Annotated in this window: 116 protein-coding genes and 7 tRNA genes (1 of these 123 running past the window's edge); 43 read left to right on the plus strand and 80 right to left on the minus strand. The window is 49.3% G+C overall.

Annotation, left to right across the window (positions count from 1 at the left end; genetic code table 11):
- Both M979_RS01635 and M979_RS01640 read right to left on the minus strand, forming a co-directional pair.
- Window positions 1-647 (minus strand): ParA family protein (locus tag M979_RS01635; RefSeq protein WP_064553346.1); only part of this gene is annotated, 647 nt, incomplete at its 3' end.
- Between the two features lie 400 nt (window positions 648-1,047).
- Window positions 1,048-1,233 (minus strand): hypothetical protein, encoded by a 186-nt coding sequence (locus M979_RS01640; RefSeq protein ID WP_064553490.1) that lies wholly within the window; start codon window positions 1,231-1,233, stop codon window positions 1,048-1,050.
- 138 nt (window positions 1,234-1,371) lie between these two features.
- Between M979_RS01640 and M979_RS22320 the strand changes: the two genes are divergently transcribed.
- From M979_RS22320 to M979_RS01650, 3 genes are all read left to right on the plus strand, one after another.
- On the plus strand, window positions 1,372-1,626 hold the full coding sequence (locus M979_RS22320; RefSeq protein WP_074388619.1) for a hypothetical protein: 255 nt from the start codon (window positions 1,372-1,374) through the stop codon (window positions 1,624-1,626).
- 36 nt (window positions 1,627-1,662) lie between these two features.
- Window positions 1,663-1,860 (plus strand): hypothetical protein, encoded by a 198-nt coding sequence (locus tag M979_RS01645; RefSeq protein WP_064553348.1) that lies wholly within the window; start codon window positions 1,663-1,665, stop codon window positions 1,858-1,860.
- A gap of 139 nt (window positions 1,861-1,999) precedes the next feature.
- Entirely contained in the window at window positions 2,000-2,266 is a 267-nt protein-coding gene (locus M979_RS01650; protein ID WP_064553350.1) for a hypothetical protein, read from the plus strand.
- A 255-nt stretch (window positions 2,267-2,521) separates the two neighbouring features.
- Here M979_RS01650 and M979_RS01655 read toward each other — a convergent pair whose 3' ends face one another.
- The 22 genes from M979_RS01655 to M979_RS01760 form a co-directional block, all read right to left on the minus strand.
- Window positions 2,522-3,109: a hypothetical protein gene (locus M979_RS01655; RefSeq protein WP_064553352.1), complete on the minus strand. Its 588-nt coding sequence runs from the start codon at window positions 3,107-3,109 to the stop codon at window positions 2,522-2,524.
- 244 nt (window positions 3,110-3,353) lie between these two features.
- Window positions 3,354-6,329, minus strand: a complete 2,976-nt coding sequence (locus M979_RS01660) for a phage tail tape measure protein (RefSeq protein WP_064553354.1) — start codon at window positions 6,327-6,329, stop codon at window positions 3,354-3,356.
- A gap of 7 nt (window positions 6,330-6,336) precedes the next feature.
- Complete coding sequence (locus M979_RS01665; protein WP_064553356.1) at window positions 6,337-6,663, minus strand: hypothetical protein; 327 nt, start codon at window positions 6,661-6,663, stop codon at window positions 6,337-6,339.
- Window positions 6,663-6,836 (minus strand): hypothetical protein, encoded by a 174-nt coding sequence (locus M979_RS23490; RefSeq protein WP_167350258.1) that lies wholly within the window; start codon window positions 6,834-6,836, stop codon window positions 6,663-6,665. Before M979_RS23490 ends, M979_RS01665 begins: the two co-directional genes overlap by 1 nt.
- A gap of 168 nt (window positions 6,837-7,004) precedes the next feature.
- Window positions 7,005-7,364 carry a hypothetical protein gene (locus M979_RS01670; protein WP_157093194.1) on the minus strand — a complete coding sequence of 120 codons (360 nt, stop codon included), beginning with the start codon at window positions 7,362-7,364 and terminating at the stop codon, window positions 7,005-7,007.
- Window positions 7,365-7,376: 12 nt separating this feature from the next.
- Window positions 7,377-7,709, minus strand: a complete 333-nt coding sequence (locus M979_RS01675) for a hypothetical protein (RefSeq protein ID WP_064553360.1) — start codon at window positions 7,707-7,709, stop codon at window positions 7,377-7,379.
- Between the two features lie 170 nt (window positions 7,710-7,879).
- On the minus strand, window positions 7,880-8,155 hold the full coding sequence (locus M979_RS01680; RefSeq protein ID WP_064553363.1) for a PerC family transcriptional regulator: 276 nt from the start codon (window positions 8,153-8,155) through the stop codon (window positions 7,880-7,882).
- A 16-nt stretch (window positions 8,156-8,171) separates the two neighbouring features.
- Window positions 8,172-8,606: a single-stranded DNA-binding protein gene (locus M979_RS01685; RefSeq protein WP_064553364.1), complete on the minus strand. Its 435-nt coding sequence runs from the start codon at window positions 8,604-8,606 to the stop codon at window positions 8,172-8,174.
- A complete protein-coding gene (locus tag M979_RS01690) occupies window positions 8,603-9,028 on the minus strand; it encodes a hypothetical protein (RefSeq protein ID WP_245164625.1) in 426 nt (141 codons plus the stop codon). The genes M979_RS01685 and M979_RS01690 overlap by 4 nt, the downstream gene beginning before the upstream one ends.
- A gap of 334 nt (window positions 9,029-9,362) precedes the next feature.
- The gene (locus M979_RS01695) at window positions 9,363-11,819 is read right to left on the minus strand and encodes a toprim domain-containing protein (RefSeq protein WP_064553368.1); all 2,457 of its coding nucleotides are present in this window, start codon (window positions 11,817-11,819) and stop codon (window positions 9,363-9,365) included.
- Window positions 11,812-12,162: a hypothetical protein gene (locus M979_RS01700; protein ID WP_064553370.1), complete on the minus strand. Its 351-nt coding sequence runs from the start codon at window positions 12,160-12,162 to the stop codon at window positions 11,812-11,814. The genes M979_RS01695 and M979_RS01700 overlap by 8 nt, the downstream gene beginning before the upstream one ends.
- A gap of 9 nt (window positions 12,163-12,171) precedes the next feature.
- Window positions 12,172-12,786: a hypothetical protein gene (locus M979_RS01705; RefSeq protein WP_083963882.1), complete on the minus strand. Its 615-nt coding sequence runs from the start codon at window positions 12,784-12,786 to the stop codon at window positions 12,172-12,174.
- The gene (locus tag M979_RS01710; RefSeq protein WP_064553372.1) at window positions 12,783-13,064 is read right to left on the minus strand and encodes a hypothetical protein; all 282 of its coding nucleotides are present in this window, start codon (window positions 13,062-13,064) and stop codon (window positions 12,783-12,785) included. The genes M979_RS01705 and M979_RS01710 overlap by 4 nt, the downstream gene beginning before the upstream one ends.
- Window positions 13,061-13,291 carry a hypothetical protein gene (locus tag M979_RS01715; protein ID WP_064553374.1) on the minus strand — a complete coding sequence of 77 codons (231 nt, stop codon included), beginning with the start codon at window positions 13,289-13,291 and terminating at the stop codon, window positions 13,061-13,063. Before M979_RS01715 ends, M979_RS01710 begins: the two co-directional genes overlap by 4 nt.
- On the minus strand, window positions 13,288-13,494 hold the full coding sequence (locus M979_RS01720; protein ID WP_064553376.1) for a hypothetical protein: 207 nt from the start codon (window positions 13,492-13,494) through the stop codon (window positions 13,288-13,290). Before M979_RS01720 ends, M979_RS01715 begins: the two co-directional genes overlap by 4 nt.
- A complete protein-coding gene (locus tag M979_RS23980) occupies window positions 13,487-14,500 on the minus strand; it encodes a host cell division inhibitor Icd-like protein (protein ID WP_074388620.1) in 1,014 nt (337 codons plus the stop codon). The genes M979_RS01720 and M979_RS23980 overlap by 8 nt, the downstream gene beginning before the upstream one ends.
- Window positions 14,493-15,335 carry an antA/AntB antirepressor family protein gene (locus tag M979_RS01735; protein WP_064553382.1) on the minus strand — a complete coding sequence of 281 codons (843 nt, stop codon included), beginning with the start codon at window positions 15,333-15,335 and terminating at the stop codon, window positions 14,493-14,495. The genes M979_RS23980 and M979_RS01735 overlap by 8 nt, the downstream gene beginning before the upstream one ends.
- A 12-nt stretch (window positions 15,336-15,347) precedes the next feature.
- Window positions 15,348-15,812, minus strand: coding sequence for a hypothetical protein (locus tag M979_RS01740; protein ID WP_064553385.1), 465 nt, complete (start codon window positions 15,810-15,812; stop codon window positions 15,348-15,350).
- The gene (locus M979_RS01745; RefSeq protein WP_064553387.1) at window positions 15,812-16,009 is read right to left on the minus strand and encodes a helix-turn-helix transcriptional regulator; all 198 of its coding nucleotides are present in this window, start codon (window positions 16,007-16,009) and stop codon (window positions 15,812-15,814) included. Before M979_RS01745 ends, M979_RS01740 begins: the two co-directional genes overlap by 1 nt.
- Window positions 16,010-16,256: 247 nt before the next feature.
- Window positions 16,257-17,024, minus strand: coding sequence for a hypothetical protein (locus M979_RS01750; protein ID WP_064553389.1), 768 nt, complete (start codon window positions 17,022-17,024; stop codon window positions 16,257-16,259).
- 140 nt (window positions 17,025-17,164) lie between these two features.
- The gene (locus tag M979_RS01755) at window positions 17,165-18,379 is read right to left on the minus strand and encodes a tyrosine-type recombinase/integrase (RefSeq protein ID WP_064553391.1); all 1,215 of its coding nucleotides are present in this window, start codon (window positions 18,377-18,379) and stop codon (window positions 17,165-17,167) included.
- Window positions 18,380-18,544: 165 nt separating this feature from the next.
- Window positions 18,545-18,621 (minus strand) — tRNA-Arg (locus M979_RS01760).
- 187 nt (window positions 18,622-18,808) lie between these two features.
- On the opposite strand from M979_RS01760, the gene folD reads away from it, so the two are divergent.
- The 5 genes from folD to malI all read left to right on the plus strand — a co-directional run bounded on the left by folD (window position 18,809) and on the right by malI (window position 23,318).
- Entirely contained in the window at window positions 18,809-19,675 is an 867-nt protein-coding gene (gene folD / locus M979_RS01765; RefSeq protein WP_034456755.1) for a bifunctional methylenetetrahydrofolate dehydrogenase/methenyltetrahydrofolate cyclohydrolase FolD, read from the plus strand.
- A gap of 1 nt (window position 19,676) precedes the next feature.
- Entirely contained in the window at window positions 19,677-19,889 is a 213-nt protein-coding gene (gene ybcJ, locus M979_RS01770; RefSeq protein ID WP_034456754.1) for a ribosome-associated protein YbcJ, read from the plus strand.
- Between the two features lie 89 nt (window positions 19,890-19,978).
- A complete protein-coding gene (locus M979_RS01775) occupies window positions 19,979-20,506 on the plus strand; it encodes a metal-dependent hydrolase (protein WP_034456752.1) in 528 nt (175 codons plus the stop codon).
- 206 nt (window positions 20,507-20,712) lie between these two features.
- Window positions 20,713-22,212, plus strand: coding sequence for a PTS transporter subunit EIIC (locus M979_RS01780; protein WP_034456750.1), 1,500 nt, complete (start codon window positions 20,713-20,715; stop codon window positions 22,210-22,212).
- 89 nt (window positions 22,213-22,301) lie between these two features.
- Window positions 22,302-23,318, plus strand: coding sequence for a Mal regulon transcriptional regulator MalI (gene malI, locus M979_RS01785; RefSeq protein WP_034456748.1), 1,017 nt, complete (start codon window positions 22,302-22,304; stop codon window positions 23,316-23,318).
- A 39-nt stretch (window positions 23,319-23,357) separates the two neighbouring features.
- On the opposite strand, the gene rnk is transcribed toward malI, so the two are convergent.
- Together rnk and M979_RS01795 are read right to left on the minus strand one after the other, a co-directional pair.
- Complete coding sequence (rnk, locus tag M979_RS01790) at window positions 23,358-23,768, minus strand: nucleoside diphosphate kinase regulator (RefSeq protein ID WP_034456746.1); 411 nt, start codon at window positions 23,766-23,768, stop codon at window positions 23,358-23,360.
- 149 nt (window positions 23,769-23,917) lie between these two features.
- Window positions 23,918-25,294 (minus strand): GntP family permease, encoded by a 1,377-nt coding sequence (locus tag M979_RS01795; protein WP_064553494.1) that lies wholly within the window; start codon window positions 25,292-25,294, stop codon window positions 23,918-23,920.
- A gap of 290 nt (window positions 25,295-25,584) precedes the next feature.
- Here M979_RS01795 and M979_RS01800 point away from each other — a divergent pair, with 290 nt between their 5' ends.
- Window positions 25,585-26,415: an alpha/beta fold hydrolase gene (locus tag M979_RS01800; protein WP_034456744.1), complete on the plus strand. Its 831-nt coding sequence runs from the start codon at window positions 25,585-25,587 to the stop codon at window positions 26,413-26,415.
- A 43-nt stretch (window positions 26,416-26,458) separates the two neighbouring features.
- Here the strand turns inward: M979_RS01800 and M979_RS23495 are convergent, their stop codons facing one another.
- The 3 genes from M979_RS23495 to idnO all read right to left on the minus strand — a co-directional run bounded on the left by M979_RS23495 (window position 26,459) and on the right by idnO (window position 27,954).
- Complete coding sequence (locus M979_RS23495) at window positions 26,459-26,608, minus strand: hypothetical protein (protein WP_167350259.1); 150 nt, start codon at window positions 26,606-26,608, stop codon at window positions 26,459-26,461.
- A 98-nt stretch (window positions 26,609-26,706) separates the two neighbouring features.
- Window positions 26,707-27,180 carry a NanQ anomerase/TabA/YiaL family protein gene (locus tag M979_RS01805; protein WP_064553393.1) on the minus strand — a complete coding sequence of 158 codons (474 nt, stop codon included), beginning with the start codon at window positions 27,178-27,180 and terminating at the stop codon, window positions 26,707-26,709.
- A gap of 9 nt (window positions 27,181-27,189) precedes the next feature.
- Window positions 27,190-27,954 carry a gluconate 5-dehydrogenase gene (gene idnO / locus M979_RS01810; protein WP_034456740.1) on the minus strand — a complete coding sequence of 255 codons (765 nt, stop codon included), beginning with the start codon at window positions 27,952-27,954 and terminating at the stop codon, window positions 27,190-27,192.
- Between the two features lie 193 nt (window positions 27,955-28,147).
- Between idnO and M979_RS01815 the strand changes: the two genes are divergently transcribed.
- The 3 genes from M979_RS01815 (at window position 28,148) to M979_RS01825 (ending at window position 31,602) form a co-directional block, all read left to right on the plus strand.
- Window positions 28,148-29,140, plus strand: coding sequence for a LacI family DNA-binding transcriptional regulator (locus M979_RS01815; protein WP_064553395.1), 993 nt, complete (start codon window positions 28,148-28,150; stop codon window positions 29,138-29,140).
- A gap of 141 nt (window positions 29,141-29,281) precedes the next feature.
- Window positions 29,282-30,232 (plus strand): 2-hydroxyacid dehydrogenase, encoded by a 951-nt coding sequence (locus M979_RS01820; RefSeq protein ID WP_425338124.1) that lies wholly within the window; start codon window positions 29,282-29,284, stop codon window positions 30,230-30,232.
- Between the two features lie 56 nt (window positions 30,233-30,288).
- Window positions 30,289-31,602 (plus strand): MFS transporter, encoded by a 1,314-nt coding sequence (locus tag M979_RS01825; RefSeq protein ID WP_034456734.1) that lies wholly within the window; start codon window positions 30,289-30,291, stop codon window positions 31,600-31,602.
- A gap of 3 nt (window positions 31,603-31,605) precedes the next feature.
- On the opposite strand, the gene rna is transcribed toward M979_RS01825, so the two are convergent.
- Both rna and dcuC read right to left on the minus strand, forming a co-directional pair.
- Complete coding sequence (gene rna / locus M979_RS01830; protein ID WP_034456732.1) at window positions 31,606-32,412, minus strand: ribonuclease I; 807 nt, start codon at window positions 32,410-32,412, stop codon at window positions 31,606-31,608.
- Window positions 32,413-32,497: 85 nt separating this feature from the next.
- On the minus strand, window positions 32,498-33,874 hold the full coding sequence (gene dcuC, locus M979_RS01835; RefSeq protein ID WP_034456731.1) for an anaerobic C4-dicarboxylate transporter DcuC: 1,377 nt from the start codon (window positions 33,872-33,874) through the stop codon (window positions 32,498-32,500).
- Window positions 33,875-34,288: 414 nt separating this feature from the next.
- Between dcuC and M979_RS01840 the strand changes: the two genes are divergently transcribed.
- From M979_RS01840 to cspE, 7 genes are all read left to right on the plus strand, one after another.
- Window positions 34,289-34,699 carry a hypothetical protein gene (locus M979_RS01840; RefSeq protein WP_034456730.1) on the plus strand — a complete coding sequence of 137 codons (411 nt, stop codon included), beginning with the start codon at window positions 34,289-34,291 and terminating at the stop codon, window positions 34,697-34,699.
- A gap of 128 nt (window positions 34,700-34,827) precedes the next feature.
- Complete coding sequence (locus M979_RS01845) at window positions 34,828-35,175, plus strand: copper-binding protein (RefSeq protein ID WP_051880582.1); 348 nt, start codon at window positions 34,828-34,830, stop codon at window positions 35,173-35,175.
- 11 nt (window positions 35,176-35,186) lie between these two features.
- Window positions 35,187-36,443 (plus strand): TolC family protein, encoded by a 1,257-nt coding sequence (locus M979_RS01850; protein WP_064553397.1) that lies wholly within the window; start codon window positions 35,187-35,189, stop codon window positions 36,441-36,443.
- Window positions 36,443-37,900: an efflux RND transporter periplasmic adaptor subunit gene (locus M979_RS01855; protein WP_064553399.1), complete on the plus strand. Its 1,458-nt coding sequence runs from the start codon at window positions 36,443-36,445 to the stop codon at window positions 37,898-37,900. The genes M979_RS01850 and M979_RS01855 overlap by 1 nt, the downstream gene beginning before the upstream one ends.
- A complete protein-coding gene (locus M979_RS01860; protein WP_064553401.1) occupies window positions 37,897-41,016 on the plus strand; it encodes an efflux RND transporter permease subunit in 3,120 nt (1,039 codons plus the stop codon). Before M979_RS01855 ends, M979_RS01860 begins: the two co-directional genes overlap by 4 nt.
- Before the next feature lie 177 nt (window positions 41,017-41,193).
- Window positions 41,194-41,751: a lipid IV(A) palmitoyltransferase PagP gene (pagP, locus tag M979_RS01865; RefSeq protein ID WP_280643556.1), complete on the plus strand. Its 558-nt coding sequence runs from the start codon at window positions 41,194-41,196 to the stop codon at window positions 41,749-41,751.
- 224 nt (window positions 41,752-41,975) lie between these two features.
- Window positions 41,976-42,185, plus strand: coding sequence for a transcription antiterminator/RNA stability regulator CspE (gene cspE / locus M979_RS01870; protein WP_004100146.1), 210 nt, complete (start codon window positions 41,976-41,978; stop codon window positions 42,183-42,185).
- 212 nt (window positions 42,186-42,397) lie between these two features.
- Here the strand turns inward: cspE and crcB are convergent, their stop codons facing one another.
- On the minus strand, window positions 42,398-42,781 hold the full coding sequence (gene crcB / locus M979_RS01875) for a fluoride efflux transporter CrcB (protein WP_064553403.1): 384 nt from the start codon (window positions 42,779-42,781) through the stop codon (window positions 42,398-42,400).
- Between the two features lie 108 nt (window positions 42,782-42,889).
- Between crcB and M979_RS01880 the strand changes: the two genes are divergently transcribed.
- A complete protein-coding gene (locus tag M979_RS01880) occupies window positions 42,890-43,678 on the plus strand; it encodes a deaminated glutathione amidase (RefSeq protein ID WP_064553405.1) in 789 nt (262 codons plus the stop codon).
- 127 nt (window positions 43,679-43,805) lie between these two features.
- Window positions 43,806-44,009: a twin-arginine translocase subunit TatE gene (gene tatE / locus M979_RS01885; protein WP_034456723.1), complete on the plus strand. Its 204-nt coding sequence runs from the start codon at window positions 43,806-43,808 to the stop codon at window positions 44,007-44,009.
- A 100-nt stretch (window positions 44,010-44,109) separates the two neighbouring features.
- Here tatE and lipA read toward each other — a convergent pair whose 3' ends face one another.
- The 10 genes from lipA to M979_RS01935 form a co-directional block, all read right to left on the minus strand.
- The gene (lipA, locus tag M979_RS01890) at window positions 44,110-45,075 is read right to left on the minus strand and encodes a lipoyl synthase (protein WP_034456722.1); all 966 of its coding nucleotides are present in this window, start codon (window positions 45,073-45,075) and stop codon (window positions 44,110-44,112) included.
- A 272-nt stretch (window positions 45,076-45,347) separates the two neighbouring features.
- Window positions 45,348-45,989, minus strand: a complete 642-nt coding sequence (gene lipB / locus M979_RS01895; RefSeq protein ID WP_064553407.1) for a lipoyl(octanoyl) transferase LipB — start codon at window positions 45,987-45,989, stop codon at window positions 45,348-45,350.
- Between the two features lie 91 nt (window positions 45,990-46,080).
- Window positions 46,081-46,344, minus strand: a complete 264-nt coding sequence (gene ybeD / locus M979_RS01900; protein WP_034456720.1) for a DUF493 family protein YbeD — start codon at window positions 46,342-46,344, stop codon at window positions 46,081-46,083.
- 111 nt (window positions 46,345-46,455) lie between these two features.
- On the minus strand, window positions 46,456-47,667 hold the full coding sequence (gene dacA / locus M979_RS01905; RefSeq protein ID WP_034457229.1) for a D-alanyl-D-alanine carboxypeptidase DacA: 1,212 nt from the start codon (window positions 47,665-47,667) through the stop codon (window positions 46,456-46,458).
- 143 nt (window positions 47,668-47,810) lie between these two features.
- The gene (rlpA, locus tag M979_RS01910) at window positions 47,811-48,959 is read right to left on the minus strand and encodes an endolytic peptidoglycan transglycosylase RlpA (RefSeq protein WP_064553409.1); all 1,149 of its coding nucleotides are present in this window, start codon (window positions 48,957-48,959) and stop codon (window positions 47,811-47,813) included.
- Window positions 48,960-48,975: 16 nt separating this feature from the next.
- A complete protein-coding gene (mrdB, locus tag M979_RS01915; protein WP_064553411.1) occupies window positions 48,976-50,088 on the minus strand; it encodes a peptidoglycan glycosyltransferase MrdB in 1,113 nt (370 codons plus the stop codon).
- Window positions 50,089-50,090: 2 nt separating this feature from the next.
- The gene (mrdA, locus tag M979_RS01920; RefSeq protein ID WP_034456716.1) at window positions 50,091-51,992 is read right to left on the minus strand and encodes a peptidoglycan DD-transpeptidase MrdA; all 1,902 of its coding nucleotides are present in this window, start codon (window positions 51,990-51,992) and stop codon (window positions 50,091-50,093) included.
- A gap of 27 nt (window positions 51,993-52,019) precedes the next feature.
- Entirely contained in the window at window positions 52,020-52,490 is a 471-nt protein-coding gene (gene rlmH / locus M979_RS01925; RefSeq protein ID WP_034456714.1) for a 23S rRNA (pseudouridine(1915)-N(3))-methyltransferase RlmH, read from the minus strand.
- 3 nt (window positions 52,491-52,493) lie between these two features.
- Window positions 52,494-52,811 carry a ribosome silencing factor gene (gene rsfS / locus M979_RS01930; RefSeq protein WP_034456713.1) on the minus strand — a complete coding sequence of 106 codons (318 nt, stop codon included), beginning with the start codon at window positions 52,809-52,811 and terminating at the stop codon, window positions 52,494-52,496.
- Window positions 52,812-53,062: 251 nt separating this feature from the next.
- Window positions 53,063-53,674, minus strand: coding sequence for an adenosylcobalamin/alpha-ribazole phosphatase (locus M979_RS01935; RefSeq protein ID WP_064553413.1), 612 nt, complete (start codon window positions 53,672-53,674; stop codon window positions 53,063-53,065).
- Between the two features lie 84 nt (window positions 53,675-53,758).
- Between M979_RS01935 and cobD the strand changes: the two genes are divergently transcribed.
- Window positions 53,759-54,853 carry a threonine-phosphate decarboxylase CobD gene (gene cobD, locus M979_RS01940; protein WP_064553415.1) on the plus strand — a complete coding sequence of 365 codons (1,095 nt, stop codon included), beginning with the start codon at window positions 53,759-53,761 and terminating at the stop codon, window positions 54,851-54,853.
- On the opposite strand, the gene nadD is transcribed toward cobD, so the two are convergent.
- From nadD to leuS, 4 genes are read right to left on the minus strand one after another with little or no spacing between them, the layout of a single operon-like run.
- Complete coding sequence (gene nadD / locus M979_RS01945) at window positions 54,825-55,478, minus strand: nicotinate-nucleotide adenylyltransferase (protein WP_064553417.1); 654 nt, start codon at window positions 55,476-55,478, stop codon at window positions 54,825-54,827. The genes cobD and nadD overlap by 29 nt on opposite strands.
- Window positions 55,471-56,502, minus strand: coding sequence for a DNA polymerase III subunit delta (gene holA, locus M979_RS01950; protein ID WP_064553419.1), 1,032 nt, complete (start codon window positions 56,500-56,502; stop codon window positions 55,471-55,473). The genes nadD and holA overlap by 8 nt, the downstream gene beginning before the upstream one ends.
- Window positions 56,499-57,122, minus strand: a complete 624-nt coding sequence (gene lptE, locus M979_RS01955; RefSeq protein ID WP_064553421.1) for an LPS assembly lipoprotein LptE — start codon at window positions 57,120-57,122, stop codon at window positions 56,499-56,501. Before lptE ends, holA begins: the two co-directional genes overlap by 4 nt.
- Window positions 57,123-57,136: 14 nt before the next feature.
- Window positions 57,137-59,719 (minus strand): leucine--tRNA ligase, encoded by a 2,583-nt coding sequence (gene leuS / locus M979_RS01960; protein WP_064553423.1) that lies wholly within the window; start codon window positions 59,717-59,719, stop codon window positions 57,137-57,139.
- A gap of 381 nt (window positions 59,720-60,100) precedes the next feature.
- On the opposite strand from leuS, the gene M979_RS01965 reads away from it, so the two are divergent.
- Window positions 60,101-60,583, plus strand: a complete 483-nt coding sequence (locus M979_RS01965) for a zinc ribbon-containing protein (protein ID WP_034494009.1) — start codon at window positions 60,101-60,103, stop codon at window positions 60,581-60,583.
- Between the two features lie 57 nt (window positions 60,584-60,640).
- Here the strand turns inward: M979_RS01965 and M979_RS01970 are convergent, their stop codons facing one another.
- The 9 genes from M979_RS01970 to miaB form a co-directional block, all read right to left on the minus strand.
- The gene (locus tag M979_RS01970) at window positions 60,641-61,366 is read right to left on the minus strand and encodes an amino acid ABC transporter ATP-binding protein (protein ID WP_034456700.1); all 726 of its coding nucleotides are present in this window, start codon (window positions 61,364-61,366) and stop codon (window positions 60,641-60,643) included.
- Window positions 61,366-62,040 carry a glutamate/aspartate ABC transporter permease GltK gene (gene gltK / locus M979_RS01975; protein WP_034456699.1) on the minus strand — a complete coding sequence of 225 codons (675 nt, stop codon included), beginning with the start codon at window positions 62,038-62,040 and terminating at the stop codon, window positions 61,366-61,368. Before gltK ends, M979_RS01970 begins: the two co-directional genes overlap by 1 nt.
- Window positions 62,040-62,780 (minus strand): amino acid ABC transporter permease, encoded by a 741-nt coding sequence (locus tag M979_RS01980; protein WP_034456698.1) that lies wholly within the window; start codon window positions 62,778-62,780, stop codon window positions 62,040-62,042. Before M979_RS01980 ends, gltK begins: the two co-directional genes overlap by 1 nt.
- Window positions 62,781-62,985: 205 nt before the next feature.
- On the minus strand, window positions 62,986-63,897 hold the full coding sequence (locus M979_RS01985; protein WP_034456697.1) for an amino acid ABC transporter substrate-binding protein: 912 nt from the start codon (window positions 63,895-63,897) through the stop codon (window positions 62,986-62,988).
- Window positions 63,898-64,310: 413 nt separating this feature from the next.
- Window positions 64,311-65,852, minus strand: a complete 1,542-nt coding sequence (gene lnt / locus M979_RS01990) for an apolipoprotein N-acyltransferase (protein ID WP_034456696.1) — start codon at window positions 65,850-65,852, stop codon at window positions 64,311-64,313.
- Between the two features lie 7 nt (window positions 65,853-65,859).
- Window positions 65,860-66,738 carry a CNNM family magnesium/cobalt transport protein CorC gene (gene corC, locus M979_RS01995; protein ID WP_034456695.1) on the minus strand — a complete coding sequence of 293 codons (879 nt, stop codon included), beginning with the start codon at window positions 66,736-66,738 and terminating at the stop codon, window positions 65,860-65,862.
- A 101-nt stretch (window positions 66,739-66,839) separates the two neighbouring features.
- Window positions 66,840-67,307 carry an rRNA maturation RNase YbeY gene (gene ybeY, locus M979_RS02000; RefSeq protein ID WP_064553425.1) on the minus strand — a complete coding sequence of 156 codons (468 nt, stop codon included), beginning with the start codon at window positions 67,305-67,307 and terminating at the stop codon, window positions 66,840-66,842.
- On the minus strand, window positions 67,304-68,365 hold the full coding sequence (locus tag M979_RS02005; protein WP_034456693.1) for a PhoH family protein: 1,062 nt from the start codon (window positions 68,363-68,365) through the stop codon (window positions 67,304-67,306). The genes ybeY and M979_RS02005 overlap by 4 nt, the downstream gene beginning before the upstream one ends.
- A 224-nt stretch (window positions 68,366-68,589) precedes the next feature.
- Entirely contained in the window at window positions 68,590-70,017 is a 1,428-nt protein-coding gene (gene miaB, locus M979_RS02010) for a tRNA (N6-isopentenyl adenosine(37)-C2)-methylthiotransferase MiaB (protein WP_034456692.1), read from the minus strand.
- Between the two features lie 126 nt (window positions 70,018-70,143).
- Here miaB and ubiF point away from each other — a divergent pair, with 126 nt between their 5' ends.
- A complete protein-coding gene (gene ubiF / locus M979_RS02015) occupies window positions 70,144-71,319 on the plus strand; it encodes a 3-demethoxyubiquinol 3-hydroxylase (protein WP_064553427.1) in 1,176 nt (391 codons plus the stop codon).
- Between the two features lie 102 nt (window positions 71,320-71,421).
- On the opposite strand, the gene M979_RS02020 is transcribed toward ubiF, so the two are convergent.
- The 11 genes from M979_RS02020 to nagB all read right to left on the minus strand — a co-directional run bounded on the left by M979_RS02020 (window position 71,422) and on the right by nagB (window position 78,275).
- Window positions 71,422-71,496: transfer RNA gene (locus tag M979_RS02020), tRNA-Gln, on the minus strand.
- Between the two features lie 6 nt (window positions 71,497-71,502).
- Window positions 71,503-71,579, minus strand: a tRNA-Met gene (locus tag M979_RS02025).
- Window positions 71,580-71,603: 24 nt separating this feature from the next.
- Window positions 71,604-71,678, minus strand: a tRNA-Gln gene (locus tag M979_RS02030).
- A gap of 55 nt (window positions 71,679-71,733) precedes the next feature.
- Window positions 71,734-71,808: transfer RNA gene (locus M979_RS02035), tRNA-Gln, on the minus strand.
- Between the two features lie 19 nt (window positions 71,809-71,827).
- A tRNA-Leu gene (locus M979_RS02040) sits at window positions 71,828-71,912 on the minus strand.
- Window positions 71,913-71,928: 16 nt separating this feature from the next.
- Window positions 71,929-72,005, minus strand: a tRNA-Met gene (locus tag M979_RS02045).
- 250 nt (window positions 72,006-72,255) lie between these two features.
- On the minus strand, window positions 72,256-73,920 hold the full coding sequence (gene asnB, locus M979_RS02050) for an asparagine synthase B (protein ID WP_064553429.1): 1,665 nt from the start codon (window positions 73,918-73,920) through the stop codon (window positions 72,256-72,258).
- Between the two features lie 276 nt (window positions 73,921-74,196).
- A complete protein-coding gene (locus M979_RS02055; RefSeq protein ID WP_034456689.1) occupies window positions 74,197-74,949 on the minus strand; it encodes an HAD-IIA family hydrolase in 753 nt (250 codons plus the stop codon).
- Between the two features lie 65 nt (window positions 74,950-75,014).
- Entirely contained in the window at window positions 75,015-76,235 is a 1,221-nt protein-coding gene (nagC, locus tag M979_RS02060) for a DNA-binding transcriptional regulator NagC (RefSeq protein WP_034456688.1), read from the minus strand.
- A gap of 7 nt (window positions 76,236-76,242) precedes the next feature.
- The gene (gene nagA, locus M979_RS02065) at window positions 76,243-77,391 is read right to left on the minus strand and encodes an N-acetylglucosamine-6-phosphate deacetylase (RefSeq protein ID WP_034456686.1); all 1,149 of its coding nucleotides are present in this window, start codon (window positions 77,389-77,391) and stop codon (window positions 76,243-76,245) included.
- 83 nt (window positions 77,392-77,474) lie between these two features.
- Window positions 77,475-78,275, minus strand: a complete 801-nt coding sequence (nagB, locus tag M979_RS02070; protein WP_034456684.1) for a glucosamine-6-phosphate deaminase — start codon at window positions 78,273-78,275, stop codon at window positions 77,475-77,477.
- Between the two features lie 334 nt (window positions 78,276-78,609).
- On the opposite strand from nagB, the gene nagE reads away from it, so the two are divergent.
- The 4 genes from nagE (at window position 78,610) to chiQ (ending at window position 84,728) form a co-directional block, all read left to right on the plus strand.
- On the plus strand, window positions 78,610-80,631 hold the full coding sequence (gene nagE / locus M979_RS02075; RefSeq protein WP_034456682.1) for an N-acetylglucosamine-specific PTS transporter subunit IIBC: 2,022 nt from the start codon (window positions 78,610-78,612) through the stop codon (window positions 80,629-80,631).
- Window positions 80,632-80,810: 179 nt separating this feature from the next.
- Complete coding sequence (glnS, locus tag M979_RS02080) at window positions 80,811-82,478, plus strand: glutamine--tRNA ligase (protein WP_034456681.1); 1,668 nt, start codon at window positions 80,811-80,813, stop codon at window positions 82,476-82,478.
- A 472-nt stretch (window positions 82,479-82,950) separates the two neighbouring features.
- Window positions 82,951-84,348: a chitoporin ChiP gene (gene chiP, locus M979_RS02085; RefSeq protein ID WP_034456679.1), complete on the plus strand. Its 1,398-nt coding sequence runs from the start codon at window positions 82,951-82,953 to the stop codon at window positions 84,346-84,348.
- Between the two features lie 47 nt (window positions 84,349-84,395).
- The gene (gene chiQ, locus M979_RS02090; RefSeq protein WP_034456678.1) at window positions 84,396-84,728 is read left to right on the plus strand and encodes a ChiQ/YbfN family lipoprotein; all 333 of its coding nucleotides are present in this window, start codon (window positions 84,396-84,398) and stop codon (window positions 84,726-84,728) included.
- Window positions 84,729-84,819: 91 nt separating this feature from the next.
- Here chiQ and fur read toward each other — a convergent pair whose 3' ends face one another.
- The 4 genes from fur to ybfF form a co-directional block, all read right to left on the minus strand.
- Window positions 84,820-85,272 (minus strand): ferric iron uptake transcriptional regulator, encoded by a 453-nt coding sequence (gene fur / locus M979_RS02095; RefSeq protein ID WP_034456677.1) that lies wholly within the window; start codon window positions 85,270-85,272, stop codon window positions 84,820-84,822.
- A 282-nt stretch (window positions 85,273-85,554) separates the two neighbouring features.
- Window positions 85,555-86,085, minus strand: a complete 531-nt coding sequence (gene fldA, locus M979_RS02100) for a flavodoxin FldA (protein WP_034456675.1) — start codon at window positions 86,083-86,085, stop codon at window positions 85,555-85,557.
- A gap of 149 nt (window positions 86,086-86,234) precedes the next feature.
- Window positions 86,235-86,516 (minus strand): LexA regulated protein, encoded by a 282-nt coding sequence (gene ybfE, locus M979_RS02105; RefSeq protein WP_034456674.1) that lies wholly within the window; start codon window positions 86,514-86,516, stop codon window positions 86,235-86,237.
- 135 nt (window positions 86,517-86,651) lie between these two features.
- On the minus strand, window positions 86,652-87,428 hold the full coding sequence (ybfF, locus tag M979_RS02110; RefSeq protein ID WP_064553430.1) for an esterase: 777 nt from the start codon (window positions 87,426-87,428) through the stop codon (window positions 86,652-86,654).
- Window positions 87,429-87,612: 184 nt separating this feature from the next.
- Here ybfF and seqA point away from each other — a divergent pair, with 184 nt between their 5' ends.
- Both seqA and pgm read left to right on the plus strand, forming a co-directional pair.
- On the plus strand, window positions 87,613-88,164 hold the full coding sequence (seqA, locus tag M979_RS02115; RefSeq protein ID WP_064553432.1) for a replication initiation negative regulator SeqA: 552 nt from the start codon (window positions 87,613-87,615) through the stop codon (window positions 88,162-88,164).
- A 25-nt stretch (window positions 88,165-88,189) separates the two neighbouring features.
- A complete protein-coding gene (gene pgm / locus M979_RS02120) occupies window positions 88,190-89,833 on the plus strand; it encodes a phosphoglucomutase (alpha-D-glucose-1,6-bisphosphate-dependent) (RefSeq protein ID WP_064553434.1) in 1,644 nt (547 codons plus the stop codon).
- A gap of 50 nt (window positions 89,834-89,883) precedes the next feature.
- Here pgm and kdpE read toward each other — a convergent pair whose 3' ends face one another.
- The 6 genes from kdpE to kdpF all read right to left on the minus strand — a co-directional run bounded on the left by kdpE (window position 89,884) and on the right by kdpF (window position 97,791).
- Window positions 89,884-90,561, minus strand: coding sequence for a two-component system response regulator KdpE (gene kdpE / locus M979_RS02125; protein ID WP_064553437.1), 678 nt, complete (start codon window positions 90,559-90,561; stop codon window positions 89,884-89,886).
- Window positions 90,558-93,245 (minus strand): two-component system sensor histidine kinase KdpD, encoded by a 2,688-nt coding sequence (kdpD, locus tag M979_RS02130; RefSeq protein ID WP_064553439.1) that lies wholly within the window; start codon window positions 93,243-93,245, stop codon window positions 90,558-90,560. Before kdpD ends, kdpE begins: the two co-directional genes overlap by 4 nt.
- A 106-nt stretch (window positions 93,246-93,351) precedes the next feature.
- Window positions 93,352-93,927: a potassium-transporting ATPase subunit KdpC gene (gene kdpC, locus M979_RS02135; protein ID WP_034456668.1), complete on the minus strand. Its 576-nt coding sequence runs from the start codon at window positions 93,925-93,927 to the stop codon at window positions 93,352-93,354.
- Window positions 93,928-93,939: 12 nt separating this feature from the next.
- Window positions 93,940-95,988: a potassium-transporting ATPase subunit KdpB gene (kdpB, locus tag M979_RS02140; RefSeq protein WP_064553441.1), complete on the minus strand. Its 2,049-nt coding sequence runs from the start codon at window positions 95,986-95,988 to the stop codon at window positions 93,940-93,942.
- Between the two features lie 13 nt (window positions 95,989-96,001).
- Window positions 96,002-97,687 carry a potassium-transporting ATPase subunit KdpA gene (kdpA, locus tag M979_RS02145; protein ID WP_064553443.1) on the minus strand — a complete coding sequence of 562 codons (1,686 nt, stop codon included), beginning with the start codon at window positions 97,685-97,687 and terminating at the stop codon, window positions 96,002-96,004.
- Entirely contained in the window at window positions 97,687-97,791 is a 105-nt protein-coding gene (gene kdpF, locus M979_RS23985; RefSeq protein ID WP_081908631.1) for a K(+)-transporting ATPase subunit F, read from the minus strand. Before kdpF ends, kdpA begins: the two co-directional genes overlap by 1 nt.
- A 347-nt stretch (window positions 97,792-98,138) precedes the next feature.
- Here kdpF and M979_RS02155 point away from each other — a divergent pair, with 347 nt between their 5' ends.
- Window positions 98,139-98,345, plus strand: a complete 207-nt coding sequence (locus tag M979_RS02155) for a YbfA family protein (protein ID WP_064553445.1) — start codon at window positions 98,139-98,141, stop codon at window positions 98,343-98,345.
- Between the two features lie 90 nt (window positions 98,346-98,435).
- Here M979_RS02155 and M979_RS02160 read toward each other — a convergent pair whose 3' ends face one another.
- Complete coding sequence (locus M979_RS02160) at window positions 98,436-99,986, minus strand: phosphoethanolamine transferase (RefSeq protein WP_064553447.1); 1,551 nt, start codon at window positions 99,984-99,986, stop codon at window positions 98,436-98,438.
- Between the two features lie 222 nt (window positions 99,987-100,208).
- On the opposite strand from M979_RS02160, the gene M979_RS02165 reads away from it, so the two are divergent.
- From M979_RS02165 to menE, 8 genes are all read left to right on the plus strand, one after another.
- Window positions 100,209-100,658 (plus strand): GNAT family N-acetyltransferase, encoded by a 450-nt coding sequence (locus M979_RS02165; protein ID WP_034456663.1) that lies wholly within the window; start codon window positions 100,209-100,211, stop codon window positions 100,656-100,658.
- A gap of 81 nt (window positions 100,659-100,739) precedes the next feature.
- Window positions 100,740-101,039, plus strand: coding sequence for a stress response protein ElaB (elaB, locus tag M979_RS02170; protein WP_034456662.1), 300 nt, complete (start codon window positions 100,740-100,742; stop codon window positions 101,037-101,039).
- 123 nt (window positions 101,040-101,162) lie between these two features.
- A complete protein-coding gene (menF, locus tag M979_RS02175) occupies window positions 101,163-102,464 on the plus strand; it encodes an isochorismate synthase MenF (protein WP_064553500.1) in 1,302 nt (433 codons plus the stop codon).
- Between the two features lie 156 nt (window positions 102,465-102,620).
- Window positions 102,621-104,291 (plus strand): 2-succinyl-5-enolpyruvyl-6-hydroxy-3-cyclohexene-1-carboxylic-acid synthase, encoded by a 1,671-nt coding sequence (gene menD, locus M979_RS02180; RefSeq protein ID WP_064553449.1) that lies wholly within the window; start codon window positions 102,621-102,623, stop codon window positions 104,289-104,291.
- The gene (gene menH, locus M979_RS02185) at window positions 104,288-105,070 is read left to right on the plus strand and encodes a 2-succinyl-6-hydroxy-2,4-cyclohexadiene-1-carboxylate synthase (RefSeq protein WP_064553451.1); all 783 of its coding nucleotides are present in this window, start codon (window positions 104,288-104,290) and stop codon (window positions 105,068-105,070) included. Before menD ends, menH begins: the two co-directional genes overlap by 4 nt.
- On the plus strand, window positions 105,067-105,924 hold the full coding sequence (gene menB, locus M979_RS02190) for a 1,4-dihydroxy-2-naphthoyl-CoA synthase (protein WP_034456650.1): 858 nt from the start codon (window positions 105,067-105,069) through the stop codon (window positions 105,922-105,924). Before menH ends, menB begins: the two co-directional genes overlap by 4 nt.
- Window positions 105,924-106,889, plus strand: coding sequence for an o-succinylbenzoate synthase (gene menC, locus M979_RS02195; RefSeq protein WP_064553453.1), 966 nt, complete (start codon window positions 105,924-105,926; stop codon window positions 106,887-106,889). The genes menB and menC overlap by 1 nt, the downstream gene beginning before the upstream one ends.
- Window positions 106,886-108,250 (plus strand): o-succinylbenzoate--CoA ligase, encoded by a 1,365-nt coding sequence (gene menE, locus M979_RS02200; RefSeq protein ID WP_064553455.1) that lies wholly within the window; start codon window positions 106,886-106,888, stop codon window positions 108,248-108,250. Before menC ends, menE begins: the two co-directional genes overlap by 4 nt.
- Window positions 108,251-108,296: 46 nt before the next feature.
- Here the strand turns inward: menE and M979_RS02205 are convergent, their stop codons facing one another.
- The 3 genes from M979_RS02205 to M979_RS02215 all read right to left on the minus strand — a co-directional run bounded on the left by M979_RS02205 (window position 108,297) and on the right by M979_RS02215 (window position 111,332).
- On the minus strand, window positions 108,297-109,814 hold the full coding sequence (locus tag M979_RS02205) for a tripartite tricarboxylate transporter permease (protein WP_034456645.1): 1,518 nt from the start codon (window positions 109,812-109,814) through the stop codon (window positions 108,297-108,299).
- A 93-nt stretch (window positions 109,815-109,907) separates the two neighbouring features.
- Window positions 109,908-110,339 carry a tripartite tricarboxylate transporter TctB family protein gene (locus tag M979_RS02210; RefSeq protein ID WP_064553456.1) on the minus strand — a complete coding sequence of 144 codons (432 nt, stop codon included), beginning with the start codon at window positions 110,337-110,339 and terminating at the stop codon, window positions 109,908-109,910.
- Between the two features lie 12 nt (window positions 110,340-110,351).
- Complete coding sequence (locus tag M979_RS02215) at window positions 110,352-111,332, minus strand: Bug family tripartite tricarboxylate transporter substrate binding protein (RefSeq protein WP_064553458.1); 981 nt, start codon at window positions 111,330-111,332, stop codon at window positions 110,352-110,354.
- Window positions 111,333-111,472: 140 nt separating this feature from the next.
- Between M979_RS02215 and tctD the strand changes: the two genes are divergently transcribed.
- From tctD to M979_RS02235, 4 genes are all read left to right on the plus strand, one after another.
- Window positions 111,473-112,147 (plus strand): transcriptional regulator TctD, encoded by a 675-nt coding sequence (gene tctD / locus M979_RS02220; RefSeq protein WP_064553460.1) that lies wholly within the window; start codon window positions 111,473-111,475, stop codon window positions 112,145-112,147.
- A complete protein-coding gene (locus tag M979_RS02225; RefSeq protein WP_064553462.1) occupies window positions 112,134-113,540 on the plus strand; it encodes a sensor histidine kinase in 1,407 nt (468 codons plus the stop codon). The genes tctD and M979_RS02225 overlap by 14 nt, the downstream gene beginning before the upstream one ends.
- 137 nt (window positions 113,541-113,677) lie before the next feature.
- Entirely contained in the window at window positions 113,678-114,220 is a 543-nt protein-coding gene (locus M979_RS02230; protein ID WP_034456635.1) for a YfaZ family outer membrane protein, read from the plus strand.
- A 99-nt stretch (window positions 114,221-114,319) separates the two neighbouring features.
- Window positions 114,320-115,343 carry the 5' portion of a nicotinamide mononucleotide deamidase-related protein YfaY gene (locus M979_RS02235; protein WP_064553464.1) on the plus strand. Its footprint extends 173 nt past the window's final position, so the window shows 1,024 of its 1,197 coding nt (coding positions 1-1,024); the start codon lies at window positions 114,320-114,322; its stop codon lies off the right edge, out of view.

Genomic DNA, 115,343 nt, shown 5'->3' on the forward strand with positions numbered 1-115,343 from the left:
ATATCTCTTGTTTTTTTGGTTAATTTTTTTCCAGTATCTGTATAAATGACACCTAAAGGTTTTATCGTTAAGCGTTGGTCTCTTGAAAGCTTATTTACTATGGATAGTAAATTACTGGTTCCGAGTACTGAGTATTGATCTATCTTCATTGGCATTATGTAGTGCGTTGATGCCATGATGGATGCTTCTGTATACATTGAAATAGTCGGCGGGCAATCAATGAAAATATAATCATATATATCTTTAAGTTTTTGATCCTCTATAAAGTTCCTAACTCTAATTAATCTAGTATTATCTACAGTATTATGCTCAAACATGATATTTATATCGCCGGGTATAATATCCAAGTTTGGCTGAACATTATAAATAACATCTTCTTTTGTTAATACATGATCCTCCTCATAAATAGATTCATTAACCTCAAATAATTTTTTTATTGTTTTTCTTTCTTTAACAAGAGATAGGTATTCATCAATTTTATCGAGTTTCCCCATAAAAGACTGAGTAGCATTGAACTGAGGATCAATATCTATGATGAGTACTTTTTTACCTTTGTAACTGGCTAAATAATCGCCAGTACTAATGCACAGAGTAGTCTTTCCAACTCCCCCTTTCATATTTATAAAGCTTATAACAGGTGCTGTCATAGATACCCCCAAAAGACCGTGCGCTTATCTTACAGATACAAAATAAATTTACACTACTGTTTTTTCATACATAGCTCTATAGCGGGTTTACTTTATGGGGAATGGATATATATGAATTTATTGCGAGTGTCGGAAACTCTGGATTACGCTACGGCTTGGCAATTCTATTTAGCTATCACCAGCATAGCCCTCTAACGCCATCGAATGCGCGGATATGGATTGATAAATCACTAACTCATTGATCTATTTAACCATCCTCACTTTCGATGAGTGATAACCGCTCGTTTAGACGCAATTCCTGCACTGGCTGGCTATTCAGCAACAGGGTAAATATCAGTTGCTCTGTTCGTAACCCTCTGTTTAACCATAATTCTAGTGTTAGGTACGATTCACAGTGGAACTATCTCAATCGCTGCGGCTTCTTCCACTGGTAATCCGGGCTGGTCATCATGCTGCGAAACCTGGCGCGATGCGCAATGCCGCTCTGTATTGAACGGCGTATCTCCCGCTGGTCTGCCAGGGTGAGTTGGCGGCCTTCATGCTCCAGCTTGGCAATGGTGAGTAATTCTATCTCGCTTTGCGTCATGGTTTCTCGCTCTATCTGTGCTGGCAGCATTGTATTCACAACCGAAGATCATCAACTGGTCAGATGTGAATTATTCTATTCATAACGTACAAAGGGGCATAATGTTATTATATAACAATAAGCCATCCGGGAGCATTTATGAAAGTGCATAGCATTTTGGCTGTATCGCTGGCAGCAACATCGTTCAGCTGCCTGGCATTTAAATCACAACCCAGCATCCCCGAAACTTCGCCAACTTCAAGCATCAGCACCCTTGAGAGCAAAATTCTGGGTAGCTTCTACAGCAAGCACGGCATGAACCCACAGAGCACCGTCCTTGGCATGTGTAACGCATCACCTGTACCAGGTTGTTCTTGCCCATTCTGCATGATGCTACGCAGTCATGTAAGCTAACTTCATTACGCAACTATTTTGCAAGGGAGTGACTTCATGAGATTACCTAAGCGCCGTATTATCTGGATTGTTGTTGCCATTGCTGGCGTGGTTTCACTTAGCGTGGCCGACTCAACCATTGATGCCAATAACATCGTTCACGACTCTGCTCTGATGCCGGTTGGTGCCATTCTGTTGCTGGTAGCATTTTTAATCTTCGTCTTTGACGCTATCAAAACGGCAATACGCGGTTAACACTGCGCGGTTTTTATTTCTCGTTTTGTGAAATTTGAGCGTTAGGAATCGTGAGATGGTAAAAAGATTTGCAAAACTTATTTAACATGGAGCTAAATACGCGGATTCAGTGTTCAAACCTTCGTATGGAAATTAATAAATGAAGCAACTTGATTTTACCGTTGAAGAATTAAAAACCGTCATCATGGAACTCCTCCGCGAACTCAAGAACGAAGATCCGCAGCACTTAACTCGCACTATGTTCGCCAAGCACCTGCTTGGTGAACGAGTAACTGAAAAAGTTCTCCATGATGCTGTAAAAAGCCTACACCGCGAGGGATGTATTGTTCTTGCCGATAGCATCATGACCGCTAAACCAGGATATCCATACCCGTTGATAGAATCGACATTTCATTTGCCTAGCTAATCCACTTCCATCTATTGGGGTGGCTAACCGCAATCTAGCCAACTGATAAGTTCTTTTTCATTCACCGGTACGCAGCCAAAATGCACAGTTTCGCTGCGTACCGATCTGCGCACTAAGTACTATAAATTTTGACAGGGAATTTTCTGATTATGTACTCAGTCCGCTGCTGGCAAGGGTTGCGATGTAATCAGCTATCTCAAACCGTATCAAACAGTACAAAACCCACTGCGTACCACGCGCCCGCTATAAACCCTCTCAGATAAGGCTTACCTTTCTCTTGAGAGCACCTGTTATGCGCTCTACAACCGGACTGAATGCCCGCCAGTAGGCAAGCTCATACTGCATAAGCCTGGCTAACCTCCTGTTAAAGGTTTCCCAGCGCATCCCCTTTGGCTTGGGGAATAAATTCGGGCGGTTAAACAGGTTATTGGTGAGATCGTTATTTCCCCATATGGCGTATCGCTGGCGACGTATGCTCATGCGCATTCGGTCTAGCTTGTCTCCGCTCTGGCTTTTGTAGTGGAGTTTCCAGCACTCCCGGCATGCGATATCTTTTCGCCCGATATACAGCTTCGCTACCCGCTTCACACAGTGCGGGCAAGCATACCATTGCCGAATGCCATAGCCAGCTTGTGTGATGGTGGTTCTGATTACCCGCGTAACACCGTTGATTGTCATGGCATAACCATCTGCGTGGCGGGATGTGTACAGAACCCCACTCTCAGTTGTGCAGGAAATCTGCATACCGGGTGAGAGCTCAGTCAGGCGGCGACGCATATTAACCAGGAATGGCAGACCGATACGGGGCAAATCCGTTGTGTAGCTGCGCGTTCTGTCTCTCATTGATGACTCCAGGGCATATCGTCGATAGTTCGCACCGCCGCGAAAAATGAATACGAAATAATATGAGTTTATTGTCGATGGTTACTGCGTTCTTTTAGCGTTAATCCCGGAACTGGCGCGGGTTACAGGCTGGTTTTTACCATGTTTTTTTACTGCGTAAATCTTTCGCACAGTTACCTATTTAAAACGGGACTGAATCTCAGCCCAATCCCGTTAATAACGCTTACTTGCTGGTGGTCTGGAATTACTCCAGCGCCTTGCGGGGAGCCTGATGGTTGGTTGATATCGCCCGGCTAAGAGGGCCTCCACTGTTTATGTCAGCAATAGCAAATTCAAGCACATCTCTTCCATCCGGGCCTTTGGACATCTGATAATCCTGAACCTGAGCTGATGAGGCGTAATTGTGAATGATAACTGTAGGGCTGCCGCCACCTTGTACTTGAGCGGGTCTCTCTGATGAAGAACCTGATGATTTAAGGTAATTGCTGCCGGTACTGGCTTTAGGTATGCCCTGCGACAAGTCTTTATTGCTGATTACTCGCCCATTGTTACCGGGCAGCATGTAGTTCTTGCCGCCAGACTGGAACACTTCTGGCAAGTTGCCCTCACCAAACTCATACATGCCACCAGCAGTTACTGGGCCACCATTCTTACGCTTGCCAGCCAAAGCAGCACCAATGGCAAAGGCGGCGACCATTCCGGCAATACCAGCTACAGCGGCGCCACCAAACGTTGCGATAGATGCGGCAGCGGCAGCAGGCGCCCATGCAGTTGCGGTGGCAGCGGCTGATTGCTGTGATGAACTGGATGCCATCTTGTCAGCTAACATCGCCATTGCTGCGTTTTTAAGGTACTGAATGCCTACTTCGACAAGCGACTGTATGACGCTATTGAGAATGGCATTACCGAGGTTCTCTGTTGCTTCCGCTGCTGTCTGGGTGCCATTGATATAGCCCGTGAGCGAACTGGCCGCCTGACTTGAGAAGCCATCAATAGCCGATGCCATCAACTCGTTTACAGTGCTCTGGTTGCGGTAAATCTCCCATTGCGCATCTGTACGCGCTTTCTCATATTGAGTGTTGGCCGCATTCCGAAGTGCCAGGGCTTGCTGTTCGGTCAGAGTTTTGTTGGTTTCAAACTGCTGGATTAGTGCAAGCTTCTGGGCATTTTCGTTAGCTAGTTGTTGAACCGGGTCAACGCTGCCCACAGCTTGTTGCTGCGGAGTGACAACCTGACCGGCTTTTATTTTGGCAAGGTTAGCCTGATGCTCCTGCTCGATGCGCTCAGATTCTCGGCTGTACTGCTCTTGAGAGAGAAGTAATTGCCCGTTGGCGTCAGTCTGTCCCTTCAGGCTTTCAAGCGCCGCTTTCTGTGAGTTGTAATCGGCATTCTCCTTCAGCTCAGGTACCGCATTTTGAGCTTTAAGGGCTGCTGCTTTATCCCAGGCTGCGGCTGCGTCACGCTCGACCTGAGCAACCATCTGAGGTGTTGGGTTTGCCAGCTTTTGAGTTGCTGCCAGTATCGCCTGTTCGCGTGAGAGGTCGCTGGTTGAATCAGCGGTGAGCTGTGCTTTCTGGCGGTATTCTTCCAGAACTCTGGCGTTACGTTCAGCCTGAGACGCTTCCTGGCTTGTAGCTTTGTTGTTTTCTTTTGTGGATTTGGCGTTCTGCTCGTTTTGTCGGTAAATCGCCAGTTTAACGTTGTAATAATCCCGGAAAGCCTGAGTGCCTTCTTTTAGCCCCTGCGTTTCAGCATCTCGCCACGCCTGAGCCTTATTCCTTGCATCACCAGTTTGTTTAGCGATAAACAATTCCTGCTGGGCAATTTTAATGGCTTTATCCTGGCTGGATGTAAGTTCATCGGTGATATTGCGAAGAGCCCTGAGACGATCCTCTGCCGAGGAGGCGGATTTAATTATTGTCCCAATTTTATCTGCATATTCTTGAGCTACAGCGGCTCCTTTTGAGTGCCCCTTGCTAACATCCACCAAAGTGGCAAGGAGATCGTTCAACTTATCCTTTGATGGCGTTTTGGCAATATCAGAAAGCTGTTTTGCGAATTCATATGCTTTCTGGTCTGATATATCAAACTTGCTTGCCAGCGCACCAACTGTGGCAATCATGGACTGCATGGTTGTTTGACCATCTCGCCCTGATGCGGCCGCCTGCTTCATTGCCTCGCCCCAGTCATTTGTGGTGATGCTAAGCGTAGACAGATAATCATTGAAAAGCTTAACGCTCGCATAGCTGCCACCAAGTGACGACACAAGCGAATCACCAAAGGTCACAAAGTCCTTTGATGCCTTTTGTACTTCAGTGGATACCTTCGCCATCGCAGACTGTAGTTCAGCCTCGGCTAGTTGAATCATCAATGAAGCAGCACGAATATTATTTTTCGCAAGGGCCGCATATTCATTGGAGAGAGCACTTACGCCATTCTGAGAAATAGTGATTACTTTATCCGCTGTTTCTATGGAGTCTTTCAATGCGTCCATGGCGCTCTTGCCGCCGTTAAGCGATGTAATCAGCGTGCCAGCAACAACCGTACTTAATGCGATAATAGAGCCAATCACTGCGCCGCCTGGCCCGAACGCACCGGCTAATTGCGACCCCTGCTGCGAGAAGGCTACAAGAGCGGATTGCCCACCTTGAACCTGAACAATGAAGTCCTGCACCTGGTAGCCAGCTTGTTGCATGCTGTTCTTCCAGTTAGTGTGGCCTTTTACCCCGGCGTCGGTGCTGTTCTTCATATCAAACAGTCGGCCTGTCAGCTCACCAATATGCTTTTTCTCTTCTTCAGAAGCAGTAGATCCGGCGCGGAGTTGGGCGGCAAGAATGGCAGCGCTACGGGCGGAGCCTTCTTGTGCTTCTTCAAGGATTGCCAGTTGATTACCCAATCCCTCAATTATCGCCTCAGCACGACTGAATTCTGCACCTGCGCCGCCCGTGTTAGTCCTGGCTTCTAACATCGCTTTAGCAATAGCATTCACACTTGTATTCAGGGTTCTAAGTGAGCCGTCCATCGACTTTGAGTAGCCAGCCATCGTATCAAATGATTTGCCAGTATCAGCCACAGTTTTCTCAAGACCACCAAGAGCCTTGTCGCTTGGTTTTACACTTGTGGCAATCGAATCAAGCGCGGCCTTGGCTTCCTTTGCTCCCGAGAGTAATGGCTCAACATCTGCGGAAATCTCAATGTAAATACCACCTAAACTTTCCATGCTCACCTCAGTGGATTATCGGATTTGCTGTTTTGAGAAGAGACATTTCTGTCATTTTGGTTATCGCGCTGGTGGCATGGGCGGTAAGGCTATACTCAGGGCCATCCAGAATAATCAGGTTCGCCAGTATCCAGAACGCATCGCGCTCACATGTGCTTCCGGTCTTAACCTGAGATAACAGCAATGCGTTGCCCAGCAAGCCAGCAGCCAGTTGAGAAACCTCTACAACCCCGCTTTTATCTTCAACTGTAACAACATCACTCCCTGTCTTTCGACGCAGATCACGCACATACGTTTCAGCAATGGACTCAGCCAGACATTGCAATTGCTCCATTAAGCCACCTCAACTTGTTGCAAGGCTTTGTCCACCAGCCCACGCACAATGGCATTAAGTGTTGGCGCGACATTGAGCGGTGATTCAGCTCGATAACCATCCTGAATCCGGCGCACGGACTCCATTTGTTCTTTAGTTAAAAGGACTGGTTTAAAGTTTGGATTCTGGGCCATCTCGCATCTCCTGTGAATTTATACAGGTTAATTTTATTCCACAATTAGCAACAAATGAATCCAATTATTGCTAAATAAGCAACAAATTCACTTATCAAAACGATCAGCTTTATTGATGGATAGGCCAAAAAAAACCTCACCGAAGTGAGGTCTCATACAAAAGTAGCTTTATTTCATCCACGCTGATTGCACAGCGCAGTCAGCCTCAAGATATTTATTTGTCTTGTACATTAAGGCGTCCAGTCCTTCACCCTTAAATTTTTTCCCGACAGAAGCGTCGAAAAACTCCTTGATTTCCTTGCAATTCATGCCCTTTGATAGCTGTCCTTTGTTAATGTCTTTCATTGATGTGATTAATTGTAGGCTTAACGCATTAGCATCTTCAGCAGACATTTTTTCTATCCCGCTTGCCTCGTTCTTTAAAAGCATTTCAGCTCTAACTCGAGCATCATATTGATCTTTCGTCGGTTGGGCGTTGACGACGAAACTCATCATCAAAGGAAAAGCAATGGCCATATATCTTTTCATATCTTTTCTCTCTTATTTACAGGCTTCTTTGCCGACATAGTAAGCAATCGACTGCTCAATAATTGGAGAAAGGTTTGGGTCCGGCTTTGATGCTTTCATTTCAGCAAGACTATCACCAGTACCGAGGTACTTTACTTGTCCATTTGAACAATCGTAAGCTCGTTGAGAATAAGAAGTTCCAGATGAGCCGTCCCGCTTGGTAACGATTGTCCTGAGCCCGCCAAGATTACCCTTTTCAAGTACTGTGTAGCTTGCCTTTGAATCCGTTGGAATGTGAATACTCTGTTGCGAACTGGCCGCACAAAACGAAACCATAAGACCAATAATCAAAATAAACTTATTCATATCGTTCCCCTCTATAGATAAAACCCTATCTTATCAGTGGACTCATCATTCCCTATACACATAACCACCAAAACTCAGCACAACAATAGCTAAAACATATCGCTAGAAACACCAAACCTTAATGGCAAGCGCTCCCAGACCATCGGCAGAATATTTTGCCGGTGATAAGGCTAATTCTTTTTGCCGGATAGCCGGAATGCTTCGCCGCCTGGCTGCGCTATTCCCATGCGGTGCTGTGTCTCTTTTGCTGCTCTGCTTAGGCCGCCAAAGTTCTCTGCCTGCTGCGGTGGGAGCCTGGAGAGATCAATACATCTGGCCCGGCGTAAAGCCACCCACTCCCGGTCGTTCTCACTGACGCACTGCTCGAGCACTTCCAGCCAGCGTGATGCGGCACGGCGGTATAACCTTTTTGCTTCCAGTTCTTCGGCCTTGCTGTCTTTCACCATATATCTGTTTCCTTTGTCAGAACGGCGCTTCATCGTCAAACGGTGGGCGCTGGTCAAATTCATCACTCTGCTGCTGGCTGGCATGGTTCAGGGCGCTGGCGGCCTGACCTTGTGAGCCTTTCTTACCACCGGGACGTGCTGTCCTGGCACTAATTACGCTGTCTGCTATAACCTGCGGTTGCTCCTTCTGTACGCCGTCCTGTCCTGCCCACTGGTTTAGCTGCATGTTGCCGGCAACGCTTATCAGGTCGCCTTTCTGGTGCTTTGCCAGCAGTTCGGCCTGCTTTCCAAATGCCACAACGCCCAGCCAGTAAGTAGCTTCCCCGTTCGGCCCCGTATGGCAGGGTAGAGATACCGCCAGCCGTGCCATAGTCATTTGCTTGTCGTTCGCTGTGGTGCGGGTCTGGGGATCTGCCACCAGCCGCCCGTATGCTGAAATTTGTGCTGTCATGCGTGGTTCACCTGTTGTGTGTCTGCGGCGTGTCTTGCCTCATATTCTGCGATGATCTCTAACGTCATATCGAACAGTTCACAAGCCGCTTTCTCTGCGTCGACAATCGTCAGTTCGTACAGCGTCATCATGCTGTACTGAACAGCACGGGCAGATTTTTTCCCAAGAGAGTAACGCTGAAAGATGGCTTCCCCCCTGGACTCAATATCCAGTCTGAAATCCTCCTGCGCCCATAGCCAGCCGTGTGAACGTTGGTACGGCTCATTTAGCCACGTCACATCTGCATACTTAGTTCGCTTCCAGACGACCAATATGGGGTATTTATGTTTATCACAGTATTCAAGCTGATCACCTGGAACGCATAACATCGGCCTGCCAGTAGTTGAGATAAATTTTCTTGGCACCACTGATTTCTTTTTCAACACAAGGCTTCCTCCTTTCTGATTACTTTCCTGGTCATTTCTGCCCCCCTTGTAAATCTTTTAAGGCAATCATTGCCCTACATCCCTACCAGCCACTAAAAATCATCACAAACCCAGTAACGACGCGGCCTTTGGATGGTAGGGATTCTGTCTTCACATCCCTACCAATTCCCTACTTATCCCTACCAATGCCCACTGGAACAAATAAATCTTGTAGGGATATGTAGGGTTAAGTAGACATAGAAATATATATCCCTACCAACCTCAAAGCCTTGTCACATCTGGCTTGTGGCGATTTTGGTAGGGCAGTAGGGATAAATCTACCGGTAAACAATTACTCATCATCATCGCTGGAAATTGCGCATCCGAAAGCACGCGGTAAGAACTCCTCCGCAAGCTCGGTGAGGCTGACATTGGTTTGCGCTCGTCCGTTAATCTGTCTCGTCAGGTATGCGGCACGGTACTCCTTGGCGGCTGACTTAATAGCGCGTGAGAATTTATTGACCGACAGCGGTTTGCCCAGGCCGTGATACTCAATGAACGCAAGGTATAGGTGATAAAGATATGCCCTTGGCTCTGGCTGGCCTGACCATGTTCCACCGCCCATCATCAGACCATTCGGTTTATCCATGAAAAAAAGCGCTGCGCACATATCAATGACCGGATCAGTGCCGCGCTTCACGTCCAGTGCTTCCAGTGAGTCACGCTGCTCGATGAGTAATAATTTTGCTTTGTTCTGGTCGGCAAATGCGTCCAGCAGGTGACGAATAATTACCGGAATTTCACGGCGGATCTTCGCTGTTAAATCTGGGTCTTTCCCTGCATCAGATACCGGGTTGTTGAACGGGAATATCACACGACGGCGGGCAATACCTCCGTTACGCTCGGTAAATGTCATTGGTTCGTTGTTGGTTGCCAGCACAACAGCGTTAAGCACGGTCGTAAATTGTTTCTCATACTTACCGTCTATCTCTACCGGGTCGCCGCCTGTAATAGCCTTGATGCCTGCGCCTTCACCAACATAGCGGGTCTGATCTGGCATCAGTATCAGGCTTTTGCCAACGAACTGCGCACGTCCACGGGCAAGATCCAGTGTGGACATACTTCCACTGGCTGTGTTGTGCTCTCCTGCAAGAGCAGTGGCAATGGCACTGAAGACTGATTTCCCGCTACCGCCTTCACCTGTTACTTCAATGAATAACTGCCAGTCGTGACGCTTTGCCAGCACCATAAATAATGCTGCTTTAATGCGTTCGGCCTTCTGATCGCCGCCCTCGGTGGCATGTGTCAGCCAGCGGGTAAAGTTCGGGGCGTGAGTGCTGAGGTTCTCGCCGGGTGCGGGGGAGGTATAGGTTATCCCGTTGTGGTTCATCAGCCAGTTTTCCGGGCTATGTTTGGTGAATGTCTGCGTAGACAGATCATAAACACCATTTTCAAAACCTATCAGGTCACAACGCTGCTCACCAAGAATCGGAAGCTGTAGCTTCATGGTTGCCACTACGGACTTAATCCCCTTCTCGGTGTAATGCGCTTCGTGCTCTTCAAAAATAGTTACCATGACGCGTTCAAGCTCGCTGTCATTCAGTTTTGACCATACGCCAGAATCGTAGCAGTACACCGATGCGCTATCTGGATTTACCGCCAACTTCCCCCAGCGACTGGAGAGCAGTTTTGCTTTCTGACTTGCAGCCATCTGAGCAATATCGGCGGAGCTGGTGACACGGGGCGCTTTACCACCCTCAATGGCCTGTAGCACTGGTTTCACATACTTCCCCTGCGGTTGGTACATTGATTCATTAAACGCCTGTGTAGCGGCTTCCAGCCCGTTTTGCTGGTGGTAGTCGTTCCAGTCGGCTTTATGGTCTGTCGGTGGTACTGATACCCAGCCAGCCACGGATAAAGCGGCTTTCTCTGCGGCTTCTTTCCCGAGGTTGGTGCCTCCAGTTTCGGAGTCACCTCCCTGCTGGTCGTTATCGGCGATGAGGACAATTTTGTCCCCTGGGTATTTCTTTCGCATCAGCTCCGCAACCGGTAACAGGTTGCCCGCGTCGATTGCTGCTACTGCCAGCGCGTCAGGGAACATCAGGTGAACGGATAAGACTGTCGCCAGCCCTTCACCAATCACAATGGTCTGCGGCGTTTCTGGTGCGTTTACGGCATGGTATGCCCCACGCTTTGCCGAACCCGCTAACAGGCGTTTAACCCCATCGGCGGTAATCGTCTGCGCGGCGGTGACTGTGCCGGACTCAGCTACCAGCCCCAGCAGCAATGAACCATCAGGCAGGATCGGATAATGGAACCCGTTCAGCCCTTTTGATTTCAGGTATTCGCTTTCACCTGGTGCGGCCTGTGCCGCCAGTGTCTGGTATTTATCGGCAAAGGTTTTGCGGCGTTGCTCCGTCTCCGTTGCTGTCTGCTGCTGTCGCACCTGTTCGCGTTGCTGGCGTTCAGTGTCCAGTTGGTTTCTTCTCTGGCTGGCTGCTTCTTTGTCGGGTTCGGCTGCCCGGTAATCAATACCCAGCACATCAGCCACCATCTTCGCGGCCTCTGTGGTGTCGCAGTTATTCACCTTCTTGATCAGGTCTAGTCCGTCACCTGCGCCGCATACGTTGCAGATGTGAGCGCCACGCCCGTTATCATCAAAGCGAAAGCGGTCATCACCCCCGCATGCCGGGCATGGGGCATGATGGCGAGGTGAGTCAGGAACATCGATATTCAGGCCAGCCAGGACAGAATCCCACTGATTAGCGGCGGCGCTGGTCACTTCGCGGATGAGGTCGATATTACGCATGGAATGCCCCTTCGTTATCCGCAAGACTCGCGCCCATATCACTGACCATGCTTTGCCAGATATCCCAGCCTTTTTCCGTAACTTCGGCACCGTTCACGCATTTACTCAGCAAGGTAATGCATGAGTTTTCCCACAGAGGACCAATTCCTTTTAGTGGTTCAAGTAAGTAACTATCTACCAATGGGCGTATGCCCTGAATGCCGTTAACAATTTCAACGCGTACCGGTTCACCGCCAGCATCCAGCATGAAATGCTCGCCATTGCTGGTGGTGGTAATGCGGTTATACAGCGCGGCGGCGTACTGGTTAGCCAGCGCATTAAGACGAAAGTTTTTAGTGATCATGTTGTTCCCTTAGTGCGCTGCTGGTGCGGCTGGAATCCCTTCGGCATTCAGCATCTTGATAAAATCGTCATGGAGCATCGTGAGGCTTTCACGCCCCCACTGAGACAAACGCAGTGCGTCAGTGTCTGGATTAAGCTCAACCATGCCCTGATAAAGCTGAATAGCCCGCTCCATGCCTGTTACCGCCCCGTACTTCTCAAGAGCAATACCCTCGATATGGATCGCTAATGAACAGCGCTCTGTGATGGGATAAATCGACATGCCGCCATGTTCCCCAGCATAGATAACGCCATAATCTGTGCCGCCTTCTTCATTGGCCACAGGAACAACACCGTTCTTATCCTGCTGCTCATGGATAAACAGACAGGCCACCAGCCAGCGCCAGATAAGCGCCATTTGCTCAGCGGAAGGATTAAACCAGCCCATTAGTTCGCCTTCCTGAACCTCGGCAATGATGCGCATTCCATCAGGTAGCGCGTAATCGAAATACCCTTCATCAAGCTGGCGAATAGCGGACGTATACCCGATAAGTTTGCTATCAAGCCGGATACCATCCGGCGTAGCTTCAATGTGATTTAAAACCTGAGCAGAGTTTGCTTTCGGAAACTTCAATAGATTGCTCATGTCCGGACCTCGCTGCGGGCATAGAATTCTTCAATCCGCAAAATCGAATAAATACCATCCAGCCACACATAAACTTCCTGGCGGTCTTTCGGGTTTTCAATTCCCGGTACAACTTCAGTTAACAGATGGTGAATACCGGCTTTTACGCGCATTAATCTGTCGCGGGATGAATTCTCAGGTGAAACAGGGAGAATCATTTGTTGCCGTCCGATAACGGACTGAATGCGCTCGTAATCATTGAAATGCTGCTCAACGGGATTTACTTTTGCTGCGCTCATGGCTTCACCTCATCATGCACAGGCATGCTCGTTGCCTTTTCCAGTTCCTCACATGCCAGACATGCCAGCGTCAGCAGCGCGTCAAAGCGCCAGCGCTGTTCATCATTGTCTTTATCTCGAAGCTCAAGATCGGCGTGAACAATTCCGCGAATCTGCTGCGCATAGCAGAGAGCATTAGATGCAAGGTTATTCATTTCATACGCCAGTCTGTTTAGTTCACGGCTCATACGGCTACCTCCGGCAGTTGATTGCCTTCCAGCAGACAATGCAGATCACGAATGGAGATATCGAAAAGACCAACGAGGGCAACCAGGTATTTATCGCGGCTGTCTGAATTGTTTTCGAGAACGTCACGCATTAATTCAGCCAGTGAGATGAGCTGCCCGGTGCGTTCCGTTGGGTTGACTGGCAAATCGTAGGTTCTACGCATTGCACACCTCCAGCACAGGCAGACGCGCGGCCAGTGACAGAATGAAGTGCGGGGCAAGAGTGCGGCGAGCTTCTCGCTCGGTTTCGGCTTCAACTGAGAGACAGCAAGGTTTGGCTTTTTTGTCATGGCGATTGATAGCGAGAAAACGCCAGGTGAATTTGTTCGGGCTGAGTGATGCCCGCCCCATATGGGGTGTGGTACGATTTGACATAGCTACCTCGTTACTACTGATAACGGTGGTGGTCAGAAGCCCGGAAGGTGTTAGCGCACCTCTGGGCTTCGCCGTTTTATGTACTTCCTGTGCCTTACCTGTGGATAAGGTGAACACCACCAATGTATAACCTAGTGAACACCACTTCAAGTATTTTATTATCAATTTTGCTGTGTATACTGAACACCACCTAAAGCAAGAGGTTTCAGCAATGGCAACAGGTAGGAAGAACAATCGTTCTATACAGTTTTCTGTACGACTCCCTCTGGATGATTTGGAAGAAATAGAAAAACTGAAAGAAGAAGGTGAAAGCACTGCCGGCTTTCTGATTACAGCAGCAAAAAGCGAAATAAAACGCCGCCAGCGCAAACAAGCCAAAGCAGAAACGACAGAAGATTGATCCACATAATCAACTGACCAAAGGGGGTGTGTTAAATAATCCCCCTTTTTTATGGACTGACAAAATTCACCTTCGCTGCTTATCAACAAGCCCGATAATTTCAGGTCTGCGCCTCGCGTAGTGACCCCAATAAAACCTTCAACGCCACCAGCAACAGCATTCTGCATGTCAGGTTTTGACAGGTAATCAGCCAAACTTTCGGCTGATTTACCGTTAGGATTTGTTAGGAACTGAGCGAAATATTTCGCTGAGTCCTGGACCATAACATTTGATAACAGGCCAGCCAGGGAGAAGCCCTTATTCTGGACGGCGGCATTAAGCATGGTTAGCCCACCGCCAAACCCTGCGGTGATACCCTGAATTGGAGTTAGGTTATTCTCATCAGCATTAAGCATGATTAACCCCTAGGCGCTTTGCCAACCAACGTTGTGAAAGGCGTATCAACTCCGCTTTGCGCGGGTGGTAGTCCATACCCATGTCTATCAGCGTGATGTTGGTGCTTTCCAGATAGGTCAGGTGCTCAAGCTGCTCGGCTGTCATGCTGTCGCGTGGCTCGTCTTCAATACCGTTAACCTGCGCCCACTGCTTAGCCGTCAGGCCACCCAGCACAATGCGGGCGATCATGTTGCTTTCAGTGGAGTAGTGGCGAGGCAATGTCTGTTTACCCAGTTCGGCGCGAGCAGCATCCAGTGCGGCACACATTGGCTTAAACAGGTTTGCGGCACCAATACGGGCTTTAAGCTGACGGCGGTACTGCGCGGCAATCTCCGGTACGCTGCGGCTTAACGCTTCCTCGCACTGGATGAAGTAACGACGAACGGCGCGGCCTTGTTCATTGCGTTCAACCATCGCCAGCTCTTTAGCCATACTCAGTGAAATACCATGATCTTTACTGCGGCGGTCACCACCACGCTTCGTTTTCCAGTTCTCGCTACACTGGTTAAATTCCGTACTTTGGTTCCCCGGATTTGGGGAATCAAAAATCACGTAATCAACGCCTTGTTCAAATTCATACTCTTTAATGCGCTCGGAAAGCCACGTTGAATAATCACGCCCTACGCCCATTGCTTTATGTAACGCTTTCGCGCTCGCAATATTGGTTTCACGCCCGCCAATTTGACCGGAAATAACAGGAACAATGGCAGCAAAGTCATTATTGCTAATACCGCCCAGGCTGGTGGCGGGCTGAGGGGAGGCCTCAGAAGTTAATCTGCGTTTTTCGAGTTTCATATTCAGGCTCCGTTATGCGGCGTTCAGGCTATCCGGGAACTGGTTAATTAGGTGTTGTATTTCATCTTCTGAAATTGGTTGCGCTCCACGTTCAATACGCCAGCGGTTAATAAGCGTAACAATGCGACGTGCTGCTATACGATCCGGTAGGCGATATCGGGTGAAGTGGGACGAGTAGCCATGACGAGACTGATAGCGCTCACTCTCTCCGATAATTTCAACACCGTGCTGATTGCGGAATTTTGATACATCGCTATGTAGGCAGGTGGTATAAAACTTCGCACCAGAGCCAATCATGTCGAAGTCATCAACAGAGCGTGCGTTAGTGTCCAGCGCATTGACGCCATTGGGCTGCTTCAGCAGGACGGTAGCGAAGGATTCGTTTTTACTGACTGGCTTGATAACCGTGACAGGCGTAATATCAGCAAGGCAAATATCTGACAATTCCGCCTGATTTTCTGGGCGGTCTTTTTTCATTATGCCACCTCGCCGCGAGATTCAGCGATGCGCTGATTAATCCATTCATCCACTTCACTTTCAATGAATGCGATTGAGCGTGAGCCAATTTTAATCGGCTTAGGGAAGCGACCCTGGGATATTAGACGGTAAATCCATGACTTACCGTTTCCAGTGCGGTGCATGACTTCCGGCATTTTCATAAGACGTTTAGACATTTTGACTGCTCCTGTAATTGATTGGCGTCTACAGGAGACATTTAAACATCGCTGCTCTTAACTTTATGGAAGTGGAGACTTTTATTGGTAAAAATTAATGGAAGTAAGTGATGATTATTTGCAGTTAAAAATGACTACTTTGGAAGTGAAGTGACTTAATTGATCCGGTTTTGGAAATCTGGGCAATTTTCTTTATTTATTCTGGAAGGATGGGCCACAATAATCAAATCTTGCGGCCCAGGAAGCTTTAAAATTCAGAAGGGTTGCTCTGCTCAGCGCGCTCTGCTGCAAGGTTTACGATTTGCTCATTACCTACTAGCCTACTGGCTCGAAATGCTAACGCCTCGCTGATAAGATCGCGAACCCGCCTATCATCAACGGACATTCCTGTTCCGTAATCGCTTATAGCGGCGAATATATCCCTAACCAAAGCAGACTTATTTATTCCCGTAGCCCTACTGTGTTTACCACTGATTTTACCTATGGCAATGGCCTGCCCTGCGATGATGTCCAGCAACGCATCCTTTCCTCTAAGCGAAGAGTCAATATCAATGTACATCGTTGATTGAGCTGGCTTCAGTTCATTTTCGTTTATATTGACCTCAGCGAGAATCAGTGCTTTTAACTGAGGTTTGAAACAGTCTGCAATTTCCTCCCGCTCAAAGCCAAGCCGAACGAAGCTATCCGAAACCCAATATTCGCCTTCCTCCCCTTCTGCTGGATGAGTATATGGCAGACAGTTGTTTTTCTTTAAATTGAGAAGAAGAGGCGTTAACTCTTGGAGATCAAACTCCTTGCAATCCTCGGGATGGAACGGCTGAATCTCTGAAAAATGATTAAAAATCACAAGTGGCGGCAAGCGACCTGCGCCATTCATTTGGTTAAATTTCATCAACAACCACTCGGCGACAGTTGAAAATGTCGCTCTTGAACCGCCTTGCACAAGACTGGCAAGCTCGGCAAGGCTAATGAACTTGCCATAAGCCTCTTCAAGTTCGGCTTCAATATCAAACACGGTACCCCTCCGTGATTTCCCATATTGGAAGCTATGCCAGCCGTTGGGTACGGTTTTCGGGAGCTACCCTAGACATAGCCTTATTCTTTATCTGTCTACTGAAGTCTACCCCGGTATTTTTTTACTGTCTATCCATCCAGTCATGCTAATTTACCAAATGTGCCATGAACCACATTACCGCCTCGTTCCAGGCTATCCATATAGTCGGCATACCACTGAAGCATCTCCCGGCGGCCATCCAGATACTGGGCATGGTTGTACGTGCCGCGAATGGAGTTCTTATCAACGTGAGCGAGCTGCGTTTCAATCCAAGCAGTGTTGTAACCCTGCTCATGAAGAATGGTACTCATTGTATGGCGGAAGCCGTGACCTGTTGCTCTACCGTGATAACCAATACGTTTTATTACTTGGTTAATACTGGCTTCACTCATTGGCTTAGTACTGTCATTTCGACCAGGGAATACAAATTTAAAGCGGCCTGTCATTTCCTGTAATTGCTGTAGTAACTCTAGGACTTGCTCAGAAAGAGGAACGAGGTGAGGGCGGCGCATTTTCATTCTTTCTTTTGGTACTTCCCAAAGTCCTTTGTCTAAATCAAATTCCGCCCACTCTGCTGCGCGTAGCTCGATGGTGCGCACACCTGTCAGCATGAGTAACCGTGTTGCTATTTGAGTTATGCGGCTGCCAGAGTATTTATCGAGGGATTGCAGAAATTCAGGGAACTCAGAAGCAACCAAATGTGGGTAGTGTTTGTGCTTCTGGATGGCGAGTGCGCCGGCTAACTCACTGGCGGGGTTATTCTCTGCTCGACCCGTAACAATGGCGTATCGAAATGTCTGGCTACATGCCTGGCGAATCTTGCGCATTTTGTCTAAGACCCCGCGCTTCTCGAGTTTGCGTAAGGCTTCCAGAACTTCGAGTGGCTTAATATCGGTTACAGGGCGCTTGCCTATGAAGGGGAATATGTCTTTCTCAAAGGATTCCATCAGATCCTCAGAGTAACCCTTTGACCAGTTCGGATGCTTATAGGCATGCCATTCTCTGGCGAGAGCCTCGAAAGTGTTATCGATGCTTATTTTCTTTGCCTGTTTTTCGGATTTCTTTTCTTGCCCGGGATCGCTGCCACCAGCTAATAGCCGTTTTGCTTCATCGCGTTTTGCCCTGGCTTCGGCAAGAGTAATTTCTGGATATACCCCCACGGCAAGTAACTTCTCTTTTCCTGCAACGCGGTATTTTAAACGCCAGTATTTTGCGCCGTTAGGATTCACCAGCAGGTATAGACCGCCGCCATCAGAGAGCTTGTAAGGCTTTTCTTTACCTTTGGATGTGTCCACCTGGCGGGCGTTTAGTTTCATTTGGGGGTATCTCATTTCATTGAACGGGAAGCTACCCCCAAATGTACCCCCACATGGTAGTAGATTTCAATAGATGCCAGTAGACGTTGAGATACAGAGATATGGCTATGTAGGCTGATTTATTGGGGTTTTGTAGACTTAAGTAGACGGCAGGAGAAGTGAAAATGGTACGCCCTACAGGGCTCGAACCTGTGACCTACGGCTTAGAAGGCCGTTGCTCTATCCAACTGAGCTAAGGGCGCACTGTATTCCTTTCGGAAGCATTGCGGATTCGGATTATACGGTCAGTACCTTACGAGTCAATGGCTTTTGAACTGCCTGCGCGACAATTGAGCATAAAGGCTTAACAATGCCTGACAGCGGGCCGCGCTTCTGACAAAATAGAAACAATCCCCTCCCTTTTCGATTACAGACGGAATCATCTGACTGATGGCAGCAAAGATTATTGACGGTAAAACGATTGCGCAGCAGGTACGGCTTGAAGTTGCTGAAAAAGTGAAAGCCCGAATTGCCGCTGGAAAACGTGCTCCAGGACTTGCGGTTGTTCTGGTTGGCGAGAATCCTGCTTCGCAAATTTATGTTGGTAGCAAACGTAAGGCATGTGAAGAAGTGGGCTTTATTTCCCGCTCGTACGATTTGCCTGACACCACTTCCGAAGCAGAGCTGCTGGAGCTGATTGATACGCTCAACGCAGATAAAGAAATTGACGGTATCCTGGTGCAGTTACCATTGCCTGCAGGTATCGATAACGTGAAAGTTCTGGAACGTATCGACCCGGATAAAGATGTTGATGGTTTCCACCCATACAACGTAGGTCGCTTGTGCCAACGTTCGCCACGTCTGCGCCCTTGTACGCCACGTGGCATCGTGACGTTGCTTGAACGTTACGGTATTGATACTTACGGCCTGAACGCTGTGGTGATTGGCGCATCCAACATTGTTGGCCGTCCGATGAGCATGGAACTGCTGTTGGCGGGTTGCACTACTACCGTGACTCACCGCTTTACCAAAAACCTTCGTCATCACGTTGAAAATGCTGATTTGGTGATCGTGGCTGTTGGTAAACCTGGCTTTATTCCTGGTGAGTGGATCAAGGAAGGGGCGATTGTGGTGGACGTGGGTATTAACCGTCTGGAGAGCGGTAAAGTGGTGGGCGACGTAAATTATGATGAAGCCGCTGCCAAAGCCTCGTATATTACGCCGGTTCCGGGTGGCGTTGGCCCAATGACCGTCGCCACTCTTATCCAGAATACCTTGCAGGCTTGCGAGGAATATCATGATGTCGATGGAGAGTAATATGGCGACCTTCTCATTAGGTAAACACCCACACGTTGAATTGTGCGATCTGCTGAAGCTGGAAGGCTGGTGTGAAAGCGGTGCGCAGGCGAAAGCGGTGATTGCCGAAGGGCTGGTGAAAGTAGACGGTGTTGTTGAAACCCGCAAACGCTGCAAAATTGTTGCTGGTCAGACTGTTGTGTTTGAAAGTCTGAGCATTACAGTTCAAGCGTAACCACGCTCCGATAACGGCCCTCTATGGGCCGTTTCTTTTTTCCCATTCTGATCTATTCTGCATTTCTCACCCATCCATCTTCATAACCTATGCCAACGATCATTACTCATGCTGCCGTGCCAATTTGTTTAGGATTAGGGCTTGGCAAAAAAATCATTCCTCCACGTCTGTTATTAGGCGGGATCATTCTGGCGATGTTGCCGGATGCAGATGTGCTGGCGTTTAAATTTGGTGTGGCGTATGGCAATGCTTTTGGCCACCGCGGGTTCACGCACTCTTTGTTGTTTGCATTTGTGGTGCCGCTACTTTGTCTGTTTGGCTATCGTTGGTTCCGCGCAGGCTTTGTTCGCGTCTGGTTATTCCTGACGGTGTCACTGCTTTCGCATAGCCTGTTGGACTCGGTGACTACTGGAGGCAAGGGGGTTGGCTGGCTATGGCCGTGGTCAGATGAACGATTTTTTGCACCATGGCAGGTGATTCGTGTCGCACCTTTTGAGCTCTCGCGTTACCTCGAACCTCGTGGCCAGGCGGTGATTTGGTCTGAGCTACAATGGGTTTGGTTACCGGGTTTGCTGATGGCGTTCTTGCTGTTTGTCATGCGCAAAAACCTTCGTTAATAAAGTGTAATCCCCTTCAAAAAAGCAGGTCAAAACCTGCTCAACTTCAAATATTCGATAACAGTATGGCTACAACGCATATTTTTGTTGCCGAGAAAAAAACGTTTCGTCAGTATAGGTAGAACGTTCTACTAGAACGTTCTACCTAGCATAAAAACGCGTAAAAACTAAAACGCGTAGGCGGCGTCAACACCGGGGGATTGTTTATGAGTTTGCTATCCAGTATTACAAAATCGTTATCTAAATTGTCGATGATAGGCCGTGCATTAATGCTGCCTATCTCTTTGTTGCCGGCGGCAGGCTTGTTACTGGCCTTCGGCGATAAATTCCATTTACCGTTAATGATGAACGCGGGGGGGGTGATTTTCGATAACCTGCCGATGCTATTTGCGATTGGTTCGGCAGTGGGTTTAGCGGCTGAATCGGGGATTGCTGCGCTATCGGCGGCGGTGTCAGTATTTATTATTAACGTCACGATTGGCACGGTGATGCACATCACTCCTGAAATGGCGGCAGCAGGCGGGAAATATGCCATGGTGGTTGGCATTCCGACGTTGCAAATGGGGGTGTTTGGTGGCTTGATTTCCGGCATTCTGGCCGCGTGGTGCTATAACAAATTCCACACCATGCAGCTCCCTGAGTTCCTCGGTTTCTTCTCGGGTAAACGCTTTGTTGCCATCGCTACCGCATTTTTATCTTTCCTGCTCGGTATGGCACTGCCATGGATTTGGTCATATATCCAGTCGGGAATTGATTCGCTGTCGGTTATTGTGAATGGTGATAATCAGGCGCTTTCAACCTTTATCTTCGGCCTGGTTGAACGTGCGTTAATTCCTTTGGGGCTGCACCACATCTGGTATCCGTCATTCTGGTATTCATTTGGTGAGTACACGACTACAGCAGGGCAGGTTATCCACGGTGACCAGACAATCTGGTTCAAGATGCTTGAAGAAGGCGTGAAATCCTTTAGTAGCGACAGCTACCATAACGCAGGCAAATTCATGCAGGGTGAATTCCCACTGATGCTATTTGCATTGCCCGCTGCGTGTCTGGCGATGTACCACGAAGCGAACACCAAAAATAAGAAAATTGCCTCCGGTATTCTGTTCTCTGCAGCATTGACCTGTTTCCTGACAGGCATTACTGAACCGGTTGAATTTACCTTTATCTTTGTTGCACCCATCCTGTATGTATTCAACGCAATTATGGCTGGTCTGTCTTACATGTGTATGTACCTGCTGCATGCGCATATCGCTAAGTCGTTCTCGGCGGGGATGATTGACTATATTTCCTTCGGCATTTTGCCATCGTTCAATGGCTATCAAACCAACTTCCTGTCTGCGGTGATTGTTGGCGTGCCGATGGCGCTGATTTATTACTTCACTTTCCGCTACGTGATTCGCCGTTTTGATGTGAAAACACCGGGTCGTGCAGATGTGACAGCCAACGCGAACGATAAAACCGACACCGAACTTGCTGGCGATATTATCGGCTTGCTGGGTGGTGCAGAGAACATTAACTCCGTGGGGTCGTGCATTACGCGTCTGCGTCTGGAAGTTGAAAAAAGTGAGCATGTGGATAAAGACGGCCTTAACAGCCTTGGTGCTCGCGGCGTGGTGTTTGTCGGTGATTCGGGGATTCAGGTTATCTTTGGTGCCCGCGCACAATTTATTGCCCAGACGATGTCGACAATGATTGGTAAGTAGATAAGTTATTCATATCTTTGAAGCCCTCTGTATGTTTACAGGGGGCTTTATGGTATTGATAACAAGGGTATTTAGTGCATAGGAACGGGATGAAAAAGGTCAACATAATTGATGTGGCACAACTGGCTGGAGTTTCTGTCTCCACTGTCTCTTTAGTGCTGCGCCAAAAAGGAAAGATCTCTGAGGCAACTATTGAAAAGGTTAACGCTGCGATTAAACAGCTTGGCTATGTCCATAACGTTGCGGCAGCTAATCTGCGTTCCAGCACCTCAAATCTTATTGGCCTGGTTATTCGTGATTTCAATGACTCCTTTTGTGTAAACGTTATGGCAAGCGTTGTCCATTATCTGGAAAAACAAGGCTATATGGTTTTTCTGGGCCATCCTCAGGACGATGATCAACAACTTCAACAGTGTTTAACATCGTTCACCCAGCAAGGTGTGGCCGGTGTTATTTATCTGGATGCTAACCATCGTTTAGCATCTATTCCGGCACTAATTGCACAATGCCCGTTGCCAACAGTCATCATCGCTGAATCGACTGTAAGCAGCCATCGGGATGTCATTGGTCGAGATAATCGCCAGGCAGGAAACCAGGCAACGCGTTATTTGATTGACCGTGGTCACCGAAATATCGCCTATTTGGGTGGAACAGCATCGAACTTGATGCGCGAAGAGCGTTTGCTGGGTTATCGCAATGCACTGGCGCAGTACAATTTGCCGTTTCGCGAAGAGTGGGCTCCAGTTTGTGAAAACGACACCGAGAATGCTGCGCGTTTAACACGTCAATTGCTTGAGAAAAATAGCAAAATCACCGCGATGCTCTGTCATTCTCCATCAGCAATTATTGGCTGTCTCAATGGTATCCAGCAGGTTGGGCGAACGGTCGGTAAAGACGTGTTTTTGACTCAACAGGTTTCGTTGATTGGTTTCGAAGACATGATGCACATTAATCTCACCTCGCCACGTTTCACTTACGTTTCGTCATCCAGCGAGGAAGCAGGCCGACAAGCGGCAACATTGATTGTGAATAAAATTAAAGAGCCGACGATGCCTGCTCAGAAGATTATTATTTCAGGAGAGTTGGTGCTGAGAGAATCAGCCTGACAAATATTATCCCCCTTTAAGAAAAGGGGGACACATCATTTAACGGTGGTACTCGCCAGCGGCTTCCGGCTGGTATTGCAACTCCAGCACTTCCAGATGCGTCTGGTTACCGTTCGGTAACGTCCAGTTAATTGTCGCACCAACACGCAAACCCAGCAGTGCAGCGCCAACCGGCGCCATGACTGAGAGTTGATTGTCGCTGTCCGTCAGATTTACCGGGTAAACCAGCGTGCGAACATGCTCTTCTTTTGAGGATAGATCGCGGAATTTTACGCGGCTGTTCATCGTAACGACGTCGGCCGGAATATCTTCAGGCTTACGCATTTCTGCTCTGTCCAGTTCTGCGTTCAGCACTGTAGCTACCGGCTGGTTAGCAAATTGTGGTTGCTCCAGCAAACGGTCAATACGCTCGGCATCGAGTTCATTAATGATAATGGCTGGTCTGGACATATTTCTCTCCGTGTAAAAAAACAGGCACTCTTGTGCCTGATGTGGACCTTACAAAAGAAAACCCTCACCGGTAAGAGTGAGGGTTTGGTCTGCAGTGATAATACTGAGCTTAACACATAGTTTAAAGTGACCTGAGTCACAAACTGCAGTTACAGAATAATGCTACCTACTAATGCGAACAGGAAAGCGATAGTACCAATCAGCGTTTCCATCACGGTCCAGGTTTTCAGTGTTGTTTTCTCGTCCATTTCCAGGAAACGGCCAACCAGCCAGAAACCGGAGTCGTTAACGTGAGACAGAACCGTCGCACCACCTGCAATTGCCACTACGATGAAGCACAGGTCGAACTGACTAAGGCCTGGCGTTGCCGCAACCATTGGTGAGATAAGTGCCGCAGTGGTAGTCAGAGCCACAGTTGCAGAACCTTGCGCCACACGCAGAGCGGTCGAGATAACAAACGCGGCAACAATCACCGGCATACCTGTATCAGACAGCACACCAGCAAGTGCATCACCAATGCCGCTGGCACGCAGAACGCCACCGAACATACCACCCGCACCGGTCACCAAAATGATGCCGCAGATTGGGCCAAGCGCGCCATCGCACACTTTTTCCAGGTGCTGACGGCTATGACGACCACTAAACACAGCAAGAGCAAAGAACACTGTAATCAGCAATGCAATCGGGGTTTTACCCAACATGCGCAGGAACTGAACTACGATATTGTCAGCCGTTACCCAACCGAGCACGGTGGCTGTGTTCAGGCCGGTATCAAGGAAAATCAGCACCAGTGGCAGTAGCAGAATCGACAATACAGTGCCAAAAGAGGGTGGCTGGTGGTTTGGATCCGCTTCTACATTGCCGAGGAAAGAAGAAGGCAATGGAACGTCGAATTTCTTACCAGCATACAGGCCAAACAGATACGCACCGAGATACCAGGTTGGAATCGCGATAACCAGGCCAACAATGACCAGCAGCCCAATGTTTGCGCCCAGCAATTCACTGGCAGCAACCGGACCCGGATGCGGTGGCAGAAGTGCGTGCATCACAGCGAATGCACCCGCAGCAGGCAGCGCATATTTCAGCGTAGAACCGCCGAATTGTTTTGCTACGCTGAAAATAATAGGCAGCATGACTACCAGGCCCGCATCGAAGAAGATTGGGAAGCCAAACAGCAAAGATGCGACACCAAGCGCCAGTGGCGCGCGGTGTGAACCAAATTTTCCGACCAGTGTGTCAGCCAATACTTTGGCGCCGCCAGAAATTTCGAGCAGACGGCCAATCATGGCACCAAGGCCAACCAGCAGAGCAACGCCCGCCAGGGTACTGCCAAAACCGCCCAAAATCGTTGGGACAATTTTATCGAATGGCACACCGGTAACCAGTGCAACAACAACACTCACTAATGTTAATGCTAAGAATGCATGCACTTTGAAGCGCATGATGAGTATAAGTAGGAGTACGACTGCACAAGCAGCAATCCCAAGAAGGGTCCCTGCGCCGTAATGTGCTGTTATTTCGGTCATATTTTTGTCCTCTGCGCCGAATTTATAGATGAACGATACGTTAAGCATAATTCACCATATTTCTGATACCGGTAACATGATATCGGTAACATTGCGTGTTCGGGAATGGAGTACACCATGTTTATTAACATTTTGAGAGCAACTTCAAACTATCGAAAGAAACAGTCCATAAGGCACATTGATTAATTGCTGACCGTAAATAAACCTGCCATGGGCAAATTTTGAATTAATCTGTATAAGCACGTTTCAATCTGGCGCCTTGTGCGGTCATCACCTGAACCGGAGATATCATGAGCCATTACGACAAACTCACGTTAAAGGACGGCAGTTCTCTTTACTTTAAGGATTGGGGAGAAGGGCAACCGATAGTATTCAGCCACGGCTGGCCATTAACGGCAGATGCGTTTGAAGATCAGATGTTTTTCCTTGGGCAGAAGGGATTCCGGGTTATTGCTCATGACCGACGAGGGCATGGTCGTTCGTCACAGTCATGGGATGGAAATAACATGGATCAGTATGCCGATGATCTGGCCGAACTGACCGCGCATTTGAACCTCAAAGATGCCGTTCATGTCGGGCACTCAACAGGTGGTGGGGAAGTGGCGCGTTATATTGGTCGCCATGGCACCAGTCGAGTGGCAAAAGCAGTGCTGATAAGTGCCGTTCCACCGATCATGCTGAAAACAGATTTTAATCCTGATGGTGTGCCTATCGAGGTATTTGATGGTATCCGGGAAGGTGTGCGTGCTAATCGTGCCGACTTTTTCAAAGAGTTGACGATGGCATTTTACGGTTACAACCGTCCTGGTGCGAAAATTTCAGAAGGTGTGCGGGAGAGTTTTGTTGAGCAAGGCATGCAGGGCGGTATCAAAGCACTGTACGACTGTATTAAAGCTTTTTCTGAGACAGATCAGCGTGAAGATCTGAAGAAAATGACTATCCCGACGCTGGTGATTCATGGTGATGACGATCAGATTGTGCCGTTTGAAACCTGCGGCAAGGTGACAGCGGCGACACTGCCAGATGCGACGTTCAAAGTTTATGAAGGTGGCTCACACGGAATTTGCACGACGGAGAAAGACCGGGTTAATGCTGATTTACTGGCATTTTTGAAAGGTTAGCTGTTGTGGGCGGGTAAGTGACAATTACCCGCCATTCAGGCACTCATTTCATTGCTACCGGCAACATAATCTCTTTCAAAATTTCATAGCGCTGTTGGGGTGAAAGCCAAATCAAACCCAACAGCTTATGCGCTTTTTCTTCACGTTCAAATTGAGCTTTTAACTGCATTAAAAAACGTTTCGTTGTGTTCATAATTACCTCCGCATTTGATAAACAAAGCATATGTCTACAAACCCGGAACTAACAGTGAACTGATTGTTTTTTGTCTTCCGTATTTAATCGAACAGGTACTATCTGTTGATCAAACTCACATCGATCTTCGCCACAATTTTCCTCAGCGCAGCCGGTTCATTTAGCGTTGCCATAGGGCGGTGAAGCTCGCCGGGAAAAAGAATTGTCAGATCGCCCGGCTGCAATTTTATTAACGTTTCACAGCCCATATTTTTATAGAAGCCAATATCATTTTGCTCATCGAACACGCCGTCTTGTTGCTGCTGCTGTTCCACCGGTGCGGCACCGATTATCTCTTCGCCTTCAAGCACGATATGCACGTCGATATAACGGGCATGTAGTTCAGGGCGCTGCTCTTCCAATGGTTTTGTTTTGCCATCAAATACCGAAAAATAGATAAGTTCGCCTTCGATCGGGTATTTACCGTTGGCTAATTGCTGCGGACGGTTTGCGATAATTGCCTGTAACGCATGGCGAATCACCGTTGGATAAACCGGGTTTTGAGCGGCATTCTCAAGTTTATCAATAATCATGTTTCCCCCTTACACCGCAACCAGCATGCCGCCATCAACAAACAGCAGGTGGCCATTCACGAAGTTTGACGCTTTTGACGACAGGAACACCGCAGCACCAATCAGTTCTTCAGGGTCACCCCAACGTGCTGCTGGCGTGCGTTTGCACAACCACTGTGTGAAAGCTTCGTCGTCGACCAATGATTTAGTCATATCTGTTTTGAAGTAACCTGGTGCAATACCGTTGACCTGAATGTTGTAGCGCGCCAGTTCCACGCACATACCGCGGGTCAACATTTTTACCGCTCCTTTTGCCGCGGCATACGGCGTAATGGTGTCGCGGCCCAGCTCACTTTGCATTGAGCAAATATTGATTATTTTTCCGGCCTGGCGTTTTACCATGCGTCGTGAAACAGACTGTGAAACTAAAAATACGGCGGTCTGATTTACAGCAATAATATCGTTCCATTCATTAACCGGAAATTCAGTAAATGGGTGGCGACGCTGAATGCCAGCATTATTAATTAATACATCAATTGGCCCGATCTCTTGCTCGATATTTTCAATGGCAGCTTCCACTGCTTCCGGGTCGGTAACATTAAATGCAGCAGTCCAGGCGGTGTAACCACAGTCACGTAATTTCATTGCCGCATGTTCGGCGCGTTCAGCAGTAATATCATTGATGATAATTTCAGCACCATGCTCAGCCAGGCCTTGTGCTAATAAAAAGCCTATCCCTTGTGCAGAGCCGGTAATTAATACGCGTTTGTTGTCGAGCGTAAATAAATTCGTCATGGTGAATTCCTGTTATTTTTGCATCGTATTTAATATCCCTTATCAAAGCGGTTCAGAGCGGGTAAAACTGTGAAGTAGATCACTGCGAATGGTGTTACGCCCGCATGATACCTGGAGTGTGAAGTGTGGTAGCTTTTCTTTTGTTGAGGATGCGAGGCATAATCCTTTTCCCGCGGGTTATCAGGAAAACCAGATGAAGTACCAGCGCATTACATTGCAGGACATTGCCGCCCTTGCAGGGGTGACAAAAATGACCGTCAGCCGTTATTTGCGCACACCGGATAAAGTAGCCCCGGAAACTGCCGCCCGAATTGCTGAAGTTATGGCTGAAGTCAATTATATGCCTGACCCTGAAAACAGGGCGCTGGCGAGCAATATGCAGCCGCGAATCGGCGTTATTATTCCCTCATTTAATAACCAGATTTTTGCCGATTTACTGGCAGGTATCGAATCCGTAACAAAGCCGATGGGTTACCAGACGTTGGTGGTTAATTACGATTACGACCGCGAGCGTGAAGAAGAACAAATCGCCACAGTGCTGGGTTTTAACGTCGCGGGGCTGATTCTGACGGAAACCGTGCATACGTTGCGGACCGAGAAGTATCTAAGTGCTGCCGGAATTCCTGTGGCTGAAGTGATGGACCTGGTGCCTGGTAGCGGGCGCATTAATGTCGGCTTTGATAACTTCCGTGCCGGGTTTGATATGACCAATATGCTGATTGCCAGCGGCAAGAAGCGGATTATCTATTTAGGTTCGATGGCCGATGTACGTGATATCAAGCGGTATGAAGGTTATTGTAAAGCCATGGCGGATGCGGGTTTGGCTGACGGTCGGCTGATGCCAAATAAAGTTTCTTCCGTAAGTATGGGTACTGGAATGATGGCGATGGCGCGCCAGATGTACCCGGATATGGACGGTATTTTATGTACTAATGACGATCTCGCAGCAGGGGTGTTACAAGAATGCCAGGCTGCCAACATTCGTGTGCCGGAACAGATGGGAATTGCGGGTTTTCACGGCCTTGAAATCGGCCAGGTTACGGTTCCAAAACTTGCCAGTGTTGTCACGCCACGCTTTGAGATAGGGAAAGTCGCCACAGAAATTTTATTGAAGAAAATCAATAAACAACCAACGATTGAACAAGTCGATTTGCACTATCGCTTATCTCTTGGCGGCACACTTTAGTCGCTTAAATGCTGAAGCGATCACGCTAACGGTAACACGGTTTTCTAACATGAATTGGCGTGACCTATGTCGCAAAACCCTGCGCTTAAAAAGGCTTTGATGTTAAGCAGAAATATTGACTTAGCTGACTTAACCGGGGGAATCATGTCGCAACCTACCCAACACGTATTACTTATTGCTCCAGTGATGGATGCACTTCAGCAGCAACTGGATACTCATTACACCGTTCATCGCCTTTACCAGCACTCTGACGCTGTGGCCTGGCTTGCTGATAACGGCGCGCAAATTGGTGCTGTTGTGACGCGGGGTGATATCGGCGTGACTACCGCCGTGCTGGAAAATCTGCCTCAGGTCGGCGTGATTGCCATTTTTGGCGTCGGCACTGACGCGGTGGATCTGGAATATGCTCGCCGCAGGGATATTGCGGTGACCATTACTGCCGGGGCGCTCACTGATGATGTCGCTGACCTGGCTTTCGGTTTGTTGTTGAGTAGTGCTCGCCAACTGTGCCAGGGTGACCGCTTCGTACGAGAAGGGCGCTGGCTCAAGGAAAGCTCCGCATTGGCAACTCAGGTGAGTTGTAAACGTATCGGTATTTTTGGGATGGGAAATATTGGCCGTGCCATCGCCCGTCGTGCCAGCGGATTTGATATGGAAATTTATTACACCGATCGCAAAGTGGATAGCTCACTGCCGTATCACTGGTGTGAAGATGTTTTAAGTCTGGCCAGCAATAGTGACTTTTTTATTGTTGCGGTATCGGGTGGCAAGGCAAGCTATGGCATTGTGAATCGGCAAGTATTCGAGGCATTACCTAAACATGCGTTGGTCATTAATATCGCTCGCGGCAGCATTATCAATGAGCAGGATTTAATTACCGCTTTGCAAAATGGTGATATTTCCGGTGCCGGTCTGGACGTTTTTGCTAATGAACCTAATGTTCCTTCTGCACTTATTGAGATGGATAATGTGGTATTACAGCCCCACGTCGCCAGCGCAACCCATGAAACCCGTCAGCGTATGAGTAATATCGTATTTGAAAATGTTCAGGCTTATTTTAATGGACAGATATTGCCACATCGCATGAATTAAAATTACCGGCGCCCTTTATAAAAGGGCAATGACTTTTATTGTCACGGAACAATACCATGGAAAAGAAAATACCCGGCACTCGTTGGTGGCGTGTGGTTGCGCCTATTTTAATCGCCTGCATTATTTCCTTTATGGATCGGGTGAATATTAGTTTTGCACTCCCCGGCGGAATGGAAGCCGATTTAGGTATTACCAGCCAAATGGCGGGCCTCACCAGCGGCATATTTTTCATCGGCTATCTTTTTTTGCAGATCCCCGGTGGGCGTGCGGCTGTAAACGGCAGCGGTAAACGCTTTATTGCCTGGTCGCTGGTGGCATGGGCTATCGTGTCCGTCGCCACAGGTTTTGTCACCAACCATTATCAGGTCTTAGTTCTGCGCTTTGTGCTCGGTGTTGCCGAAGGCGGGATGCTGCCAGTCGTGCTGACGATGATCAGTAACTGGTTCCCGGACCGTGAAATAGGGCGAGCTAATGCTTTTGTCATGATGTTCGCGCCCATCGGCGGCATGGTTACCGCCCCAATATCTGGTGCGATTATTCAGAGTCTGGACTGGCGCTGGCTGTTTATCATCGAAGGTTTGCTGTCGATTGTGGTGTTGGCGGTGTGGTGGGTGCTGATCAGTGACCGCCCACAAGAAGCGCGTTGGTTGCCCGCTGCAGAACGGGAATACCTGCTGGCAGAACTGGAAAGCGACCGTCAGGCGCGAAGCCTGAAACAGCCGGTAAGTAATGCACCGTTGCGCGACGTATTTCGTAATAGCAGTCTAATGAAGCTGGTGGCGCTTAACTTTTTCTACCAAACCGGTGATTACGGCTACACGCTGTGGTTGCCGACAATCCTCAAAAATCTGACCGGCGCGAATATGGCGGGTGTTGGGCTACTGGCAATCGTGCCGTTTGTCGCAACGATTATCGGTATCTATGTCATTTCGATGCTCAGCGATAAAACAGGTAAACGCCGGCTGTGGGTGATGATTTCACTATTGTGTTTTGCAGCGGCATTGCTGGCATCGGTAGTTTTACGTCATAACATTATCGCAGCCTACATTGCTTTAGTGGTATGCGGGTTCTTCCTCAAGGCGGCAACGAGTCCGTTTTGGTCGATTCCGGGGCGAATTGCCTCTCCAGAGGTTGCCGGCGGGGCACGTGGTGTGATTAATGGTTTAGGCAATCTGGGGGGCTTCTGTGGGCCATGGCTGGTGGGGATGATGATTTATCTCTACGGGCAGAACATGGCAGTCTGCGCCCTGGCCGGTTCATTGGTGATCGCAGCACTGATAACCCTGACGCTACCAAAGAACTGCGATCTGACTCCTGATAAGGGTAAGCCAGTCGCAGATGAATCGGCTAAACAACCACACGTTGCTTAACGATCAATAACCTACAGCATCCAGGCGAAACTGCTTCGCGCAGTTGCCTGGATTTCTTTGTGTGGCAAACGAGCTTTCATTAAGCGGGCCATTAATTTTTGTAGCATCCAGCGAGATTTGCATTTCCGTCAGGTATGCCGGGTTTCCGTTACAGGTCAGTTTTACCGCCTTTACCGCATCATTTCCCCAGCTCTTCTCCAGCGCTTTGTTGAACGCTTTGCGCGTGACGACTTTGCCGTAGTTTGTTGCCAAAAATTCACCAAAAGCACTTTCTTTAAATTCATGGTTCAGGCGAACCATAGTTCCGAAATAGGCGTTGGGGTTAAAACCAAAACACGCGCCATGTTTTGCGAACTCATAGCGATCAAGGCACGACTGGCCTCCAGCCCCTGGCATAACGCCCGCGAGTTTGCTGGCGATATCTGTTGATAACGCAGGTGCTGGCGCCTGGCATTTTTGCGAACCGCGAACTTCGGCCATGTTGGGCACCGGGCGGGTTGAACAGCCATAGCGCATCCACCGTTTTTCATCCACGCCTCGTGCCGCGACCGATTTTGGTAAACCTGGCCACAGGCCGTGCACGGTTAAGAAAGTGCGCTTGTCATTTTGCTCTTGCTGCGTTTTACATTCGACAGGTTCGTTGCGGTTACGCTCATGCATACTCTGGCAAAACCCTGTTTGCCAGGACAGAGCCAGCACGTAACGGTCGAAATCGGCGTACTGTTTGGCGGCGAGTTCTTCCGCTTGTAACAGATGGCTTGTGGCCAGTAGGGAAGTCAGGATTAGCGTGTTTTGCCACATCAATTTCATCGTTTTCTCGCTCGGGCTTCCAGAAGTCGCTTTATTTAAGCATAAAAAAAGCGCCTCACTGAGGCGCTTATTGCAAAGCTAAAGATTAAGGCAGAATAGCTGCAGAAGGCACAAGAATTTCGGTGGCGATAATCACGACAATCAGACCAACAGCAACGGGAACTGAGGTGCGCTTTACCACTTCGAATGGAGAGATTTTTGCCATACCTGCAACTGCAACCACCACTCCGGAAACTGGAGAAATTGTGCGACCAAGGTTGGAGGCTTGCAGCATAGGAATCGCCAGGTATGCAGGGTTAATACCGGATGAGTGAGCCAGTTTTGGGATCATCTCAACAAAGGCATAGAACGGTGCGTTACCGGAACCTGTGGTCATTGCTGCCAGCATGGTGAGAACGACCAGCACCAGCATCAGAATGATACTTGCTGAACCGAACGATGTGGCAATCGATATCAGGCTCTGGATAAAGCCAATGGTGCTAAGACCTTGTGCAAACACACCCGCAGCAACCAACAGCATAACGACGTTTGCGAAGGCATCAGCCATCCCGCGGTAGCAAACTTCCAGGCCGGAAAAGACGGTCTGCGCTTTGAAGCTGCGGAAGAATTCAATCACCGCGGCAATGAGAATACAGATCACCAAAATAGAGATGATATGCAGTTGTGGACCCCATTTTCCGTCGAAAATCAGCACGCCGATAATTGGTGTAAATGGCAAAATGGCATAGAAAGAAGGTGCAGTAGTCTGGATTTCGCTGACATCGAGCATTTCGTGGCTGACGTTTTCTTTTTTATCCAGGTAGCGTTGCCAGAAGAAGTGGGCAATCGCCATGGCAATAATGGCAGCGATAGAAATTGGCACGGTGGTTTTAAAGGCAAAATCAACCAAAGACATTTCAGCAGCTTTTGCCGCCAGCACTACGTCGCCAGAAGTTGGAGACAGGATAATTGCTGCAGGAGAAGCACAAATTGCTGCCGCTGCCCCACGACTAATCCCTACGTTCACCATGACCGGGAACAACGTTGCCATCAACAACACACCCAGGCCGGTTGCAGATGAAACCGCCAGTGACATCAGACAAGCCACGAAATAAGCGGCGATCATCAAAATGTATGGTGAGTTGATTAATTTCAGTGGCTTAGACGCAAGCTTAACCACCATGTCATTGGCGCCGATATGTGTCATGTAAGCTGCAAAACCGCACAGCATCATGATCATCATGCCCAGATCGCCACCACGGCTCATCAGCAGGATTTTGACATATTCAACGATATCGGTTGCGGTGTACCCGGTGCTTTCAGCATTGCCAGGTAAAACCTTGTGGCCCATCAGAGCACTTATAATCAGTAACGTTAAACCACCGACGAATAATACGCCGGTGGCGGAGTAGCCCTTGATGATGTAGCGAGCTACACCGACAATAACCACAACCCCAATTAGTAGTTCAAGAGTAGTTAGCATTTGAGTCCCCTGTCGCGTTCGGCATCTTTACCCATTGAAGGGAGTGAGTAGTACCTGAGCGCAACGCCATGCCAGAAAATAAAAAATAAGACGCTTTGCAGTCGTCGGTGAAAACGGTGCCAATCTGCCCGAATCATTCGAGCAGATTTCTGATGAGCATCAAATTTACTAAGCTTCGTATCTCTGCCATGACACATTTGCAGGCAGCTTTGCAATTATGACATTTACTTATTGAATAGCGTTATTTATTTGTACCACTAATTGTTTTATAAATAGCCATATGGGGGTAGTTAATTTGATTAATTATTATGAAATTGTTAATTAAAATGGCAAATGTAAAACAACCAAAAATCGCTTTAAAATAAAAAGGTCTAATGCTTATACTGCCGCCTCGTATATTTTGGGGTAACCAAGTTGCAATCCACTTTCTGGTCGACAAGCCATTTACGCTTCCTCAGAAAGCATCTTTTGATGCTGCTGTTGGCGTTTGGCTGGCTGTTTATCAACAGTCAGGTCGCAGTGGCATCGCATGACTGCCCGGTAGAAATTAGCGCGTCATCCCTTTCCGTTCAGCATAGCGAACATATGCTGATGAAAAACCATTGGGATATGGTGAAAGCGAAAGGAACACTGTGTGATAAACACTGTATTCCGGATGTGATGCAAAAAGATAACGGCTACATTTCTTTGGCCGCATTACCGGTGACCAATACTCTGGCCTTAGTGATCCCCGAATGCACTGAAACGATTACCTCTGTTTCCCTGGTAACTCCGCCTGCAACTGGCCCTCCAGCCACAATACGGTTTTGTCGTTTTAGAGAATAACTCCAGCACTGTCCTGGTTCATGCCTATGAATTTCAAGATGCAGGAAGGCAGCTAACGCACCTGTAACTTGAAAGACAAAGGCAGATTGGCATTTCGCCGTCCTTTGACTTTAGTTCTGGAGATTTTTATGTCTGCTATTTCTGCACGTTTCTTCACAGCCGTTGCGCTGTCTGTATCTGCTTTCTTTACCGTGGCTCACGCCGCATCTCACGATATGTCTCATGAGATGTCGATGTCTCAGCCGATGGCTGCCGAGGTTTACCACGGCCACGGTGTGGTCAAGAAAGTCACCGCCGATTCTATTTCCATCGCCCATAAACCTATCGCAGCGCTTAATTGGCCTGCAATGACCATGACCTTCAGCATGCCTGAAGCGGGAGCATTGCCGGTAGTCAAAGCGGGTGAAACGGTTGACTTCACGTTTAGCCAGCAATCTGAAGGCTACAAAATCGCTTCGGTTACCCCGACTAAGTAACTGAGGCCATCATGAGACAACATTCCCTGAGCTTGTGGCTCGGCGGGGTGCTGTTTGCTGTGTCTGTCTCTGCCGCAAATGCGGCAGAGTTCAGCCTGCAACAGACCCTGAACGCTGCTGAAAACTATTCCGCGGAACTTTCTGCCAACCGTAATCAGAGCGATGCGCTGAATGCGATGGCGGATTCTGCCCGTGAATTACCCGACCCTAAATTGAAATTTGGTATTGAAAATGTCCCGGTGCAGGGCAGTAACAGCCATCGCTTTACGCGCGAAGGCATGACCATGCAGCGTATTGGCATCATGCAGGAGTACGTCAGCGAAGATAAGCGCGACCGTAAAGCCGAAACTATTCTCGCTCAATCCGCCAGCAGTGCAGCCAAAGCAGAGGTGATTCGGACGACATTACAAAGAACGACGGCTCAGGCCTGGCTTGATTTGGCGTTATCGCAAAAAGTGTTGGCGACTGCGCAAAAACTGGTGGACGAAACTGAGCGTCAAGTCGATGTGCAGAAAGCGACGGTTGCCAGTGGAAGTTCACCGGCATCCAGTGTTGTAGATATTCGCATGACCCTCTTAGGGATGCAGGACAAAGTAACGCTTGCACAGCGTGATGTGGTCCTGGCCCAGACGCGTTTGCTGCAATTGACGGGCGAACAGATTGATAACACTAGCGGTACGTTGCCGCGTTATCAGCGTTTGCCTGCGGACCCGGCAGTACTGGAACAAAATGTCGGGCAGCATCCGGAAGTGATTGAAGCGGCACGCGAGGCCGATGTTGCCAAAGCGCGTTCAGCGCAATCCGCTGTGGCGGCGAAGCCGAATGTCGGTGTTGAGGTTTTCTATGCTCATCGCGCGGATGATTACGATGATATGGCTGGTGTGATGTTTACCGTCGATTTACCCATGTTTAAATCGCAACGTCAGGATAAAGACCTGGCGGCAGATATGTCCCGAACCATGGAAGCCAACGACCAGTTGGCATTGTCAAATCGCGAACGCATAGCCCTGGTGCGCACACTGGTAGCACAGTATCAGGCTGCCCAAACACTCTGGCTGCGCCAGCAAGATGAAATATTACCTCTGCAACGCCAGCGCCTCTCACTGGTTGAAGCACAATACCGTTCCGGGCAATCGACCCTCTCCGACTTACTCAATGCTCGCCGTACTCTGCTTGATACAGAACTGGCCGCGCATAGTGCAGAAAAAAATGTGGCTGAAACCTGGGCCGCCATTCGCTACCTGACGCCACAGGAAAACAACCAATAATGAACACCATAACGAGAATTTCATTGTTAGCGCTCACTATCGCGGCGTCACTTGGCGCCGGGTATTACGTGGGTAAACAAAGCGACTCCACCACAACGACACAATCTGTTCAGCCTGAACGAAAAGTTCTTTATTGGTATGACCCGATGACACCGGGGCAGCGCTTTGATAAGCCGGGTAAATCGCCGTTTATGGATATGGATTTAGTCCCACGTTATGCCGATGAAACTACCGAAGATGGTGGAGTGACGGTGAGTGCTCGCCAACAACAAAATCTGGGAATCAAAACTGCGTTGGTTGAGAAGAAAGTGCTGGAATATCAATTTGATGCTTTTGCTACAGTGTCTACGGACGAACGCAGCGTGCAGATTATTCCGGCCAGTGCTAATGGCATCGTTGAGAAGTTGTTTGTTAATGCGCCGCAGCAATTTGTGAAAGCGGGTGAACCACTTGCACAGCTGTGGATACCTGAATGGACGGCGGCACAGCAAGAGTATCTGGCGGTGCGTCGTTTGGGAGACAGCGCATTAAGTGCCGCCGCACGAGAACGTCTACAACTCCAGTTTATGCCAGCGGAAATTATTCGCCAGGTGGAGAAAACCGGGAAACCGCAAACGCGTGTGACGGTACGTGCTAAACAAGCAGGCTACATTAACAAGCTCGATACTCGCGAGGGCGCGCAGGTTGCGGCAACAGCGCCTTTGTTTGAAATTGCCAGCCTCGAATCTGTGTGGATTGTGATTGATTACCCGCAAACTCAGGCCCAGGTACTGCAAGTGGGGAGTGAGATTCAGGCAGCAAGTGATAGCTGGCCTGGTGAGGTTTTCCATGGGCGTGTGAGTGAGTTGTTACCCAATATGGAAACGACTACCCGAACGCTGAAAGCGCGCATCGTGTTGGATAACCCGCAAATGAAGCTCAAGCCTGGGATGTACCTTAATGTGAAACTGGCGAAGCAGCCTAATCTCCCGCCAGTGCTGGCTATTCCTGAAGAAGCGATGATTGAAACGGGGAGCAATAGCCGGGTATTAGTCGCGCAGGACAATGGCCATTTCAACCCGGTGAACGTAGTGGTTGGGACGGCGCAAAATGGCTGGGTTGAGATTAAACAAGGATTGAAAGAGGGCGATAAAGTTGTGACCTCCGGGCAGTTCCTGATTGATTCCGAAGCAAGCCTTCGTAGCGCATTGCCACAGGAGAACGCAGCCATTACTGCAACCCCTGAATATCAGGGCGAGGCGGTGGTGAAAGAGATTACTGATGATGCTGTTACCCTTTCGCACAAACCCATTGCTGCATTGAAATGGGGAGCGATGACTATGGATTTTGCACTGAAATCGGCCGCTGACGCGCAGGGTGTGAAGGTTGGGGATAGTGTGATGTTCAGTTTCACAATGGATGACGAACATGGCGCGGTGATCACTCATCTGATGCCGATGGCGGGGGTAATGAAATGATTGCCGCCGTTATTCGCTGGTCACTTAAAAATCGGCTGCTGGTGTTGCTTGCGGCGATCATGATGGCGGTGTGGGGAATTTGGTCGCTGCAACGCGCACCGTTGGATGCGCTGCCAGATCTCTCCGACGTACAGGTGATCATTCGTATCAATTACCCAGGCAAAGCGCCTCAAGTGGTTGAAGATCAGGTCACTTATCCACTGACCACTACCATGCTTTCGGTACCAGGCGCGAAAACTGTGCGCGGTTTTTCGATGTTTGGTGACTCATATGTCTACATTTTGTTTGAAGATGGCACCGATCCGTACTGGGCGCGCTCGCGGGTTCTGGAGTATTTAAGCCAGGTTCAGTCACAATTACCTCCTGAAGCCAAAGCCTCGTTAGGGCCGGATGCGACGGGAGTGGGTTGGGTTTATGAATATGCGCTGGTGGATAGAACTGGCAAACACAGCCTCGCAGATTTACGCGCCCTTCAAGACTGGACGCTTAAATTTGAGCTCAAAACTGTGCCGAATGTTTCTGAAGTTGCAAGCGTAGGCGGCATGGTTCGACAATACCAAATTGTTCTCGATCCGCAGCGTATGCGGGCGCTGAACATTACACACGAACAAGTTATTAGTGCGGTGCAAAGCGCTAACCAGGAAGGTGGCGGTTCGGTTATCGAAATGGGTGAAGCCGAATACATGGTGCGCACCGCAGGTTACCTGAAGAATCTGAATGATTTTAAACAGGTAGTGATCACCACGCGCGAAGGCGTGCCAGTGCTGTTGAGCGATGTAGCAACGTTGCGTATGGGGCCTGAAATTCGTCGTGGCGTGGCGGAATTTAATGGTGAAGGTGAGGTTGCGGGCGGCATTATTGTCATGCGCTATGGCAAGAATGCGCTGGATACGATTAATGGGGTAAAAGCGAAGCTACAGCAAATTCAGAAGAGTTTGCCTGTGGGTGTCGAAATCATTCCGGTGTATGACCGTTCTCATCTGATTGAAAATGCTATTGAAACGCTCTCTCATAAGTTGCTGGAAGAGTTTATCGTCGTGGCGATTATCTGTGCACTCTTCTTGTTCCATTTCCGTTCCGCACTTGTGGCGATGATAACCTTGCCGTTGGGGATTCTGGGCGCGTTTATTGTCATGCACTACCAGGGAGTGAACGCCAACATTATGTCGTTGGGTGGAATAGCGATTGCGATTGGGGCAATGGTTGATGCTGCGATCGTAATGATTGAAAACATGCACAAAGTGCTGGAGCAGTGGCGGCACGACAATCCTGATAAACAGCCTTCTGGTGCTGATTATTGGCGGATCTCTGAGCAAGCAGCGGTAGAAGTTGGGCCAGCATTATTCTGCAGTTTACTGATTATCACACTCTCCTTTATTCCGGTGTTTTCCCTTGAAGCACAAGAAGGGCGCATGTTCTCGCCACTGGCGTTTACCAAAACCTACGCGATGGCTGTAGCTGCGGGGCTGGGCATCACGCTGGTACCCGTGCTTATGGGCTATTTCATTCGTGGAAAAATTCCTGATGAGAAGGCTAACCCAATCAACCGTTGGCTGATTGCCGCCTATGAACCACTATTGGATAAAGTGCTGGCGCGCCCGAAAACTACGCTGCTGGTGGCAGGGTTAGTATTACTGGCGACGTTATGGCCGTTGAGCCGACTTGGAAGTGAGTTTATGCCGCCGCTTGATGAAGGTGATTTGCTGTACATGCCATCAACGCTACCGGGTATTTCCGCACGTGAAGCAGGACGTTTACTGCAACAAACAGACCGCTTAATCAAAACCGTGCCTGAAGTGGCGACGGTATTTGGTAAAGCCGGGCGCGCAGATACTGCAACCGATCCTGCACCGCTGACCATGATCGAGACCACTATTCGTTTTAAACCGCGCGATCAATGGCGGCCAGGAATGACGATGGATAAGCTGGTTAGCGAACTCGATAGCGTGGTGAAAGTTCCGGGTATTGCTAACGTTTGGGTGCCACCTATCCGTAACCGCCTGGATATGCTGGCGACAGGTATCAAAAGCCCGGTAGGCATTAAAGTAAATGGCAATAATATTGCCGCCATTGAGCAGGTGGCTGAGCAAATCGAACGAGTGGTGAAGCAAGTTCCCGGTGTCACATCAGCTCTTGCGGAACGACTCGGTGGCGGGCGCTATGTTGATATTAATATCGACAGGCTGAAAGCGGCGCGCTACGGGGTATCTGTCAAAGAGCTACAGTCATTGGTTGCAACGGTGATTGGTGGACAGAATATCGGTGAAACGATTGAAGGACGTGAACGCTATCCCATCAATATTCGCTACCCACGCGAAATACGTGACAACGTCCAGAAATTACAAAGTTTGCCGGTAATTACCGCAAATGGTAGCCAGATTGCACTTTCTGAATTGGCTGACATCAGTATTACTGATGGCCCACCAATGTTGAAGAGTGAAAATGCCCGTTTATCTAATTGGGTTTATGTAGACTTACGCGGGCGTGATTTAAAATCAGCAGTGGAAGATATGCAACGTGCTGTTTCCCAACAGGTGAAATTACCTGATGGAGTTTCATTATCCTGGTCTGGTCAATTTGAATATTTAGAACGCGCAAGCGCCAAATTAAGAATAGTCTTACCTTTCACCCTGATTATTATTTTTGTCTTACTTTATGTAACATTTTCGCGTGTAAGTGATGCACTGTTAATAATGGGGACTTTACCATTCTCACTCATTGGCGGTGTCTGGTTACTCTATTTGCTGGGATATAATTTATCCGTTGCGGGGGCAGTGGGCTTTATTGCATTGGCAGGAGTAGCAGCTGAATTTGGCGTAATAATGGTGCTTTATTTAAATCAAGCGATTGCAAGGCACAAAATGCTAGATCCACAGGGTGGAAAACCCATGCTAATGCGTGCCCTTCATGAGGGGGCTGTGTTGCGTGTCAGGCCAAAAGTGATGACGGTAGCGACGATAATGGCGGGTTTGTTGCCGATTATGTGGGGTGATGGCACTGGATCAGAAGTGATGCGTCGTATAGCGGCCCCGATGATTGGCGGCATGATTACTGCCCCATTGCTATCGATGTTGGTCATCCCTGCAATGTATGTATTACTAAAAAAGCATAAATAATAGTTGGTTACCCCTATTGTTTTAGATTAAGGAAACAATAGGGGTTGATGGTTAAATAGGCGTTAATGGCTGTTTTTAGGAATTAGCCACAGACTTATTTAGCTTTTGTTAATATATAATTTGTTAGGCTGTATATTGAATTTTGATGTGGAAATCAATGTGACTCTAACAAATAAAATCATCTTTTCTTTTATTATTTTTGTATCACCATTAATGGTGTTGCCTGCTGCAATGGCGAGCCAAAATAGTGTATTAGGTGACGCCTGGAATACTTTGTCTGATAATGTTTCACAAACCTGGAATGAACCGCAACATTATGATTTGTATGTGCCTGCAATAACCTGGCATGCACGTTTTGCATACGATAAAGAAAAAACAGATCGCTATAACGAACGTCCCTGGGGTATTGGGTTCGGGCAAACACGTTGGGATGAAAGCGGCAACTGGCATGGTTTGTATCTGATGGCGTTCAAAGACTCCTATAACAAATGGGAACCAATTGGTGGCTATGGGTGGGAGAAGATCTGGCGTCCGTTGAGGGATGATAACTTCCGTCTTGGTTTAGGCTATACGCTGGGGGCAACAGCGCGTGATAACTGGAAATACATCCCCATTCCTGTGATTTTGCCTTTGGCATCCGTAGGTTATGGACCGGCAACGTTCCAGATGACTTATATTCCCGGAACGTACAACAACGGTAACGTTTACTTTGCCTGGTTACGCTTCCAATTCTGAAGGGCGATAGCAGTCTGAAATGATACAAATGGGTAGTCTGGAATCATACAAATGGCGTATTTGGGCTGACTGGTATTCAAAAATACGGACTGCCGCACAGTTTTTAAAAGAGGTAGTAATTTTTATCACTTTTTAGCAATTCTGGGCTGGACAAAATCCATCACAATTGGTGTACTGATGTCCGACACAGCATTTGTGTCGTTTTTCATGTAAAGGTAATTTAGATGTCTAAGATTAAAGGTAACGTTAAGTGGTTTAACGAGTCAAAAGGCTTTGGCTTCATTACTCCGGAAGATGGTAGCAAAGATGTGTTCGTACACTTCTCTGCAATCCAGAGCAATGGTTTCAAAACCCTGGCTGAAGGTCAGCGCGTTGAGTTTGAAATCACTAACGGTGCCAAAGGCCCATCTGCTGCAAATGTAATGCCTATCTAAGGCTTTACCAGCAGAATATAAAAACCCGCCAAGGCGGGTTTTTTTTGCTTTAAATTCAGGAAAAAAGATAAATTTTCACAAAGCACACCACAATCAGCGTGCTCATCAGCACCGCTGTCCATCCAGCAACACGTTCTTTCATCAGTTTGCCTCACCCTCATTTTCATCCAGAGTGGCAGACAAAAATTAAGCTAACCTTAACGTGGCTTGAATCAATGACTGTAGGCTAAAGAAACTAACCAAAATGCGATGGCCGTCATGAAGAGCGAACCTGCGAGATTAAGCAGCATATTCAATCCAGCCCAGGCCAGACGCCCATCCTGTAGTAAGAAAACAACTTCTGCCGAGAAAGTCGAAAACGTGGTAAGGCCTCCGCAAAAACCTGTGGTGATTAAAAGTTTCCAGACAGGGTCAAGGTGAGTCATTCTGGTAAACACAGCCAGCCCCAGTCCGATGATAAACGCGCCGACAAGGTTTGCTGTCAACGTCCCGACGGGAATCGCCGCATGTGCCGGGTTGAGCTTCATACTCAATAACCAGCGCACAACACTTCCCGTTCCTCCGCCAATAAACACGGCTAAAAGCATCTGCAACACGATAGTTTCCTGTTCGTTCTTATTTTTAAAGTGTTTGAGTGTAACTTCAGCACGGGAAGTTTCACACCCGGTATACTGAAATTATTCGCAGCCTTTTGAGAGATGACAATGAAAGTTGCAGTAGGGCAATTTGCGGTGAATAAAGTGTGGCAGGAAAACGTACAAACCTGTCTGGCGTTGATGGCGCAAGCGCGAGCTACAGGGGCTCAATTGCTGGTATTACCCGAAGCAGTCCTGGCACGAGATGATAGCGACCCCGATTTATCAGTGAAATCAGCGCAAACCATGGACGATGAGTTTATCGATAGGCTTTGCGAGCAGAGTCGTAATGATAATCTGACAACCATACTGACATTGCATATCAAAACCACGGTGGGTCGTGCGGCAAATACTTTGCTGGCAATTCGTGGCGGCGAGGTGATTGCTCGTTATCAGAAACTTCATCTCTATGATGCGTTTAATGTACAAGAATCGCGCCTGGTTGATGCAGGTAATGTATTACCACCATTAATTGAGGTCGCGGGTTTTAAAGTGGGATTAATGACATGCTACGATCTGCGTTTTCCAGAGATGGCTTTGAGTCTGGCTTTAGCGGGCGCTGATGTTTTAGTCTTACCTGCAGCGTGGTTACGTGGTCCAAATAAAGAGATGCATTGGTCAACGCTACTGGCTGCTCGTGCGCTTGATACCACATGTTATGTTGTGGCATCAGGTGAATGTGGTAATAAAAATATTGGTCATAGTCGAGTGGTGGATCCACTCGGTGTTGTCATTGCGGCGGCAAATCAGCGACCGGCTTTGATTTATGCTGAGTTGGAGGGCGAATACTTAACTGAAGTAAGAGCGATGCTACCCGTCTTGAAAAACCGCCGGTTTGGCGTACCCAGGTTGTTATGATGGTTTTTAACTCGATCTTGATTCAACTTGTTACAGGTTTCTATTGTATCGCACGCGAAAATGACCGTTAATTGTCTCAGTGTATTGTTCGCCGTATCCACGGCACGCATGATTAAAGAAGGTTGTTATGGGTGAGATTAGTATTACAAAGTTGTTGGTGGTCGGTGCGCTGATTGTTTTGTTATTTGGCACCAAGAAGTTGCGCACCCTGGGTGGCGATCTGGGCGCGGCAATCAAGGGCTTCAAGAAAGCCATGAATGAAGATGAGACCAGCGCTAAGTCTGCCAGCAATACGGATACAACAGCTGACCGTATTACTCACAAAGACTGATCATAAAGCAGCTTTCGACCCGATATAAAAAAAACCGGCATTGTTTTGGCCGGTTTTTTTTATGCACGTAGCAAATTAAAGGTAACGATTTGTTACATCGTTATTTAACTTCCATACCTTTAGCTTGTAAGTCTGCATGGTATGAAGAGCGAACAAATGGGCCGCAAGCTGCATGGGTAAAGCCCATAGCCAGCGCTTCTGCTTTCATCTCTTCAAACTCGTCAGGGCTCACATAACGTTGCACTGGTAAGTGATGGCGGCTTGGCTGTAAATATTGGCCCAGCGTTAACATTGTGACACCGTGGCGGCGTAGATCGCGCATTACTTCCACAATCTCTGCATTCGTTTCGCCTAAACCTACCATCAAACCTGATTTGGTTGGGATATCAGGATGCGCTTCTTTAAAACGCTCCAGCAGTTTCAGCGACCAGTTGTAGTCCGCACCAGGACGTACTTTACGATAAATACGCGGCACGTTTTCCAGGTTATGGTTGAACACATCTGGCGGCGTTGCGGTGAGGATTTCTAGCGCTTTGTCCATTCGGCCACGGAAATCTGGCACTAATGTTTCGATTTTGATGGTCGGATTTTTTTCGCGAATTGCGCTTATGCAATCAGCAAAATGTTGAGCTCCACCGTCGCGCAGGTCATCACGGTCAACAGACGTGATAACGACATAACGTAATGCCATGTCAGCGATAGTTTGCGCTAGTTTGCCTGGCTCATTGGCGTCAGGTGCAACCGGGCGACCATGAGCCACATCGCAGAATGGGCAGCGGCGAGTGCAAATCGCACCCAGGATCATAAAGGTTGCCGTTCCATGGTTGAAACATTCCGCCAGGTTAGGGCAGGAAGCTTCCTCACACACAGAGTGCAGACCATTTTTACGCATTGCCGCTTTGATACCCTGAATGCGGGTCGAATCAGATGGAAGTTTGATCTTCATCCATTCTGGTTTTCTTAACAGCTCCTGGCGCTCCGTCACCACGTTTTTAACCGGGATCAGAGCCATTTTATCGGCGTCGCGGTACTTGACGCCGCGTTCCATTACAATAGGTTTACTCATATCGTACGTGTTCCAGTTGCTGAAAAAAATCAGGCTAATCGAATGTTTTATTTATCAACTATTTTTTAATAGCGACCGAAGTATATCATCACTGAAAGGAATAAATTAGCCTGACAGAGCAGTAAATGGGGAAAGAATTGTAAATGAGTTGTTGGATTGTGCGCTTTGCAAGGTTAACAATTAGCAAATCGACCTCATAGTAACCGCCGGGAGGTCGATGTGACTACGCACCCAGGAATTCGTAAAGGATGCAGTTATCAGAACAATAAATATTAAGCAGGTATGTATTTAACTGGCGGATTATTCAGTAGCTCGATGAATTTATTGATGAGCAATGGTTGAACATCTTCAAGTGCCGTACCAGCGCGTAATGAACTGACCTGCGTCATCTCAAGACCTGCATATCCGCAAGGGTTGATTCGCAGAAAAGGGCTGAGATCCATATCAATATTCAATGCCAGCCCGTGGAATGAACAGCCCTTACGTATACGTAAACCCAGTGAGCAAATCTTACGTCCATCAACATAGACACCAGGAGCATCCGCGCGTGGATAAGCTTCTATTTGTAATTCTGCAAGTGTATTGACCACGGTTTGCTCAAGAATGGTGACCAGTTCCCGAACGCCGAGCTTACGACGCTTAAGATTAAGCAACACGTACATCACTTGCTGGCCTGGTCCATGATAAGTGACCTGGCCGCCGCGGTCGCTTTGAATCACGGGAATATCACCAGGAACGAGCACGTGTTCCGCTTTACCTGCCTGGCCTTGCGTAAAGACACGCTCGTGTTCTACCAGCCAAATTTCATCGGCAGTCGTTTCATCACGGGTATCGGTAAAATCATGCATCGCCTGAGAAATGGGTTCGTAGGGTTGCAGGCCTAGTTGGCGAATTTGAATAGTATTTTGAGACAAAACATCGTCTCCGGCAGGTTAGAAAGATGAGGGAGTATATATCACTGGGACAAAAAGCAGTACCCGGCCTGTTGGCCGGGCAGGTTACAAATTACAGCACCATACGAACGATTTCGATCTTGCCAAGTTCTTCGTACAGGGTCTCAACTTGCTCAATGTGAGTCGCTTTGATAGTGACCGATACAGAGTGGTAATTACCTTTGCTGCTCGGTTTAACCTGTGGGGTGTAGTCACCAGGTGCGTGGCGCTGCACCACCTCAATGACCAAATCAACCAGCTCGGGTTTCGCCAAACCCATCACTTTGTAAGTAAAGGGCGTCGGAAATTCGAGCAATTCTTTCAGATTGGTTTTCATGGTAGCTCCAGCGTTACGGCATTAAAAATGATAACTCCCGCCAACAGGGGCAGGAGTTGCTTTGATTCATAGTATATGGGGACGACTTCTATTCTTTCAAGTGTTCAATAATTAACCAAACCAATGGTGGAATGTCAGTTTGATGTAATCAATGATACGACTGAAGAAATTACCTTCTGGCATTTCCTGAAGAACAACCAGCGGGCGTTGCTCGATAGTTTTTCCATCGAGTTGGAAATTGATGGTACCAACAACCTGGTTTTTCTGCAGCGGTGCATGCAGTTCCGTGGTGTTAAGTACATAGCTCGCTTTCAGATCTTTCATGCGCCCACGAGGGATTGTCAGATAAACGTCTTTATCAACCCCGAGTGATGCACGATCGTTATCACCAAACCAGGCTGGTTCTGAGGCAAATTCTTTACCGGCTTTCAGTGGCGAGACAGTTTCAAAGAAACGGAAGCCCCAGGTCAGCAGTTTTTTGCTTTCGGTTTCACGGCCTTTGTACGTACGTCCACCAAGCACTGCAGAAATCAGACGCATCTGACCTTCAGTTGCAGAGGCCACCAGGTTGTAACCTGCAGCATCGGTATGACCTGTTTTGATGCCATCAACTTGCAGGCTGGTATCCCACAGCAAGCCGTTACGGTTTGTCTGGCGGATATTGTTGAAGGTGAACTCTTTTTCTTTGTAGATAGCGTATTCGTTCGGCACATCGCGAATCAACGCCTGGCCAATCAACGCCATATCACGCGCTGAGCTGAATTGGCCTTCGGCATCGAGACCGTGTACGGTCCCGAAATGGGTATTTTTCAGGCCCAGAGCGGAAACATAGCTATTCATCAGGCCAACAAATGCATCCTGGCTTCCGGCCACGAAATCGGCCATTGCAACACATGCATCGTTACCTGATTGCAGGTTAATACCGCGAATCAGTTGTGATACCGGCACCTGCATGCCTGGTTTCAGGAACATCAAAGATGAACCTTTAAATACCGGGTTGCCGGTCGCCCATGCATCCTGGCCTACAGTCACAATCGAGCTTTCGTTAAATTTACCGGCTTTCATCGCTTGACCGATGACGTAGCTGGTCATCATTTTGGTCAGGCTCGCAGGATCACGACGAGTATCGGCATTAGACTCAGCCAGTACTTTACCGGAGTTGTAATCGATCAGGATGTACGCTTCCGCATCAATCTGCGGGACGCCTGGGATCATGGTTTTAATGTTCAGGTCGTCAGCGTGTGCGACAGCCATCCCCGAAAGAGTGAGGGCCGTAGTGAGCGCCAGGCGTTTAACAAAACGAAAAGAAGGGGCTGTATTCATGATTAGAACAACGACATCCATGATGGGAATAAAAAAAGTGCCTTACTATAGCAAAAGCGATTTTTGCTGGCATCCGTCTTTGCGCATCATTTGTTAATGGAATTTACATTAATTGACGCACGACGGATGCCAGACACAACCACTTACATAGCGGGTGCGTTAGTGATGAAAGATTGCTGCTGGGCTTCGCTTATTAAACGTTGCTGCATAGCGGCCGCTTCGTTCCGACTGCTAAATGGCCCAAGCTGTACTCGGAACATAGCACCATTACTGGAAACCTTGCCCGGCACGCCAAATTGCTGGCTAAGTTTTTGCTGCCACTGAGTTGCACGAGTCTGATCGCTGACTGCTCCCACCTGAACGACATAACGCCCGGAAGCTGTAGCAACTGGAGCTGCTGTCTGCACACTACCCTGAACCGAACCAGGTGCTGTAACTGGAGCATTTTGTTGCACTGGTGCTGCAGTTTGAACAGGCGTTGCTGCTACTGCAGGAGCCGCGGCAACTTCTGGCTGGTCATTTTCAATCACGCCGGGGGCCAGGGGAGTTGCAGCACCTAAGAAACCACTGCTATTAACCGGAGCTCCGGTAGTGTCTTCACTTTTCAGCGAGGAGTTGCTAATAGCACGTACCTCACCTTGCGGAGCTTCCACTGGCATTCCAGAAGAGGCACTGCCCATTCCACCGCTTAAATCAGGACGAGGGGGGAGGATGTAGGTCTGTTTGGCAACAGTCGTACACACAGTACCAGGCCCGGACATGGAACCATCCTGGGCAACAATAATTGGATCGATACGTACTTTGGTGTTGTTTGAGTTGTTCAAACGGTCAGCTGCGGCGCGTGATAACGAAATGACACGATCATTACCGTAAGGACCACGATCGTTAATACGCACGACAATCATGCGCCCATTTGCGAGGTTCGTGATACGTGCATAGCTTGGAATAGGAAGTGTTGGATGGGCAGCAGTCAGAGCTGTCGCATCAAATGGCTCACCCGATGCTGTCAGGTTGCTACCGGGTTCCGCATCATAAATAGCGGCAAAACCTGCCTGGCTAAAGTTTGCCGGATTCTGCACGATTTTGTAGCGTTTACCGTTATTTTCGTAATCCTGATTAGCCGAAGGACTCAACGGTTCAAAGCGCGGTTCCGCGCCGCTTATCTCAACCGTCGGGCCATTACACACCGCCGGTTGCGGTTGCTGGTTTACCTGTTGTTGATCACCATCATCAGACGAGCAGCCAGCCAGTATTGCAGCAACGACACAGATCCCAAGCCAACGCTTAACCATTACGCACCTCATCCACTTACACGCTTTTTGATAACATTTTTCTGTGGGTATGTATCGACATCACGATACCAAACCCGGCCATCAGAACGATCAGGGCCGAGCCCCCGTAGCTCACCAGCGGCAAAGGTACGCCGACCACCGGTAAGATACCACTAACCATACCAATGTTAACAAACACATATACGAATAAAATCAACATTAGCCCACCAGCCATTACTCGACCAAATGTGGTCTGAGCACGAGCGGCAATGATAAGACCGCGCATGATAAGCAATAGATAGAGCGCCAGTAATACCAGAACACCTACCAAGCCTAGCTCCTCGGCAAGTACTGCAAAGATAAAGTCAGTGTGGCGTTCGGGTAAAAATTCAAGTTGCGACTGTGTTCCGTGTAGCCAACCCTTGCCACGTAATCCGCCAGAACCAATAGCAATTTTAGACTGAATAATATGATAGCCCGCACCGAGAGGGTCACTTTCCGGATCAAGCAGCATCATTACGCGTGCACGTTGGTAATCGTGCATCAGGAAGAACCATAAAATCGGAATGAAGGCGGCGACCAATAACACGGCAACACCGATAAGTTTCCAGCTCATACCGGATAAGAACAGCACGAACAGTCCTGATGCGGCAATGAGAATAGACGTTCCCAGATCGGGTTGAGCGGCAACCAGCAGCGTCGGCATGAAAATGAGTATCAGCGCGATGCCGGTGTTCTTCAGTGTAGGTGGGCAGACATCGCGGTTAATAAAGCGCGCCACCATCAGTGGCACGGCAATTTTTGCGATTTCAGACGGCTGGAAACGCACAATACCGAGGTCAAGCCAGCGTTGTGCACCTTTGGATATCGCTCCAAATGCATCCACTGCAACCAATAATATTATGCAGACAATATACAGATAAGGAGCCCAGCCTTCGTACACGCGAGGCGGGATTTGCGCCATCACGATCATCACAACCAGTCCCATCAGGATCTGGCCAATTTTGCGCTCCATCATGTCCATGTCCTGGCCACTGGCGCTCCAGATTACCAGCGCACTAAAGATAAGCAGCGCCAGAATGGTCACAAGGAAGAGCGGGTCGATGTGGATTTTATCCCAGAACGACTTTTTATTTGGATTATCAGTCATGGTCATTGGTCCTCAGCCCCCGGTGGTGCGGGTACTTCAGTAGGCAGTACCGTATTGTTATCCCCAAGCATAATGTGGTCGAGGATCTGGCGCATGATGGTGCCTACAGCGGGGCCTGCGCCGCCGTTTTCCAGAATCATGGTGACGGAAACCTGTGGATTATCGTAAGGGGCGAACGCAGTCATCAATTTATGATCGCGTAAGCGTTCAGCGATTTTATGGGCGTTATAAGTTTCATTAGCTTTCAGGCCAAAGACCTGGGCCGTCCCTGATTTTGCCGCAATTTTATAAGGCGCATTGGCAAAATATTTATGAGCTGTACCGTTAGGGCGGTTAGCTACGCCATACATCCCGTCTTTAGCAATTTCCCAAAAACCAGAGTGGATATCGCCTACAGGAGGCTGTACCGGCTGCTGCCACGGAACTTGCTTACCATTCTCAACCGTGCTCATCAGGAAATGAGGAACGCGCACGATGCCATCGTTAATCAGGATCATCATTGCTTTGCTCATTTGAATCGGTGTCGCGGTCCAGTAGCCCTGGCCGATTCCGACTGGAATAGTGTCGCCCTGATACCACGGCTTTTTAAAGCGCTTCAATTTCCACTCACGGGTTGGCATGTTACCTGACCTCTCTTCCGAAAGATCGATACCGGTATAGTGCCCGTAGCCAAACTTACGCATCCACTCGCCCATACGGTCGATGCCCATGTCGTAAGCGACCTGATAGAAATAGGTATCTGCGGATTCTTCAAGCGCTTTGGTCACGTTCAGGCGGCCGTGGCCCCATTTTTTCCAGTCACGATAGCGCTTTTCAGAACCAGGTAACTGCCACCAGCCTGGGTCAAAGAGAGATGTATTGCGGGTGATAACTCCGGCACTTAACGCGGACACTGCCATGTAAGGTTTCACCGTGGACGCCGGAGGGTAAACCCCTTGCGTTGCACGGTTGATAAGCGGCGTGTTCGGGTCATTGAGCAAACCGGAATAGTCTTTGCTTGAGATGCCATCAACGAACAAGTTCGGGTTGTAACTTGGCATCGAAACAAGCGCCAGAATGCCGCCGGTGCGTGGGTCGGTGACCACAACTGCTGCGCGGCTTCCTGCTAATAAGGTTTCAATGTAATTCTGAAGCTTAAGGTCGATAGTCAGATAGATATCGTGCCCGGCTTGTGGCGGTACTTCCTTGAGCTGGCGAATCACACGGCCACGGTTGTTTACTTCAACTTCTTCATAACCGGTCTGGCCATGCAAGACATCTTCGTAATAACGTTCAATACCAAGCTTACCGATATCATGTGTTGAGGCGTAGTTTGCCAGCTTGCCGTCTTTATCAAGGCGTTCAACGTCTTTATCGTTAATTTTGGAAACGTAACCAATGACATGTGTTAGTGCTGAACCATACGGATAGTAACGGCGTTTATAGCCCTTAACCTCAACCCCCGGGAAACGGTACTGATTGACGGCAAAACGTGCGACCTGAACTTCGGTGAGGTTGGTTTTGACCGGAATAGAGGTGAAGCGATGAGAGCGTGCTCGCTCTTTCTTAAAGTTGGCAATATCGTCATCAGTTAAATCTACGACTGAGCGTAACGCTTCAAGCGTTGCCTGCACGTCGTCCACTTTTTCCGGCATCATTTCCACTTGGTAAATGGTGCGGTTGAGTGCGAGTGGTGTGCCGTTGCGATCGTAGATAATGCCGCGGCTAGGCGGAATAGGGACCAGCTTTATGCGGTTTTCATTCGAGCGAGTCTGGTAGTCAGTGAAACGGACGATTTGTAAATTATAAAGGTTGGCAACAAGCACACCGCTTAGTGCCAAAATACCAAGAAACGCGACCAGCGCCCGGCGCACAAAAAGCGCAGACTCAGCTGTATAGTCACGAAAAGAATTCTGTAATTTCATCCGCAGCTTTGTTCTACCTGACGATATCTACTCACGGTGATAAGGGTGGTTGGTCGTAATGCTCCACGCACGGTAGAGACTTTCCGCTACCAGCACCCGAACTAAAGGATGCGGCATTGTCAGATTGGACAGTGACCAGCTTTGCTCTGCAGCAGCTTTGCATGCTGGAGCAAGTCCTTCCGGGCCGCCAATCAGCAAGCTGACATCTCTACCATCCTGTTTCCAGCGTTCAAGCTGCACGGCAAGGTGTGGCGTATCCCAAGGTTGCCCCGGGATATCCAGCGTGACAATTCGGTTGCCCTTGCCGGCCGCTGCCAACATCATTTCGCCTTCTTTTTCGAGAATGCGCTTGATATCGGCATTTTTGCTGCGTTTTCCCGCAGGAATTTCTACCAGTTCGAATGGCATATCCTTGGGAAAACGACGCAGGTACTCGGTAAAGCCGGTTTGCACCCAGTCAGGCATTTTGGTGCCAACTGCTACTAATTGCAGCTTCACTCATTAACCCCAGAGTTTTTCCAATTCGTATAGCTGGCGGCTTTCTTCTTGCATCACATGGACGATAACTTCGCCAAGGTCAACAACAACCCAGTCGGTTGCGTTCACGCCTTTCACGCCTAATGCATCAAAACCGGCTTTGCGGGATTCTTCTACAACGTGTTCAGCGATAGACATAACGTGGCGGTTAGAAGTACCGGTACAGATAACCATGCAATCAGTGATGCTTGATTTACCCTGAACATCTATAGCAACGATATCCTGGCCTTTGAGGTCGTCAATTTTATCGACGATGAAATCTTGAAATTCTTTACCCTGCAAGTGTTCCCCCTGGGAAAAGTAGAGTGTGTTCGATTTAGCCCGCATGATACCCATAATGGGGCAGCTTTACTGACAATTCGGCAATGCGGCGCTCAAAGCGGGGTATCATCCCACCGAGTGACCTGGTTTGCATCGCCATTTTTGTAAAACTATTTTGGAAAGTCATGCTTGCGGGCAGGAAATTATGGCAGCGGAGCATAACAGTCTGAGGTGTAGTGTCAATGGTTGACGATACCACAGACGCTGGCAACTTATTGCACCGGTGGACAAATAGCGCGGTTATTGAGAGTTCCCAGAGTGGCAAACCCCTCACGAATCTCAATTAAACTCCATGCCCCTTGTTCAATCACAAAGTGCCACAATGACGAGGGTGGCATGTTGAGCAGGGTGGCGATAAGCAAACTCAATACTCCCTGATGGCTCACAATCAGAACATTATCTTCTTTTGGCAATGCGGATAGAGATGTGGAGAACTCGTTGACACGTTGGGAAAAAAGCTGGAAACCTTCACCATTGCGGGGAATAACGTTCTGCCAGTCATTGCACCATGCGGCGTAGTTCTCGCTATCCAGGCGTTGTAAATCACGGTGGTGGCGCATCTCCCAGTCCCCAAAATTCATCTCATTGAGACGTGGTTCGGTAACTACAGGGGTTTTACGTTGCTGGAGAATTAATTGAGTGGTGTGTTGTGCTCGGCCCAACTCACTGCAAAGTACCTTCTCAAAATCAATATGGCATAGCATATCACCTACCGCTTTGGCCTGATTAATGCCTTCGGCAGTCAGTGGAGTTTCAGAAATGCCACTGTAAAGACCGTCTAAATTTGCCTGGGTTTGTCCATGGCGCACTAACCATAACTTCATCTCATCCTCGCGCAAACATTGGCTGGCACTGGCATAAGTGTATCATTGCGTCTCAAGTTCGAAGTCTGTTTTATTGGGGGATGTATGGCGTTCAGTAGCCAGCACGGCGGCAATATCATTGAAGCTGCAACTGTTATGGGGGTGGATGCAGGTTCACTTATCGATTTTAGTGCCAATATAAATCCATTGGGTATGCCCGATTCATTGAAGCGCGCCATTACTGAAAACCTGGTTCTTGCTGAACGTTATCCTGACGTTGAGTATCGCGCGCTGCACCAGGCTTTGGCAGAACATCATCAAGTCCCCCTGGAGTGGGTATTGGCAGGTAATGGCGAAACGGAGCTGATATTTAATCTAGTGCAGCAACTCTTGCCACGTAAGGCGTTGTTATTGACGCCGGGTTTTGCCGAATATCGTCGCGCGCTAACGCGCATTAATTGCGAAATAATTGATTTCCATCTTAGTGAAGAACAAAGCTGGCAACCTGATGAATCACTACTGCAGGTATTAACGCCTGATTTGGATTGCTTGTTTTTATGTACACCAAATAACCCGACCGGTTTGATGCCGGATAAATCTTTGCTGTTGGCCATTGCGCAGCGTTGTCAGGAAAACCATATCGATTTAATTATTGATGAAGCCTTCCTCGATTTTTTACCCGATGAGCCAGGCCTGATTCCGCACTTAGCAAAGTTCTCTCGACTTTATGTTCTGCGCTCACTCACCAAATTTTTTGCTATTGCCGGTCTACGACTTGGCTATATGGTGAGTGCCAATACAGATGTGGTTGGACGTATTCGAGCACAAAGAGAACCCTGGACTATTAATGCGTTTGCGGCCCTGGCAGGAGAGGTGATTCTCAATGACAGGGAATATATTGAGGCGAGTTATCGTTGGCTAAGCACCGAGCAACCTCGCTTGTTTAAAGGTCTTAGTAAACAGTCGGGAATTACAGTATGGCCCCCACGGGCGAACTATATTTTTCTACGTTGTGAAATTGAAGGTTTAGATCTGCAACGACGGTTGCTGGAAAAGAATATTTTAATTCGTCACTGTGCAAATTATCCGGGACTAGATTCGCGCTATTACCGTGTGGCGATTAAAAGCCCTGTCGACAACGACAAACTACTGGCTGCTATGCAGTGCATTCTTAGCAATACAGATGGTGCTGGCGAATAAACTCAGCTACTGCTGCGGGGAGCAGATCATCGCAAGGCAGATGTTGTTCTAACCGCCGGCGGATAGCCGTTGCCGAAATGTCGTACATTGGTGTTTGTGCGAGGTAAATTTTACCGGCTGGCTGGTTATGAAGCTCTTCTACCGAAGTGGTTTGATGCGCATCAAGCCATTGTTGCTCTTCTGGTGTATTCATCGATAGAGAATATCCGGGACGTTGGCAAACCAGCAGGTGGCACAACGTCAGCAATGTTTCCCAACGGTACCAGCGTTGCAGGCTAAGCAATGAGTCCTGCCCCACAATAAACGCCAATGGTTGTTCAGCTCCAATCTCCGAGCGTAATTGTTCGAGAGTTTCAACGGTGTACGAGGGTGTTTCACGTTGCAGTTCGCGGTCATCCAGCTTAAATAGCGCATTTCCGGTAATGGCAAGTTCGACCATGGTTTTGCGTTGCTCGCTGTTCGCAAGGGGCTGCGCACGGTGTGGCGGAACGTTATTCGGCATGATAGTGACTTGGTGCAGCGCTACCTGTTTTGCCAGCGCTTCGACCGGTTTTAAATGCCCGTAATGGATGGGATCGAATGTCCCACCATACAGAGCAGTTAACCTCGACGCAGTCTTAGCCATCGATGAAAATTTCCGGCAGGGCTTTATGGCACAGCAACAGAGAAAGCCCTTCAAGCTCGGCCCAGACCGACTGGCCGTAATCTTTTTTCAGCGTCATTTCTATTTGGCTAAGCAAACGCACTGCCTGATAAAGCTGTTCGGCAGATAGGCGATTGAGTGCTTCAGTCACCAGAGCGCGACGATTTTGCCATACGCGTTGTTGATCAAATAACGTGCGCAGTGGGGTGTTAGCCGACTGGCGTTTGAGATTAACCAGTTGTAGCAGTTCGCGTTGGATGGTGCGCAGCAAAATCACCGGTTCACTGGCTTCCAACCGGAGCTGTTGCAGAATATGCAATGCGCGCTTACTTTTCCCTGCCAGAATCGCATCGACCCAATGGAATGGAGTGAAGTGTGCTGCATCGTTTACCGCTTGCTCAACCCGAGGCAAGGTCAACGTACCATCAGGCCAAATGAGCGAAAGACGTTCCAGCGCTTGCGACAGTGCCAGCAGATTTCCTTCGTAGCAATAACACAGCAGTTGGTTGGCAGCATCATCAAGCGTGAGATTCATCTGTTTAGCGCGTTGTGCAACCCAGCGAGGCAATTGAGCCTGTTCCGGGGTTTGACACGTCACCATAACGCAACGTTCGGCCAGTTTACTCAGCCACGCTGCATTTTCTTGAGCTTTGGTGAATTTGTTACCGCGTACCAGCAGAAGAATGTCGTCATGCAGCAGAGACACCAGAGTTTCTAGTTGTGCATTGATTGCAGCGTTTGCACCATTTTCTGGTAACAACAACAGAAGTGTCTGGCGACTGGCGAACAGGCTTAAAGCCTGGCAAATCGAGAACAGATCTTGCCAGTCGGTACTGACATCAATCTGAACGGTATGGTGTTCTTCGAAACCCTGGGTGCCAGCCATCTGGCGAATGGCATCCTGGCTTTCCTGGAGTAATAGCGGATCGTTACCAAGTAGCAGATACGCCGCGCGCAGCCCTTCATTGAGCTGCGCGCGAAGTTGTTCAGGGTACAACCGAATCATTGGCTACCAGATGTGGCCGAAAGCGTGGTCGACGTGCGGCCTGCTGGTGTTGCTGGCGTAGAAGTTGAGCTAGTGCCTGTAACAGGCGTCTGCGCTGCTTCGGTTTCAGCGACATCAGCAACATGCACGGTCATCAGCTTACGAATAAGCTGTTGAGCTGCAGTGGTATACATCTCTTTGATCAATAAATCTTGCTCGGCATCTTTTTGCAGTGCAGCGAGTGGGTTATCAAAGAATGACTTATACACTCTGGCGTTAATCGGATAAATGTCATGACCCGGAATCAGCACTTGCGCTGAAACTGTCATAACCATTTGATACTCCGCTGTGCGACCATCCTGGAAGACAGATGCAGTATCTTTTCCGAGTGAGCTGCCTAGCAAGCGCAGAGACGGAATATCCTTGCGAACACCTGTTCCGGTATCGCTGACAATCGTAACGCCGTTTAGGCGCAACTGAGAGCGTACTTCACGCGCTAGTGGGCCGTTGGGATCACCAGAGTTGAAGATCAAGGTTTTCATTTGATCCGGAACCTGCGTGTTGCCACGCAGGTGAAAACCACACCCGGCGGTGACAAGCACCGCCAAAGTAACTAACAAGCTGATAAAGGGATGTCGCACGGTTCCTCCTGCGCTTAGCCCACAACCAAATTGAGCAGTTTGCCCGGCACGTAAATCACTTTACGTACGGTCACACCCTCAAGATATTTCGCAACCAGATGTTCCTGACCTGCGCGTTCCTGCACCTGTTCTTGCGTTGCATCCGCTGGAACAGTGATTTTACCGCGAACTTTACCGTTAACCTGCACAACAACCAGCAGCGAGTCTTCGATCATCGCTTTTTCATCTGCCTGTGGCCATGGTGCGTTATCGATATCGCCTTCACCACCCAGAGACTGCCACATATCGAAGCAAACATGCGGGGTGAAAGGATAAAGCATACGAACTACAGCAATCAGCGCTTCGTTCAGCAGAGCGCGGTCTTGCTCGCCGTCCTGCGGTGCTTTCGCCAGTTTGTTCATCAATTCCATGATGGCAGCGATTGCGGTGTTAAAGGTCTGACGACGACCAATATCATCGGTCACTTTCGCGATAGTTTTATGAACATCACGGCGCAATGCTTTTTGATCTTCACTCAGTGCTGCAACATCTAATGCAGGTGCTGCGCCACGGCTGGTGTGCTCGTAAGCCAGTCTCCAGACACGTTTCAGGAAGCGGTTAGCCCCTTCAACGCCAGATTCCTGCCATTCCAGCGTCATATCCGCAGGAGATGCAAACATCATAAACAGGCGAACAGTATCTGCGCCGTAACGTTCAACCATCACTTGTGGGTCGATGCCGTTGTTTTTCGACTTCGACATTTTGCTCATGCCAGCATAGACCAGTTCATGGCCTTGTGCGTCAGAGGCTTTGATAATACGGCCTTTCTCATCGCGCTCAACAATCGCATCTACCGGAGAAACCCAGTTACGCTCACCGTTAACGCCGGTGTAATAGAACGCGTCAGCCAGAACCATACCCTGACACAGCAGCTGTTTGGCAGGCTCGTTAGAGGTCACCATGCCTGCATCACGCATCAGTTTGTGGAAGAAGCGGAAGTAGAGCAGGTGCATGATGGCGTGTTCAATACCACCGATGTAGATATCAACCGGCAGCCAGTAGTTAGCCGCTTTGGAATCCAGCATGCCTTTATCGTACTGCGGGCAGGTATAACGCGCGTAGTACCAGGATGACTCCATAAAGGTATCAAAGGTATCGGTTTCACGCAGCGCAGGTTTGCCATCAATAGTGGTTTTTGCCCACTCAGGATCGGCTTTGATTGGGCTGGTGATACCGTCCATTACCACATCTTCTGGCAGGATAACCGGCAGCTGATCGGCAGGCGTTGGCATAACGGTGCCGTCTTCCAGAGTCACCATTGGAATAGGTGCGCCCCAGTAACGCTGACGGGAAACACCCCAGTCGCGCAGACGATAGTTAACTTTACGTTCACCAACACCTTTGGCAGCCAGTTTGTCGGCAATAGCGTTAAAGCCGTTCTGGAAGTCCAGACCGTCGAATTCACCTGAATTGAACAGCACGCCTTTTTCGGTCATTGCTGAAGCCGTCAGGTCTGGTTCACTACCATCGGCATTCAGAATGACCGGTTTGATTTGCAGACCATATTTGGTCGCAAACTCCCAGTCGCGTTGGTCGTGGCCTGGAACGGCCATTACTGCACCGGTGCCGTATTCCATCAGTACGAAGTTTGCCACCCATACTGGAACAGATTCGCCTGTCAGTGGGTGAATAGCGTTAACGCCAGTCGCAACACCTTTCTTCTCCATCGTTGCCATTTCTGCTTCAGCAACTTTGGTGTTACGGCACTCTTCGACGAATTCAGCCAGCGCAGGGTTGTTCAACGCTGCTTGTTGCGCGATTGGGTGACCCGCTGCAACGGCCAGATAGGTCACACCCATAAAGGTGTCCGGTCGCGTGGTGTAAACAGTCAGCTTTTCAGCACTGTTTTCCACATCGAAAGTGATCTCAACACCCTCAGAGCGGCCAATCCAGTTACGCTGCATGGTTTTGACCTGCTCAGGCCAATGGTCCAGCGTATCCAGATCGTTTAATAACTCGTCAGCATAAGCGGTGATTTTGATAAACCACTGTGGAATTTCTTTACGCTCAACTTTGGAGTCACAACGCCAGCAGCAACCGTCGATAACCTGTTCGTTCGCAAGAACTGTCTGGTCATTTGGGCACCAGTTAACAGCGGAGGTTTTTTTATAAACCAGCCCTTTGTTATACAGCTGGGTAAAGAACTGCTGTTCCCAACGGTAGTATTCAGGGGTACAGGTCGCCAGCTCGCGGCTCCAGTCATAACCAAAGCCCAGCGTTTTGAGCTGGTTCTTCATATAGTTGATGTTGTCGTAAGTCCATGGCGCTGGGGCGGTGTTATTTTTTACCGCAGCCCCTTCTGCTGGCAGACCGAACGCATCCCAGCCGATTGGCTGCAGAACGTTTTTGCCAAGCATGCGCTGATAACGTGCGATAACGTCACCGATGGTGTAGTTACGAACGTGGCCCATGTGTAGTCGGCCAGAAGGATAGGGGAGCATCGAGAGGCAGTAATACTTCTCTTTGCCTTCGTCTTCGGTAACTTCAAAAGTACGCTTCTCTTGCCAGTGAAGCTGTACGTTGGATTCTATCTCTTCCGGGCGATATTGCTCTTGCATGGTAGCCTGTGGTCCTGTGATGAAAGACAGCTAAATGTCGGTAAATTCTAACGAGTTTTTTAGAGCCGCATATATAGCTGATAAGTCTGCGGTAAAACGTAAGTTCCCAATCCTAAGAAGGCGTTTAAATCCGCACACATAGCTGATAAGTCTGCGGTAAAACGTAAGTTCCCAATCCTAAGAGAGTATTTATATTTGCATAGCATAGCTGATTAGGATGCGGCAAAACAGCCTTTCGAAAGCGCGCGGCATCATTTCTCGTTTGCAGTTATTTACCTTGCTTGTGGGCAATCTAACAAAGTGAAGGCAGATTAACGTCTACTATTAGAGCAGGTTACATGACACTGAACGCATGAAACTCTTCAAGGAGGCAGGTAGACGATGAACAAGGTTGCTCAATTTTACCGTGAACTGGTGGCCTCACTCACCGAACGGTTACGTAATGGAGAGCGCGATATTGACGAACTGGTCGCCAGCGCGCGTAAACGCATGAACGAAACCGGGGAGCTGACTCGTACCGAAGTCGATGAAGTGACACGTGCAGTCCGTCGTGATTTAGAAGAGTTTGCACGTAGTTACAATGAAAGCCAGGGGGAGTTTACCGACAGCGTTTTCATGCGCGTGATTAAAGAGAGTCTTTGGCAGGAACTGGCTGATATTACCGACAAAACGCAACTCGAGTGGCGTGAAGTTTTCCAGGATCTCAATCATCACGGCGTTTATCATAGTGGTGAAGTGGTGGGGCTTGGGAATCTTGTCTGTGAGAATTGTCATTTCCACCTGGCGATTTACACCCCAGATGTGCTGCCAGTTTGCCCAAAATGTGGGCATAACCAGTTTAGCCGTCGGCCGTTTGAACCTTAAAAAAATTGAGCCTTCATTTCTGAAGGCTCTTTAGATTTTTAGTGCTGGCAGTGTCGATTAGTGCAGGATTTTCGCCAGGAAGTCTTTTGCGCGCTCGGACTGCGGGTTGTTGAAGAAATCCTCTTTATTCGAGTCTTCGACTATTTTCCCTTCATCCATAAAGATCACGCGGTTTGCCACTTTGCGGGCAAAGCCCATCTCGTGCGTTACCACCATCATGGTCATCCCTTCGTGTGCCAGCTCAACCATAACGTCCAGTACTTCGTTGATCATTTCCGGATCCAGAGCTGATGTCGGTTCATCGAACAGCATTGCCACAGGGTCCATACATAGCGCACGGGCAATCGCTACACGCTGCTGCTGGCCGCCCGAAAGCTGAGCGGGGAACTTATCCGCATGCGCCGTTAACCCTACGCGCTCAAGCAGTTTCAGCCCCTTTTTACGCGACTCTTCTTTGTTGCGTTTGAGCACTTTTACTTGCGCAAGCGTCAGGTTTTCGATGATCGACAGGTGCGGGAAAAGCTCAAAGTGCTGGAAGACCATTCCGACATGCGAGCGCAATTCTGCAAGGTTAGTTTTCTTGCTGTTGACCTGGGTGCCGTTAACAACGATTTCGCCTTTTTGCACCGGCTCCAGGCCGTTTACAGTTTTGATAAGCGTTGATTTACCCGAACCAGACGGTCCGCAAACCACCACCACTTCGCCTTTTTTCACTTCGGTTGAGCAGTCGGTTAGCACCTGAAAGTGGCCATACCATTTAGAAACATTTTTCAGGGAGATCATTACACTGTCCTTTTCTTCAAATAGCTGACCAAAAGCGAAGCGCTCAAACTGATTGCGAAATAAACTGCACCGGCAAACAGGATCATCTCAACCTGGGTTCCATCTCGCTCGCCAATCGTGGAAGCGGTGCGGAAGAAGTCAGCCAGGCTCAAGACATATACCAGGGATGTATCCTGGAACAATACGATGCCTTGCGTTAATAGCAACGGCACCATGGCTCGGAAAGCCTGCGGCAGAATAATTAACTTCATTGACTGCCAGTGCGTCATCCCCAGCGCAAGGGCTGCATTTGACTGCCCGCGGGAGATACTCTGGATACCGGCGCGAATAATCTCGGAATAGTAGGCTGCTTCAAACATGGAAAACGCCACCATGGCAGAGATGAGGCGAATGTCTGTTTGCGGAGAAAGCCCCAGCACTTTTTGCAGAATTCCTGGCACAACCAGATAAAACCACAGCAGCACCATAACCAGCGGGATAGAGCGGAATACGTTGACGTAGGCGCTGGCAAACCAGGCAATAGGTTTAATCGGTGACAGACGCATCACCGCCAATAATGTCCCCCACACAATACCGAAGATAACCGCCGTAACGGTGATTTTCAGGGTGATGATCAACCCCTGCATCAGGTAAGGCATAGCGGGGAGAATAGAACTCCAGTCAAACTCGTACATTATTTGCCTCCCATATTGCCAGGCAGGCGAATTTTACGTTCAACGACATACATCACCAGCATAATCACAGCGTTAATCAGGACATATGCGAGAGTGATCGCTGTAAAGGATTCATAAGCATGTGCGGAGTAATCCAGCAATTTACCTGCTTGGGCGGCCATATCGACCAGGCCGATGGTTGATGCAATAGCCGAGTTTTTCACCAGGTTCATCATTTCTGATGTCATTGGCGGCACGATAACGCGATAGGCGTTTGGCAGTAGCACATAGCGGTAGGCTTGCGGAAGTGTTAAACCCATCGCCAGGGCGGCATTTTTCTGCCCGCGTGGCAGGGACTGAATCGCGGCACGAACCTGCTCACACACACGAGCGGCGGTAAACAGGCCAAGGCAAATCATTGATGACAAGAAGAATTGTACATTCGGGTCAAGCTCAGATTTAAACCACATACCGAGATTTTCGGGTAGTAATTCCGGCACCACTAAATACCAGGTAAAGAACTGCACGATAAGCGGGACGTTACGGAACAATTCGACATACAGCGTGCCAAGGCTCGACAGCCATTTATTGGGAACGGTACGCAAGATGCCGAATAGAGAGCCGACGAGAAAAGCGATTATCCATGCACAGATGGATAGGGCGACGGTGACCTGGAAGCCATTCCAAATCCAGCCCAAATAGGTGGTGTTGCCGAACGGGGCGGGCTGTAGAAATATTCCCCAGTTCCAGTCTATAGACATAACATACTCCGAGAAAAAAGTGAGGGTAGCGAGCTGCGCTACCCTCGAAGATTGATGAGAAGCTTGTACCCCGGTTTCAGATCTATGCCTGAGATTTTCGGGGTACTTTCACGCCGGATGGGGAACGGCCATCCGACGCATAGTCTGTCCGAGCTTCAGTTCGTCAATCGAGAGGACTGGGTCATCCCGGCCCCTGTGGTTCTAATTAGTTCAGTGCTTTATCGTTTGGCGTTTTGAACAATGCTTTCATGTCGTCAGACAGGGCAAAGTTCATATTGATGTTTTTCGGTGGAATTGGATTCATAAACCATTTGTCGAACCATTTAGCTGCTTCACCAGAGGTTTGAGCCTGAGCGATAGTGTCATCCATCAGCTTTTTAAACTCGGTGTCGTCTTTACGCAGCATACAGCCATATGCTTCGTGGGATTGCGGTGTGCCGACGATTTCCCAGTTATCTTGTTTCTTGGCTTTGGCTCGTTCACCTGCAAGCAACGCATCATCCATCATAAAGGCAACGGCACGACCACTTTCCAGCGTACGGAAGGAGTCACCATGGTCTTTGGCGCTGATAATGCGCATATCCATTTTCTTCTCTTCATTGAGCTTGTTGAGCAGAACTTCAGAAGTGGTCCCTGAAGTGACAACAACAGCTTTGCCTTTCAGGTCTGCGAAGTCTTTAATCTCGCCACCTTTTTTCACCAGCAAACGGGTACCGACTACGAAGATGGTGTCGGAGAACGATGCTTGTTTCTGGCGTTCCAGGTTGTTGGTGGTTGAGCCACACTCAAAATCGAAGGTGCCGTTTTGCAGCAATGGAATACGGTTTTGTGAAGTAATCGGGATCAACTTAACGTGCAAGTCAGGTTTGTTGAGTTTTTTCTTCACGGCTTCAACGATAGCGTTGGAGTAATCCTGAGAATAACCCACGACTTTTTGCTGGTTATCATAGTAAGAGAAAGGAACAGAAGACTCACGGTGACCGACCACAATGACGCCGTTTGCGGCGATCTTATCAAGAGTACTTTGTTGAGCTGCAGGTTTAGCATCTTCGGCGTGTGCTATTCCAGCGCCTAAACCCATAACCAGCAAAGCTGAGGCTAGTTTACGTAATTGCATTACCAACTCCTTTATCTTAATGCCATGAGGCATTGATACCCGTTGTGAGTGTTTTACCTGTCATCCTTCGAGCTGCAGGGGCTGAATGCTGGCAGGTATATTTTTGTTGTTGTGTGTTACTGAATAAGCTTAATTCTTTGTCTTTTTGTTAACACTTAACCTAGCTTGATGTAAAGATTTTGCTACCCAGATGTTTATTTTTGCGAAGCGTGCCGCACCGTTTAGAGGCAAAAATCTTTCGTTGCACTGCTTTGGTGCTCGTTATGTCATCGTTTGGTGCAACTCAATGCTTCATGCTGCTCACAGGGTAGTGATTCAGCATTTTGTGTCTTTCTAGTGAGTAATATTTTGCAAAGGTTGTGCCAGAAATGAAAATGGCCAGCATGAGCTGGCCATTTTTCGATAATGCAGAATCAGGATTTGCGGCGTGTGCGCAGTGCCAAAAGAACAGAGACGAATCCAAAGATGAGTGTTGCAACCCAAAGTGGCCAGTCGCCAAAGCGAGCATAAGGTGTGATACCGCGCGTTGGCGTCACTTTTGCTTCCAGAACTTCGCGAGTAAATTGCGGGATCATTGCGTCGATATCACCGTTAGCATTAATCACGGCGGTAATACCGTTGTTCGTGCTGCGCAGAAGCGGACGACCCAGCTCCAACGAGCGCATACGCGCCATCTGGAAATGTTGCCATGGGCCAATCGACTTACCGAACCATGCATCATTTGAAATGGTCAGCAGGAAATCGGTATCAGGGCGGAAGTTATCACGCACCTGTTCGCCAAGGATAATTTCGTAGCAAATCGCAGGTGTCAGTTTAATACCATTGGATTCCAACTGCGGCTGTAAATATGGCCCGCGACTGAATGATGACATTGGCAAATCAAAGAATGGGGCCAGTGGGCGCAGAATCGATTCCAGCGGCACAAACTCGCCAAACGGCACCAGATGGTTTTTGTTGTAACGATCGGCGCTGTTATAGCTGTACTGGTTGCCTTCACCCAGTGTAATGATGGTGTTGTATGTGTCGTAGCGGTTCTGCTTATTCAAACGGGCGTCGACAATACCGGTAATCAATGAGCTGTGCTTAGACCGCAGCAGGTCGTCCATCATCGTCAGGAATTGCTGCTGATTAATCTCAAGATCAGGGATTGCTGATTCAGGCCAGATAATTAGCTGAGATTTCCCCATCTGCGGCTGTGTTTTATCGAGGTAGATCTTCAGCGTATTAAGCAGTTGGTTTTCATCCCATTTCAGAGATTGCGGGATATCTCCCTGAACCATTGCCACATCAATGGTGCGTTCAGGCTGCGGCTGATACCACTGAATGAAACGCAGTGGCCACGGCAGTAACAGCAATGCAGCGGCAATCACAGCAGGACGCCAGTTGCGTTCATGCAGTGCAAATACCAACAGGCCACTGATAATCATCAGCAGGAACGTCACGCTTTCGACGCCCAGAATCGGAGCGATACCTTTCAGCGGCCCATCAATCTGGCTATAACCAAATTGCAGCCACGGGAAGCCAGTTAATACCCAGCCACGCAGGAATTCGGTAAGTTGCCACAGCATGGGCGCGGCGATAGCCACACGCCACCATGTAGTTTTCGGGCAAAGCTTGCTGAGAAAACCACCAAACAAGCCGGTATACAACGACAAGTAAGCCGCAAGCAGTACCACCAGGAAGACATTAACCGGGCCTGGCATTCCGCCAAATTGCGCGATACTGACATAAACCCAGTTAATACCAGAGCCAAATAGCCCCAGCCCCCAGAAGAAACCAATCCACGCGCTTTGAATAGCGCGTCGATTAAGTGTCAGCCCCTGAAGCCCTGCCAGAGAAACAATCGCGGCAGGCCAAAAATCGTAAGGGGAGAAAGCCAGCGTTCCGCAGGCACCAAAAAGCAGCGCCAGCAGCAGACGCACGCGCTGGCGTTGAAGGAGTAGGGCTATAGACATCGTTGAATTATTCTTCCAGTTTCGGTTGCGGCGAGTCGTCCGGAATTCTGACATGAACCTGAATAACACGGCGACTATCTGCCATCGCGACTTTGAACTGATAACCATCAATTTCGATGGTTTCGCCACGTGCAGGTAAGTGGCCAAAGGCCTGCATCACCAATCCACCAATGGTATCCACTTCATCATCATTGAAGTGGGTGGCAAAGGTGTCGTTAAAATCTTCGATTGAGGCCAGAGCGCGAACCGTCCAGGTGTGACGGCTTAACTGACGGAAATCACCGTCTTCTTCGTCGTCATACTCATCTTCAATTTCCCCAACAATGAGTTCGAGAATATCTTCAATGGTGACAAGTCCGGAGACACCGCCAAACTCATCAATCACTATCGCCATGTGGTAGCGCTGCTGACGAAACTCTTTGAGCATGCGGTCAACACGCTTACTTTCCGGCACAACAACTGCCTGACGTAACACTTTTTCCATGCTAAATGGCTCAGTATCGCTACGCATAAACGGCAGCAGATCTTTAGCCATCAGAATCCCTTCGATATGATCTTTGTCTTCACTGATCACCGGGAAGCGGGAGTGTGCGGATTCGATGATGACATCGAGGCATTCGTCCAGCGTCTGGTTGTGTTTGAGCGTTACCATTTGAGAGCGAGGGATCATAATGTCGCGGACGCGTTGGTCGGCGATATCCATCACGCCTTCAAGCATGTCGCGAGTATCCTGATCGATCAGATCATTTTGCTCAGAATCACGGATGAGTGTCAGCAGATCGTCACGGTTTTTAGGCTCACCGTGGAATAGCTGGTTGAGAATCAGGGAAAAGAATCCCTTCTTACTGGCAGGTGTGTCACTGTTTTGGGAATTGTCGTCGCTCATGGCGTTAGGTTTTATTACCTCATGTTCGTTACTGATAAACAGGCAGCTCGATGGTGCGCTGCCTGTCTGTATATGCTTCGCAGAGTAACCCCCTACGGAGACTATTCTTTCTCGGCAATGTACGGATCAGCATACCCAAGAGCAAGCATTATCTCTGTTTCCAGGGATTCCATCTCTTCGGCTTCTTCGTCTTCAATGTGATCATAGCCAAGCAGATGCAGACTGCCGTGGATGACCATATGTGCCCAATGCGCATCCAGCAGTTTTTGCTGCTCTTTTGCTTCTTGTTCCACGACCTGACGGCAAATAATCAGGTCGCCCAACAGCGGCAGTTCAATGCCCGGAGGCGCTTCGAACGGGAATGACAGCACGTTAGTGGATTTATCTTTACCACGGTAGGTGAGATTCAGATCGTGGCTCTCAGCGTCATCCACCAGGCGAATTGTGACTTCTGACTCTTCCTGAAATTGTGGAATGACCGCATCAAGCCATGCCTGAAATTGTTCTTCCGTAGGCAGGCCGTTTGCATCTTCACACGCGACCTGTAAATCCAGTATAACCTGACTCATTTACTCTCCTGAGCGGCGGCATTAATTGCCATCGCTTCTCGCTTGCGCTCTGCTGCGAGTTCATCTTTACGAACCTGTTCCGCGTTTTCCCACGCTTCATAGGCATTCACAATGCGTGCTACAACCGGGTGGCGTACCACATCTTCGCTATTAAGGAAGTTAAAACTAATATCATCAACTTCTGCCAGTACGTCGATGGCGTGGCGCAAGCCGGACTTTGTGCTACGTGGCAGGTCAACCTGGGTGATGTCGCCAGTAATCACGGCTTTGGAGTTAAAGCCAATACGCGTCAGGAACATCTTCATCTGTTCGATGGTGGTGTTCTGGCTTTCATCTAGAATGATAAACGCATCGTTTAGCGTACGGCCGCGCATGTAAGCCAGCGGCGCGACTTCGATAACGTTACGCTCCATCAGCTTTTCAACGCGCTCAAAACCAAGCATTTCAAACAGTGCGTCGTATAACGGGCGCAAATAAGGATCAACTTTCTGGCTTAAATCGCCAGGCAGAAAGCCCAGCTTTTCACCGGCCTCAACGGCTGGGCGCGTAAGCAGGATACGACGGATATCCTGGCGTTCCAGCGCATCAACGGCTGCCGCAACAGCGAGGTAAGTTTTACCTGTACCTGCAGGGCCAACGCCAAAAGTAATGTCGTGGTCGAGAATATTGGCGATGTATTGTGCCTGGTTTGGTGTGCGCGGTTTGATGACGCCACGTTTGGTCTTAATGTTGACCGCTTTGCCGTACTCCGGAACGCTTTCAGCAGACTGTTCCAGCACGCGAATTTCTTTAATGGCGAGGTGGATTTGTTCAGGGGTTATATCCTGAATTTCGCCACGCATCGGTGCAGTATCGACATATAGATTGCGCAGAATATCTGCGGCAGCATTAACCAGAATCGGTCGACCTGTGAGTTTGAAGTCATAGTCACGACGGTTGATCTCGATGCCCAGCCGACGTTCAAGCTGCTTGATGTTGTCATCAAATGGGCCACACAGGCTTAGCAGACGCGCATTGTCTGCGGGTTCTAGCGTAATTTCACGTGTCTCGATATTCAAACTTATCCTCGCAGGGCCAGTAGAATGTATTGCTGCACTATTTATTGCAGTACTTATTGCAGTTGATAAAAAGTGCAGGCCATAAAAAAGATTATTTACGGCGACGGCTGATGGCGCAAGCCTGGTTTTTGATATTTGGGTGGCGGGTTCAGAATGCAACTGCAAACAATGAAAAACTCAGCGGAACACGAAGTTAGCGAGCCGCTGAGCTTTAAAGAGCGGCGTTAAGGCTGATAGATCCCTACGCCGATCTCATTCTCTTTACGTGTGCGTGCAATAACTGACTCAGGAGACTCGGCAATACGCAGCCCCATCTCATCTTCGGTGCGCACAACCTTACCGCGCAGCGAGTTGTTCGTCGCCACTTCAGTAATTTCGACATCAACAAATTTACCTACCATATCCGGCGTGCCTGCGAAGTTGACGCCACGGTTGTTTTCGGAACGTCCGGTCAGCTCCATGATATTTCTGCGTGATGTGCCTTCGACAAGGACACGCTGAATGGTGCCAACCATCTTACGGCTATATTCCATGGCCTGTTGGTTGATACGCTCTTGCAGAATATAGAGGCGCTGTAATTTCTCTGCTTCTGGCACGTCATCAACCATATCGGCGGCTGGTGTGCCCGGTCGAGAAGAAAAGACGAAGCTGTAGCTCACGTCAAAATTCACATCGCCAATGACTTTCATGGTTTGCTCGAAGTCCTGCTGGGTTTCGCCAGGGAAGCCAACAATGAAATCAGAACTAATTTGAATGTCAGGACGTACGGCACGCAGCTTGCGAATAATTGATTTGTATTCAAGAGCTGTATGGGTACGGCCCATCAGGTTTAGCACACGGTCGGATCCACACTGGATCGGCAAGTGCAGGAAACTCACCAGTTCAGGTGTGTCGCGATAAACCTCAATGATATCGTCAGTGAATTCAATCGGGTGGCTGGTAGTGAAACGAATACGATCAATACCGTCAATTGCCGCAACCAGGCGCAGTAGTTCAGCGAATGAACAGATACCGCCATCGAAAGAAGGCCCTCGGTAAGCATTCACGTTCTGGCCGAGCAGGTTAACTTCACGCACGCCTTGCGCTGCGAGCTGTGCGATTTCAAACAGCACATCATCACATGGACGGTTCACTTCCTCACCACGTGTATAAGGCACTACGCAGTAAGTACAATACTTGTTACAGCCTTCCATAATAGAAACGAATGCTGTCGGGCCATCGGCTTTTGGCTCTGGCAGACGGTCAAACTTTTCGATTTCAGGGAAGCTGACATCAACGATTGGGCTACGGTTACCGCGAACTTTGTTGATCATTTCAGGCAAACGGTGCAGCGTCTGCGGCCCGAAAACAATATCAACATAGTGTGCACGGCTACGAATCAGTTTACCTTCCTGGGAAGCAACACAGCCGCCAACACCAATAATGATGTCGGGATTTTTGCGCTTTAATAGTTTCCAACGGCCAAGCAGATGGAACACTTTTTCCTGGGCTTTTTCACGGATAGAGCAGGTATTAAGCAGCAATACATCCGCTTCTTTTGGGTTATCCGTAAGCGTATAGCCATGCGTGCTATTCAGCAGATCGGCCATCTTCGATGAATCGTATTCGTTCATCTGACAGCCCCAGGTTTTGATATGGAGTTTTTTTGTCATCGACTTGCCATTGCTCAGTTGAAGCCAGGAATTCAGGCCGCGTATTGTAATGCTTTGGCCTTGATGTGACCAGCTTGCTTAAAAATCCGGTAGAATCAGCATAGACAATTTAAGGACAAACTCATCATGTTGAATCAGTCAATTGATGTCGCGGTAGTTGGCGGGGGTATGGTCGGCGCGGCCGCCGCCCTTGGTCTTGCGCAAAATGGTTTTCAGGTGGCGGTAATTGAGCAGCAGGCACCTGCAGCATTTGATCCTGCAAGCCAGCCTGATGTACGTATTTCTGCGATCAGCAGTGCATCGGTCGGATTGCTGAAATCACTCGGCGTCTGGGATGCTATCCGGGCAATGCGTAGCCACGCGTATCGTCAGCTCGAAACCTGGGAGTGGGAAAGCGCCCACGTCAGCTTTAAAGCACAAGAGCTAGGGCTGCCAGAATTGGGCTACATGGTGGAAAACCAGGTTTTACAGCTCGCGTTGTGGCAGGAGCTGGAGGCCCATTCGAACGTCACGTTGGTTTGCCCTGCACACATTGACCGTATGCACGGGCAGGCAGGGAAGTGGACGCTACATTTTGCGGATGAGCAAACACTAACAGTGCCGATGGTGATTGGCGCAGATGGTGCAAATTCTCAGGTTCGGCGTTGGGCGGGCATTGGTATTCATGCCTGGCAGTATCGTCAGTCGTGCATGCTCATTACGGTAAAATGCGAACAAGCACCAGGTGATAGCACCTGGCAGCATTTTACGCCGAACGGACCCCACGCATTTTTGCCGCTATTTGATAACTGGGCTTCACTGGTCTGGTACGACTCCCCGGCACGCATCCGCCAGTTGCAAAATATGACCATGCCACAACTGCAAAAAGCGATTGAGGCGAGTTTCCCGGAGCGTTTAGGTAAAATAACACCGGTTGCCAGTGGCGCATTCCCGCTGATTCGTCGCCATGCATTGCAATACACGCAGCAAGGGCTGGCATTAATTGGTGATGCAGCGCATACCATTCATCCATTAGCCGGGCAGGGCGTGAATCTTGGTTATCGTGATGTGGACGCTTTACTTGATGTGATGATTAAAGCGCGTAGCTACGGAGAGAACTGGGCAGATTCACGCGTGCTAAAACGCTACCAGACGCGTAGGCAGGCCGATAATTTCCTGATGCAAAGTGGAATGGATCTGTTTTACGCAGGTTTCAGCAATACATTAGGGCCATTGCGAGTGATTCGAAACTTAGGGTTAATGGCGGCTGAACGTGGTGGGGTACTTAAACGCCAGGCGTTGAAGTATGCGTTAGGATTATGAGTCGGTAAATTTCCCCAGGTCGGATTAGCGTAAGCGACATCCGACATTCATTTTACCAAACGCAGAAAAGCAAAAAGCTCGCCGAAGCGAGCTTTTCATTTTTGGCTGGGGTACGAGGATTCGAACCTCGGAATGCTGGTATCAGAAACCAGAGCCTTACCGCTTGGCGATACCCCAAAAATATGGTGGCTACTACGGGAATCGAACCTGTGACCCCATCATTATGAGTGATGTGCTCTAACCAGCTGAGCTAAGTAGCCTAATTTTAAAACTATTTCTTCGACTGGCTGGGGTACCTGGATTCGAACCAGGGAATGCCGGTATCAAAAACCGGTGCCTTACCGCTTGGCGATACCCCAACTTTGGGTGCACAAAACTAACGTGCTATGTCGAAAACTGCTATATCAAAAAAAGTGGCTGGGGTACCTGGATTCGAACCAGGGAATGCCGGTATCAAAAACCGGTGCCTTACCGCTTGGCGATACCCCATCCGTGCAACGCTTTAAAATGGTGCGGGAGGCGAGACTTGAACTCGCACACCTTGCGGCGCCAGAACCTAAATCTGGTGCGTCTACCAATTTCGCCACTCCCGCGCTAAAAAAAGAATAATGGTGGCTACTACGGGAATCGAACCTGTGACCCCATCATTATGAGTGATGTGCTCTAACCAGCTGAGCTAAGTAGCCTTCTTTTTTCTGCGTAACCTTATCGGCGTTGCGGGGCGCATTATGCGTAGTTGGCCTTCTAGCGTCAACAAATTTTTTCCCGAAAAGTCGCTGAAATTGTCTGTTTGACTAGCTTACGAACAGCTTGGTGCAATATTCGTCAATTATCGGTTATTTCGTGGTTTTATCTGATGAAAAACCACGAATCAGGGGGGGAGATATTGTAGAAACAAAAACGGGCCCGTAGGCCCGTGTGTTTAATTTTGCTCGCTTATTTGTAAGCGGACTGGTGAACGCCTACTGCACGGCCTGATGGATCATTCATTGTTTTGAATGCTTCATCCCATTCGATGGCCTTAGCTGATGAACAGGCAACAGATGGGCCACCTGGAACGCACTGCGCAGCGCTTGGTAGTGGGAATAACTCTTCAAAGATTCCACGATACAAATAAGCTTCTTTAGAGCCTGGTGTGTTGTACGGGAAACGATAGCTCGCGGTTTCCAGTTGTTGGTCGGTTACCTGGCCTGCAGCAACTTCTTTCAACGTGTCAATCCAGCTGTAACCTACACCATCAGAGAATTGCTCTTTCTGGCGCCATGCGACGCTTGCTGGCAGGTAAGATTCAAAACATTCACGCAGGATATGTTTTTCCATCTTGCCGTTGCCGCACATTTTGTCTTTCGGGTTGATGCGCATAGCCACATCAAGGAATTTCTTGTCCAGGAACGGTACGCGAGCTTCAACGCCCCAGGCAGACATCGCTTTGTTAGCTCGTGCACAGTCAAACATATGCAGTGCCTGGAGCTTGCGAACAGTCTCTTCGTGCAGCTCTTTATCGTTTGGCGCTTTATGGAAGTACAGGTAGCCGCCAAACACTTCGTCAGAACCTTCACCAGACAGCACCATTTTGATGCCCATGGCCTTGATTTTGCGTGACATCAAATACATTGGAGTCGATGCACGAATGGTCGTCACATCGTAAGTTTCAATGTGATAGATAACATCACGAATCGCATCCAGGCCTTCTTGCACTGTGAAATGGATTTCGTGGTGAACGGTACCTAAGTGGTTTGCCACTTCTTGTGCAGCTTTCAGGTCAGGGGAACCCACTAAACCGACCGCAAAAGAGTGTAACTGCGGCCACCAGGCTTCAGAACGCTCTTCATCTTCTACGCGACGAGCGGCAAATTTCTTAGTAATTGCAGAGATAACGGATGAATCCAGACCACCAGACAGCAGCACGCCGTATGGAACGTCAGACATCAGGTGGCTTTTTACGGAATCCTCCAGTGCCTGACGAAGTTCGTTTTTATCAGTAACGTTATCTTTTACCGCATCGTATTCGAACCAGTCGCGCTGATAATAGCTGCGGATTTCACCATCTTTACTCCACAGGTAGCTGCCAGCCGGGAACTCTTTAATCGTGCGGCAAACAGGAACCAGCGCTTTCATTTCTGAAGCTACATACATGTTGCCGTGTTCATCATGACCCATATACAAGGGGATGATACCGATATGGTCACGACCAATCAGGTAGGCGTCTTGTTTTTCGTCATAGAGAATGAAGGCAAACATACCTTGCAGATCGTCGAGGAATTCTGGGCCTTTTTCCTGGTAAAGCGCGAGGATAACCTCACAATCGGAACCTGTCTGGAATTCGTAACGGTCACCATATTCTGCACGCAGAGCCTGATGGTTGTAGATTTCACCGTTCACAGCCAGAGCGTGAGTTTTTTCTTTATTGTACAGCGGCTGTGCACCGGCATTAACGTCAACAATAGAGAGGCGTTCATGGGAAAGAATGGCTTTATCGTTAGCGTAAACACCAGACCAGTCTGGGCCACGGTGGCGCATCAGGCGAGATAACTCGAGTGCCTTCTTACGCAGTTCGACCGCATCGGTCTTGATATCCAGAACACCAAAAATTGAACACATAGAATTCTCTCCGTAATGCTTCTTTGAGCCATTAAATTGTTTTGTTGCATTGCATGACTATGAAAATGCGCAATCATTGACGTGAATGCAAGTCCTTTAGTCCTGGAGGGATAAATAGTTCAATGGTGATTGTTGATTACTGAAAAATGATGATGAAATAAGCAGAATAATTAGCGGATCAGCAATTATTGGTGGAATTGTCAGGCGGGCATTTAGTGAAATAGAAAATGATTGTTGAATCGATAAAACGCCCGGCAATACCGGGCGAATTATGAATTAGATAATGTCTACTTCAGCCACAGAGGGATAAATCCACGAAGGGCGGAATGGCATGGCATCGATATCGTTCAGTGTCGAAACACCTGACAGCACGAGAATTGTTTCTAAACCTGCCTGGAATCCGGCAAGAATATCGGTACGAAGGTTATCGCCGACAATCACCGTGTGCTCAGAATGTGCCTGCATCTTGTTAAGCGCTGCGCGAATAATCCATGGACTTGGTTTTCCTACACAGAATGGTTTGCGGCCCGAAATTTTCTCGATACCTGCGCAAAGCGCACCACAGGCTGGATAGTAACCACGGCCATGTGTATCAGGGTTAGTCGCAATAAAGCGCGCACCGTTTGCGACGAAGTAGGCGGCCTTGTGCATCATTTCCCAGTTATAAGAGCGGGTTTCACCGACGATGACAAAGTCAGGGTTGATATCGGTGATAGTAAAGCCTGCTTTATACAGTTCATGAATCAACGCACCTTCACCGACAACGTACGCTTTTTTCCCTTCCTGACGGCGCAGGAAATCCGCGGTTGCCATTGCGGAGGTATAAAAGACGCTATCAGGAACATCAATGCCTGCCGAAGCAAAACGGTTTGCCAGATCCTGGCCGGTTTGAGACGGGTAATTGGTCAACAGGACCAGCGGCATACCCTTTTCCATGATGCGCGCTAAGAATTCATTAGCGCCTGGTACGGCGACGTTGTCGTGCATCAGCACGCCGTCAATATCACAAATTACATTCTGAATGGTCATCGACTACTCGGGCTCACCTGAAAGGAAGGCGTAACTATAGCGTAAAAAGGCCAGTGTCTGGGCTACTAACTTTCCAGCAAACGTTGCAGCAGAACGCCATTTAGCATCGAGCGTTTTACCAAAGCAAAGGCACCAATGGCTGAACGGTCATCAAGTTTTGAGCGCACAACGGGCAGGTTCTTACGGAATGCTTTCAATACCTGAGTATTGATGCAGGCTTCGATAGCGGGAAGAAGCACTTTTTCAGCTTCAATGATTTCCCCGGCAATGACCACTTTTTGCGGGTTAAACAGGTTAATTGCGATGGAAATGGCTTTGCCTAAGTGGCGACCTACATGTTCAATCACTTCGCAGGCCAGCGGATCGCCTTTGTTCGCAGCTTTACAAATCGCGGTAATATCGCAATCTTCAAGTGTCAGGCGGCTGTTATAACCTTGCTCAAGTAAATGGCGTACGCGGTGTTCAATCGCAGCATTGGCCGCAATAGTTTCCAGGCATCCAAAGTTTCCGCAGTGGCAGCGCTCGCCTAAGGGATCAACCTGAATGTGGCCAATCTCACCAACGTTGCCGTTGCGACCAATAAAAATACGCCCGTTAGACAAAATACCGGCACCTGTCCCCCGATGCACACGCACCAAAATGGAGTCATCGCAGTCGTGTGTTGCACCAAAATAGTGCTCTGCAAGCGCCAGGCTACGGATATCGTGGCCAACATAACAGGTCACTTTGAACTGTTTTTCCAGGCTATCGACTAACGACCAGTTATTGACCTGGATATGAGGCATGTAACGAATCACACCGCTTTCAGGATCGACCAGACCCGGCAGGATTACTGAAATCGCAATCAACTCACGCATTTTACGTGTATTGAGCTCGATAAATTGGGCAATGGCATTTAGCAGGGCATGCTCTAGCGTTTCCTGAGTTCGTTCAGGAAGAGAGTAGTGCTCTTCGGCGATCGGTTTAGCGCTGAGGTCAAATAACGTGATGGTTGCATCGTGGCGGCCAAGACGCACGCCAATAGCATGGAAATTGCGGGTTTCAGTGATAATTGAGATAGCGCGGCGGCCCCCGGTGGAAGCCTGTTGATCAACTTCTTTGATCAGTCCGCGCTCAATTAACTGGCGAGTAATTTTCGTGACGCTGGCAGGTGCTAGCTGGCTCTGTTCGGCAATTTGAATGCGAGAGATTGGCCCATGTTGGTCAATCAGGCGATATACCGCCGCGCTATTCAGTTGTTTTACCAGATCGACATTACCAATTTGAGCCTGTCCGCCAGTCGTCATGCCTTAATTACTCAGTTACGACCTCGTTACCATTAACAAAGGTCTTGGTTATTTTAAAATCGCGGGTAAAGGTCGTCAGGTTGGCGACTTTTCCTGCTTCAATAGTACCTAATTGCTGCTCAACACCCATTGCACGGGCAGGGTAAAGAGTGGCCATACGCAACACTTCGTCTAATGCAATGCCAGCATGCTCAACCAGGTTGCACACCCCTTCAATCATCGTCAGGGCTGAGCCGCTCAGCGTACCGTTCTCATCTACGCATAAACCGTCACGGTAGTATATTGTTTTTCCTGCGAAAATGAATTCATCGATATTTGCGCCAGCAGGAGCCGTTGCATCAGTCACCAGGCACAGCTTATCGCCTTTGACCTTTTTCGCAGTACGAATATTGGCATAGTCCACATGCAAACCATCGGCAATGATACCGCAGTAAACATCTGGTTCATCAAAAATTGCCCCAGCAAGACCCGGCTCGCGACCCGTAATATATGGCATTGCATTGAAAAGGTGGGTTGCGAAGGTGATGCCTGCACGGAAGCCGACTTTGGCTTCTTTTACAGTGGCATTGGAGTGCCCGGCTGAAACGATAATGCCGGAAGCAACCAGTTTGCTAATCACTTCTGGTGCGACCATCTCTGGAGCCAAAGTGACTTTAGTGATGACATCCGCGTTTTGGCACAGGAAATCAACCAGTTCTGCATCAGGTTTACGCACAAAGCTTGGATTGTGCGTTCCTTTTTTCACCATGTTTAACCATGGGCCTTCAAGGTGCAGACCGAGTGCCTGGTGCTGATACTTCGCCAGGTATTCGCGCATCACTTTCACGCCTTGCTTCATCAGCTCATCGCTGCTGGTGATAAGCGTAGGTAAGTAGCTGGTACAGCCAGAACGCTCGTTGGCTTTCTGCATGATTTCCAGAGTTTCAACGGTAACCGCATCTGCGGAATCGTTGAACTGGACGCCGCCACAACCATTAAGTTGCACATCAATAAAACCGGGGGCGATGATTGCACCACCCACATCGCGAGTCTCAATACCCGCAGGGAGATCTGAGCGCGGGCAAACGCGTTCAATCAGGCCGTTCGCGATAACAACCGCGTGATCATCAAGAATTTCATGGCCGGTATAAATCCGACCGTGAGTTAATGCAAACATAGTTACCCCCGGTTATACCCGTCATACTTCAAGCTGCAGCGACGTTGGCTGCAACTCGAATTATTTAAGGTATAAGTAAATATTTAAAGACCTTTGATGTTTTCTGCTTCGAGCTCATTGAAGTACTTAAGCGTCTTCACTTTGAGTTCCATGGTAGATGGCTCATCACACACAACCACTGCTTTAGGGTGAAGTTGCAGACAGCTAATAGTCCACATGTGATTGACGTTGCCTTCGACAGCAGCTTGCAGAGCTTGCGCTTTCAGATGACCAATTACCAAAATCATCACTTCTTCAGCATCAAGCAGAGTGCCCACGCCCACAGTCAGTGCAAATTTTGGAACCTGAGTCACGTCGCCATCAAAGAAACGAGAGTTTGCAACACGGGTGTCATGAGTCAGCGTTTTGATACGAGTACGCGAAGCCAGAGAAGAAGCAGGTTCGTTGAACGCGATGTGACCATCGTTGCCCACGCCACCCATAAACAGGTGAATTTTACCGTATGAACGAATTTTTTCTTCATAACGACGGCACTCTGCGTCAACATCATCAGCATTGCCATTCAGCAGGTTGATATTTTCCGCTGGAATATCAACATGATCAAAGAAGTTGCGGTGCATAAACGTATGATAGCTTTCTGGATGCTCTTTTGGCAGGCCAACGTATTCATCCATATTGAAGGTGACGACGTTTTTAAAGCTAACCTGGCCCGCTTTATGCATCTCTACCAGCGCTTTGTACGCTTCAAGAGGAGTACCGCCGGTTGGCAGGCCCAGTACGAAAGGACGATCTGCTGTCGGGTTAAACGCATTGATACGCTTAACGATATGGCGTGCTGCCCATTTGCCAACTTGCGCTGGAGTAGCCAGGGGAATCAGTCTCATCATTCACCTCATAAGTTAATAGAAAATAGCTTTAGCCAGATTGATTGTCCGAACCCTCTAAGGGTAAACCAGTTTCGAACCGGTTATTACGGGATCAATCTGCCTTGATTTTTCGGATGATAAAATAAGTTTTAGTCGATAGCTAGCCAAAGGGGAGTGGAATAACAATATTTGGTGATTTTAATCACAAAAAAAGGGTGTTTAATTTGCGATACGAATTAATTTTTCACACACTCTGAAAGTTGGCGAATCTTCGTCATGCTTTCAAGGTTTGTTACACAATAATAAAACTGCTTTGAACGAGCCTTAACGGGGTCTCATAGGGGGAATTAACGTGAGTATTCTAGGTTATATGCAAAAGGTTGGCCGTGCGCTGATGGTGCCGGTAGCCACGCTACCAGCCGCAGCCATTTTAATGGGTGTTGGTTACTGGATTGACCCGGTTAGCTGGGGTGGTGATAGCGCATTAGCTGCGTTGTTCATCAAATCTGGTGCTGCAATCATTGACCACATGGGAGTGCTGTTTGCCATTGGTGTGGCTTACGGTATGTCCAAAGATAAAGATGGTGCTGCTGCACTAACCGGTTTTGTCGGTTTCCTGGTTTTGACGACTCTCTGTTCGCCAGCCGCTGTTTCCATGATCAAACACATTCCGTTGGATCAGGTTCCATTGGCGTTCACTAAAATTGAAAACCAATTTGTGGGCATCATGGTGGGTATTATCTCCGCAGAGTTGTACAACCGTTTCAGCAGCGTTGAGTTGCCGAAAGCGTTGTCCTTCTTCAGCGGTCGTCGCCTGGTTCCAATTCTTACCTCCTTTGTGATGATTGCAGTTGCCTTCATCATGATGTTCATCTGGCCAATCGTTTTCAGCGGCCTGGTGAACTTTGGTGAGCACATCCAGAAAATGGGTTCAATTGGCGCAGGTGTGTATGCGTTCTTCAACCGTCTGCTGATTCCAGTTGGTCTGCACCATGCTCTGAACTCCGTGTTCTGGTTTGACGTTGCAGGTATTAACGATATTCCTAAATTCCTCGGCGGTGCTAAATCTATCGCTGAAGGTACTGGTATCGTTGGTATTACTGGCCGTTATCAAGCTGGCTTCTTCCCAATCATGATGTTTGGTCTTCCAGGTGCTGCATTGGCAATCTACCACTGCGCGCGTCCTGAAAATAAAGCCAAAGTATTGGGTATCATGATGGCGGGTGCGTTTGCTGCCTTCTTTACTGGTATCACCGAACCGTTGGAATTCTCCTTCATGTTCGTGGCTCCAGTTCTGTATCTGATTCACGCAGTGCTGACCGGTATCTCTGTATTTATCGCAGCAAGCATGCATTGGATTGCTGGTTTCGGCTTCAGTGCGGGTCTGGTGGATATGGTGCTTTCTTCCCGTAACCCACTTGCAACACATTGGTACATGCTGATTCCACAGGGCATCGTGTTCTTCGCTATTTACTACGTCGTGTTCCGTTTCACTATCACCAAATTCAATCTGTTGACTCCGGGTCGTGAACTGGCAGTTGCAGGGGATGAGACTGATGGTCAGGACGTCAATGTTAGCGCTAGCGCTTCTCAAGATGTGTCTGAGCTGGCTCGTCAGTACATCGCAGCGGTAGGTGGTTCTGCAAACCTGACTGGCATCGATGCATGTATCACTCGTCTGCGTCTGAACGTGAAAGACTCTTCATTGGTTAATGAAGCGTTGGCGAAACGTCTGGGTGCGACCGGTGTTATCCGTCTGAACAAAACAAGTGTGCAAATCATTGTCGGCTTTGTCGCTGAGAAAATTGCTAACTCCATGAAAACTGTCGGTGAAGTTGCTGCAGCTCCTGTGAGTGCGGCGGCTGCGGCACCTGTGGCTGCTGCAAAACCACAAGCAGTTCCAAATGCTGTAACCATTGCAGCTCTGGTTTCACCAGTAACAGGTGACGTGGTTGCGCTGGATCAGGTTCCTGATGAAGCCTTCGCCAGCAAAGCAGTTGGTGATGGTGTTGCTGTTAAGCCAACTGGAAAAACAGTTGTCGCGCCAGCTGCCGGTACTATCGTAAAAATCTTTAATACCAACCATGCGTTCTGTCTGGAAACCGAGAAAGGTGCTGAGATCGTTGTCCATATGGGCATTGATACTGTTGCATTGAACGGCCAGGGCTTTACTCGTCTGGTAGAAGAGGGTGCTGAAGTGGTCGCAGGCCAGCCGATTCTGGAAATGGATCTTGATTTCCTGAATGCGAACGCCCGCTCCATGATTAGTCCAGTAGTTTGTAGCAACATCGACGACTACAGCGGTCTGGTACTCCAGGCGCAAGGTTCTGTTGTTGCAGGGCAAACACCTCTGTACGAAATTAAAGGCAAATAATCGCTCCTGAGTCATAGATTGTGCCTTTAGCGGCTGGAGAGTTTTTTCTCCAGCCGCTTTTTTATACCCATCTGTCACTCCTCCCCGATATCCTTATTTATGCAACTAAAGGTTGTTTCCGACGCTTGCTTATAAGATCATGTGCGGATAACTAAAGTTTTTGCATAGAGGAACCCGCGATGAGTGAGGCAGAAGTCCGCCCAACTAACTTTATTCGCCAGATTATTGATGAAGATTTGGCCAATGGTAAGCACGACAGTATTTGCACCCGTTTTCCACCAGAGCCAAATGGTTATCTGCATATCGGTCATGCAAAATCCATCTGCCTGAACTTTGGTATCGCGCAAGATTATCAAGGGCAATGCAACCTGCGTTTCGATGACACCAATCCAGCAAAAGAAGACATCGAATTCGTAGATTCCATTAAGCACGACGTTGAATGGCTTGGTTTTCATTGGTCAGGCAACGTGCGTTACTCTTCCGACTATTTTGATCAGTTGTTTAACTATGCCGTTGAACTTATCAATAAAGGTCTGGCGTATGTTGATGAACTGACTCCAGAGCAGATCCGTGAATATCGCGGCTCACTGACCTCGCCTGGGAAAAACAGCCCATATCGCGACCGTACGGTTGAAGAGAACCTTGCGCTGTTCGAGAAGATGCGTAATGGCGAGTTCGCTGAAGGGACTGCGTGCCTGCGTGCGAAAATTGACATGGCATCACCGTTCATCGTAATGCGTGATCCGGTTATTTATCGTATTAAATTTGCCGAGCACCACCAGACCGGTAACAAGTGGTGCATCTACCCGATGTACGACTTCACTCACTGCATTTCCGATGCGTTAGAAGGCATTACGCACTCCCTGTGTACGCTGGAATTCCAGGACAACCGTCGTCTGTACGATTGGGTGTTGGATAACATCACTATTCCTGCGCATCCGCGTCAGTACGAGTTTTCTCGCCTGAATCTTGAATACTCCATCATGTCTAAGCGCAAGCTGAACCTGCTGGTGACAGAGAAGGTTGTAGAAGGTTGGGATGACCCACGTATGCCGACTATTTCTGGTCTGCGTCGCCGTGGTTATACGGCCGCTTCAATTCGTGAGTTCTGTAAGCGCATTGGTGTGACTAAGCAAGACAACACCGTTGAAATGGCTTCGCTGGAATCCTGTATTCGTGATGACCTGAACGAGAACGCGCCGCGTGCGATGGCAGTACTCGATCCGGTGAAAGTGATCATCGAAAACTTCCCGCAGGGCGAAGTTGAAATGGTGACTATGCCTAATCATCCGAATAAGCCTGAAATGGGCAGCCGCCAGGTACCGTTTAGCCGTGAGATCTACATCGATCGTGCTGACTTCCGTGAAGAAGCCAACAAACAGTACAAGCGTCTGGTGCTGGGCAAAGAAGTGCGCCTGCGCAATGCATATGTGATTAAAGCCGATCGCGTTGAGAAAGATGAAGCAGGTAATATCACCGTGCTGCATTGCTCCTACGATCCGGACACATTAAGCAAAGACCCGGCTGATGGCCGCAAAGTGAAAGGCGTTATCCACTGGGTAAGCGCAGAGCACGCACTGCCGGTTGAAATTCGCCTTTACGACCGTCTGTTCAGCGTTGCCAACCCAGGGGCTGCAGAAGACTTCCTGGCGACGATTAACCCAGAATCTCTGGTGATCAAGCAAGGTTTCGTTGAGCCAAGCCTGCAAAATGCCGAAAAAGGCAAAGCGTACCAGTTCGAGCGCGAAGGTTATTTCTGCCTGGATAGCCGTTATGCAACTGCTGACAAACTGGTATTTAACCGCACCGTTGGCTTGCGTGATACCTGGGCGAAAATGGGCGAGTAGTTCCTTTTCCCTAAGTCAATATCTGACAAAAACGCCGCAAATTGCGGCGTTTTTTTTCGCTTTATAATCATTTGCTTAAAAATATCTTCACATTCGCGTTGCGAATTAATGTTATTTACACTTCTTACTGTCTACTTTTTATGGTCAACCTCGGAACATTAAAAACTCTTCTTTTTATAATGTGAGCGCTCTCATATAGAGCTTTGTATTTTATAAATCTTAATTATCAAGATAAAATCCTAGTGTCGTTGTTTGTTACAAATACTCATAAATTATGTGCTCTCTGTCATAATATCGGAATGAACTCTTACAAAGTCATTGATAATTCGCGTCGCGAAAAATAGTCTTAAGGGCAGCAGTAATGCGGGCAAATATTCATAACCGCTTTAGCCGTTAGGCATTTTTACTTTTTTTCGCCATAAGGCGTCTTTTAACGTCCGGCGATTATTGATACGTCAAAGAGGAATAATATATGCGTACGTTTAGTGGCAAACGTAGTGCACTGGCGCTTGCAATTGCAGGTGTCACGGCTCTTTCAGGACTTGTAGTCATCCCTCAGGCAAGTGCCGCAGGTTTTATTGATGACTCGACTCTGACCGGTGGTGTTTATTACTGGCAACGTGAGCGTGACCGTAAAGATGTTACGACTGATAAATATGAAACTAACCTTGCGCACTCTACCTGGAACGCCAACCTTGACTTCCAGTCTGGTTTCGCCGCTGACATGTTCGGTCTCGATATCGCGGCCTTTACTGCTATCGAAATGGCAGAAAATGGCGACAGCGGTCACCCGAACGAAATCGCATTTTCCTCTGTAAACAAAGCTTACGACGAAGATTATTCAGGCGATAAAAGCGGCATTAGCCTCTATAAAGCAGCCGCTAAATTTAAATACGGTCCAGTTTGGGCGCGTGGCGGTTACATTCAGCCAACCGGGCAAACCTTGCTCGCACCGCACTGGAGCTTCATGCCTGGTACTTATCAGGGCGCTGAAGCCGGTGCAAACTTTGACTACGGCGATTCTGGTGCGTTGAGCTTCTCCTACATGTGGACCAACGAGTACAAAGCTCCATGGCACCTGGAAATGGACAAGTTCTATCAGAACGACAAAAACACCAAAGTTGAATATTTACACTCTCTTGGCGCGAAATATGACTTCAAAAATGATTTCATTCTCGAAGCGGCATTTGGGCAGGCTGAAGGCTACGTTGATCAGTACTTCACCAAAGCAAGCTACAAATTTGATATCGCCGGCAGCCCGTTAACAACCAGCTACCAGTTCTACGGCACGCGTGACAAAGTTTCTGATGGCAGCGTTAACGATCTGTACGACGGCACAGCATGGTTACAAGCTCTGACTCTCGGATACCGAGTGGGCCAGGTTGATTTGCGTCTTGAAGGAACTATTGTTAAAGCCGATGGCCAACAAGGTTACTTCCTGCAGCGTATGACCCCAACTTATGCATCTTCAAACGGTCGTCTTGATGTGTGGTGGGATAACCGCTCTGACTTCAACGCCAACGGTGAAAAAGCAGTATTTGCTGGCGCGATGTATGACCTGAGCAACTGGAATCTGGCAGGTTGGGCAGTGGGTGCTTCTTATGTGTACGCATGGGATGCAAAACCAAGCTCTAAACCAACCACTGACGGTTACTACGATGCTGATAATCGCCTGAAAGAATCTGCCTACAGCCTTGATGCGTTGTATACCGTTCAGGATGGCCGTGCGAAAGGTACTCTGTTCAAACTGCACTTCACTCAGTATGACAACCATTCAGACATCCCAAGCTGGGGCGGTGGTTACGGCAACATCTTCCAGGATGAGCGCGACGTGAAATTCATCGTCATCGCACCGTTCACCATCTTCTGATTCGAATCCGGGCGTGAAAACGCCCGGTTTTCTTAAGGATATCAAGCATGAAAAAAATCATTCTGACTGTGGTGATGGCGTTAGGTTTGAGTGCATGTGCACAGCAACAACCTAAAACTGCTCCGGAAGATTCAAAGCTGAAACAAGCATATAGTGCCTGCATTAACACTGCAGAAGGTAACCCTGATAAAATCCAGGCCTGCCAAAGCGTGCTGAATGTACTGGGTCAGGAAAAAGAGCATCAAGAGTTTGCGAAGAAAGAAACCGTTCGCACACTGGATTACCAGAACTGCATTCAGGCAACACAAACGGGTAATGACCAGGCGGTTAAAGCTAAATGCGATAAAATCTGGCAGGAAATCCGCGCAAACAACAAATAGTTACCTTATTTGGGCAATAAAAAAACCGGTGAATTGTCTCACCGGTTTTTTTATAGGTGACATCCGGGCCAGGGATGTCAGGCTATGCAGATTACTTTTCGCTGATTTCGTGCGCGTTTTCGTCGGTACGGCAATCACCTTCAGCGCAATGACCGTACAGGTACAGGCTGTGGTTAGTCAGACGAATACCATGACGTGATGCGATTTCGCGCTGGCGGGCTTCGATTGAATCATCACTGAATTCAATAACTTTGCCGCAGTCCAGGCAAATCAGGTGGTCATGGTGATGCTGTTGCGTCAGTTCGAATACGGATTTGCCGCCTTCGAAGTTATGACGAGTCACAATGCCTGCATCATCAAACTGGTTTAATACACGATAAACTGTGGCGAGACCAATCTCTTCGCCCATATCAATCAGACGTTTATATAAGTCTTCCGCACTGACGTGATGGTTCACCGGCCCTTGCAACACTTCAAGGATTTTTAATCGCGGAAGCGTGACTTTCAGGCCGGCCTTCTTTAATGCGGTATTATTGTCAGTCATGCGGAAATTGTCCTGTTGCTTAACGATTCGCTCGGACTCAGGGTGAGCGTTAAGATGAATGCGTCTCATTATAGAACTGCCACTTCTAAATGGGAACCGCAAGTATTATGCATAATCAAGCTAAGAAATGGCGGTTGAGTCGCGATTTGATGGCCTTGTTAGCTATTTTGTCAGGAGTTCATTGTACAGGGACAAACTGAAAAGTTAAAAATTTGTAGCAATTATTTTAATCGGAAATAACTATCAATGCGGCGCAACCTAATAGTTGTGCCGCATCTGGAATCAGGCGTTGATGATATCAGCCAGGTTTAGTTCTTCAGAAACTTGTTTAACCCACTTCTGAACACGTTCAGCAGTCAGTTCTGGTTGACGGTCTTCGTCAATTGCCAGCCCAACAAAGTGGTCATCGTCTGCAAGACCTTTAGACGCTTCGAAATGGTAACCCGCCGTTGGCCAGTGACCGACGATAGCTGCACCACGCGGCTCAATGATGTCACGGATAGTACCTAATGCGTCACAGAAGTATTCTGCATAGTCTTCCTGGTCGCCACAGCCGAACAGGGCAACCAGTTTGCCATTGAAATCAACTTCTTCCAGAGTTGGGAAGAAATCATCCCAGTCGCACTGCGCTTCGCCGTAGTACCACGTTGGAATGCCGAGAAGCAGAATGTCGAAGCCTTCCAGGTCTTCTTTGCTGCTCTTAGCAATGTCATGCACCTCAGCAACATCCTTACCGAGCTGTTTTTGAATCATTTTCGCGATATTTTCGGTGTTACCGGTGTCGCTGCCGAAAAAAATGCCTACGATTGCCATGAGTAAAATAACCTCTTGATACTTAATGGTATGGTGGCTGCTATTTAGCCACAGATAGGGCAATCATAGCAGAACACATCACAGTGCGGAAACTGCTATGACCCTGTAGTGCACAGTCTGCAAAATCTAACAGGGAAGCAGCATTAAAACTAACTGAGATGTTGCTTCAGTTGTTCGAGCAGCATCTCTTCAATCAATTCACTACGACTGATATTGCGCGCTTCAGCCAACTGATTGAGAGCATCTACCGCATCGTTATTGAGCTTTAGCTCCACTCGCTTCAGGCCGCGTACTTTATCGCGCTTGAGTTGGTTGCGTTTATTGATACGCAATTGCTCATCACGCGTTAGCGGATTGGTTTTTGGTCGCCCCGGGCGACGCTCGTCCGCGAACAGATCTAATGTAGTACGGTCCGTTTGTTCTTTTGCCATGATTAGACTACTGACAGGGAATTCAGGTGGCACGGAGCGGGGTGCTCTGGCGCATTTTAGCGCGCAATCATACATCAGCATGGCTTGCGCGCCAACGCGTTAGCCACATCTTGCGGCCAGTCGGTTTGTTTTTAATCAGTTTGTCGTTGTTGTGTCGATAAAACGATGGATTGCGCGCAAAACAGCATCAGGTTTTTCTGCGTGAACCCAGTGTCCGGCACCGGCAACCACATGAGCACGTGCCTGAGGAAACTGGGAAAGCAGTTGGCTACGATGTGATTCATCAACATAAGGAGATGCGCCGCCGCGAATAAATAGCGCCGGTTCGTTCCATGCGGGAATGTTTTCCCAGCCGACAATATGCTCATATTGCTCCCACAGCACCGGCACGTTGAATTTCCATTCGCCATCGGCAAAGGATTTCAACAAGAACTGAATGACACCTTCTTCATCAAGATGCTCGCGCATCACGGTCGCGGCCTGCTGGCGAGTTTTAACATCAGCTGCGCTAACCGCATTAATCGCTGCGAAAATCTCGTCATGGCGACGAACCTGATAATCCACTGGCGCGATATCAATCAGCACTAATTTATCAATACGTTCAGGAGCAATGGCAGTCAGTGCCATTGCCACCTTTCCACCCATTGAATGGCCAATAATAATCGCTTTCTCAAAGCCAAATTCATCGAGCGTTTCGACCACATCCTGCGCCATTGCGGGGTAGTTCATCTCAGCGCTTCGTGGTGATAAACCGTGGTTGCGAAGATCGATTTGCAGCAACGTATGATCCTGCCCAAGGTCACGGGCCAGCACGCCCAGGTTATCAAGGCTACCAAAAAGACCGTGAATAAGGACGATGGGGGAATTACTAGTCGATTGTTGTGCAGTTTGCAGGCGAGCATTCAATTTCATGGCAAAGTTCTTTTTTTTTACTTCGTGTGGTTAGGGTATCATAACGGCATTCAGCCTTAGTGCCGCAAATTTCCAGTTTAGTCTGACTTTGTGGTGTGACAAAAGCCTGGCGCTACCCGAGGTTGGGATTTGTCCTTATAATCCCAATTACTTGCATTCAGAAAAGATATCGCACTGGATTAAGATGAAAACAATTGAAGTTGATGACGAGCTCTATCGCTATATTGCCAGCCACACGCAGCACATTGGTGAAAGCGCGTCCGATATTTTACGGCGCATGTTGAAATTTACCGCCGGCCAAACTCCAGCTACAACAGCAACTACCGGTCAGACGGCGGCAACTGCTGCTACACCTGCTCCGGAAGCCAGACCCGTAAATAAAGCACGCGATCGCGTTCGTGCGGTTCGTGAATTACTGCTGTCTGATGAATATGCGGAGCAAAAGAAAGCGGTTAACCGTTTTATGATGGTGCTTTCAACTCTTTATACACTTGATGCTCAAGCTTTTGGTGAAGCGACTGAATCGCTGCATGGTCGTACACGTGTCTATTTTGCAGGTAATGAACAGACGTTGCTGCAAAATGGAAACCAGACCAAGCCTAAGCATGTTCCAGGAACGCCATACTGGGTTATAACTAACACCAATACTGGTCGTAAATGCAGCATGATCGAACACATCATGCAATCAATGCAGTTCCCGGCGGAATTGATTGAAAAGGTTTGCGGCACAATTTAACACCTCGCGTCAGAAGGAAAGGCCAATGGCTAACCACCCTCGTGCAGGACAACCGGCACAACAGAGCGATTTGATTAACGTAGCCCAATTGACGGCCCAGTATTATGTACTGAAGCCTGAAGTGGGGAATAGCGAACACGCGGTGAAGTTCGGTACATCCGGTCACCGTGGTAGTGCGGCCCGTCACAACTTCAACGAGCCTCACATTCTGGCAATTGCTCAGGCGATTGCAGAAGATCGTGCAAAAAATGGCATTACCGGGCCGTGCTACGTGGGTAAAGATACCCATGCGCTGTCTGAACCTGCGTTTATCTCCGTACTGGAAGTGCTGGCAGCGAACGGTGTGGATGTCATTGTGCAGCAGGCAAATGGCTACACGCCAACGCCGGCCATTTCTCACGCCATTCTGACGCATAACAAAAATGGCGGTGCGCAGGCAGACGGCATCGTTATTACGCCTTCCCACAACCCACCTGATGATGGTGGTATCAAATACAATCCACCAAATGGTGGCCCGGCTGATACTAATGTCACAAAAGTTGTTGAAGATCGCGCAAATGCCTTGCTGGCTGCGGGTCTGAAAGACGTAAAACGCATTTCTCTTGATCAAGCCTGGGCAAGCGGCCACGTGCAAGAGCAAGATTTGGTGCAGCCGTTTATTGAAGGGCTGGTGGATATCGTTGATATGGCCGCCATCCAGAAAGCAGGCCTAAAACTGGGTGTTGATCCGCTCGGTGGCTCTGGCATCGAATACTGGCAGCGCATCGCGAAGCACTACAATCTTGATTTGACGATTGTTAACGATCATGTCGATCAAACTTTCCGCTTTATGCACCTTGATAAAGATGGCGCTATTCGTATGGATTGCTCATCCGAGTGTGCAATGGCCGGATTGCTGGCACTGCGTGATAAATTCGACCTGGCATTTGCCAATGACCCGGATTACGACCGCCACGGTATCGTCACACCTGCTGGCCTGATGAACCCAAATCATTATCTTGCTGTTGCGATTAACTATCTGTTCCAGCATCGCCCGCAGTGGGGCAAAGATGTGGCCGTGGGTAAAACACTGGTTTCTTCTGCGATGATTGACCGTGTTGTGAACGATTTGGGCCGTAAACTGGTAGAAGTACCGGTTGGTTTCAAATGGTTTGTCGATGGTTTGTTTGACGGAAGCTTCGGCTTTGGCGGCGAAGAAAGTGCTGGGGCTTCATTCCTGCGCTTTGACGGTACACCGTGGTCGACTGATAAAGACGGTATCATCATGTGCCTGTTGGCGGCAGAAATTACCGCAGTGACCGGTAAAAACCCGCAACAACATTATGATGAACTGGCTGCTCGCTTCGGCGCGCCAAGCTACAACCGTCTACAAGCCTCTGCTACCTCTGCGCAGAAAGTGGCACTTTCTAAACTTTCCCCGGAAATGGTTAGCGCAAGTACCCTGGCGGGTGATCCTATCACCGCACGCTTAACGGCAGCTCCGGGTAATGGTGCATCAATCGGCGGCCTGAAAGTGATGACCGAAAACGGTTGGTTTGCAGCCCGTCCTTCCGGTACGGAAGATGCGTACAAAATTTACTGTGAAAGTTTCTTAGGTGCGGAACATCGCCTGCAAATTGAGAAAGAAGCGGTAGAAATTGTCAGCGAAGTGCTGAAAAACGCGAAGTAATTCGTAGAATTGAAAAAGGTGCCGCAAGGCGCCTTTTTTGTTTGCCGAATCTACAACATAAACCGATACCCAATCCCCGTTTCGGTCAGCAAATGCGTCGGGCGCGCCGGGTCGTTTTCCAGCTTCTGGCGTAAATGGCCCATATAAATCCGCAAATAATGGCTGTGCTCCACAGCGTTTGGTCCCCAGACCTGGTTTAACAACTGACGCTGAGTCAGAACTTTTCCATGGTTATTGATAAGGGTGGCAAGCAGCCGAAATTCGATCGGTGTGAGATGGATTTCCGTGCCTTCTCGGGTAATGCGGCGGTTCGCGAGATCAACGGTGATATTAGAAAACTGATAAACCGGATCGGGCTGGGCGAGGCTTGCATGGCGGCGCAGCACCACGCGCAGACGCGCTTGTAATTCACCAATGCCGAACGGTTTGCTGAGATAGTCATCGGCTCCGGCGTCCAGTGCATCAATCTTTACTTGTTCGTCGCTACGCGCGGAAAGCACCACAATCGGCGTCTGGCTCCATTGGCGAAAATCGCGGATAAAATCAATACCGTCACCATCGGGCAAACCGAGATCGAGAATGACTAAATCGGGTTTGCGCGTGGCGGCTTCCAGCAAACCGCGTTGCAATGTCTCTGCTTCATGTACGCGCAGCGATTCGGCTTCCAGCGCGGTGCGCAGAAAACGACGGATCTCTTTTTCATCTTCAATAATCAGAACTGATATCACATAACCTCGTTCATTTCAGCCAGTTCAGGTTGTGGGGGCAGAGGTAAAATAACATGGAAACAGGCTCCGCCTTCTGGTCGGTTGGCTGCAACAATTTTCCCATCGTGAACTTCGACAATCGCCCGGCAAATTGCCAGACCCAATCCGACACCAGGGATGGCTGACTCTTTGTTGCCCCGGGAAAATTTATCAAAAATCTTCTGCTCTTGCCCAGCCGGAATGCCAGGGCCACTATCCCAGACTTCAAGATCGAGTTTATCAGCCAATGCTTGCGCGCGGATGCCTATGTTTGCCTGGAGGCCTGCGTATTTCGCCGCATTTTCCAGCAAGTTTATCAGCACACGTTCAAACAGCGGGCCATCGACATGAATCAGCATCAGTGGATCAGGTAAATCCAGCGCAATATGCCGTCCACCCAAACTCGGTTCCAGCATCTTCAGTGCGCTGCCCACCACTTCTTCGAGCGTTAACCACTCTTTGCGCAGATTAAACCCGCCGGACTGAATACGCGCCATATCCAGTAAGTTGTTCACCAGGCGCGTGGTGTTAAGGACGTGCTGGCGAATATCGTTGGCTTGTGGAGCGTGTTTCGAACCTTCAGAGGCCAGATCTAACGTCAGAATTTCTGCCTGACCAAACAGCACCGTCAGTGGCGTGCGCAAGTCGTGTGAAAGTGCTGCGAGTAACGAATTGCGTACTTGCTCGCGTTCGCTGGAAAGCCTGGCTTGCTCTTCACTTGCTGTCAGCAATAAGCGATCCAGTGCGGTAGCCGCAAGTAGCGTAAAAGTTTCCAGCAGACGTTGTTGCTCGGGGATCATCAACTGGCGCAAATTACTGGGTTCAACAATTAACAACCCGAGCGTTCTTTGCGACGTTTTTAGCGGCAGAATTTGATACGGCACACCGGGCAGCGTATCTGTCCCGGCACCGGCCGGCTGGCCTTTATCAAAGCTCCAGCGCGCAATCGCTTCGTCCCAGTTTTGTGGTTCGCCCCTTGCATTCACCCGCTCTAATTCGCCATTTTCGTTGGGCAGCAACAACTGTGCGCGGGCGTTGAAACTGTTATTGATAAACAGCTCGCTGGTGGCTGCAATAGCTTGCGGAGTGCGTTCTGCTGCGAGAGCTTTCGACATCTCATAAAGATGACGAGTGCGCTGTTCGCGATAACGGGCAATTCGCGCCTGGTAGCGCACACCCGCGGTGAGATTACCGATAACGAGGCCGACCGTTAACATCACGGCGAATGTTAGCAGGTACTGAATATCAGAAACCGCCAGCGTGCCATGTGGAGCAATAAAAAAGAGATCAAAACTAAGAACGCTAATCACAGTTGCCAGCACCGAAGGCCAGCGCCCGTAGAATAATGCGACGATAACGACACCCAGCAAATAGAGCATTACCAGGTTGGCGGCATCGAAGTTCATCAGCCACTGATTGGCAATAAACGTTGTGATGGCACACAGAGCAATCGCTACCCCGCAGCCGCGCAACTGCACGCGCCATTTTTCCGCAAAGCTGCGCGTGTCATGGGCAGATGGCGAAGCTGACGTGGGTTTATCGTCGAGGGCGACGATCACTAAATCGAGATCCGGGGCACGGCGGGCTAAACGGTCGGCAAAGGATTCCCGGCTCCAGAAGCGGCGTGTGGTGCGCCTGCCGATAATAATCTTGCCAAGATTGTGCTCGCGCGCGTAACGCAAAATCGCTTTATCTTCTGCCGGATCGGCAAGTGTGGTGGTCTCTGCCCCCAACTCTTGAGCGAGGCGAAGCGAAGCTAAAATAGCGCGACGTTGATGTTCAGGTAAACGGTGAAGCTGTGGTGTTTCGACATACACAGCATGCCAGATGCTACCTAGTTTTGCTGCCAGGCGTGCGGCGGTACGAACCAGCTTCTCATTGCCAGAACTGTGGCCGATACACAACAAAATGGCATCACGCGTGTGCCAGACTTTCTCTTCACCCTGATTATCGCGCCATGCCCGCATTTGGTCGTCAACGCGATCGGCGGTGCGGCGCAGCGCCAGTTCGCGTAGTGCAATCAAATTCCCTTTACGGAAGAAGTGTTCAATGGCGCGCTCGGCCTGGCCTGCGATATAAACTTTGCCTTCATGCAGGCGCTGCCGTAAATCATCGGGTGGCAAGTCGACCAGTACAATCTCATCTGCGGCATCAAAAATAGGGTCTGGTACTGTTTCTCGTACCTGAATACCCGTCACGCCACCGACAATATCGTTGAGGCTTTCAAGATGCTGCACATTGACGGTGGTGAACACATCAATACCGGCGTCGAGCAACTCTTCCACATCCTGCCAACGCTTAGGGTGACGAGAGCCAGGCGCATTGCTGTGCGCCAGTTCGTCCATCAAAATCAGCGCCGGGTTACGCGCCAGGGCTGCGTCGAGGTCGAACTCATGAACCCAGCGTCCACGATGGTGTGTGCGCCTGGCGGGCAGCAGATCCAGCCCGTCAAGCAATGCAGCCGTCTCTTTACGCCCGTGAGTTTCCACCACGCCAATCAGAATACTGAGCCCTTGTGCTCGCAGGCGCTGGGCTTCCTGGAGCATGGCATAGGTTTTCCCCACGCCCGCGCAGGCGCCGAAAAAGATTTTCAGCTTCCCACGAGTAGGGCGATTGACCTGCTCCAGCAACTTATCTGGATTGGGGCGCAGTGGTTCCTCTGTCATAACAAATAATCCCTGGCATTTTGGTAGATGACGCTGCGCTTATATACTCCACAAAACCATTTCTGGCCGGGTAGGTCGGATAAGCGCAGCGTCATCCGACAGTTTTTTATGGAGCCTGAAGTGCATCCAGCGCCTGATTAACCAGCAACACATTGACGACCGGTTTGCCTATAAAACTCACCAGCGGTTGCGTGGTGCTTTCGGCTATCAGCCGTTGGATTTGTTCAACCGGCAGATTGCGAGCCGCCGCAATACGCGGGATTTGCCAGTCCGCTGCCTGTGGCGAAATTTGCCCGTCCAGGCCGCTGGCAGAGGCGGTAACCAGTTCGACAGGAACGGCAGGGTTCGCCTGCGGATTCGCCGCGCGTAACGCCGCCACACGTTCGGTGATCGCTTTATCCAATTCCGGATTGCTACCAGCCAGATTGCTACCGCCTGAGGCCATTGGATTATATGGGGTTTCTGCCGTAGCAGAAGGGCGGCCTTGTAAATACTTCGCCTCGGTAAAGTTTTGCCCAATCAGGCTTGAGCCGCGCACTACATTAGTATCAATAATCAACGAGCCATTGGCTTGTGCCGGGAACCACCACTGGGCAAGCAGTGTTGTCATTAGCGGGTACAACCCCCCTGTAATCAGGGTTAGCAAAATCAGTAACAGTATAGCGGGACGTAAGGTAGACATTTGTTTTTCCTCTTAAACCAGGCCACATACGGTCAGGAACAGATCGATAGCTTTAATACCAATGAACGGCACAATTAATCCGCCCAGACCGTAAATCCACAGGTTGCGACGTAACATCGCCGCAGCACTTAACGGTTTGTAACTCACGCCCCGCAGTGCCAGTGGGATCAGGAAGATAATGATCAGCGCATTAAAAATAACCGCACTTAAAATGGCCGAAGCAGGGGAGTGCAGGTGCATCACGTTCAACGCATTAAGTTGCGGGTAAGTGGCGGCAAACGCGGCGGGGATAATCGCGAAATACTTCGCCACGTCGTTGGCAATACTGAACGTGGTCAGCGAGCCACGCGTCATCAGCATCTGTTTGCCGATGTGCACAACTTCAATCAGCTTGGTAGGGTTGGAATCCAGGTCCACCATGTTGCCCGCTTCTTTCGCCGCTTGCGTACCGGAGTTCATGGCAACCGCCACGTCTGCCTGCGCAAGCGCTGGGGCATCGTTGGTGCCGTCGCCAGTCATCGCTACTAAACGACCTTCTGCCTGATACTGGCGAATTAGCGCCAGTTTGGCTTCCGGTGTCGCTTCCGCGAGAAAATCATCAACACCCGCTTCGGCAGCAATAGCTGCTGCTGTCAGACGGTTATCCCCGGTGATCATCACCGTTTTAATCCCCATTTGGCGCAATTGTGCAAAGCGCTCTTTAATGCCGCCTTTCACGATATCCTTTAGGGCGATAACACCGAGTACATTCGCACCTTCTGCCACCACCAGCGGTGTTCCGCCTGTACGTGCCACGCCTTCTACAAGCGTCTCCACCTGCGGCGGGAAATGTCCACCGTTCGCTTCAACGTGGCGGCGAATTGCATCGACAGAGCCTTTGCGGATCATGCGATCCTGAATGTTGATCCCGCTCATGCGGGTTTGCGCGGTAAACGGCACAAATGTGGCATGCAGGTTTTGTACGTCGCGTTCGCGCAGGTTGAAGCGCTGTTTTGCCAGCACCACGATGCTACGGCCTTCCGGCGTTTCATCGGCAAGCGAAGAAAGCTGAGCGGCATCGGCCAGCGTTTTTTCTTCAATCCCCGGAGCGGGTAAAAACTCGGAGGCCTGGCGATTACCCAGCGTGATGGTGCCGGTTTTATCCAACAGCAAAACATCGACATCACCCGCCGCTTCCACGGCACGCCCGCTGGTGGCAATCACGTTCGCGCCCAGCATGCGGCTCATCCCCGCAACGCCAATTGCGGAAAGCAGCCCGCCGATAGTGGTTGGGATCAGGCAAACCAGCAGGGCAATCAGCACCGTGACGCTGACCGCCACGCCGCCATACTGCGAGAAAGGCCAGAGCGTGGCGGTTGCCAGTAAAAAGACAATCGTCAACGCCACCAGCAGAATAGTGAGCGCGATTTCGTTCGGGGTTTTGCGGCGCTGTGCACTTTCCACCATCGCAATCATGCGGTCGAGGAAGGTTTCGCCTGGGTTTACGCTGCACTGAATCACCAGCCAGTCGGAAAGAATGCGCGTCCCACCGGTGACAGAGGCAAAGTCACCACCAGATTCACGAATCACCGGCGCGGATTCGCCGGTAATCGCACTCTCATCTACCGACGCGCCGCCTTCCAGCACTTCGCCATCGCACGGGATAATATCCCCCGCTTCCACCAGCACAATGTCGCCTTTACGTAAATCAGCAGCGGGGACGTGGTCCATTGCTGCGTCATGCTGCGGAGCGCGCAGTTTGCGTGCCCAACTGGTTTTCTTAACGCCTTTCAGACTATTGGCTTGCGCCTTGCTACGGCCTTCTGCCAGTGCTTCGGCAAAGTTTGCGAACAGTACGGTAAACCACAGCCAGATGCTGATGGCTAAGGTAAACAGTGCGTCGCCATGAAGTTTGCCACTGAACATGGCAATCGCCAGAACCGTAGTCATCACGCTACCTACCCAGACGATAAACATCACTGGGTTACGCCATTGCACCTGCGGGTTAAGTTTTTTAAAGGAATCTATTAGCGCCTGACGAATCAGCGATGGTTCAAATAGCGCCTGTTGCTTGCGACTCATGGAAGCCTCTTAATCACAAATTCACGAAGGAAAGGTGTTCCGCAACCGGGCCTAATGCGAGGGCGGGAATAAAGGTCAGTGCGCCGACTAACAATACGGTGCCAATCAGCAGGCCGATAAACAACGGGCCGTGAGTGGGCAGAGTACCTACACCTGCGGTTTGCGATTTTTTAGTGACAAGCGTTCCGGCAATCGCCAGCACCGGCACAATCACAGCGAAGCGCCCGAACCACATGCACACCGCCAGAAGCACGTTCCAGAAAGGCGTGTTGGCGCTAAGCCCAGCAAATGCGCTACCGTTGTTATTAGCGGCAGATGAGACGGCGTAAAGCACTTCACTAAAGCCGTGGATACCTGGGTTAAATATTCCGGCACGACCAGCCTCTGTCATCATCGCAAGGGCGGTACCGAGGAGTACTAACGTTGGGGTGACAAGGATCGCCATTGCAGTCATTTTCATCTCTGCGACGTCTATTTTTTTACCCAGATATTCCGGTGTGCGGCCAATCATCAGCCCGGCGATAAACACGGTGAGCAAGACGAACAACAACATGCCGTACAGCCCGGATCCGACGCCGCCGAACACCACTTCACCAATCTGCATCAGCCACATAGGGATCATGCCGCCTAATGCTGTGAAGGAGTCATGCATTGCGTTGACCGCACCGCAGGACGCGGCGGTAGTCACCACAGAAAACAAGCTGGTGGCGAGGATCCCAAACCGGCTCTCTTTACCTTCCATATTGATATTGCTATCAGCGCCAAGCTGCATGAAATGAGGGTTCCCTTGTGTTTCTGCCCACATCACCACCCCAACGCAGATAACAAAAATGATACCCATCGCCCATAAAATGGCGCGTCCCTGGCGTTTATCACCTACTGCTTCACCAAAGGCAAAACACAGAGCGCTTGGGATTAGGAAGATCGCCAACATTTGCACAAAGTTGGTCAACGCCGTTGGGTTCTCGAACGGATGAGAGGAGTTAGCGTTAAAGAAACCGCCGCCGTTGGTGCCGAGCATTTTGATGGCTTCTTGCGAAGCCACCGGCCCCATCGGCAAGACATGCTGCACGCCTTCAAGCGAGGTAAATGGTTGATATGCGGCGATGTTCTGCAAGGTTCCCTGGCTAACAAAGAACAGTGCAATCAAGAGTGAAATCGGCAGTAGGATGTAAAATGTGATGCGAGTTAAATCGACCCAGGCGTTACCAAGGGTAGTTGCGCTGTGGCGAGAAAATGCGCGAATCAGCGCAAACACCACGGCGATACCCGTTGCCGCGGAAAGGAAGTTTTGCACAGTTAAGCCAACTATCTGGCTGAAATAACTTAGCGTGGTTTCGCCGCTGTAGGATTGCCAATTGGTATTGGAGACAAAGCTGACAGCGGTGTTTAAAGCCAGATGCCAGGAAAGGCCAGGTAATTGTTGTGGGTTAAGCGGCAAACTCCCTTGCGTCATTAATATGACGAAAAGCAGTAGCAGACCTAAAACGTTGAATGTCAGGATCGCGGCAAGATAGCGTTTCCAGCTCATTTCAGCCGTTTCGCTTCCCAGCACTTTCCACATCATCGATTCAATACGGCCAACGCCCGGCAGCGGTTCACCTTCAATTAATCGCGCAAGCACGCTTCCCAGCGGTTTTGCCAGCGCGAAAAGCACCAGCAAGAAACTGGCTATTAATAAAAATCCGGATGCGGCCATCAGAATGCCTCCGCGTTAATCAGGGCATAAATCAAATAAGCCAACAGCGCAAAAACGAGCACCACGCCAACAATCAGTCCTGCACTCACAGTCCACCTCGACACTTAAGGAATTACAGTGAGTGTGAAAGTTTTGGTGCAAAGAAGTCGTAAAAGTCTGCAGGTGGGATGTAAAAAAAGTATAAAAATGCCATATACCCGTCGCCCTTCATGATGCAGCCAGGCTACATCCCTAAGTGGCTTGGGTATAAAACCATTGATTAACTAATGATTAGTATTTATTTAACTATTTTGTAACTTAATTACGGGCAGGAATGTAAATTAGTGGCAAAAATCGCTCTTTAGTGGTCGGATGAGTAGTAAAGTTTCAGCCAATGCGATACTATTTTGGTCAGATAACAAGTTCCAATTTCCCGGTTTTTGCTACCGGTCACAATTTAAGGGAGAAGCCTATGACTCTATATAAAGACTATCCATTGCATCAGGTCATCCTGCGTCGCACATTTGTTGTTGTAGCAGGTCTTCTGGCTTTGCCAGTGATGCTGTTCTGGAAAGATCGCGCCCGTTTTTACAGCTACCTGCACCGCGTCTGGTCTAAAACCAGTGAAAAACCGGTTTGGATGGCTCAGGCTGAAGCCGCATCCGCCGATTTTTACTAAGCTTGCTGAGAAGTCATCACTACGGATACAAACATTAAAGCCCCATCAGTTCACAACTGATGGGGCTTTTTTACGCGTTATGGTCGCGAGCTAATGTGTCAACTCTCTCCAGTTATAAATTTGATTGGTGGTATCCATTACGGGGGCTTTTCCTGCCAATCGGTTAGCGATGTGTTGCACCGTTTCTTCAGGCTTGTCTCCTGGTTGCGAAATTCCCATCCAGCTGCGCAATATTTTGTCGTTATTCACCGTTGAATAAATATCCTCTACCGTTCCGGTATCCGGGTTATTAACCAGTGGGCTGTACCAGATAAACATTGGCACTTCAAAAGCGTGTTGGCTTGGTTTTACCCCTCCGTGATGATAAACCACGTTTTGTGTCGGTTCGCGCTCCAGCGCATGATCGGAAAAATAAGCGACAGAGGCTCGCCTGTCTTTCAATAGAGAGAAAATATTACCGAGTAATTTATCAGTGAAGTGGATTGAGTTGTCATAACAGGCATCAATACCATCACCTTGCTGAGTAAAGGGGGCATCAGTGGCAGGAAAACGTGTGCATTCCGGTTCATGGCTGCCATAAATATGTAGCACAATAAGCTGTTTACCTTGATGGTTTAACGCTTTACGCAAATCAGGTAACAGAGCATCATCAAAACCATCGTTAACCCAATGTTTATGGGCGGCATTCATCGCAATACCCGTAATCGCATTATTGTAATCGCCAAGCATCCCTTGCTTACTAAACCACGATGTATCAAAACCTGCTTGATTCGCCAGATTAATAATATTGTCCGAATAGTGCTGGATATTATGGTCTTTCACAGTATCGGCCGTGATCGCCAGCGGTACAGCGGTAATTGTGATAGGTGCGCCGCTAATGGCATGATTCCATAATAAAAGATGGTTGCGCTCGGCTTCTAATTGTGGCGTGGTGGGCTGCGGGTAGCCATAGATACTCATATTTTCGCTGCGCGCAGATTCCCCGATCACCAACACATAAGTATCAATACCGGTTTCATGTGTTTGCAATGAATAATCGGGAATTTGACTCGCAATCTGTTTAATTAAGAGCTGGTCGCTCCATGCCTGAAGAAAATATTTAACATTACTTATTGGTAAGTAGTTAATCACCCGGGCAGTAATACTCCCCTGGCTATTTTTCTTAATATTATGAGCCGTCGCTTGCACAATATTACTGAGTATCAACAGGATTAATAAATATAGCGGAGATTTTGCCAGCCATTTACCGCTAAATGTTGGAATAGTCACCACGCTGCGTAATAACAAAATAACCAGAGCCAGAAAACCAAAGCAGTATTTTTGGTACAGCCACAGCATCGCGCTGATTTCCTGAGTGTCACTATCCAGAACGCTCATAGCAAAGCCATAGCTAAAAGCTGAGCCAAAGGTCCCCCGAGCATAGAAAGTCAGTGTGATATCCCATGCCACCATCAATACTGGTAAGAGGGCCACGAATAAACGAAGAGATCTATTTTTAATTAAACCAAGCGACAACATTAACAACACAAATATGATTAATCTTTGAAACATTACATGTACTGGAGAGAATAAAACATTGGCTACAGCCACAATCAATACACATATTCCCAAAGGAATAAATTGGCGTATTTTACTTAACATATAAATAACATCCACGAAGACTGACCGTTTTAGACGGTTTTATAAAATTGGCTATCAACAATATGGATTAATATACTTAAATGTATTAATAAGCACAGACATATTCACATGATGAATTATTTATTTGATTTGTGTCAGCCGATGAACAATTGTCCCTGGACTATTATTTATCGCGCAAAATGTGTGAAGATGACCTAATCCTCGTAATCACTGGAGCACAGCATGTTGATTTGGCAAGATTTACACCATTCAGAATTGAGCGTGACCGATCTCTACACGCTTCTGGCATTGCGTAATGAAGTATTTGTCGTCGAGCAGAATTGCCCCTACCAGGACATTGATGGTGACGATTTAGTCGGTGAGAACCGCCATATTCTTGGCTGGCAGGGCGGTAAGCTGGTGGCCTACGCCCGCATACTGAAAAGCGAAAGTGAGTTTGAACCGGTGGTGATTGGTCGTGTCATTGTCGATAAAAGCGTGCGCGGCGAAAAACTTGGCTACCAGCTGATGGAACAGGCGATGGCTTCGTGCCAGCAGTTTTGGCCAGAAAAAACAGTCTATTTAGGCGCTCAGGCTCATTTGCAATCGTTCTATGCCCACTTCGGGTTTGCTCCAGTTACGGACGTATATGACGAAGACGGAATTCCCCACATAGGCATGGCGAATCGTTAATGACAGATTAATCGCCAGGTAAAAAGCATTAGCGTTGTCTATAGTTAGCGGACGAGTATTTTTTAAACACGGAGAATAGTGATGCAACCGTATGAATCTCGTCTTGATGATGATTTAACTCTGCTAAGTGAAACGTTAGAAGAAGTGCTGCGTTCTTCAGGCGACCCTGCTGACCAAAAATACATTGAGCTGAAAGCACGCGCAGAAGCTGCGCTCAGCGAAGTCAAAGCCCGGGTTAGTAGTGCGTCGGACAATTATTACTATCGTGCAAAAAAAGCCGTTTATCGCGCTGATGATTATGTGCGTGAAAAACCATGGCAAGGAATTGGGGTTGGGGCAGCAGCGGGTCTGGTGTTAGGGCTTTTATTAGCCAGACGCTAGAGCCATATCGGCACATCGTCTCAAGGTGTGCCGATTAAAAGAAATCTTACCCATTGGGTGGGATTTTTTTTTGCCACCATGACCACGTATAATCACGAGTTTTTCAGGGAAGGTGAGGTAAACGTGAATTCAGTTGTCGTCGCGCTGCAACAGTTACAGCTTGCATTGAACGCAGAATTTGCGGATGCGCCGGGTTTACAGCAATTATCTTGTGCTGTCACCCTGAGTGATGCCTCTGATGCACTCGCATGGCTGACTAGCCAACGTCTTTATCCCCAGTTTTACTGGCAACAGCGTAATGGCGATGACGAAATTGCCGCTCTCGGTGCGGTGCGCCAGTTCGATACGTTGGATGCGGCGAGGGTATTTATTGATGACTATGCGGACCAACCAGCTGTTCGCATTACTGGCGTGAATGCATTCTCACCCACCAGCAGTTTTTTATTTCTCCCACGCCTTGAATGGCGGCGTATCGGTGGGGATGCTTTTCTCTTCCTTAATATTTATAGCGAAACCTCTCTGCAAAATGATGCGCGGGCCGCTCTTCAATTCCTCGAACAAATTCTCCCTGCAAAACAATTGCCATTGCAGCGTTTAAATTGCGTTGGGGAGCAACATATTCCAACACAACCAGAATGGAATCATCTGGTTGACCTTGCCACTACAGCAATTGAGCAGCATAAACTTGATAAAGTTGTACTGGCCAGAGCCACCGATCTGCAATTTACTACCGCGGTTTCCGCAGCCGGTTTTATGGCGGCCAGTCGCCGGGTGAACCTGAATTGCTATCATTTTCTGATGGTTTTTGATGGCAGTCATGCGTTCCTTGGTTCAAGCCCGGAACGCTTGTGGCGGCGCATTGATACCGCTTTACGTACCGAAGCGCTAGCCGGAACTGTCGCTAACCATCCCGACGATCATCGAGCCTGGTCTTTGGGGCAGTGGTTACTTAAAGACGATAAAAATCAACGAGAAAATATGCTGGTCGTTGAAGATATTTGCCAGCGTTTACAAAAAACGGTGGGGGCTATTGATGTATTGCCGCCGCAGGTGGTGCGTCTGAGAAAGGTGCAACATTTGCGCCGTTGCATCTGGACCGATCTGGCTCAACCTGATGATGCTGTATGCCTTGCAATGTTGCAGCCTACTGCCGCTGTAGCCGGGTTGCCGCGTGATGTGGCGCGTGGGTTTATCGCCAATAATGAACCGTTTGAGCGTGAATGGTATGCGGGTTCGGCGGGCTATATCTCGCAGCGGCAGAGTGAGTTCTGCGTTGCTTTACGCTCGGCAAAAGTCATCAATAATATGGTGCGTTTATACGCCGGAGCTGGAATTGTCGCTGGTTCTGATGCGGCGGAAGAATGGCAGGAAATAGAAAATAAAGCCGCTGGGTTACGAACGTTGCTAACAACATCAACGTTCTGATTGATGCCCAAAATAATTCGAACTGCATTTTTAAGTATTTCGCGAAGCGAGCATTGCCAACAAAAATGCAGTTTGAAGGGTATTACCGACCCATATCAAAATAACCGTTCCAGCAATAATTATAATGAGTCAGCAAAATTGACTCAGGACTAAATCATGTCGATAAGCTCGTTTAACCGCCGTTGGGCTACGGTAATCCTTGAAGCGCTGACTCGCCACGGCGTGCGCCACGTCTGCATCGCTCCCGGTTCGCGTTCAACACCTCTGACCCTTGGGGCCGCTGAAAATCGGGCTTTTATTTGTCATACACATTTTGACGAACGTGGTTTAGGGCATCTGGCATTAGGTCTGGCAAAAGCAAGCCAGGCTCCGGTCGCTATTATTGTGACTTCGGGTACAGCGGTCGCCAACCTCTACCCGGCCATTATTGAAGCCGGTTTGACGGGTGAAAAACTGGTGGTACTTACTGCCGATCGTCCACCGGAACTTATTGATTGCGGCGCCAATCAGGCGATTCGCCAGCCTGGGATTTTTAGCTCCCATCCTACTCAATCGATTAATTTACCTCGTCCAACACAGGATATTCCTGCGCGCTGGTTGGTTTCGACTATCGATAATGCGCTAGGTCAGCAGATGGCTGGTGCGGTTCACATCAATTGCCCATTCGCCGAGCCGCTGTATGGTGAACCTGATGAAACAGGCATGAGCTGGCAACAGGCATTGGGCGACTGGTGGCAAGGCGATAAACCCTGGTTACGCACGGGCCTGGCGCAGGAGGTGCTTAAACAGCGTGACTGGTTCTTCTGGCGGCAAAAACGCGGCGTTGTGGTTGCAGGGCGGTTGAATTCTGAAGAAGGAAAACAGGTCGCCGCATGGGCGAAAATGCTCGGCTGGCCGTTAATAGGCGATGTGTTATCGCAAACTGGTCAGCCGTTGCCATGTGCAGATTTATGGCTGAGCAACAGCCAGGCGGTAACCGAACTTGCCGAAGCGCAAATTATTATTCAGTTTGGCAGTAGCCTGACCGGAAAACGCGTCCTGCAATGGCAAACAACCTGTGAGCCTGAAGAGTATTGGCTGGTGGATAACCTGCCAGGCCGGCTTGATCCCGCGAATCATCGTGGCCGTCGCTTGTGTTGCGATATTACACAATGGCTGGAAGCTCACCCCGCTGAAAAGCGCGTGGCGTGGGATGAGAAATTAACTACGCTTGCAAAAATCGCCCAGCAGGCGGTGAAAAAGGGCACTCTTGAATTTGGCGAAGCCCAGGTTGCGGCGCGCCTTGCTGAATTGTTACCGGAAGCTGGGCAGTTGTTTGTCGGCAATAGCCTGATTGTTCGTCTGGTAGATGCTTTCGCACAATTGCCAGCTGGCTATCCGGTATTTAGCAATCGCGGTGCAAGCGGTATCGACGGCCTCCTTTCAACAGCTGCTGGCGTGCAACGAGCCACCGCCCGTTCGACGCTGGCGATTGTTGGCGATCTCTCGGCACTTTACGACATCAACTCACTGGCATTATTACGCCAGGTTTCCGCCCCTTTCGTTTTGCTTATCGTGAATAATAATGGCGGGCAAATATTCTCGCTGTTGCCAACGCCGGCAGACGAACGCGAACGCTTCTATACCATGCCGCAAAACGTCACTTTTGCCCATGCAGCAGCGATGTTTAGCCTCTCCTACAACAATCCGACAAGCTGGGATGAGTTGCAGGAAGCAGTGACCCATGCCTGGCGTTCTCCTCATGCGACTATCATCGAACTCACCGTTGGTGAAACGGACGGTGCGCAAACCTTGCAGCATTTGCTGGCGCAGGTGAGTCAGGCATGATTCTGGATGCTGTTTTTCATGAAGGCCGAGATGCCAACTTGCCGTGCCTGGTCTGGCTGCACGGCTTTTTAGGCAACCGGAAGGAGTGGGAATCTTTCAGTGAATATTTCATCGATTGGCCGCAACTCTTCATCGACTTGCCCGGGCATGGGAAATCAGCCGATATTACGGCTGAAGGCTTTGTACAAGTCGATAAATTACTGCGAAAAACGCTTCTTAGTTACAACATCCTAAGATATTGGCTGATTGGCTACTCCCTTGGCGGACGAGTGGCGATGTACCATGCTTGTCAGGGTGAGAATACCGGTTTGCGTGGTTTGATTGTTGAGGGGAGCCATCCTGGACTTACGGATGAGAATGCTTGCCAGGACAGAAAAAGCAGCGACCAACAATGGGCGCAGCGGTTGCGTACACAACCGCTAAAAGTGGTGCTGGACGATTGGTATCATCAAGCTGTTTTTCAGTCGCTCAATGATCAGCAACGTGCTTCGCTTATTGCGCAACGCAGCCAGAATAATGCCCAGAGCCTTGCCGCAATGCTTGAGGCGACCTCTCTGGGTAACCAGCCAGATTTAAAGGCTATGCTCAAGCAATTGCCGTTGCCTTTTTACTATCTTTGCGGTGAACGGGATGAAAAATTCCGCACCGTGGCAACTAGCCTGGAATTGTCACCGCACCTTATTACTGCCGCAGGCCATAATGCACATCGGGAAAACCCGATTGCTTTCACGGCCTGCCTGCTCAATTTATTGCGAAAACCTATCGAGGAAACACCATGATTTATCCAGATGAAGAAATGCTGTACGCGCCAGTTGAATGGCAGGATTGCTCGGAAGGTTACACCGATATTCGCTATCACAAATCAGCTGACGGTATCGCTAAAATCACGATTAACCGTCCTGAAGTGCGTAACGCATTCCGCCCGTTGACCGTAAAAGAGATGATTAACGCGCTGGCGGATGCCCGTTACGATGACAACATTGGCACCATTATCCTGACTGGCGAAGGCGAAAAAGCCTTCTGCGCAGGTGGCGATCAAAAAGTACGCGGCGATTACGGCGGCTACCAGGACGCAAGTGGCACCCATCACCTGAACGTGCTGGATTTCCAGCGTCAGATTCGCACCTGTCCAAAACCAGTGGTGGCGATGGTGGCCGGTTATTCCATCGGCGGTGGTCATGTGCTGCATATGATGTGCGATCTGACAATTGCTGCCGAAAACGCAGTCTTCGGCCAGACAGGCCCGAAAGTCGGTTCGTTCGATGGCGGCTGGGGTGCTTCTTACATGGCGCGTATTGTCGGCCAGAAAAAAGCGCGTGAAATCTGGTTCCTGTGTCGCCAGTACGATGCGAAAGAAGCGCTGGATATGGGCCTGGTGAACACTGTTGTGCCGAATGCCGATCTGGAAAAAGAGACCGTGCGCTGGTGTCGTGAAATGCTGCAAAACAGCCCAATGGCGCTGCGTTGCCTGAAGGCTGCGCTGAATGCCGACTGCGATGGTCAGGCTGGTTTACAAGAACTGGCTGGCAACGCCACCATGCTGTTCTACATGACCGAAGAAGGTCAGGAAGGCCGCAATGCGTTCAACCAAAAACGCCAGCCGGACTTCAGCAAATTTAAACGGAATCCATAATGCGTTGTGCCAAATTATGGCGCTTTCAGGTGCCGATGGATGCAGGTGTGGTGCTGCGCGAGCGGCGCCTGAAAACACGCGATGGGCTCCTGGTGCGTCTGACAGACGGCAAAAAACAGGGCTTCGGTGAGATCTCGCCGTTGCCTGGTTTTAGCGTAGAAACTGTCGATGACGCCCTGAGCGCGGCACAAACCTGGCTGCAAGCCTGGCAAACGGGCGCAGAAATCGCTCTGCCAGAAATGCCGTCTGTGGCATTTGGCCTGAGTTGTGCGCTGGCCGAAATCAGCGGTGAATTGCCTCAGGCGGCGGATTACCGCGCGGCACCACTGTGCACCGGTGACCCGGACGAACTATTTGCCATGCTGGCTGCTATTCCTGGCGAGAAAATCGCTAAGGTGAAAGTGGGTTTGTATGAAGCGGTGCGTGATGGGATGGTGGTCAACTTGTTGCTCGAAGCGATGCCTGATTTGCGTCTGCGTCTTGATGCCAACCGTGGCTGGACACCGCTCAAAGCGCAGCAGTTCGCCAAATACGTCAACCCTGATTTCCGACCGCGCATCGCATTTATCGAAGAGCCGTGCAAAACCCGTGAGCAATCTCGCGAGTTTGCCCGTGAGACGGGGATTGCGATCGCCTGGGATGAAAGCCTGCGTGAGCCGGATTTTGAGTTTGTCGCCGAGCCTGGCTTAAATGCTGTGGTTATCAAGCCGACCTTGACCGGTAGTCTTGAGAAAGTGCGTCAACAGGTGGAACAGGCTCATGCTCTTGGATTGACGGCGGTTATCAGTTCTTCGATTGAATCGAGCCTCGGCTTAACACAACTGGCGCGAATTGCCGCGTGGCTGACGCCGCAAACGTTGCCAGGGCTTGATACGCTTTCGTTGATGCAGGCGCAATTGGTGCGCGAATGGCCAGGCAGTACACTACCGTGCTGGCCGCTGGAATCTCTTGAGCAAGTGTTATGAGTTTTCAAGATTTCCCCTGGCAGCATTGGGCACAAATTCGTGGTGACCAACCGGCACTCACGTTAGGCCATGAAAGCCTGAACTGGCGCGAGCTATGCCAGCGCGTTGATGCGTTGGCAGGCGGCTTCCGTCAGCAGGGGGTGCTTGAAGGGCAAGGCGTTGTGTTGCGTGCGAAAAACAGCCCAGAAATAGTTTTCGCACTGCTTGCGTTGCTGCAATGTGGGGCGCGTGTATTGCCGCTAAATCCCCAGTTGCCTGAATCTGTGCTCGAACAGTTACTCCCGGATCTGACTATCAGCCATGCATTGACCTTTGATGCGCCGCTTACCGTTGCCGATATCAACCCGTTAACTCTGCTGGAAAGCGAACGTTTCCAGGTTGAGTGGCAGCCTGCAAGGTTTGCATCAATGACGCTGACTTCCGGTTCTACGGGGTTACCCAAAGCGGCAGTTCATACCAGTGGTGCCCATCTTGCCAGTGCCTCAGGTGTGTTGGCGGTGATGAACTACGGTGCGAATGACCGCTGGTTGTTATCACTGCCTCTGTTCCATGTCTCCGGCCAGGGCATTTTGTGGCGTTGGCTGTTGGCGGGTGGATGCATGGTAGTGCGTGATTTACATCCTTTGAGCGATGCGCTGGAAGGCTGCACGCATGCATCGCTGGTGCCGACTCAGCTGTGGCGAATGCTTGAGCAATCTCCACCGCAAGCATTGCGTGAAGTGTTATTGGGTGGTGCTGCAATTCCCGTTGAACTCACGCAAGCGGCGCAGGAAAAAGGCATCAATTGCTGGTGTGGTTACGGGTTAACGGAGTTGGCTTCGACGGTGTGCGCCAAACGTGCTGATGGGTTGCCTGATGTGGGTGAAGCTCTGCCGGGCCGCGAAGTGAAAATCGTTGATCAGGAAGTGTGGATTCGGGCCGATAGTCTGGCATCAGGCTACTGGAAAGCGGGTGTTGTCGTACCGCTGGTTAATTCCGAGGGCTGGTTTGCCACCCGCGATCGCGGTGTTCTGAATGGGCAACGTCTAACGTTGATTGGCCGCCTCGATAATCTGTTTTTCAGCGGAGGGGAAGGGATCCAGCCGGAAGAAGTTGAGCACGTGATCGCCGCTCATCCCGCGGTGAAACAGGTTTATGTCGTGCCAATCGATGATGTTGAATTTGGCCAGCGCCCGGTGGCGGTGGTTGAAGCCGACGAGGAATTTGACCTGTCGCTACTTTCAGAGTGGTTGCCGGGAAAAGTAGCCCGTTTTCAGCAGCCGGTACGTTGGTTGCGCCTGCCTGATGAGCTCAGGCAGGGCGGGATTAAGATTTCGCGGATGCAGTTAACGTTATGGGTAAAGCAGGTGGCTAAAATTTAATGCCACCGGCTCGTTTTAGGGTCGGATGTCGCTTGCGCTAATCCGACTACATGCCCGATTCTAAGGCTGATTTATTCCGCTGCCGGCGAATCATGCGCAGAACCGGTGGTACGATAATCACCGTTACGGCCATAATCAGCAGACCTTTCGCTACACCACTCTCCCACAGAATGCTCAACCCGCCGTTGCTGATTGACAGCGCGCGGCGCAGGTTTTGCTCCAACATTTCACCCAGGACGAAACCCAGAATTAATGGTGACATTGGGAAGTGCATTTTGCGCAGGATATAACCCAGTACACCCAGCCCGACCATCAATAGCAAATCGAAGGTCGTACTATGTACTGCGTAAACGCCAACCGCAGAAACCGCGGCAATGGCTGGCACCAGGAACCACAACGGAATGCTCAACATCTTGGTAAAGAAGCCGATTAATGGGATGTTCATGATAAGCAGCATCACGTTGGCAATCAGCAGCGAAGCAATCAAACCCCAAACAATATCCGGCTGCTCGGTAAACATCGCAGGCCCAGGCGTAATGTTATAGAGCGTTAGCGCGCCCATCATCACCGCCGTGGTGCCAGAACCCGGCACGCCGAGCGTTAACATTGGGATAAACGAGCCGCAGGCAGAGGCGTTATTTGCCGCTTCCGGTGCTGCAACGCCACGAATATCACCTTTACCAAACGTGTCGCTATTACCGCTTATCTTCTTCTCGGTCATATATGCAATGGCACTGGCGATGGTGGCACCCGCACCCGGCAAAATCCCGACAAAGAAACCGATAACGGATGAGCGTAAAGCGGCTCCGGTACAGTGCGCGGCCTCCTTCATGCTAAACATCATGCGCCCGGTTTTACGCACCAATACTTGTCCGCTGCTGGTGCTTTCCAGCATTAACAGAATTTCTGAAACTGAGAACAGACCAATTACAACCACAATAAATTGCACACCGTCGGAGAGGTGAACGCTATCGAATGTGAAGCGATATACCCCGGTGTTGGCATCCACTCCGACGGTGGCAAGACCCAGACCAATCAGTGCTGCAAGAAACGACTTCAGCGGATTTTGCGCCATCATGCTACCGAGGCAGGCAATGGCAAAGACCATCAATGCAAAGTATTCAGCAGGTCCAAACGCTAGCGACCATTGCGCCAGTGCGGGTGCAAAAAGAATGATGCCAATAATTGCCAGTAGGGAGCCAATAAACGAACTTACGGCGGAAATAGATAACGCCACGCCACCACGACCCTGCTTCGCCATCGGATAACCATCGAGTGCGGTCATAATGGCGGCCGCATCCCCCGGAACGTTAAGCAGTATCGATGAGATGCGTCCTCCGTATTCACAACCGATATAAACCGTTGCCAGCAGAATTAATGCTGACTCCGGCGGTAATTTAAGTGCGAAGGCCAGCGGCAGTAAAATCGCCACGCCATTAATCGGGCCGAGGCCAGGCAGCAGCCCAACAATGGTGCCGACAAAGCAACCAATCAGGGCGATCATTAGGTTTTCCGGCGTCAGAGCAACGGCAAAACCTTGCGAGAGATAGAACCAGGTATCCATAAGTACTCCGTTCACCCCGCCAGCTTTCAAGTTGCAGATGCGTAAGTTTGCCGCCTGCCTACACCTCGAAAACTAAAGGGGCTAGATCATAGGTCAACTCAGCCAAACACCGAGAGGAAGGGTCACATCCAACAGACGGTCAAAGGAGTAGAACAACACGCCCCCCATCACCACCCCGGAAATTAATGCTGCCGGAATTGTCGCGCCAAACAGCAAACCGAAACAGGCGGTGAGGAGCGTCGTTGCGAGAGGAAAACCGAGCCATTCGAATGCCCATGCGTACAGTGCAAGGGTTGCGACCATAATCAGTAAGCGTTGCAGCGTCTGGCGGTGCGGCCACTCCACCACGTCGGGATGACGCAGTATCAACAACACCGCGCACATCAACATCAGACCGATAATGGTTAAAGGAAACGGGCGCGGCCCGACTGGTTCATAACTGTATTCGCTCTGAATTTGCCAGCCGATAAACAGGCCACCAATACACAGAACAATCCAGATCCCGGCAAAAATACGATCGCTCATCATCGCCTCCTGTTACTTAGCAAGGCCAAATGCTTTGGCTTGCTCGCGATAATCAGTGACCTGTTTCTTCACATAATTATCCAGCTCTTTGCCAGTCATGTTGAATTCGAACAGGCCACGCAGATCACGCTGCTTTTTAAAATCGTCGGTTTGTTGGAGTTTGTTGAAGGTTTCGACCCACCAATGGTATTCCGCATCGCTCACTTTCGGGCCGACGTAGAAGCCGCGGATTATCGGCCACACCAGATCATAACCTTGCTCTTTTGCGGTAGGGATTTGTGCCAGTTCACCAGGTAAACGTTCGTTAGCAAACACTGCCAATACACGCAGTTTGTCACCGCTGATATAAGGCACCATTTCGCTAAGATCGCCTGAAACTACCTGAACGTGATTACCCATCAGCGCCGTTACCGGTTCGCCACCACCTTCAAAAGCGACGTAACGCATTTTGTGTGGATCGACGTTAGCTTTTTGCGCAAGCAAGGCAGTCTTCATCCAGTCCTGGCTGCCGATGGATGCGCCAGCACCAATCACCACGCTATTAGGATCTTTTTCCATCGCCGCTAACAGTGATTTCAGATCCTTCCACGGTGAATCAGCACGCACGGCAATCATGCCGTAATCGGTGCCAACACTTGCCAGCCAGCGCACATCATCCACGCCATAACGACCAAATTTACCTTGCGATAGGTTCAGCAAAGATCCACCGGAGAAGGCGACAACAGTGCCTGCTTCCGCAGGGCGCTGAGCAACAATTGCGTTGTAAGCCACAGCGCCGACGCCGCCTGGCATGTAGGTAACGCGCATTGGTTTTTCAAGTACGCCCGTTTCTTGCAGGCTGACCTGAATCAATTTGCACGTCAGGTCAAAACCACCGCCAGGTTTGGCCGGGGCGATACACTCGGTGCGGGAGGGGACTTCTGCTGCCAGAGTACTGAAAGCGGTTAATAAAAAAGCTGAAGCAATAAAACCAGAGAGTAGGGTACGTTTCATTTTTTATTCATCCTCACGTCAAAAAGGCGGTAGATGTTTCGCATTATGTGAAGCGCATTACAGCTGCTTCGTTGCGTGATTGTTAAAGCAATAACCTTTCATTTACCTTTCAGGACGGCAGAAACTTTACAGGATGTGATATGCGTCTCTTACTGGCGGAAGATAACCGTGAGCTGGCTCACTGGCTGGAGAAAGCCCTGATACAAGCGGGCTTTGCGGTGGATTGTGTGTTTGATGGTCAGGCTGCCGATCATCTATTACAAAACGAACGCTATGCGGTCGCAGTAATGGATATCGGGATGCCGAGAATGGATGGTCTGGAGGTTTTACAGCGTTTGCGTAAACGCGGGCAGATATTGCCGGTACTGCTGCTAACAGCACACAGTACGGTGAGCGATCGTGTTAAAGGGTTGAATACGGGGGCTGATGACTATCTGCCAAAGCCTTTTGAGCTCGAGGAGCTCGATGCACGGCTGCGGGCGCTGGTGCGACGTAGCGAGGGGCAAATCCATGAGCAACAACAGCTGGGGCAACTCGCTTTTCACGATGAGGGTTATTTCCTGTTGGATAACAAACCGCTGGCATTAACTCCACGAGAACACGCGATCCTGACGGTATTGATGTACCGCCGTACGCGTCCGGTTCCCAAGCAGCAGCTGTTTGAACAGGTGTTTAGTTTGAGCGACGACGCCAGCCCGGAAAGCATCGAACTTTATATTCACCGGTTGCGGAAAAAATTAATCACCAGCAATGTTCAGATAACCACGCTACGCGGGCTCGGCTATGTGCTGGAGTGCAGTGATGCGAGCCATTAAACCGCAATCTTTATTCGGACAATTGCTGCTTTTCCTGGGGTTACCATTATTTATTTTGTGGGGCTTATCGGCAGTGAGCGGCTATTTAAGCGCGATGAATGCTGCCACTCAGGCCTACGACCGTACATTACTGGCCTCGACACGCACTGTGGCGGAACAGCTGGTGGTGCATGACGGTAAGCTCGCAGTGGATGTGCCGTGGGTCGTACTCGATAGTTTCGAGCGCAATATGAACGACCGGTTGTATTACAAAGTCACAGATACCCAGGGCAATGTCATATCGGGTTACGACGACTTACCCGATATGCCAAAAAATACCCCCGGCACCGATCTCTATCCCGCGCTGGCGTGGTTCTATAACGCCACATACCGGGGACAGGCATTGCGTGTTGCGCGCCTGCTTCAGCCCGTCAATGAAGGTGGGGTAAACGGGATGGCACAAATTATTGTTGCCGAAACCGTTCAGTCACGGCACGCACTTGCGGTTCGTTTGTTGATGTCTGCGACCCTGACTCAAGGGGGCCTGGTGCTGCTGACCCTGACGCTCGCCTGGCTATTATTAAGACGTGTGCTAAAACCGATGCGCCAACTTTCAGTGCTGATGGTGCGCCGTGATCCTGGCGATCTCAACCCGCTACCTGATTTATTGCCCTGGTCGGAAACCCGCTTATTGATAGTTTCATTTAACCGCTATATCGATAGGCTACGTGGCCTGGTTACCAGGCAGTCCCGGTTCAGTGCCGATGCTTCCCACCAACTGCGTACACCCCTCACGGTGCTAAAAACGCAGGCGTCAGTAGCACTCAGTAGCCCCGATCCGATGCAGTGGCGTGAAAGTCTGGAGGCGATGCAAGTCACGCTGGATAACACCATCCATTTAACCGAGCGGTTATTACAACTTTCGCGGCTTAGTCGCCTGGACCAGTCTGAAGGGCAAACGATGGAGGCGGTGGATTTAGTGAAAATCGCCCAGGCGTGTTGTTTCTCCTGTATGGCGCAGGCGAGAAGTAAAAATATCGATTTGGGCTATGAAGGCTTATCAGCGGCCTTGATAACCGGCGAGCCGTTGCTGCTGGGGGAGATGTGCATGAATCTGCTGGATAATGCGCTGAAATACACGCCAGAGAACGGTATTGTGACTATTCGTGTCACCCGTGATGAATCGCAAATTGTCTGGCTGGAAATTGAAGATAACGGCCCGGGTATTGAGAGTGGCCAGGTTCGCCATGCGCTGATGCCATTCCATCGTTTAGATAACAGTGCTGAGCAAAGTGGAGCGGGGATTGGGCTTGCGCTGGTTAATGATATTGCGCGTTATCATCGTACACGGCCTGAATTGCTGCGTTCAGCAGCTGGTGGGTTGTTGGTGAGAATTAAACTTTTGGGCACTTAAGGCGCCGTGAAATACTTTTTTTTCATTTTCTTACAAAGGAATGACGAAAAGTATTCCTGATACATTGCTTACATCAATCGGGGCGGTAGAATCGGCGCTTTTCAGGGATATCCCTTTTTCTGCTCAGGATTGAAAGCATGAACAAATTATTAATGGCTGGCGTTGCCGGTTTGGCACTCGTATCTGCATCGGCAAGCGCAATCAGTGTTAGTGGTGAGGCGGGTGAAAAATATACTAACGTTGGCGTAGGTTTTGGTACCGAATCCTCAGGTATTGCTATCAACGGCAACTATGCGCACAACGATGACGATGGCGATATTGTCGGTCTTGGCTTAGGTCTGAATGTTCCATTGGGGCCAATGATGGCAACGGTTGGCGGGCGCGGTGTTTATCTGAACCCGAACGACAGCAAAGAAGGCTATGCGGTTGCAGTAGGCGGTGGTCTGAGCTGGCCTATTTTCGAAAGCTTCACCGTGTTTGGTGATTACTATTACTCCCCGGATTCACTGTCCAGCGGCGTGAAAAACTATCAAGAAGCAAGCGGCGGTGCGCGTTGGACAATCATGCGCCCGATTAGCGTTGAAGCAGGTTACCGTTACATTGGTGTTGATGGTAAAGATGGCGATCGTAATAACACCATCGCTGATGGCCCATATGTCGGCGTAAGCGCAAGATTCTAATCTTTTCAGGCTGCGACATTCTGTCGCGGCCTATTCATTTCAGCCCAATCTATCCTGCTTGAGTTATAGTAAATCGTTATCTTCCCGCGGAGTACAACGATGATAAAAGTGGAAATGCTGTCTACCGGCGACGAAGTGCTGCACGGTCAAATTATTGACACTAACGCAGCCTGGCTTGCTGATTACTTTTTTAACCAGGGTTTACCGATGTCGCGCCGCAATACGGTGGGCGACAGTCTTGAAGATTTAATCGCGGTGCTTAAAGAGCGCAGCGAGCAGGCGGATGTTCTGATTGTAAATGGTGGCCTTGGGCCAACCAGTGACGACCTCAGTGCACTGGCTGCCGCCACTGCCGCAGGTGTGGAACTGGTAATGCATCAGGAATGGCTTGCGCATATGGAGCGTTTCTTCGCCGAGCGCGGGCGTGAAATGGCACCGAGCAATCGCAAGCAGGCATTAATCCCTGCGACCAGTGAAATGGTTGATAACCCGGTTGGTACAGCCTGTGGCTTTGCTCTACAGCTCAACCGCTGTCTGATGTTTTTCACTCCCGGTGTTCCTTCCGAATTTAAGGTGATGGTCGAGCAACAAATCATGCCGCGTTTGCGTGAGCGCTTTGTGCTGCCAGAGCCGCCAGTTTGCCTGCGTCTTACCACTTTCGGGCGTTCCGAAAGCGAGTTAGCTCAAAGTCTTGAGCCGATTCCGTTACCGGAAGGCGCGGTAATGGGCTATCGCTCATCAATGCCGATTATCGAATTAAAATTGACCGGCCCGGCAAGCCAACGCCAGGCGATGGAAGCCGTATGGCCGCAAGTGCAGCGTGTTGCCGGTGAAAGTGCCATTTTTGAAGGAACAGAAGGTTTACCTGCGCAACTTGCCGAACGCCTGAGAGCACAGTCGCTCAATATTGCAGTCAGTGAGCAATTCACCGCCGGGCTGCTCTGCTTGCAGCTTGCCAGCGTGCAAGCGCCGCTGGGGAACAGTGAAGTCTTATCGTCTCGTCCTGAAACACTGGCGCAATTGACCGGGCGTGCTAAAGCGTTCGCACTGCAAGCTGGTAGCGCTGTTGCGCTGGTGGTGGGAAGCCTGGATGACGAGCAGCTTAACTTTGCTCTACACACGC

The sequence above is a fragment of the Buttiauxella noackiae ATCC 51607 genome (genome assembly GCF_001654865.1).
GTDB classification, from domain to species: Bacteria; Pseudomonadota; Gammaproteobacteria; order Enterobacterales; family Enterobacteriaceae; genus Buttiauxella; species Buttiauxella noackiae.

Bases quoted from the DNA above. Each gene is read 5' to 3' on its own strand.
- M979_RS01850 (WP_064553397.1), top strand. From the start codon at position 35,187: ATGAGACAACATTCCCTGAGCTTGTGGCTCGGCGGGGTGCTGTTTGCT.
- nadD (WP_064553417.1), bottom strand. From the start codon at position 55,478: ATGGCTAAGACTGCGTCGAGGTTAACTGCTCTGTATGGTGGGACATTC.
- M979_RS01685 (WP_064553364.1), bottom strand. From the start codon at position 8,606: ATGACAGCACAAATTTCAGCATACGGGCGGCTGGTGGCAGATCCCCAG.
- idnO (WP_034456740.1), bottom strand. From the start codon at position 27,954: ATGACGAATTTATTTACGCTCGACAACAAACGCGTATTAATTACCGGC.
- M979_RS01775 (WP_034456752.1), top strand. From the start codon at position 19,979: ATGCCAACGATCATTACTCATGCTGCCGTGCCAATTTGTTTAGGATTA.
- M979_RS01645 (WP_064553348.1), top strand. From the start codon at position 1,663: ATGAGATTACCTAAGCGCCGTATTATCTGGATTGTTGTTGCCATTGCT.
- M979_RS01845 (WP_051880582.1), top strand. From the start codon at position 34,828: ATGTCTGCTATTTCTGCACGTTTCTTCACAGCCGTTGCGCTGTCTGTA.
- tatE (WP_034456723.1), top strand. From the start codon at position 43,806: ATGGGTGAGATTAGTATTACAAAGTTGTTGGTGGTCGGTGCGCTGATT.
- M979_RS01780 (WP_034456750.1), top strand. From the start codon at position 20,713: ATGAGTTTGCTATCCAGTATTACAAAATCGTTATCTAAATTGTCGATG.
- M979_RS01705 (WP_083963882.1), bottom strand. From the start codon at position 12,786: ATGAGCAATCTATTGAAGTTTCCGAAAGCAAACTCTGCTCAGGTTTTA.
- menB (WP_034456650.1), top strand. From the start codon at position 105,067: ATGATTTATCCAGATGAAGAAATGCTGTACGCGCCAGTTGAATGGCAG.
- M979_RS23490 (WP_167350258.1), bottom strand. From the start codon at position 6,836: ATGGCCCAGAATCCAAACTTTAAACCAGTCCTTTTAACTAAAGAACAA.
- elaB (WP_034456662.1), top strand. From the start codon at position 100,740: ATGCAACCGTATGAATCTCGTCTTGATGATGATTTAACTCTGCTAAGT.
- M979_RS23495 (WP_167350259.1), bottom strand. From the start codon at position 26,608: ATGAACACAACGAAACGTTTTTTAATGCAGTTAAAAGCTCAATTTGAA.
- tctD (WP_064553460.1), top strand. From the start codon at position 111,473: ATGCGTCTCTTACTGGCGGAAGATAACCGTGAGCTGGCTCACTGGCTG.
- M979_RS01670 (WP_157093194.1), bottom strand. From the start codon at position 7,364: ATGAAAAGATATATGGCCATTGCTTTTCCTTTGATGATGAGTTTCGTC.
- M979_RS01700 (WP_064553370.1), bottom strand. From the start codon at position 12,162: ATGATCACTAAAAACTTTCGTCTTAATGCGCTGGCTAACCAGTACGCC.
- cspE (WP_004100146.1), top strand. From the start codon at position 41,976: ATGTCTAAGATTAAAGGTAACGTTAAGTGGTTTAACGAGTCAAAAGGC.
- M979_RS01665 (WP_064553356.1), bottom strand. From the start codon at position 6,663: ATGGAGCAATTGCAATGTCTGGCTGAGTCCATTGCTGAAACGTATGTG.
- ubiF (WP_064553427.1), top strand. From the start codon at position 70,144: ATGTTGAATCAGTCAATTGATGTCGCGGTAGTTGGCGGGGGTATGGTC.
- M979_RS01640 (WP_064553490.1), bottom strand. From the start codon at position 1,233: ATGACGCAAAGCGAGATAGAATTACTCACCATTGCCAAGCTGGAGCAT.
- M979_RS02165 (WP_034456663.1), top strand. From the start codon at position 100,209: ATGTTGATTTGGCAAGATTTACACCATTCAGAATTGAGCGTGACCGAT.
- menH (WP_064553451.1), top strand. From the start codon at position 104,288: ATGATTCTGGATGCTGTTTTTCATGAAGGCCGAGATGCCAACTTGCCG.
- glnS (WP_034456681.1), top strand. From the start codon at position 80,811: ATGAGTGAGGCAGAAGTCCGCCCAACTAACTTTATTCGCCAGATTATT.
- ybeY (WP_064553425.1), bottom strand. From the start codon at position 67,307: ATGAGTCAGGTTATACTGGATTTACAGGTCGCGTGTGAAGATGCAAAC.
- kdpD (WP_064553439.1), bottom strand. From the start codon at position 93,245: ATGACAGAGGAACCACTGCGCCCCAATCCAGATAAGTTGCTGGAGCAG.
- nagB (WP_034456684.1), bottom strand. From the start codon at position 78,275: ATGAGACTGATTCCCCTGGCTACTCCAGCGCAAGTTGGCAAATGGGCA.
- ybeD (WP_034456720.1), bottom strand. From the start codon at position 46,344: ATGAAAACCAATCTGAAAGAATTGCTCGAATTTCCGACGCCCTTTACT.
- dcuC (WP_034456731.1), bottom strand. From the start codon at position 33,874: ATGCTAACTACTCTTGAACTACTAATTGGGGTTGTGGTTATTGTCGGT.
- M979_RS01755 (WP_064553391.1), bottom strand. From the start codon at position 18,379: ATGAAACTAAACGCCCGCCAGGTGGACACATCCAAAGGTAAAGAAAAG.
- M979_RS02160 (WP_064553447.1), bottom strand. From the start codon at position 99,986: ATGTTAAGTAAAATACGCCAATTTATTCCTTTGGGAATATGTGTATTG.
- rna (WP_034456732.1), bottom strand. From the start codon at position 32,412: ATGAAATTGATGTGGCAAAACACGCTAATCCTGACTTCCCTACTGGCC.
- menC (WP_064553453.1), top strand. From the start codon at position 105,924: ATGCGTTGTGCCAAATTATGGCGCTTTCAGGTGCCGATGGATGCAGGT.
- M979_RS22320 (WP_074388619.1), top strand. From the start codon at position 1,372: ATGAAAGTGCATAGCATTTTGGCTGTATCGCTGGCAGCAACATCGTTC.
- M979_RS01735 (WP_064553382.1), bottom strand. From the start codon at position 15,335: ATGAAACTCGAAAAACGCAGATTAACTTCTGAGGCCTCCCCTCAGCCC.
- M979_RS01825 (WP_034456734.1), top strand. From the start codon at position 30,289: ATGGAAAAGAAAATACCCGGCACTCGTTGGTGGCGTGTGGTTGCGCCT.
- kdpA (WP_064553443.1), bottom strand. From the start codon at position 97,687: ATGGCCGCATCCGGATTTTTATTAATAGCCAGTTTCTTGCTGGTGCTT.
- M979_RS02230 (WP_034456635.1), top strand. From the start codon at position 113,678: ATGAACAAATTATTAATGGCTGGCGTTGCCGGTTTGGCACTCGTATCT.
- M979_RS01655 (WP_064553352.1), bottom strand. From the start codon at position 3,109: ATGAGAGACAGAACGCGCAGCTACACAACGGATTTGCCCCGTATCGGT.
- M979_RS01935 (WP_064553413.1), bottom strand. From the start codon at position 53,674: ATGAAGTTATGGTTAGTGCGCCATGGACAAACCCAGGCAAATTTAGAC.
- ybfF (WP_064553430.1), bottom strand. From the start codon at position 87,428: ATGAAATTGAATGCTCGCCTGCAAACTGCACAACAATCGACTAGTAAT.
- kdpC (WP_034456668.1), bottom strand. From the start codon at position 93,927: ATGTCTACCTTACGTCCCGCTATACTGTTACTGATTTTGCTAACCCTG.
- nagC (WP_034456688.1), bottom strand. From the start codon at position 76,235: ATGACGACTGGCGGACAGGCTCAAATTGGTAATGTCGATCTGGTAAAA.
- M979_RS01800 (WP_034456744.1), top strand. From the start codon at position 25,585: ATGAGCCATTACGACAAACTCACGTTAAAGGACGGCAGTTCTCTTTAC.
- M979_RS02055 (WP_034456689.1), bottom strand. From the start codon at position 74,949: ATGACCATTCAGAATGTAATTTGTGATATTGACGGCGTGCTGATGCAC.
- M979_RS01795 (WP_064553494.1), bottom strand. From the start codon at position 25,294: ATGACCGAAATAACAGCACATTACGGCGCAGGGACCCTTCTTGGGATT.
- holA (WP_064553419.1), bottom strand. From the start codon at position 56,502: ATGATTCGGTTGTACCCTGAACAACTTCGCGCGCAGCTCAATGAAGGG.
- M979_RS01740 (WP_064553385.1), bottom strand. From the start codon at position 15,812: ATGAAAAAAGACCGCCCAGAAAATCAGGCGGAATTGTCAGATATTTGC.
- M979_RS01745 (WP_064553387.1), bottom strand. From the start codon at position 16,009: ATGTCTAAACGTCTTATGAAAATGCCGGAAGTCATGCACCGCACTGGA.
- M979_RS01980 (WP_034456698.1), bottom strand. From the start codon at position 62,780: ATGTCTATAGACTGGAACTGGGGAATATTTCTACAGCCCGCCCCGTTC.
- M979_RS02215 (WP_064553458.1), bottom strand. From the start codon at position 111,332: ATGAAACGTACCCTACTCTCTGGTTTTATTGCTTCAGCTTTTTTATTA.
- M979_RS01985 (WP_034456697.1), bottom strand. From the start codon at position 63,897: ATGCAATTACGTAAACTAGCCTCAGCTTTGCTGGTTATGGGTTTAGGC.
- M979_RS01720 (WP_064553376.1), bottom strand. From the start codon at position 13,494: ATGCGTAGAACCTACGATTTGCCAGTCAACCCAACGGAACGCACCGGG.
- M979_RS01805 (WP_064553393.1), bottom strand. From the start codon at position 27,180: ATGATTATTGATAAACTTGAGAATGCCGCTCAAAACCCGGTTTATCCA.
- M979_RS01715 (WP_064553374.1), bottom strand. From the start codon at position 13,291: ATGAGCCGTGAACTAAACAGACTGGCGTATGAAATGAATAACCTTGCA.
- seqA (WP_064553432.1), top strand. From the start codon at position 87,613: ATGAAAACAATTGAAGTTGATGACGAGCTCTATCGCTATATTGCCAGC.
- folD (WP_034456755.1), top strand. From the start codon at position 18,809: ATGGCAGCAAAGATTATTGACGGTAAAACGATTGCGCAGCAGGTACGG.
- fldA (WP_034456675.1), bottom strand. From the start codon at position 86,085: ATGGCAATCGTAGGCATTTTTTTCGGCAGCGACACCGGTAACACCGAA.
- M979_RS01965 (WP_034494009.1), top strand. From the start codon at position 60,101: ATGAACAAGGTTGCTCAATTTTACCGTGAACTGGTGGCCTCACTCACC.
- rnk (WP_034456746.1), bottom strand. From the start codon at position 23,768: ATGTCCAGACCAGCCATTATCATTAATGAACTCGATGCCGAGCGTATT.
- corC (WP_034456695.1), bottom strand. From the start codon at position 66,738: ATGAGCGACGACAATTCCCAAAACAGTGACACACCTGCCAGTAAGAAG.
- cobD (WP_064553415.1), top strand. From the start codon at position 53,759: ATGGCGTTCAGTAGCCAGCACGGCGGCAATATCATTGAAGCTGCAACT.
- ybcJ (WP_034456754.1), top strand. From the start codon at position 19,677: ATGGCGACCTTCTCATTAGGTAAACACCCACACGTTGAATTGTGCGAT.
- M979_RS01660 (WP_064553354.1), bottom strand. From the start codon at position 6,329: ATGGAAAGTTTAGGTGGTATTTACATTGAGATTTCCGCAGATGTTGAG.
- M979_RS02205 (WP_034456645.1), bottom strand. From the start codon at position 109,814: ATGGATACCTGGTTCTATCTCTCGCAAGGTTTTGCCGTTGCTCTGACG.
- nagA (WP_034456686.1), bottom strand. From the start codon at position 77,391: ATGTTTGCATTAACTCACGGTCGGATTTATACCGGCCATGAAATTCTT.
- mrdB (WP_064553411.1), bottom strand. From the start codon at position 50,088: ATGACTGATAATCCAAATAAAAAGTCGTTCTGGGATAAAATCCACATC.
- M979_RS01680 (WP_064553363.1), bottom strand. From the start codon at position 8,155: ATGGTGAAAGACAGCAAGGCCGAAGAACTGGAAGCAAAAAGGTTATAC.
- lipA (WP_034456722.1), bottom strand. From the start codon at position 45,075: ATGAGTAAACCTATTGTAATGGAACGCGGCGTCAAGTACCGCGACGCC.
- M979_RS02155 (WP_064553445.1), top strand. From the start codon at position 98,139: ATGACTCTATATAAAGACTATCCATTGCATCAGGTCATCCTGCGTCGC.
- M979_RS01860 (WP_064553401.1), top strand. From the start codon at position 37,897: ATGATTGCCGCCGTTATTCGCTGGTCACTTAAAAATCGGCTGCTGGTG.
- menD (WP_064553449.1), top strand. From the start codon at position 102,621: ATGTCGATAAGCTCGTTTAACCGCCGTTGGGCTACGGTAATCCTTGAA.
- ybfE (WP_034456674.1), bottom strand. From the start codon at position 86,516: ATGGCAAAAGAACAAACGGACCGTACTACATTAGATCTGTTCGCGGAC.
- M979_RS01675 (WP_064553360.1), bottom strand. From the start codon at position 7,709: ATGAATAAGTTTATTTTGATTATTGGTCTTATGGTTTCGTTTTGTGCG.
- M979_RS01970 (WP_034456700.1), bottom strand. From the start codon at position 61,366: ATGATCTCCCTGAAAAATGTTTCTAAATGGTATGGCCACTTTCAGGTG.
- dacA (WP_034457229.1), bottom strand. From the start codon at position 47,667: ATGAATACAGCCCCTTCTTTTCGTTTTGTTAAACGCCTGGCGCTCACT.
- chiP (WP_034456679.1), top strand. From the start codon at position 82,951: ATGCGTACGTTTAGTGGCAAACGTAGTGCACTGGCGCTTGCAATTGCA.
- malI (WP_034456748.1), top strand. From the start codon at position 22,302: ATGAAAAAGGTCAACATAATTGATGTGGCACAACTGGCTGGAGTTTCT.
- pgm (WP_064553434.1), top strand. From the start codon at position 88,190: ATGGCTAACCACCCTCGTGCAGGACAACCGGCACAACAGAGCGATTTG.
- M979_RS01880 (WP_064553405.1), top strand. From the start codon at position 42,890: ATGAAAGTTGCAGTAGGGCAATTTGCGGTGAATAAAGTGTGGCAGGAA.
- M979_RS02210 (WP_064553456.1), bottom strand. From the start codon at position 110,339: ATGAGCGATCGTATTTTTGCCGGGATCTGGATTGTTCTGTGTATTGGT.
- fur (WP_034456677.1), bottom strand. From the start codon at position 85,272: ATGACTGACAATAATACCGCATTAAAGAAGGCCGGCCTGAAAGTCACG.
- kdpB (WP_064553441.1), bottom strand. From the start codon at position 95,988: ATGAGTCGCAAGCAACAGGCGCTATTTGAACCATCGCTGATTCGTCAG.
- gltK (WP_034456699.1), bottom strand. From the start codon at position 62,040: ATGTACGAGTTTGACTGGAGTTCTATTCTCCCCGCTATGCCTTACCTG.
- mrdA (WP_034456716.1), bottom strand. From the start codon at position 51,992: ATGAAATTACAGAATTCTTTTCGTGACTATACAGCTGAGTCTGCGCTT.
- chiQ (WP_034456678.1), top strand. From the start codon at position 84,396: ATGAAAAAAATCATTCTGACTGTGGTGATGGCGTTAGGTTTGAGTGCA.
- leuS (WP_064553423.1), bottom strand. From the start codon at position 59,719: ATGCAAGAGCAATATCGCCCGGAAGAGATAGAATCCAACGTACAGCTT.
- lnt (WP_034456696.1), bottom strand. From the start codon at position 65,852: ATGTCTATAGCCCTACTCCTTCAACGCCAGCGCGTGCGTCTGCTGCTG.
- M979_RS01710 (WP_064553372.1), bottom strand. From the start codon at position 13,064: ATGAGCGCAGCAAAAGTAAATCCCGTTGAGCAGCATTTCAATGATTAC.
- M979_RS01815 (WP_064553395.1), top strand. From the start codon at position 28,148: ATGAAGTACCAGCGCATTACATTGCAGGACATTGCCGCCCTTGCAGGG.
- miaB (WP_034456692.1), bottom strand. From the start codon at position 70,017: ATGACAAAAAAACTCCATATCAAAACCTGGGGCTGTCAGATGAACGAA.
- M979_RS02225 (WP_064553462.1), top strand. From the start codon at position 112,134: ATGCGAGCCATTAAACCGCAATCTTTATTCGGACAATTGCTGCTTTTC.
- M979_RS23980 (WP_074388620.1), bottom strand. From the start codon at position 14,500: ATGCTTAATGCTGATGAGAATAACCTAACTCCAATTCAGGGTATCACC.
- M979_RS01650 (WP_064553350.1), top strand. From the start codon at position 2,000: ATGAAGCAACTTGATTTTACCGTTGAAGAATTAAAAACCGTCATCATG.
- rlpA (WP_064553409.1), bottom strand. From the start codon at position 48,959: ATGGTTAAGCGTTGGCTTGGGATCTGTGTCGTTGCTGCAATACTGGCT.
- asnB (WP_064553429.1), bottom strand. From the start codon at position 73,920: ATGTGTTCAATTTTTGGTGTTCTGGATATCAAGACCGATGCGGTCGAA.
- M979_RS01695 (WP_064553368.1), bottom strand. From the start codon at position 11,819: ATGCGTAATATCGACCTCATCCGCGAAGTGACCAGCGCCGCCGCTAAT.
- menE (WP_064553455.1), top strand. From the start codon at position 106,886: ATGAGTTTTCAAGATTTCCCCTGGCAGCATTGGGCACAAATTCGTGGT.
- M979_RS01855 (WP_064553399.1), top strand. From the start codon at position 36,443: ATGAACACCATAACGAGAATTTCATTGTTAGCGCTCACTATCGCGGCG.